Source organism: Poseidonocella pacifica, assembly GCF_900111875.1.
GTDB classification, from domain to species: Bacteria; Pseudomonadota; Alphaproteobacteria; order Rhodobacterales; family Rhodobacteraceae; genus Poseidonocella; species Poseidonocella pacifica.
The window spans coordinates 963,210-1,076,235 of sequence record NZ_FOJU01000001.1; the positions used below are offsets into that span (position 1 = coordinate 963,210).

General features: G+C 61.4%; 108 protein-coding genes, 2 tRNA genes and 1 riboswitch (2 of these 111 only partly in view). Of the genes, 51 read left to right on the forward strand and 59 right to left on the reverse strand.

The genetic code is table 11. The features are described 5' to 3' along the window. Both gyrA and BM234_RS04590 read left to right on the forward strand, forming a co-directional pair. Positions 1-2,422, forward strand: partial view of a DNA gyrase subunit A gene (gene gyrA / locus BM234_RS04585; RefSeq protein ID WP_092061021.1) — the 3' portion only. Its footprint begins 326 nt before the window's first position; the window shows 2,422 of its 2,748 coding nt (coding positions 327-2,748); its start codon lies off the left edge, out of view; it ends in the stop codon at positions 2,420-2,422. Positions 2,423-2,493: 71 nt separating this feature from the next. Next, positions 2,494-3,270 (forward strand): transglutaminase-like domain-containing protein, encoded by a 777-nt coding sequence (locus BM234_RS04590; RefSeq protein ID WP_092061023.1) that lies wholly within the window; start codon positions 2,494-2,496, stop codon positions 3,268-3,270. A gap of 24 nt (positions 3,271-3,294) precedes the next feature. On the opposite strand, the gene BM234_RS04595 is transcribed toward BM234_RS04590, so the two are convergent. The 3 genes from BM234_RS04595 to BM234_RS04605 are packed head-to-tail and all read right to left on the reverse strand — an operon-like array spanning position 3,295 to position 6,689. After that, positions 3,295-4,767, reverse strand: coding sequence for a carboxypeptidase M32 (locus tag BM234_RS04595; RefSeq protein ID WP_092061025.1), 1,473 nt, complete (start codon positions 4,765-4,767; stop codon positions 3,295-3,297). Between the two features lie 3 nt (positions 4,768-4,770). Beyond that, the gene (ctaA, locus tag BM234_RS04600) at positions 4,771-5,910 is read right to left on the reverse strand and encodes a heme A synthase (RefSeq protein WP_092061027.1); all 1,140 of its coding nucleotides are present in this window, start codon (positions 5,908-5,910) and stop codon (positions 4,771-4,773) included. Between the two features lie 32 nt (positions 5,911-5,942). Then, on the reverse strand, positions 5,943-6,689 hold the full coding sequence (locus tag BM234_RS04605) for an RNA methyltransferase (RefSeq protein WP_092061029.1): 747 nt from the start codon (positions 6,687-6,689) through the stop codon (positions 5,943-5,945). Positions 6,690-6,815: 126 nt separating this feature from the next. Here BM234_RS04605 and BM234_RS04610 point away from each other — a divergent pair, with 126 nt between their 5' ends. Further along, positions 6,816-7,745, forward strand: coding sequence for a lysophospholipid acyltransferase family protein (locus BM234_RS04610; protein ID WP_092061380.1), 930 nt, complete (start codon positions 6,816-6,818; stop codon positions 7,743-7,745). On the opposite strand, the gene BM234_RS04615 is transcribed toward BM234_RS04610, so the two are convergent. Continuing rightward, positions 7,742-8,449 carry a DUF1223 domain-containing protein gene (locus BM234_RS04615; RefSeq protein ID WP_092061031.1) on the reverse strand — a complete coding sequence of 236 codons (708 nt, stop codon included), beginning with the start codon at positions 8,447-8,449 and terminating at the stop codon, positions 7,742-7,744. The two genes, BM234_RS04610 and BM234_RS04615, sit on opposite strands and share 4 nt — an antisense overlap. Positions 8,450-8,761: 312 nt before the next feature. On the opposite strand from BM234_RS04615, the gene acnA reads away from it, so the two are divergent. The 3 genes from acnA to BM234_RS17430 all read left to right on the forward strand — a co-directional run bounded on the left by acnA (position 8,762) and on the right by BM234_RS17430 (position 12,757). Continuing rightward, positions 8,762-11,542: an aconitate hydratase AcnA gene (gene acnA / locus BM234_RS04620; protein ID WP_092061033.1), complete on the forward strand. Its 2,781-nt coding sequence runs from the start codon at positions 8,762-8,764 to the stop codon at positions 11,540-11,542. A gap of 261 nt (positions 11,543-11,803) precedes the next feature. Next, positions 11,804-12,475 (forward strand): hypothetical protein, encoded by a 672-nt coding sequence (locus tag BM234_RS04625; RefSeq protein ID WP_092061035.1) that lies wholly within the window; start codon positions 11,804-11,806, stop codon positions 12,473-12,475. A 111-nt stretch (positions 12,476-12,586) separates the two neighbouring features. After that, positions 12,587-12,757, forward strand: a complete 171-nt coding sequence (locus BM234_RS17430) for a hypothetical protein (protein ID WP_092061037.1) — start codon at positions 12,587-12,589, stop codon at positions 12,755-12,757. Between the two features lie 79 nt (positions 12,758-12,836). Here the strand turns inward: BM234_RS17430 and BM234_RS04635 are convergent, their stop codons facing one another. Next, entirely contained in the window at positions 12,837-13,637 is an 801-nt protein-coding gene (locus tag BM234_RS04635; RefSeq protein WP_092061039.1) for a glycosyl transferase, read from the reverse strand. A gap of 88 nt (positions 13,638-13,725) precedes the next feature. Here BM234_RS04635 and BM234_RS04640 point away from each other — a divergent pair, with 88 nt between their 5' ends. Beyond that, entirely contained in the window at positions 13,726-14,865 is a 1,140-nt protein-coding gene (locus tag BM234_RS04640; RefSeq protein ID WP_092061041.1) for a glycosyltransferase, read from the forward strand. Here BM234_RS04640 and BM234_RS04645 read toward each other — a convergent pair. Then, positions 14,862-16,034: a M20 aminoacylase family protein gene (locus BM234_RS04645; protein ID WP_092061043.1), complete on the reverse strand. Its 1,173-nt coding sequence runs from the start codon at positions 16,032-16,034 to the stop codon at positions 14,862-14,864. The genes BM234_RS04640 and BM234_RS04645 overlap by 4 nt on opposite strands. A gap of 12 nt (positions 16,035-16,046) precedes the next feature. Further along, complete coding sequence (locus BM234_RS04650; protein WP_092061045.1) at positions 16,047-17,867, reverse strand: ABC transporter ATP-binding protein; 1,821 nt, start codon at positions 17,865-17,867, stop codon at positions 16,047-16,049. A gap of 222 nt (positions 17,868-18,089) precedes the next feature. On the opposite strand from BM234_RS04650, the gene BM234_RS04655 reads away from it, so the two are divergent. The 4 genes from BM234_RS04655 (at position 18,090) to BM234_RS04670 (ending at position 23,035) form a co-directional block, all read left to right on the forward strand. Next, positions 18,090-19,796 (forward strand): peptide ABC transporter substrate-binding protein, encoded by a 1,707-nt coding sequence (locus tag BM234_RS04655; RefSeq protein WP_092061047.1) that lies wholly within the window; start codon positions 18,090-18,092, stop codon positions 19,794-19,796. Positions 19,797-19,868: 72 nt separating this feature from the next. After that, a complete protein-coding gene (locus BM234_RS04660; RefSeq protein WP_092061049.1) occupies positions 19,869-20,876 on the forward strand; it encodes an ABC transporter permease in 1,008 nt (335 codons plus the stop codon). After that, on the forward strand, positions 20,869-21,780 hold the full coding sequence (locus BM234_RS04665) for an ABC transporter permease (RefSeq protein ID WP_245752482.1): 912 nt from the start codon (positions 20,869-20,871) through the stop codon (positions 21,778-21,780). The genes BM234_RS04660 and BM234_RS04665 overlap by 8 nt, the downstream gene beginning before the upstream one ends. Before the next feature lie 205 nt (positions 21,781-21,985). Then, positions 21,986-23,035 carry a YeeE/YedE family protein gene (locus tag BM234_RS04670; protein WP_092061054.1) on the forward strand — a complete coding sequence of 350 codons (1,050 nt, stop codon included), beginning with the start codon at positions 21,986-21,988 and terminating at the stop codon, positions 23,033-23,035. Here BM234_RS04670 and BM234_RS04675 read toward each other — a convergent pair whose 3' ends face one another. Both BM234_RS04675 and BM234_RS04680 read right to left on the reverse strand, forming a co-directional pair. After that, on the reverse strand, positions 23,036-24,313 hold the full coding sequence (locus BM234_RS04675; protein ID WP_092061057.1) for a DUF3422 family protein: 1,278 nt from the start codon (positions 24,311-24,313) through the stop codon (positions 23,036-23,038). 108 nt (positions 24,314-24,421) lie between these two features. Further along, positions 24,422-24,841, reverse strand: coding sequence for a PaaI family thioesterase (locus BM234_RS04680; RefSeq protein ID WP_092061059.1), 420 nt, complete (start codon positions 24,839-24,841; stop codon positions 24,422-24,424). 93 nt (positions 24,842-24,934) lie between these two features. On the opposite strand from BM234_RS04680, the gene trmFO reads away from it, so the two are divergent. The 3 genes from trmFO to gluQRS are packed head-to-tail and all read left to right on the forward strand — an operon-like array spanning position 24,935 to position 27,780. Next, positions 24,935-26,293, forward strand: a complete 1,359-nt coding sequence (gene trmFO / locus BM234_RS04685) for a methylenetetrahydrofolate--tRNA-(uracil(54)-C(5))-methyltransferase (FADH(2)-oxidizing) TrmFO (RefSeq protein WP_092061061.1) — start codon at positions 24,935-24,937, stop codon at positions 26,291-26,293. Between the two features lie 18 nt (positions 26,294-26,311). Further along, positions 26,312-26,926: a class I SAM-dependent DNA methyltransferase gene (locus BM234_RS04690; protein WP_092061063.1), complete on the forward strand. Its 615-nt coding sequence runs from the start codon at positions 26,312-26,314 to the stop codon at positions 26,924-26,926. Further along, positions 26,923-27,780 carry a tRNA glutamyl-Q(34) synthetase GluQRS gene (gluQRS, locus tag BM234_RS04695; protein ID WP_092061065.1) on the forward strand — a complete coding sequence of 286 codons (858 nt, stop codon included), beginning with the start codon at positions 26,923-26,925 and terminating at the stop codon, positions 27,778-27,780. The genes BM234_RS04690 and gluQRS overlap by 4 nt, the downstream gene beginning before the upstream one ends. 19 nt (positions 27,781-27,799) lie before the next feature. Here the strand turns inward: gluQRS and hisI are convergent, their stop codons facing one another. Beyond that, entirely contained in the window at positions 27,800-28,159 is a 360-nt protein-coding gene (gene hisI, locus BM234_RS04700) for a phosphoribosyl-AMP cyclohydrolase (RefSeq protein ID WP_092061067.1), read from the reverse strand. Positions 28,160-28,224: 65 nt separating this feature from the next. Between hisI and BM234_RS04705 the strand changes: the two genes are divergently transcribed. The 6 genes from BM234_RS04705 (at position 28,225) to nrdF (ending at position 34,407) form a co-directional block, all read left to right on the forward strand. Then, positions 28,225-28,671 (forward strand): iron-sulfur cluster assembly scaffold protein, encoded by a 447-nt coding sequence (locus BM234_RS04705; RefSeq protein WP_092061069.1) that lies wholly within the window; start codon positions 28,225-28,227, stop codon positions 28,669-28,671. Positions 28,672-28,724: 53 nt separating this feature from the next. Continuing rightward, positions 28,725-30,131, forward strand: coding sequence for a methyl-accepting chemotaxis protein (locus BM234_RS04710; protein ID WP_092061071.1), 1,407 nt, complete (start codon positions 28,725-28,727; stop codon positions 30,129-30,131). Positions 30,132-30,375: 244 nt separating this feature from the next. Further along, positions 30,376-30,565: riboswitch (cobalamin riboswitch) on the forward strand. A gap of 113 nt (positions 30,566-30,678) precedes the next feature. After that, entirely contained in the window at positions 30,679-30,900 is a 222-nt protein-coding gene (nrdH, locus tag BM234_RS04715) for a glutaredoxin-like protein NrdH (RefSeq protein ID WP_092061073.1), read from the forward strand. A 7-nt stretch (positions 30,901-30,907) separates the two neighbouring features. Further along, complete coding sequence (nrdI, locus tag BM234_RS04720) at positions 30,908-31,306, forward strand: class Ib ribonucleoside-diphosphate reductase assembly flavoprotein NrdI (RefSeq protein WP_092061075.1); 399 nt, start codon at positions 30,908-30,910, stop codon at positions 31,304-31,306. Continuing rightward, positions 31,288-33,420, forward strand: coding sequence for a class 1b ribonucleoside-diphosphate reductase subunit alpha (gene nrdE / locus BM234_RS04725; RefSeq protein ID WP_092061076.1), 2,133 nt, complete (start codon positions 31,288-31,290; stop codon positions 33,418-33,420). The genes nrdI and nrdE overlap by 19 nt, the downstream gene beginning before the upstream one ends. Positions 33,421-33,429: 9 nt before the next feature. Next, positions 33,430-34,407: a class 1b ribonucleoside-diphosphate reductase subunit beta gene (nrdF, locus tag BM234_RS04730; protein WP_092061078.1), complete on the forward strand. Its 978-nt coding sequence runs from the start codon at positions 33,430-33,432 to the stop codon at positions 34,405-34,407. Positions 34,408-34,409: 2 nt separating this feature from the next. Here nrdF and BM234_RS04735 read toward each other — a convergent pair whose 3' ends face one another. From BM234_RS04735 to BM234_RS04745, 3 genes are read right to left on the reverse strand one after another with little or no spacing between them, the layout of a single operon-like run. Further along, positions 34,410-35,810: a TRAP transporter large permease gene (locus BM234_RS04735; RefSeq protein ID WP_092061080.1), complete on the reverse strand. Its 1,401-nt coding sequence runs from the start codon at positions 35,808-35,810 to the stop codon at positions 34,410-34,412. Beyond that, a complete protein-coding gene (locus BM234_RS04740) occupies positions 35,807-36,442 on the reverse strand; it encodes a TRAP transporter small permease subunit (protein ID WP_092061082.1) in 636 nt (211 codons plus the stop codon). Before BM234_RS04740 ends, BM234_RS04735 begins: the two co-directional genes overlap by 4 nt. A 53-nt stretch (positions 36,443-36,495) precedes the next feature. Continuing rightward, positions 36,496-37,509, reverse strand: a complete 1,014-nt coding sequence (locus BM234_RS04745) for a C4-dicarboxylate TRAP transporter substrate-binding protein (RefSeq protein ID WP_092061084.1) — start codon at positions 37,507-37,509, stop codon at positions 36,496-36,498. Between the two features lie 420 nt (positions 37,510-37,929). On the opposite strand from BM234_RS04745, the gene acs reads away from it, so the two are divergent. From acs to BM234_RS04790, 9 genes are all read left to right on the forward strand, one after another. Then, positions 37,930-39,891, forward strand: coding sequence for an acetate--CoA ligase (acs, locus tag BM234_RS04750; RefSeq protein WP_175501206.1), 1,962 nt, complete (start codon positions 37,930-37,932; stop codon positions 39,889-39,891). Between the two features lie 5 nt (positions 39,892-39,896). Beyond that, complete coding sequence (locus BM234_RS04755) at positions 39,897-40,580, forward strand: adenylate kinase (protein WP_092061382.1); 684 nt, start codon at positions 39,897-39,899, stop codon at positions 40,578-40,580. A gap of 86 nt (positions 40,581-40,666) precedes the next feature. Beyond that, positions 40,667-40,951, forward strand: coding sequence for a DUF4212 domain-containing protein (locus tag BM234_RS04760; RefSeq protein WP_092061086.1), 285 nt, complete (start codon positions 40,667-40,669; stop codon positions 40,949-40,951). A gap of 4 nt (positions 40,952-40,955) precedes the next feature. Further along, positions 40,956-42,740: a sodium:solute symporter family protein gene (locus tag BM234_RS04765; RefSeq protein ID WP_092061087.1), complete on the forward strand. Its 1,785-nt coding sequence runs from the start codon at positions 40,956-40,958 to the stop codon at positions 42,738-42,740. A gap of 86 nt (positions 42,741-42,826) precedes the next feature. Next, positions 42,827-44,650 (forward strand): DUF294 nucleotidyltransferase-like domain-containing protein, encoded by a 1,824-nt coding sequence (locus BM234_RS04770; RefSeq protein WP_092061089.1) that lies wholly within the window; start codon positions 42,827-42,829, stop codon positions 44,648-44,650. A 40-nt stretch (positions 44,651-44,690) separates the two neighbouring features. Then, on the forward strand, positions 44,691-45,215 hold the full coding sequence (locus BM234_RS04775; protein ID WP_092061091.1) for a hypothetical protein: 525 nt from the start codon (positions 44,691-44,693) through the stop codon (positions 45,213-45,215). Next, on the forward strand, positions 45,212-46,594 hold the full coding sequence (locus BM234_RS04780; RefSeq protein WP_092061093.1) for a 3'-5' exonuclease: 1,383 nt from the start codon (positions 45,212-45,214) through the stop codon (positions 46,592-46,594). The genes BM234_RS04775 and BM234_RS04780 overlap by 4 nt, the downstream gene beginning before the upstream one ends. A 98-nt stretch (positions 46,595-46,692) precedes the next feature. Further along, positions 46,693-47,187: a flavin reductase family protein gene (locus BM234_RS04785; RefSeq protein ID WP_217645943.1), complete on the forward strand. Its 495-nt coding sequence runs from the start codon at positions 46,693-46,695 to the stop codon at positions 47,185-47,187. A gap of 117 nt (positions 47,188-47,304) precedes the next feature. After that, the gene (locus BM234_RS04790; protein WP_092061097.1) at positions 47,305-47,724 is read left to right on the forward strand and encodes a BLUF domain-containing protein; all 420 of its coding nucleotides are present in this window, start codon (positions 47,305-47,307) and stop codon (positions 47,722-47,724) included. A 3-nt stretch (positions 47,725-47,727) separates the two neighbouring features. Here BM234_RS04790 and BM234_RS04795 read toward each other — a convergent pair whose 3' ends face one another. Beyond that, a complete protein-coding gene (locus tag BM234_RS04795; protein ID WP_092061099.1) occupies positions 47,728-48,042 on the reverse strand; it encodes an ArsC/Spx/MgsR family protein in 315 nt (104 codons plus the stop codon). A 211-nt stretch (positions 48,043-48,253) separates the two neighbouring features. On the opposite strand from BM234_RS04795, the gene BM234_RS04800 reads away from it, so the two are divergent. Continuing rightward, positions 48,254-48,460 carry a cold-shock protein gene (locus tag BM234_RS04800; RefSeq protein WP_092061101.1) on the forward strand — a complete coding sequence of 69 codons (207 nt, stop codon included), beginning with the start codon at positions 48,254-48,256 and terminating at the stop codon, positions 48,458-48,460. 42 nt (positions 48,461-48,502) lie between these two features. On the opposite strand, the gene BM234_RS04805 is transcribed toward BM234_RS04800, so the two are convergent. Genes BM234_RS04805 through BM234_RS04815 form a run of 3 tightly spaced genes read right to left on the reverse strand, consistent with a single transcriptional unit; the run spans position 48,503 to position 50,531 of the window. Continuing rightward, positions 48,503-48,925 (reverse strand): DUF1810 domain-containing protein, encoded by a 423-nt coding sequence (locus BM234_RS04805; RefSeq protein WP_092061103.1) that lies wholly within the window; start codon positions 48,923-48,925, stop codon positions 48,503-48,505. Then, on the reverse strand, positions 48,922-49,326 hold the full coding sequence (locus BM234_RS04810) for a hypothetical protein (protein WP_092061105.1): 405 nt from the start codon (positions 49,324-49,326) through the stop codon (positions 48,922-48,924). Before BM234_RS04810 ends, BM234_RS04805 begins: the two co-directional genes overlap by 4 nt. Further along, positions 49,323-50,531 carry a pyridoxal phosphate-dependent aminotransferase gene (locus BM234_RS04815; RefSeq protein ID WP_092061107.1) on the reverse strand — a complete coding sequence of 403 codons (1,209 nt, stop codon included), beginning with the start codon at positions 50,529-50,531 and terminating at the stop codon, positions 49,323-49,325. Before BM234_RS04815 ends, BM234_RS04810 begins: the two co-directional genes overlap by 4 nt. A 75-nt stretch (positions 50,532-50,606) precedes the next feature. Between BM234_RS04815 and BM234_RS04820 the strand changes: the two genes are divergently transcribed. From BM234_RS04820 to BM234_RS04830, 3 genes are all read left to right on the forward strand, one after another. Continuing rightward, positions 50,607-51,017: a helix-turn-helix domain-containing protein gene (locus BM234_RS04820; protein WP_245752484.1), complete on the forward strand. Its 411-nt coding sequence runs from the start codon at positions 50,607-50,609 to the stop codon at positions 51,015-51,017. After that, a complete protein-coding gene (locus BM234_RS04825; RefSeq protein ID WP_092061109.1) occupies positions 51,014-51,274 on the forward strand; it encodes a succinate dehydrogenase assembly factor 2 in 261 nt (86 codons plus the stop codon). The genes BM234_RS04820 and BM234_RS04825 overlap by 4 nt, the downstream gene beginning before the upstream one ends. A 117-nt stretch (positions 51,275-51,391) precedes the next feature. Then, the gene (locus BM234_RS04830; RefSeq protein ID WP_092061111.1) at positions 51,392-51,889 is read left to right on the forward strand and encodes a MarR family winged helix-turn-helix transcriptional regulator; all 498 of its coding nucleotides are present in this window, start codon (positions 51,392-51,394) and stop codon (positions 51,887-51,889) included. On the opposite strand, the gene BM234_RS04835 is transcribed toward BM234_RS04830, so the two are convergent. The 3 genes from BM234_RS04835 to BM234_RS04845 are packed head-to-tail and all read right to left on the reverse strand — an operon-like array spanning position 51,883 to position 53,692. Further along, on the reverse strand, positions 51,883-52,590 hold the full coding sequence (locus tag BM234_RS04835) for a DUF1194 domain-containing protein (protein ID WP_245752486.1): 708 nt from the start codon (positions 52,588-52,590) through the stop codon (positions 51,883-51,885). The two genes, BM234_RS04830 and BM234_RS04835, sit on opposite strands and share 7 nt — an antisense overlap. Further along, complete coding sequence (locus tag BM234_RS04840) at positions 52,578-53,264, reverse strand: DUF1194 domain-containing protein (RefSeq protein ID WP_245752488.1); 687 nt, start codon at positions 53,262-53,264, stop codon at positions 52,578-52,580. Before BM234_RS04840 ends, BM234_RS04835 begins: the two co-directional genes overlap by 13 nt. Continuing rightward, the gene (locus BM234_RS04845; RefSeq protein ID WP_092061115.1) at positions 53,258-53,692 is read right to left on the reverse strand and encodes a VOC family protein; all 435 of its coding nucleotides are present in this window, start codon (positions 53,690-53,692) and stop codon (positions 53,258-53,260) included. The genes BM234_RS04840 and BM234_RS04845 overlap by 7 nt, the downstream gene beginning before the upstream one ends. A 142-nt stretch (positions 53,693-53,834) precedes the next feature. Between BM234_RS04845 and thyX the strand changes: the two genes are divergently transcribed. Both thyX and BM234_RS17220 read left to right on the forward strand, forming a co-directional pair. Then, positions 53,835-54,740 (forward strand): FAD-dependent thymidylate synthase, encoded by a 906-nt coding sequence (thyX, locus tag BM234_RS04850; RefSeq protein WP_092061117.1) that lies wholly within the window; start codon positions 53,835-53,837, stop codon positions 54,738-54,740. Further along, positions 54,737-55,390, forward strand: coding sequence for a hypothetical protein (locus BM234_RS17220; protein ID WP_139226765.1), 654 nt, complete (start codon positions 54,737-54,739; stop codon positions 55,388-55,390). The genes thyX and BM234_RS17220 overlap by 4 nt, the downstream gene beginning before the upstream one ends. 25 nt (positions 55,391-55,415) lie before the next feature. Here the strand turns inward: BM234_RS17220 and BM234_RS04860 are convergent, their stop codons facing one another. Then, complete coding sequence (locus BM234_RS04860; protein WP_092061388.1) at positions 55,416-56,303, reverse strand: NAD-dependent epimerase/dehydratase family protein; 888 nt, start codon at positions 56,301-56,303, stop codon at positions 55,416-55,418. A 116-nt stretch (positions 56,304-56,419) separates the two neighbouring features. On the opposite strand from BM234_RS04860, the gene parE reads away from it, so the two are divergent. Next, a complete protein-coding gene (parE, locus tag BM234_RS04865) occupies positions 56,420-58,378 on the forward strand; it encodes a DNA topoisomerase IV subunit B (RefSeq protein WP_092061121.1) in 1,959 nt (652 codons plus the stop codon). A gap of 145 nt (positions 58,379-58,523) precedes the next feature. Here the strand turns inward: parE and BM234_RS04870 are convergent, their stop codons facing one another. After that, entirely contained in the window at positions 58,524-58,925 is a 402-nt protein-coding gene (locus tag BM234_RS04870) for a c-type cytochrome (protein ID WP_092061123.1), read from the reverse strand. Between the two features lie 202 nt (positions 58,926-59,127). Between BM234_RS04870 and BM234_RS04875 the strand changes: the two genes are divergently transcribed. Together BM234_RS04875 and recN are read left to right on the forward strand one after the other, a co-directional pair. After that, complete coding sequence (locus BM234_RS04875; protein WP_092061125.1) at positions 59,128-59,961, forward strand: outer membrane protein assembly factor BamD; 834 nt, start codon at positions 59,128-59,130, stop codon at positions 59,959-59,961. Between the two features lie 23 nt (positions 59,962-59,984). Then, entirely contained in the window at positions 59,985-61,634 is a 1,650-nt protein-coding gene (gene recN / locus BM234_RS04880; RefSeq protein WP_092061127.1) for a DNA repair protein RecN, read from the forward strand. A 28-nt stretch (positions 61,635-61,662) separates the two neighbouring features. Here recN and BM234_RS04885 read toward each other — a convergent pair whose 3' ends face one another. The 5 genes from BM234_RS04885 to cobS all read right to left on the reverse strand — a co-directional run bounded on the left by BM234_RS04885 (position 61,663) and on the right by cobS (position 68,570). Continuing rightward, complete coding sequence (locus BM234_RS04885; protein ID WP_092061129.1) at positions 61,663-63,351, reverse strand: chloride channel protein; 1,689 nt, start codon at positions 63,349-63,351, stop codon at positions 61,663-61,665. Between the two features lie 93 nt (positions 63,352-63,444). After that, positions 63,445-63,789, reverse strand: a complete 345-nt coding sequence (locus BM234_RS04890; protein ID WP_092061131.1) for a DUF427 domain-containing protein — start codon at positions 63,787-63,789, stop codon at positions 63,445-63,447. Between the two features lie 56 nt (positions 63,790-63,845). Further along, positions 63,846-65,630: an aminopeptidase P family protein gene (locus tag BM234_RS04895; RefSeq protein ID WP_092061133.1), complete on the reverse strand. Its 1,785-nt coding sequence runs from the start codon at positions 65,628-65,630 to the stop codon at positions 63,846-63,848. A gap of 12 nt (positions 65,631-65,642) precedes the next feature. After that, entirely contained in the window at positions 65,643-67,511 is a 1,869-nt protein-coding gene (cobT, locus tag BM234_RS04900) for a cobaltochelatase subunit CobT (protein ID WP_092061135.1), read from the reverse strand. A 72-nt stretch (positions 67,512-67,583) separates the two neighbouring features. Continuing rightward, a complete protein-coding gene (gene cobS, locus BM234_RS04905; protein WP_092061137.1) occupies positions 67,584-68,570 on the reverse strand; it encodes a cobaltochelatase subunit CobS in 987 nt (328 codons plus the stop codon). A 137-nt stretch (positions 68,571-68,707) separates the two neighbouring features. Between cobS and msrB the strand changes: the two genes are divergently transcribed. Continuing rightward, on the forward strand, positions 68,708-69,181 hold the full coding sequence (msrB, locus tag BM234_RS04910; protein WP_092061139.1) for a peptide-methionine (R)-S-oxide reductase MsrB: 474 nt from the start codon (positions 68,708-68,710) through the stop codon (positions 69,179-69,181). Here msrB and BM234_RS04915 read toward each other — a convergent pair whose 3' ends face one another. Both BM234_RS04915 and BM234_RS04920 read right to left on the reverse strand, forming a co-directional pair. After that, positions 69,182-69,592 (reverse strand): response regulator, encoded by a 411-nt coding sequence (locus BM234_RS04915; RefSeq protein WP_092061141.1) that lies wholly within the window; start codon positions 69,590-69,592, stop codon positions 69,182-69,184. Between the two features lie 105 nt (positions 69,593-69,697). Continuing rightward, positions 69,698-70,327, reverse strand: a complete 630-nt coding sequence (locus BM234_RS04920; RefSeq protein ID WP_092061143.1) for a J domain-containing protein — start codon at positions 70,325-70,327, stop codon at positions 69,698-69,700. A gap of 75 nt (positions 70,328-70,402) precedes the next feature. Between BM234_RS04920 and BM234_RS04925 the strand changes: the two genes are divergently transcribed. Next, positions 70,403-70,660 carry a BolA family protein gene (locus BM234_RS04925; protein WP_092061145.1) on the forward strand — a complete coding sequence of 86 codons (258 nt, stop codon included), beginning with the start codon at positions 70,403-70,405 and terminating at the stop codon, positions 70,658-70,660. Between the two features lie 3 nt (positions 70,661-70,663). Here BM234_RS04925 and BM234_RS04930 read toward each other — a convergent pair whose 3' ends face one another. Further along, complete coding sequence (locus BM234_RS04930; protein WP_092061147.1) at positions 70,664-71,029, reverse strand: hypothetical protein; 366 nt, start codon at positions 71,027-71,029, stop codon at positions 70,664-70,666. A gap of 225 nt (positions 71,030-71,254) precedes the next feature. Here BM234_RS04930 and BM234_RS04935 point away from each other — a divergent pair, with 225 nt between their 5' ends. Then, a complete protein-coding gene (locus BM234_RS04935; RefSeq protein ID WP_092061149.1) occupies positions 71,255-71,791 on the forward strand; it encodes a VPLPA-CTERM sorting domain-containing protein in 537 nt (178 codons plus the stop codon). Between the two features lie 41 nt (positions 71,792-71,832). Here the strand turns inward: BM234_RS04935 and gatB are convergent, their stop codons facing one another. The 19 genes from gatB to BM234_RS05030 all read right to left on the reverse strand — a co-directional run bounded on the left by gatB (position 71,833) and on the right by BM234_RS05030 (position 93,078). Further along, entirely contained in the window at positions 71,833-73,344 is a 1,512-nt protein-coding gene (gatB, locus tag BM234_RS04940; protein ID WP_092061151.1) for an Asp-tRNA(Asn)/Glu-tRNA(Gln) amidotransferase subunit GatB, read from the reverse strand. Between the two features lie 83 nt (positions 73,345-73,427). After that, positions 73,428-74,348 (reverse strand): UDP-3-O-acyl-N-acetylglucosamine deacetylase, encoded by a 921-nt coding sequence (gene lpxC / locus BM234_RS04945; protein WP_092061390.1) that lies wholly within the window; start codon positions 74,346-74,348, stop codon positions 73,428-73,430. A 193-nt stretch (positions 74,349-74,541) separates the two neighbouring features. Beyond that, positions 74,542-76,134, reverse strand: a complete 1,593-nt coding sequence (gene ftsZ, locus BM234_RS04950) for a cell division protein FtsZ (protein ID WP_092061153.1) — start codon at positions 76,132-76,134, stop codon at positions 74,542-74,544. A gap of 404 nt (positions 76,135-76,538) precedes the next feature. After that, positions 76,539-77,873, reverse strand: a complete 1,335-nt coding sequence (gene ftsA, locus BM234_RS04955) for a cell division protein FtsA (protein ID WP_092061155.1) — start codon at positions 77,871-77,873, stop codon at positions 76,539-76,541. Next, positions 77,870-78,757, reverse strand: a complete 888-nt coding sequence (locus BM234_RS04960; RefSeq protein WP_092061157.1) for a cell division protein FtsQ/DivIB — start codon at positions 78,755-78,757, stop codon at positions 77,870-77,872. The genes ftsA and BM234_RS04960 overlap by 4 nt, the downstream gene beginning before the upstream one ends. After that, positions 78,745-79,668, reverse strand: coding sequence for a D-alanine--D-alanine ligase (locus tag BM234_RS04965; RefSeq protein ID WP_175501207.1), 924 nt, complete (start codon positions 79,666-79,668; stop codon positions 78,745-78,747). The genes BM234_RS04960 and BM234_RS04965 overlap by 13 nt, the downstream gene beginning before the upstream one ends. Before the next feature lie 55 nt (positions 79,669-79,723). Beyond that, a complete protein-coding gene (gene murB / locus BM234_RS04970) occupies positions 79,724-80,668 on the reverse strand; it encodes a UDP-N-acetylmuramate dehydrogenase (protein ID WP_092061161.1) in 945 nt (314 codons plus the stop codon). Between the two features lie 39 nt (positions 80,669-80,707). Then, positions 80,708-81,289 carry a GNAT family N-acetyltransferase gene (locus tag BM234_RS04975; protein ID WP_092061163.1) on the reverse strand — a complete coding sequence of 194 codons (582 nt, stop codon included), beginning with the start codon at positions 81,287-81,289 and terminating at the stop codon, positions 80,708-80,710. Continuing rightward, positions 81,289-81,678 (reverse strand): ketosteroid isomerase-related protein, encoded by a 390-nt coding sequence (locus tag BM234_RS04980; RefSeq protein WP_092061165.1) that lies wholly within the window; start codon positions 81,676-81,678, stop codon positions 81,289-81,291. Before BM234_RS04980 ends, BM234_RS04975 begins: the two co-directional genes overlap by 1 nt. Positions 81,679-81,700: 22 nt before the next feature. Beyond that, positions 81,701-82,174, reverse strand: coding sequence for a UPF0262 family protein (locus BM234_RS04985; protein WP_092061167.1), 474 nt, complete (start codon positions 82,172-82,174; stop codon positions 81,701-81,703). Positions 82,175-82,230: 56 nt separating this feature from the next. Further along, on the reverse strand, positions 82,231-83,532 hold the full coding sequence (gene hisD, locus BM234_RS04990; protein ID WP_092061169.1) for a histidinol dehydrogenase: 1,302 nt from the start codon (positions 83,530-83,532) through the stop codon (positions 82,231-82,233). A gap of 75 nt (positions 83,533-83,607) precedes the next feature. Next, positions 83,608-84,414, reverse strand: a complete 807-nt coding sequence (iolB, locus tag BM234_RS04995) for a 5-deoxy-glucuronate isomerase (RefSeq protein ID WP_092061171.1) — start codon at positions 84,412-84,414, stop codon at positions 83,608-83,610. Continuing rightward, positions 84,411-85,337, reverse strand: a complete 927-nt coding sequence (gene iolE, locus BM234_RS05000) for a myo-inosose-2 dehydratase (protein WP_092061173.1) — start codon at positions 85,335-85,337, stop codon at positions 84,411-84,413. The genes iolB and iolE overlap by 4 nt, the downstream gene beginning before the upstream one ends. Before the next feature lie 56 nt (positions 85,338-85,393). Beyond that, positions 85,394-87,220, reverse strand: a complete 1,827-nt coding sequence (gene iolD / locus BM234_RS05005) for a 3D-(3,5/4)-trihydroxycyclohexane-1,2-dione acylhydrolase (decyclizing) (RefSeq protein WP_092061174.1) — start codon at positions 87,218-87,220, stop codon at positions 85,394-85,396. Then, positions 87,217-89,127, reverse strand: coding sequence for a bifunctional 5-dehydro-2-deoxygluconokinase/5-dehydro-2-deoxyphosphogluconate aldolase (locus BM234_RS05010; RefSeq protein WP_092061176.1), 1,911 nt, complete (start codon positions 89,125-89,127; stop codon positions 87,217-87,219). Before BM234_RS05010 ends, iolD begins: the two co-directional genes overlap by 4 nt. Position 89,128: 1 nt before the next feature. Continuing rightward, positions 89,129-89,950 (reverse strand): ATP-binding cassette domain-containing protein, encoded by an 822-nt coding sequence (locus tag BM234_RS05015; protein ID WP_092061178.1) that lies wholly within the window; start codon positions 89,948-89,950, stop codon positions 89,129-89,131. A gap of 2 nt (positions 89,951-89,952) precedes the next feature. Beyond that, the gene (locus tag BM234_RS05020) at positions 89,953-91,056 is read right to left on the reverse strand and encodes an ABC transporter permease (protein WP_092061180.1); all 1,104 of its coding nucleotides are present in this window, start codon (positions 91,054-91,056) and stop codon (positions 89,953-89,955) included. A 95-nt stretch (positions 91,057-91,151) separates the two neighbouring features. Beyond that, on the reverse strand, positions 91,152-92,078 hold the full coding sequence (locus tag BM234_RS05025; protein ID WP_092061181.1) for a sugar ABC transporter substrate-binding protein: 927 nt from the start codon (positions 92,076-92,078) through the stop codon (positions 91,152-91,154). Between the two features lie 145 nt (positions 92,079-92,223). Then, the gene (locus BM234_RS05030; RefSeq protein WP_092061183.1) at positions 92,224-93,078 is read right to left on the reverse strand and encodes a MurR/RpiR family transcriptional regulator; all 855 of its coding nucleotides are present in this window, start codon (positions 93,076-93,078) and stop codon (positions 92,224-92,226) included. A 79-nt stretch (positions 93,079-93,157) separates the two neighbouring features. On the opposite strand from BM234_RS05030, the gene BM234_RS05035 reads away from it, so the two are divergent. The 3 genes from BM234_RS05035 to BM234_RS05045 all read left to right on the forward strand — a co-directional run bounded on the left by BM234_RS05035 (position 93,158) and on the right by BM234_RS05045 (position 95,348). Beyond that, positions 93,158-93,460, forward strand: coding sequence for a Gfo/Idh/MocA family oxidoreductase (locus tag BM234_RS05035; protein ID WP_175501195.1), 303 nt, complete (start codon positions 93,158-93,160; stop codon positions 93,458-93,460). A 109-nt stretch (positions 93,461-93,569) separates the two neighbouring features. After that, the gene (iolG, locus tag BM234_RS05040) at positions 93,570-94,571 is read left to right on the forward strand and encodes an inositol 2-dehydrogenase (protein WP_092061186.1); all 1,002 of its coding nucleotides are present in this window, start codon (positions 93,570-93,572) and stop codon (positions 94,569-94,571) included. A 3-nt stretch (positions 94,572-94,574) separates the two neighbouring features. Further along, positions 94,575-95,348 (forward strand): TIM barrel protein, encoded by a 774-nt coding sequence (locus BM234_RS05045; RefSeq protein WP_092061188.1) that lies wholly within the window; start codon positions 94,575-94,577, stop codon positions 95,346-95,348. Positions 95,349-95,387: 39 nt separating this feature from the next. Here the strand turns inward: BM234_RS05045 and BM234_RS05050 are convergent. Further along, positions 95,388-95,463: transfer RNA gene (locus BM234_RS05050), tRNA-Thr, on the reverse strand. A 43-nt stretch (positions 95,464-95,506) separates the two neighbouring features. Continuing rightward, entirely contained in the window at positions 95,507-97,159 is a 1,653-nt protein-coding gene (locus BM234_RS05055; RefSeq protein WP_092061394.1) for an ABC transporter permease, read from the reverse strand. Positions 97,160-97,274: 115 nt separating this feature from the next. Here BM234_RS05055 and BM234_RS05060 point away from each other — a divergent pair, with 115 nt between their 5' ends. Next, the gene (locus BM234_RS05060) at positions 97,275-98,150 is read left to right on the forward strand and encodes a hypothetical protein (RefSeq protein WP_092061190.1); all 876 of its coding nucleotides are present in this window, start codon (positions 97,275-97,277) and stop codon (positions 98,148-98,150) included. Here the strand turns inward: BM234_RS05060 and BM234_RS05065 are convergent. Together BM234_RS05065 and BM234_RS05070 are read right to left on the reverse strand one after the other, a co-directional pair. After that, positions 98,147-98,887, reverse strand: coding sequence for an FG-GAP repeat domain-containing protein (locus BM234_RS05065; protein WP_092061192.1), 741 nt, complete (start codon positions 98,885-98,887; stop codon positions 98,147-98,149). The genes BM234_RS05060 and BM234_RS05065 overlap by 4 nt on opposite strands. Before the next feature lie 23 nt (positions 98,888-98,910). Next, positions 98,911-99,234, reverse strand: coding sequence for a 2Fe-2S iron-sulfur cluster-binding protein (locus BM234_RS05070; protein ID WP_092061194.1), 324 nt, complete (start codon positions 99,232-99,234; stop codon positions 98,911-98,913). A 140-nt stretch (positions 99,235-99,374) separates the two neighbouring features. Here BM234_RS05070 and BM234_RS05075 point away from each other — a divergent pair. After that, positions 99,375-99,451 (forward strand) — tRNA-Arg (locus BM234_RS05075). A gap of 168 nt (positions 99,452-99,619) precedes the next feature. Here the strand turns inward: BM234_RS05075 and BM234_RS05080 are convergent. The 3 genes from BM234_RS05080 to BM234_RS05090 form a co-directional block, all read right to left on the reverse strand. Continuing rightward, positions 99,620-100,717, reverse strand: a complete 1,098-nt coding sequence (locus BM234_RS05080) for an alpha-hydroxy acid oxidase (RefSeq protein WP_092061196.1) — start codon at positions 100,715-100,717, stop codon at positions 99,620-99,622. Then, positions 100,717-101,400, reverse strand: a complete 684-nt coding sequence (locus BM234_RS05085; RefSeq protein WP_092061198.1) for a Fe2+-dependent dioxygenase — start codon at positions 101,398-101,400, stop codon at positions 100,717-100,719. Before BM234_RS05085 ends, BM234_RS05080 begins: the two co-directional genes overlap by 1 nt. A gap of 64 nt (positions 101,401-101,464) precedes the next feature. Beyond that, entirely contained in the window at positions 101,465-103,675 is a 2,211-nt protein-coding gene (locus tag BM234_RS05090; protein WP_092061200.1) for a TonB-dependent receptor, read from the reverse strand. Positions 103,676-104,216: 541 nt separating this feature from the next. On the opposite strand from BM234_RS05090, the gene BM234_RS05095 reads away from it, so the two are divergent. From BM234_RS05095 to BM234_RS05115, 5 genes are all read left to right on the forward strand, one after another. After that, positions 104,217-105,254 (forward strand): TRAP transporter substrate-binding protein, encoded by a 1,038-nt coding sequence (locus BM234_RS05095; RefSeq protein WP_092061202.1) that lies wholly within the window; start codon positions 104,217-104,219, stop codon positions 105,252-105,254. A 1-nt stretch (position 105,255) separates the two neighbouring features. Next, positions 105,256-105,765: a TRAP transporter small permease gene (locus BM234_RS05100; protein WP_092061204.1), complete on the forward strand. Its 510-nt coding sequence runs from the start codon at positions 105,256-105,258 to the stop codon at positions 105,763-105,765. Continuing rightward, a complete protein-coding gene (locus tag BM234_RS05105) occupies positions 105,762-107,117 on the forward strand; it encodes a TRAP transporter large permease (protein ID WP_092061206.1) in 1,356 nt (451 codons plus the stop codon). Before BM234_RS05100 ends, BM234_RS05105 begins: the two co-directional genes overlap by 4 nt. Before the next feature lie 291 nt (positions 107,118-107,408). Next, the gene (locus BM234_RS05110; RefSeq protein WP_092061208.1) at positions 107,409-107,813 is read left to right on the forward strand and encodes a CopG family transcriptional regulator; all 405 of its coding nucleotides are present in this window, start codon (positions 107,409-107,411) and stop codon (positions 107,811-107,813) included. Between the two features lie 19 nt (positions 107,814-107,832). After that, a complete protein-coding gene (locus BM234_RS05115; protein ID WP_092061210.1) occupies positions 107,833-109,038 on the forward strand; it encodes a C45 family autoproteolytic acyltransferase/hydrolase in 1,206 nt (401 codons plus the stop codon). A gap of 91 nt (positions 109,039-109,129) precedes the next feature. Here the strand turns inward: BM234_RS05115 and BM234_RS05120 are convergent, their stop codons facing one another. From BM234_RS05120 to ggt, 3 genes are all read right to left on the reverse strand, one after another. After that, positions 109,130-110,614, reverse strand: coding sequence for an inorganic phosphate transporter (locus BM234_RS05120; protein ID WP_092061212.1), 1,485 nt, complete (start codon positions 110,612-110,614; stop codon positions 109,130-109,132). A gap of 371 nt (positions 110,615-110,985) precedes the next feature. After that, the gene (locus BM234_RS05125) at positions 110,986-112,161 is read right to left on the reverse strand and encodes a class I SAM-dependent methyltransferase (protein WP_245752491.1); all 1,176 of its coding nucleotides are present in this window, start codon (positions 112,159-112,161) and stop codon (positions 110,986-110,988) included. A gap of 443 nt (positions 112,162-112,604) precedes the next feature. Then, a protein-coding gene (gene ggt / locus BM234_RS05130; RefSeq protein WP_092061216.1) for a gamma-glutamyltransferase crosses the window boundary here: on the reverse strand, positions 112,605-113,026 show its 3' end. The gene runs 1,303 nt beyond the window's last position; the window shows 422 of its 1,725 coding nt (coding positions 1,304-1,725); its start codon lies off the right edge, out of view; its stop codon occupies positions 112,605-112,607.

Below are 113,026 nucleotides of genomic sequence, written 5' to 3' on the forward strand. Positions count from 1 at the left end.
GCAGGATTTTTCCATGTCGCTGCCCCTGCTGGATGGCCAGGGTAACTTCGGCTCCATGGATGGCGATAATGCCGCCGCCATGCGCTATACCGAAGTGCGGATGGACAAGCCCGCGGCCTTCTTGCTGGCCGATATCGACAAGGACACCGTCGACTTTCAGGACAACTACGATGGCAAGGACCGTGAGCCCACGGTTCTGCCCGCGCGGTTCCCCAACATGCTCGTCAACGGCGCGGGCGGTATCGCGGTCGGCATGGCCACCAATATTCCGCCCCACAATCTGGGCGAGGTGATCGACGCAACCCTTGCGCTGATCGAGGATCCGGACCTTTCGACCGAACAGTTGATCGACTATATCCCCGGCCCCGATTTCCCCACCGGCGGTATCATGCTGGGCCGGTCGGGCGCGCGCAAAGCCTATATAGAGGGGCGCGGCTCCGTCATCATCCGCGCCAAGACCCGGGTGGAGGAGATCCGCAAGGACCGCTACGCCATCGTGCTCGATGAGATCCCCTATCAGGTCAACAAGGCCTCGATGATCGAAAAGATCGCCGAGCAGGTGCGTGAGAAAAAGATCGAAGGCATCTCCCACGTTCAGGACGAATCCGACCGGCACGGCGTGCGGGTCGTTGTCGAACTCAAGCGCGACGCAACCGCCGAGGTCGTGCTCAACCAGCTTTGGCGCTTCACCCCGATGCAGACCTATTTTGGCTGCAACATGCTGGCGCTCAACGGCGGACGGCCAGAGCAACTCACCCTGCGCAGGTTCCTGACCTCCTTCATCGACTTCCGCGAAGACGTCGTGGCGCGCCGCACCGCCTATCTGCTCCGCAAGGCGCGCGAACGCAGCCACATCCTCTGCGGTCTGGCCGTCGCCGTCTCCAACGTGGATGAGGTCGTCGCCACGATCCGGGCATCCGCCGACGCCGCCGAGGCGCGCGAGAAGCTGATGACGCGCCGCTGGCCCGCGGGCGATATCGCGCCCTACATCCGCCTGATCGACGATCCCACCCACACAATGAACGATGACGGCACCTATAACCTCTCAGAGGTACAGGCCCGCGCGATCCTCGAATTGCGGCTGCAACGCCTGACCCAGATCGGGGTCAAGGAAGTCACGGACGAGCTGCAGGAGCTGGCTGGCAAGATCAAGGAATACCTAGAGATCCTCGCCTCACGCGAACGGATCATGGGCATCATCGCGGATGAGCTGCGCGAGGTCCGCGATCAATTCGCCGTGCCGCGCCGCACCCAGATCGTCGACTGGTCCGGCGACATGGAGGACGAAGACCTCATCGAGCGTGAGGAAATGGTCGTGACCGTTACGGCGGGCGGTTATATCAAGCGCAGCGCCCTGGCCGATTTCCGGTCGCAAAAGCGCGGCGGCAAGGGCGTCTCGGGGGGTGGCCTCAAGGAAGACGACGCCGTCACCACGCTCTTTGTCGCCAATACCCACACGCAACTGCTGTTCTTCACGACGGACGGCATGGTCTACAAGCTCAAGACATGGCGCCTGCCGCTTGGCTCCCGCACGTCCAAGGGCAAGGCGATCGTCAATATCCTGCCCATCCCCACGGGCGTGTCCATCGCGGCGATCATGCCGGTGGATCGCCCCGAGGCGGAATGGGATGATCTTCAGATCGTGTTCGCGACTGACAAGGGGACCGTGCGCCGTAACCGGCTGTCGGACTTCACCAATGTCATGCGCAACGGCAAGATCGCGATGAAGTTCGAGGATGAGAACGCCGGCATGTCGCTCATCAACGCGCGGATCTGTTCCGAGGATGACGATGTGATGCTGGTGACGGACTCGGGCCGTGCCATCCGCTTCCCGACCACCGATGTGCGCGTGTTCAACAGCCGCAATTCCGTCGGCGTACGCGGCATCCGTTTGAACAACGGCGACCGAGTCGTCTCCATGTCGATCATCCGCCACTTCGAGGCCGATCCAGCAGAGCGCGCGGCCTATCTCAAGATGCGCCGCGCCGTGGCGGGGCTGCCCGACGACGCCGAAACCGACGAGGATGGTGCAGAGCCCGGCCTGATCAGTCAGGAACGCTATGCTGCGATGTCGGCGGCGGAAAACCTGATCCTGACGATCACGGCCAATGGTTCCGGCAAGCTGTCCTCCAGCCACGATTACCCCGTGCGCGGGCGTGGCGGTCAAGGCGTCATGGCGATGGACAGGGCGATGCGGGGCGGCCCGCTCGTGGCGTCCTTCCCGGTCGATCTTGCCGACCAGATCATGCTCGCCACTTCGCGTGGGCAATCCATCCGGGTGCCGATCGAGGGGATTTCCTTCCGCTCGCGCAGCGCCGGCGGGGTCAAGGTGTTCAACACCGGCAAGGGTGAGACCGTGGTTTCGGTCGCCTGGATCGCCGAACAGGAAGAAGATGAAGAAGAAGGCACCGACGGGGCCTGATTTCCTCCACAAACAAACTAGATGGCAAACGGGCGGCGAGTGAGCCGCCCGTTTCCGTGAAAGGGACACAAATGAAAATCCAGATCGACGTGGCGATGGAGTATGACCTCTCGGGCGACATGCGCGCCTGTCTTGCCGTAGAAGCGGCAAAGACGCCCGTCCAGACCGTGCTTTCCGAAGAGTTGAGCCTGCCCGGCGCGACGTTGACCCGGACCGCGGGCGAGGCCGGTCTCGGTCAGCGGATCTGGGTCGCGATGAGCGCACCGCGCATGTCATTGCGCTATAGCGCGACTGCTGAGATCACCCGAGACAACTCCCCGCTCGAAAACTTTGCCCTGACCCCGCGGCACGAACTGCCCGGTGAGGTGATGACCTTTCTGCGGCCCTCGCGCTATTGCCAGTCCGATATGTTCCCGGCCTTCGTCGCCCGCCGTTTCGGCGAGATCGAGGGCGGTGCCAAGGTGGCCGCGATGCGCGACTGGGTGCGCGAAGAAATGACCTATGTGCCCGGCACCTCCAACGCGACCACGACCGTGATCGACACGTTCGCCGCCCGCGAAGGCGTATGCCGCGACTATGCCCATATGGTCTGTGCCCTCGCCCGCGCCGCGGACATTCCCGCGCGCTACTGCTCGGTCTATGGCATCGGCGTCGAGCCGCCCGATTTCCACGCTGTCGCGCAGGTCTATCTGGGCGGCGCATGGCACGTCGTCGATGCAACCGGCATGTGCGAGCCGGATCAGGTGGCGGTCATCTCTGTCGGGCGCGACGCCTGCGACGTGGCCTTCATGGAAACCTCCGACCCCGCCGGGCTGATCGAACAGAGCGTCAGCGTCCGGCCCGCCTGAGGCAACCCGGCGCGCCGCGCAGGCTCAGAGCCCGTAGAGCGCGCCGAACTTCTCTTCCAGATAGTCAAGCAGCGGCCCCTCGCTCGGCACCATCCCGCAGGCAAGCTCGATGGTTTCGCGCGGGGGGCGCAGCCCGCCATGGCGTTGCAGGTTCTCGCGCAGCCACCCCGTCGCCGCCGACAGATCGCCGCGCGCCAACCGGTCGTCCAGATCCGGCACCGCATCCCGAAGCCCGCCATAGAGGCACCCGGCATAGACATTGCCCAGCGTATAGGTCGGGAAGTACCCGAACAGGCCGACGGACCAGTGCACATCCTGCAGCACGCCATTTGCGGGCCGGTCCACGGCAAAACCGAAATCCTTCTCGAACCGCTCGTTCCACGCGGCCTCCAGATCGGCAACCTCCAGATCGCCGGAGATCAGCGCCCGTTCCAGATCAAAGCGCAGCAGGACATGCAGGTTGTACTGCACCTCGTCCGCCTCGGTCCGGATAAAGCCGTTTTGCACCCGGTTGACGGCGGCAAAGAACGCCTCCTCATCCGCCACCCCGAAATCGCCATAGGCATCGCGCATCTGGCCATAGAGCCAGCCGGTGAACGCCCGTGAGCGGCCAAGCTGGTTCTCATAGATCCGGCTCTGGCTTTCATGCACGCCCATCGACACGCCCTGCCCCAGCGGGGTCAGCGCATAGGCATCGTCGATCCCCTGCTCATAGGTGGCGTGGCCGACCTCGTGGATGGTGGAATAGAGACAGTTGAACGGATCGTCCGCCGCCGTCCGCGTCGTGATACGCACATCCGCGCCTGAGCCGGAGGAGAAGGGATGCACCGCCTTGTCGATACGGCCCCGCGTGAAGTCATAACCAAAGATCTCCGCCACCTTGGTCGACATGGCCAGTTGCGCGGTCTCATCGAAGGTGCCCGACACGCCGCCGGGATCGGGCCGGTCCAGAACCGCCTCGCGCAGAGCGACCAGCCGGGGCCGGAGCGCGCCGAACATCGCATCCAGCTCCGCCGCCGTCGTTCCCGGCTCATAATCCGCCAGCAGCGCATCATAGACATCGCCGCCCGCACTGAGTGCCGCGCCCTCTTCACGCTTGAGCCGCACGACCTCGGCCAGTGTCGGGGCAAAGGCCGCAAAATCTCCCGCCGCGCGGGCCTCGGCCCAGATCCCCTGCGCCCGGCTGGTCAACCGCGCCAGATCGGAGGCGAGCTTCGGCGGCAGTTTGCGGGTCCGGTCGAAATCGCGGCGCACGTGCCGCATGACCGCCTGCCCCATCGGATCAAGCGCCGCGTCGTCGATCTGCGCCAACCAGTCTTCGAGCCGCGCATCGGTGCGCCGTTGGTGCAGCACATGCGACAGGGCCGCGCTTTCCTCCGCGCGTTGATCGGCCGCGCCGCGCGGCATGACCGTTTCCTGATCCCAGCTCAACCGGCCCGCCACTTGCGACAAAGCCTCGGTTTCGCGCACAAAACCCAGCAGATCCTCATAGCTCATGGCTTATCCCCTGACCGATTGCGCCGGCGGATAGCCGGCCGTGAAACGCGCCCGCAGGATCAGCACCCATGTCGCGACCGCGCCAAGCTGATGAACGATGGCGATCTGCCACGGAGAGCCGTGCATGACCGTCACGATCCCGAGGACCATCTGGATAAGAAGCATCGCCAGCACCGCGTTGAAACCGAAACGCACCGCCTTGTTGCCCGACTTGCGCGAGACGATCCATGCGCCGATCCCGAACAGCATCAGCAGGTATCCGGTCATCCGATGGATGAACTGCACCAGCCCGTCGTTCTCAAAGAAATTGCGCCAGACCGGGTCCAACTCGAATGGGAAGGGCGGAAAAAATCCTCCCCCCATGAGCGGCCAGTCCACATAGTTGCGACCCGCGTCGATCCCCGCCACCAGCGCACCGATGAGGATTTGCAGGAAGGTGAAATGCAACAGACCCGTGCCCATCCCCCAAAGCTTACGCTCACGGCCCCGGCGGCGTTGCAGCACCTCCCGCTCCGGCAGACCGAGCTGAAAGACATACCACGCGATGAAACCGAGGATGACAAAGGCAAGGCCCAGATGCGTCGCCAACCGGTAGGAAGCAACGTCGAGCCGATCCCCTTCGAGCCCTGACGAGACCATCCACCAGCCGATCGCCCCCTGCGCGCCGCCAAGCGCGCCGATCCACAGCAACCGCCCCGTCCAGCCCGGCGGGATCTTTCGCGTCACGAGGAACCCGGCAAAGCCAAGCGCCCACACGAGGCCGACGACACGGCCAAGCTGCCGGTGGCCCCATTCCCACCAATAGATCGCCTTGAACTCGGCAAGGCTCATGCCCGCGTTCTGAAGCTGATACTCCGGGATGGCGCGGTATTTCTCGAACTCCGCCTCCCATGTGGCGGCATCCATCGGGGGCAGTGCCCCGGTCACAGGTTTCCATTCGGTGATCGACAACCCGCTGTCGGTCAGCCGGGTCAGCCCGCCCACCGCGATCATCGCCACCACCAGCGCGAACAGCACCAGAAGCCAGATGCGGATGCCCGTCCGCGCGCCGCGCCGTCCGGCATCGATCATCCCGCCCTGCGGTCCGGGGGCTGCGGTCTTTTGCGTGCCGACTTCCTCGAAAATGGAGCGTTTCTGAGCCATCGTGTCTCTCCGTCTGCCTGCGCCTGAAGTAATCAGTCGCCGCGTTCCTTCCATCGGACCATCTGCCGCATGACCCCGTGCAGCATCTGCACATCCGCCCGCGTGAGCGGCATCCGGCTCCAGAGGTTCCGCAGGTTGAGCTTCATCCCCTCGGCCTTGGTCTCGGGATAAAAGAACCCTGCCGTATCCAGCCGCTCTTCGTAATGGTCGCCCAGCTTTTCGATCTCGATCGCCTCGGCCCAGTCGGCCCCGGCCAGTTCCACCGCCTCGTGCCGCACCGCGCCCTGCGCCCGCCGCCATTCATAGGCCAGCAGCAACACGCATTGCGCAAGGTTGAGCGAGGCAAACTCCGGGTTCACAGGCACGTTGATGATGCCGTTGGCCCGCGCGATATCGTCATTCTCAAGTCCCGCCCGTTCCGGCCCGAACAGCACCGCGACCCGCTCGCCCGCCGCGATCCGTTCGGCGGCAAGCTGCATCGCACGTTCGGGGGAATAGACCGGCTTCGTCATGCCCCTCTGCCGAGCCGTCGTCGCCAGAACAAAGGCCGCATCGCCAATCGCATCGGCGGTCGTCTCGCTCAGCACCGCCTCGTCCAACAGCCGTCCGGCCCCGCTCGCCATGGCCACCGCCTTGGGGTTGGGCCAGCCGTCTCGGGGCGCCACGATCCGCATCCGGTCCAGCCCGAAGTTCCACATCGCCCGCGCGGAGGCGCCGATATTTTCCCCCATCTGGGGGCGGACAAGCACAAAGCTGGGCTGTGGAGTTTCGCTGGGCATCGGCATCCTCTGACAAGTCGCGTCGCCCCATTACGCTCCGCCGCCCGCGCGCGCAAGTCAGGCGGCGTTGCCCTTTCCGCTCCGGTCGGATTATGTCAGGGCACGACAACAGCGCGAGTGGCCAAGGTGACCGAACGCCAGAAGAAACCCAAACGAGAGCCCGGCGGAACCGCCGACTGGATCACCGACCGCCTGTTGCGCGGGCTGATCCGGTTGGCGCTGGTCCTGCCGTGGTCATGGCGCGTTCCGTTGATGGGGGTCCTGACGCGGCGGCTCATCGCGCCCCTCGCAGGGTACCGCCGGCGCGCCATGTCCAACCTCGCCTATATCTGGCCGGAGCTTGACGAGAGTGAGCGCCGCCGGATCGCCGACGCCGTGGCCGACAATGCCGGGCGCACGATGATCGAGAATTACGACACCGCCGGCCTGCTGGAGCGCACCAGGGACCAGCCCATCACCGGCCTCGGGCTGGCCGCGCTAGAGGACGCGCGCGCGGCGGGCCGTCCCGTCATGCTGGTCACCGGGCATTTCGCGAATTTCGAGATTCCGCGCGCCGCGCTGGTGCATCTGGGGTTTGAGATCGGCGGGCTCTATCGGCCCATGTCGAACCCGTTCTTCAACGAGCACTATAAGACCAACATGGAGCGGCTCTCCGGCCCGGTGTTTCCCCAAGGGCGGCGCGGCACGCTTGGCCTTGTGAAATACCTCAAGCAGGGCGGCATGGGGGTCTTGCTGTTCGACATCTACGACAGCGGCGGCGCGCCGATCGACTTCATGGGCCAGCCCGCCCCCACCCTGACCTCGGCGGCGGAGATCGCCCTGCGCACCGATGCGCTGCTGATCCCATTTTTCTCCCATCGCCGCGCGGACGGGCTCAACTTCGATGTGGAGATTGACGCCCCGATCCCCCACGGCGATCCGGTGGAGATGACCCGCGCCATGACTGCCGCATTGGAACAGCGCGTGCGGCAAACGCCAGAGCAATGGTTCTGGATTCATCGGCGGTGGAAGCCCCACCGCCAGAAACGCCGCGCGAAACGCGCCGGCCAGCCCTAGCGCAACTGCGCCGCCGTCAGCACCTCGCCAAAGCCCGCGCCCTGTACGATCACCACGGCGGGCAGATCCCCGGTCAGTGGCACGCGGGCGTGAAACTCACCCTCGCCGGACCACTCCCCGAGGCGGCGCATCTCGCGCACCACGTTCACATATTCCACGGTCTTGCCCGCGTTCTCGCCATTGCGGATCTCCACCGTTGCGCGCGGCAGATACCGCATGAGTTCCACCCGCACGGGCCGTTTGAGCGGCTGCACCGCGCGCAGCCAGACCTGAAGCGCGCCGTCCGATCGCTCCGCGCGCAGGCGGATGGGGGCCTCGTGCCGGTTGTGCCGGTCAATGGCATTGGCGATTTTCATGGGTTTGGTACCGACCACGTGTTCGGCCCCGGCAATGATCATCTGGGGGGTATAGACCATCCGCTCGCGCATGGCTTGGGCATAGCCCTTTTGCCGCGCGGTAAAGGCCGGATCGGCAAAGCTGTCCTTCCAGCCGAGATAGTCCCAGTAATCCACATGGAACGAGAGCGCGATCACGTCTTCGCGCTCTGCGAGTTCCTTCATCAACACGTCCGCCTGCGGACAGGACGAACAGCCCTGCGAGGTGAAAAGCTCCACCAGAACGGGTCGCTCATCGCCAAAGGCCACGGCGGGAAACAGTCCCACTACCAAGGCCAGCGCACGCGCGGCCATTGTCCACAAACCCATCCGTTGTCCTTTCGTATCCCCCGCCCTCTTTCCTACTGCAGGGATTCTGTAATGACCAATCAACGATTTGCGAGACGCGGCGGCACCCCGATCACGAGACGGTGCCCTGCTGTTGAACGTCGCCTGCCCTCGGGCCGCCACCAAACCGATCCGCCGAGCCGCCAAAACGTGCGCCATCACGCCCGGAAACGCGCAGAATCCACAAATTGTGTGCAATAGTATACCGAATTTGCCTCAACCCTCTTGAACCAAGCCCGAGCCTCGTGCAAATAGCCATCAAAGCCAGACGTCCCCACAGCCAAGGAGGCTCTCATGCCGATCACAGTCGGACAGGACACATCCCGTACGCGCAAGACGCTCGAAGCAGGCGGCAAGACCTACGCCTACTATTCGATCCCCGCCGCCCAGGAGGCCGGCCTTGGCGATTTCACCAAGCTGCCCGCCGCGCTCAAGGTGGTGCTGGAAAACATGCTGCGCTTCGAGGATGGCAAGACCGTCGCCACTGACGACATCAAGGCCTTCTCCGATTGGGCCGCGAATGGCGGCAAGGGCGACCGGGAGCTTGCCTATCGCCCCGCACGCGTTCTGATGCAGGATTTCACCGGCGTTCCGGCGGTGGTTGACCTCGCCGCGATGCGCGACGGGATCAAGAACCTCGGCGGTGATCCCGAAAAGATCAACCCGCTGAACCCGGTCGATCTGGTCATCGACCACTCGGTGATGATCGACGAATTCGGCAACCCGCGCGCTTTCCAGATGAACGTGGACCGCGAGTATGAGCGTAACATTGAGCGCTATACCTTCCTCAAGTGGGGACAGTCGGCCTTCAACAACTTCCGCGTCGTTCCCCCCGGCACCGGCATCTGTCACCAGGTGAACCTCGAATACCTCGCCCAGACCGTGTGGACCGACACCGATCAGGACGGCAACGAGGTCGCCTATCCCGATACGCTCGTGGGCACCGACAGCCACACCACCATGGTCAACGGCGCGGCCGTTCTGGGCTGGGGCGTGGGCGGCATCGAAGCCGAAGCTGCGATGCTCGGCCAGCCGATCTCCATGCTCATCCCCGAGGTCATCGGCTTCAAGCTGACCGGCCGCATGATGGAAGGCACCACCGGCACCGACCTCGTCCTGAAGGTCGTCGAGATGCTGCGCGCCAAGGGCGTCGTCGGCAAGTTCGTCGAATTCTACGGCGAAGGCCTCGACCACCTGCCGCTCGCGGACCGCGCGACCATCGCCAACATGGCCCCCGAATACGGCGCCACCTGCGGCTTCTTTCCGATCGATCAGGAAACCCTGCGCTATCTCGACATGACGGGCCGCGACAAGGACCGCATCGCGCTGGTCGAAGCCTATGCCAAGGCCAACGGCATGTGGCGCGACGCGTCCTACGATCCGGTCTATACCGACACGCTCGAGCTCAACATGGACACCATCGTGCCCGCGATCTCCGGCCCCAAGCGCCCGCAGGACTATATCGCCCTGGATCAGGCCGCCTCGGCCTTTGGCCAGTACATCAAGGGCCAGCGCGAAGGCAAAGACGCCACCCCCAAGGAAGAAGTCCGCTGGGAAGGTGAAGGCGGCGCGGCTGAGCCGACCGACATCCCCGGCGACGAGGGCCTGCACAAGCGGGGCTACGTCCAGACCGCGGATCATTCCTATCAGCTTCACGACGGGTCCATCGTGATCGCCTCGATCACCTCCTGCACCAACACGTCGAACCCTTACGTGATGATCGGCGCGGGCCTCGTGGCGCGCAAGGCCCGCGAAAAGGGCCTGACCCGCAAGCCTTGGGTCAAGACCTCGCTGGCCCCCGGCTCTCAGGTCGTCTCGGCCTATCTGGAGGCCGCCGAGCTTCAGGAAGACCTCGACGCCATCGGGTTCAACCTCGTCGGCTATGGCTGCACCACCTGTATCGGCAACTCCGGCCCGCTTGAGCCCGAGATTTCCAAGGCCGTGAACGACAACGACCTGATCGCCACCTCGATCCTGTCGGGCAACCGCAACTTCGAAGGCCGCATCTCCCCCGACGTGCGGGCGAACTACCTCGCCTCCCCGCCGCTGGTCGTGGCCTATTCGCTGGTCGGCGACATGAACGTGGACATCACCACCGCCTCCCTTGGCAAGGATCAGGACGGCAACGACGTCTACCTCAAGGACATCTGGCCGACCCAGAAGGAAATCGCCGATCTCGTCGAAAAGACCGTGACGCGGAAGGCCTTCCTGGAAAAGTACGCCGACGTCTTCAAGGGCGACGAAAAGTGGCAGAGCGTGGAAACCACCGACAGCCAGACCTACGACTGGCCCTCGACCTCCACCTACGTGCAGAACCCGCCCTATTTCCAGGGCATGAGCCGTGAGCCGGGCACGATCTCCAACATCGAAGGCGCGCGCGTCCTTGCGCTCCTCGGGGACATGATCACCACCGACCACATCTCCCCCGCGGGTTCCTTCAAGGAAACCACCCCCGCAGGGATCTATCTGCGCGAACGTCAGGTGCCGGTGCGGGAGTTCAACTCCTACGGCTCGCGCCGCGGCAACCACGAGGTCATGATGCGCGGCACCTTCGCCAACATCCGCATCAAGAACGAGATGCTGGACGGCGTCGAAGGCGGCTACACCAAGGACCCAAAGGGCGAGCAGGCCTCGATCTTCGACGCGGCCGTGGCCTATCAGGACGCCGGCACCCCGCTCGTCATCTTCGGTGGTGAGCAATACGGCGCAGGCTCCTCGCGCGACTGGGCGGCCAAGGGCACCGCGCTTCTGGGCGTCAAGGCGGTCATCGCCGAGAGCTTTGAGCGTATCCACCGCTCCAACCTCGTTGGCATGGGCGTCATCCCGTTCGAGTTCACGGGCGGCGACAGCCGCAAGTCGCTCGGCCTGACGGGGGATGAAACCGTCTCGATCCACGGCCTCGACACCGTGACCCCGGCGGCGATCGTGCCCTGCACCATCACCTATGCCGACGGCACCGAAAAGGTGATCGACCTCAAGTGCCGCATCGATACCGCGGTGGAAAAGGAATACGTCGAGCACGGCGGCGTCCTGCACTACGTGCTGCGCGATCTGGCCGGCCTCACCGCCGCCTGATCCGCGACCGACCCTGACCATTAGAAACGGCGCGTCCTCTTGGGGCGCGCCGTTTCTCTTTCGCGCCCCGGTGCTCTCCGCCCTGCACGGTTGAGCTCACCCGCCCACTGGCGGGTCGATGCAACCTTTGCGTCCCTCACGAAAACACGCTCGCGCGGCCCCGCCAAAATTCGCTAAAATTCTAAAAACGTTGATTTTTGACGATAATTCGCCGAAGATCAGAGGTGTTTTACAGAGTGATTTTTTTGAAGGATGAGTGAGATGCGTTTTTGGATTCCGCTGTTTACCAGCGCTATGGTTGCCGGGCCCGCGTTTGCCGTAACCTACACGTATGACTTCACCGCTGAGTATCTGGATTTCACCTCGGGTGGAACAACCGCTACAGGCACACCTACTGACGACACGGTCGATTCCATCGCCGATGCGGCCTTTGCCTTCAAGGATACAGGGATTTCGGGCACGCTTAAATTTTCGGATGTCGTTCTGTCCACCTCGGGCAACCAGACGTTCTATGAGCCGATTGAAATCATGCTCAATGAGTTTTCCGCCGCCACGGATATCCCTTTTGTGAGCCTGCGAATATTCAAAGATGGCGCCGTGGAATCTCTTGCGGCGATACGCAGTCCGACTTTTCCCGCGCTCAGCACGAACTTCAGCACGATCGGCATGATCTGGACAAATACGACCGGGACGGTGTTTGACGATCCGGACTTTTTGGCCTCGCTCGACATAGGCGACTTCGGATTGAAGCAACTTTTCTTCATGAACCAGCGTGACGACGGCCCGCCCCACGGGGGCTATGCATCCGAACGTGTAAACTTCGAAATCACCACCCTCCAGCTGCGACCGGTGCCGCTTCCGGCGGGCGGCGTTCTGTTGCCGCTTGGATTGCTCGGGCTTGCGATACTTCGGCGCCGGAAGGCTTCCGCCTGATCCGCGCAGGCATGCCGCCGGCAAACCTCCCTCCGGCGGGAACCTTTGCCCCCCTTCGCGCGTCCTGATTCCAGAGCGGCCCGTCGCCGCGTTGATGGAAAGGACATACAGATGCGTATCGTGAAACTGACCGCGGCCCTCGGCCTCATCGCGACCACCCTCGCCGCCTGTGGCGACACTGCGACCTCCCGCGCGGCAACCGGCGGCCTTGGCGGCGCGATGATCGCAGGACCAGCTGGCGCCGTTGTCGGCGGCACCGTGGGCGCGGCCTCTGCTGACTAAGCTCACCTGACTGTCAGACAAGTGTATGACGCGGAGTCATACGCTTGTCATACAAAAGTCATACCCACTTTTCAGGGGCTTAGGCCCATTCAGCCCCAAGATCGGCCCGTGCCCTGTCGACCCAATGGTCGCGCAGCCAACCGCAAGGTTTTGACCAGCGCAGCCAAGACCCCCGATAGCCCTCGACGGCCTCGGTCATCTTGGGCCGCCCGTGAAAACACACGACCTTCGCCGCCTCCGGCAGATGCGGCTCCCGCAGGTAATTCATGGGCGGAAGATCAAGGCAGTCGTGCTTGAACGACACCACCCAATCCTCTGGAATATATGAGAAATCCTCGTTATCCATCGCCTTGTGCGACGTATAGCGCTGCTCCGATCCGCGTGCCTTTTCGACCTCCGCATAGGGATTGGCGGCCAGATCCTCATAGAGGTATGGGTGCTTGTCGGGGTCGAATTTGAACACCGATCCATGCCCCGTCGGCCGCCCCTTGCGCTTTTCGATCCAGTCGTGCCGCATCGCCACCTTACCCGGCGCGAAGTCATACACTTTATCCAGCGATCCGGTGATCACCACATCAAGGTCAAAGCCCAGAAATCCGCCTTTGACATCGGGCACAAGTCCCTGACGGAAAAGGGAAACCTTGCGCATCGCGCCCTGCCTGTTCGCAACCTTGAGCGCCTCTCCCATCGGTTCGGCATAGGGCTCCACCGGCAGCGGCAGCACCTCGATTTCCGGGTGCAGCCCCTGCACCTCTTCGGTCATACAGAAGAACCGAACAGGCCGGGACAGGTTGCGCCGCACACCCGAATAGAGCCGGTTGACATATTCCGGCCCAAAGAGCGTGCCCCACTTGATACAGATGATGTTTGCATGCGTCATACCCTGCTTATGACCGCGCGATAAGGGTGTGACAACTGGCCTATGGGGGCGTTTTGTGCGATCTGGGGGAAAATCGTCCGGAGCCGCCATGACCCGCCTCTGTATCGTCACCAGCACCTATCACCGCCCTGGCGAAACCTTCGTCAATTACCATATCGAACACCTGTTTGGCGGGGCGTGTTGTGTGGTGGCCAATGATACCAATGGCGACGATCCCTATGATATACCGCACTTTTCCTTGTCCGGCGTGCCTCTGGGCAGCGCCGAACGGATGATGCTTCCGCTGACCCGTGCGATGGGCATCCTGCGGCACCGGTCCATCACTGTTCCAACCGGCTCCACGGCCCAAGCCTTACGCGACTTTCTGGGCCTGCATCGCCCCGACGTGATCTTGTGCGAATTTGGCAACCGCGCGATCCAGATAGCCCCGATTGCGGGCGAACTCGGGATTCCGATCTTCACCTATTTTCGTGGTTTCGACGGCTCCAAACTTCTGGAAAAGCCACTGTTTCCAGCGGCCTACGCCCGGACCTTCCCCAAGCTTGCCGGGGTTTTCGCCGTGTCGAGGTTCCTGCTCGACAACCTTGCGAACCACGGGCTCACGCATCCCAACGCCCACGTCATTCCCAGCGGCGCGGACACCGCCCGCTTTCGCCCCGCGCCCAAACTCGCGCAGAAGGTGGTTGCAGTCGGGCGCATGGTGGAAAAGAAAACGCCGCTCATCACCGTTCGCGCCTTCATCTCAGCGGCACAGCAGCATCCGGAGGCACGGTTTACCTTCGTCGGACACGGCAAACTGCTTGAGCCTGCCCGCGCACTTGTCGCGGACGCGGGTCTGACGGATCGCATTCATTTACCGGGTCGTCTTCCCCATGAAGAGGTGGCGGCACTGATGGCGGATGCCGCGATCTTTGCACAGCATTCAGTGACAGGAAAAGACGGCAACACCGAAGGGGTCCCAAGCTCGATTCAGGAAGCAATGGCAAGCGGTTGCGCGGTCGTCTCTACCCGGCACGCCGGCATTCCCGAAATCGTCGAGGAAGGAAATACCGGTTTGCTGTCGGATGAATATGACGAGGCGCATTACACCCAATCGCTCGTTTCACTGCTTGGCGATCCGGGCCAGACTGAGCGTTTTGGCCGCGCCGGACGGACCTTCGCAGAGGCGCATCTCGACAAGGTGGACCTCACCAAAAGGATTGAGACAGTACTGCAGGCCAGCCTCTAGACCACGTCCCGCACCGGCATCCGCTGTTCGACAATCTCGGCCCACCATGAGCAGCCAGCCGGAATAGCCTCATCGTCGAAGTTGTACTTCGGATGATGGACCGCCGCCGTGTCCCCATTGCCCATGAGAATGTAGGCTCCGGGGCGCTCCAGCAGCATATAGGCGAAATCCTCCCCCCCCATGACGAGGGGCGCCTCCGCACAATCACCAGACACCTTTCTGGCCACTCCGGCCGCGAATTCCGTCTGCGCCTCATGGTTGGCCATGACCGGATACCCCTTGAAGAAATCGAGCGTCACCGTGCCGCCGAACGCCGCGGCGATGCCGGTACAGATGGTATGGAAGCGCTCTTCGGCGAGGCTGCGCATTTCCGGGCTCATCGTGCGGATTGTCCCTTTGAGATGAACGCTTTCGGGGATCACGTTGAAAGCCTTGGATGAGGTTTCGAAGGACGTGACCGATACCACGCACTGGTCAACGGGATCGGCATTTCGGCTGGCGATGGTTTGCAGCGCGAGCACAGCTTGGGCGGCCATCACGGTCGGATCGATCCCCTCGTGGGGCTTTGCCGCATGGCCCCCGCGCCCGGTAAAGCGCGCCTGAAATTCGTCTGTTGCGGCAAAGAATGGGCCGGGCCGAATGGCGAACTGCCCCCGCGGGATGCCTGGCCAATTGTGCATCCCATAGACCTCCTGAATGCCGAAGCGCTCCATCATGCCATCTTCGCACATCTCACGCCCGCCGCCGCCGCCCTCTTCGGCAGGTTGGAAAATCACGGCCACGGTCCCATCGAAATTGCGCGTCTCCGCGAGGTACTTCGCAGCCCCCAACAGCATGGCCGTATGGCCGTCATGGCCGCAGGCATGCATCGCGCCCTCAACCTTGGAGGCATAGGCCAGCCCCGTCGCCTCGTGGATCGGCAGAGCATCCATGTCGGCACGAAGCCCGATGACCCTGCCACCCGTATCCGCCCGGCCCCGAATGATGCCTACCACGCCGGTCCGCCCGATCCCCGTGACCACCTCATCACACCCGAACGCCTCGAGCCGCTCCGCGACGAGCGCGCTGGTGCGGTGGGTTTCGAACAGGATTTCGGGGTTTTCATGCAGATCCCGGCGCCATGCGGTGATCTCATCGTGCAGTTCGGCAAAACGGTTTTTCACGGGCATAGGGTCTGATCCTTATGAAAGGGGAATATCGTGGTGTAGGACGAAATGGCCCGGCGCGACCTCGTCATAGCGCGACGGTTCGGGCCGGTATCCCACCGGATGGATGGGTGAGGGTATGGGAGCGAAGGTGGGGCTTCGCGTGGCCCGTTTGCGCGGGTCCGCGATAGGCACCGCGCTCAGCAGTGCTTTGGTATAGGGATGGGCAGGCGTCTCGAAAACCGCGTCGCGTGGGCCCAACTCAACGATGCGGCCAAGGTACATCACGCCGACGTCATGCGACATGCGCTCCACCACCGCCATGTCATGGCTGATGAAGAGGTACGAAAGGCCCAGGTCGGCCTGTAGCTCCAACATCAGGTTCAGCACTTGCGCCTGCACGGAGACATCAAGCGCGGAGACGGCCTCATCCGCGACGATAAGCTTGGGGTTGAGCGCGAGCGCACGGGCGATTGCGATACGCTGTCTCTGCCCACCGGACAACTCGTGGGGAAAGCGGGCCATGAAGCTGCGCGGAAGGTCCACCCGGTCAAACAGCGTCGCGACCCGATCCCAAAGCGCATCCCCGCGATGTGTGCAGAAGTTGCGCAAGGGTTCGGCGACCTGATCCTTCACCGGCATCTGCGGATCGAGGCTCGCAAAGGGGTCCTGAAACACCATCTGCATGTGGCGGCGCGCCTCTCGCAGGTTGTGGGCATCAAGGCCCATGACATCCGTTCCATCAAGATCAACGCTGCCGGAGAGTGGGTCCACCAAGCGCAGGATCGAGCGGCCCACGCTCGACTTGCCGCAGCCGGATTCACCCACAAGGCTCAGTGTCCTGCCCCTCATCAACGTAAAGGACACGTCCTCGACCGCATGCACATTGGAGACGATACGGCGCAAGAATCCGCCTCTGATCGGGAAGCGTGTTGTGAGGTTTTGCACTCGGAGCAAAGGGGCATCCGTGCCGCGTACGGGGACCGGAGGGTGCGATGACCTTTCGGCAACGTCGATGCGTTCCGGCAACGGCTTGCCGCGCATATCTCCCAGCCGTGGCACGGCGGCGAGCAGCGTCTTGGTATAGGGATGCTGCGGCGCTTCAAAGATCTCAGCGACCGTCCCCTCCTCGACCTTGCGCCCCTGCTCCATCACCACCACGCGGTCGGCAATCTGGGCCACCACGGCCATGTCATGGGTGATGAACATGACCGCCGTTCCGGATTCCCGCTTCAGTCGATCCATCAGGGCGAGGATCTCGGCTTGGGTTGTCACATCAAGCGCCGTGGTCGGCTCATCCGCGATCAGCAAGCGCGGCGCACAGGCAAGCGCCATGGCGATGACGACGCGTTGCCGCATTCCCCCCGACAGCTGGTGGGGAAACTGCACCATCCGCCGCTCCGGCTCTGGCAGTCGAACGTCGCGCAACGCCTCGATGGCCCGTGCCCACGCCTCTTTGCGTGACAGACCCATGTGGTGCCGCAAGCCTTCGGACAACTGGCGGCCTATGGTGAAAACGGGGTTGAGCGCTGTCATCGGCTCCTGAAAGATCATCCCGATCTCGTTGCCCCGGATCTGACGCATGAGGTCGCTGCCTGCGCGGGCAAGATCGACCTCCGCCCCGGACTTGCGATCAAAAAGGATCCTGCCGTCCGTGATCTCCGCCCCGCTGAATTCGATCAACCGCATGAGCGCGAGCGAGGTCACGGATTTGCCAGATCCGCTTTCCCCCACGATGCAGAGCGTCTCCCCGGCATGAAGATCGAACGACAGGTCCTCGACCGCGCCCGCAAGCCCCCCCGTGGTACAGAACTGCACGCGCAAATTGCGTATGCGGGCGATCGGCTGGTCGAGCATGGTTTGTCCGGGTCTGGGGGGATGCAGCGTTGCGCACGGTAGGGTCGAGGCGCAGGGAATGTCAAACCCGTGCCCGCTATCCGCACGCGAAGGCTTGCAATTCATCCGTTCTCTGTTTCGATGCGCCAAGGACCTACGCCCGGCAAGATTGCGCCGGGATCGGGCGCATTTGCGCCATACCAAGGCGGACGATCCGCAGAAAATCGGGGAGGCACTGATCCAATGATGCCCAGATCGACTCTATTCGCAGCAGCGGCCCTGTGGTCGCTCGCACCCGCAGTAATCGCCGAGCGTGGCAGCGACGGTCACGTCAATATCATCTACTGGCAGGCTCCCTCGATGATGAACCCTTATCTTTCAGGGGGGTCCAAGGAAAACGAGGCTGCATCTCTGGTCATCGAACCACTCGGCCGGTTCGATCAAGACGGCGCGCTGGTCCCGTTCCTAGCGGAGGAAATCCCCACCTTGGAAAATGGCGGCGTCGCGGAGGATCTGACCTCCATCACCTGGACGCTGAAACAGGGGCTTGTGTGGTCTGACGGCTCGCCGGTGACATCCCAAGACGTGAAATTCACCGCCGACTACTGCATGCATCCCGAAGGCGGCTGCGCGAAATTCGCCAAATTCGACGGGATCAGTTCGATCGACATCCTGGATGAGCGTTCGATCAAGATCACCTTCGAGCAACCTACCCCCTATCCCTATTCCGCCTTCATTGGCGCGCAGACGCCCATCATCCAGAAAGCGCAGTTCGAAAACTGTCTCGGGGAACGGGCGCCGGAATGCACCGAAGCCAACTTCAATCCGATCGGAACCGGTCCGTTCCGGGTTACCGATTTTCGCCCCAACGACGTGATCCTGATGGAAGCAAACCCGCAGTATCGCGACCCGGAAAAGCCGGCCTTTGCCACGCTGACACTTAAAGGAGGCGGTGACGCCACCGCGGCGGGACGCGCCGTGATGGAGACGGGCGAATTCGACTATGCATGGAACCTGTTGCTGGCCCCCGAAGTGCTTGGCCGGATGGCCGAAGGCGGCAAAGGGCAACCGGTGGCTGCGTTTGGCACGATGATCGAGCGCATCGAGTTAAACCTCACCAACCCTGACCCGTCACTCCCGCCGGAGACCCGCTCCACCCGCGCCGAGCCACATCCGTTCCTGAGCGACAAATCCGTTCGCCAAGCGCTCTCCATGGCGATTGACAGGGACCTTCTGGTGGAGATCGGGTTCGGACAGGCGGGCCGCCCCGCGTGCAATCTTGTCCCGGCCCCAGCGATATATGCCTCCGACAATACCGATTGCCTCGTGCAGGATATCGAAGCCGCGCGGGCCCTGCTCGAAGACGCAGGCTGGACCGATACGAACGGCAACGGCATCCGCGACAAGGATGGCGTGGAATTGGAGATCCTGTTCCAATCCTCCACCAACGCCGTGCGGCAGGACTTTCAGGCACTCATCAAGCAGTGGTGGAGCGAGATCGGCGTGGCGACCGAGCTTCGCAACATCGATGCCTCGGTCTTTTTCGGCGGTGATCCCAGTAGCCCCGACACGCTTCAGAAATTCTATGCCGATGTACAGATGTACGTGAACACTTTCGACGGGACCGACCCACAGGCCTATCTTGCCATGTATCGCTGCGGGAATGAGCCGCGTCCCGAGACACAGTGGCAAGGCGCGAACATCAACCGCTATTGCGACCCGCGCTATGATGAGTTGCTCTCAGAACTCGCGGCGGCGAGCGATCTGAAGGAACGCGGCAGCATCGCCAAAACGCTCAACGACATGTTGACAAAGGACAGCTACGTCGTCGTTCCCCTTGTCGACCGGGGCCGGGTTTCGGCACATTCCAACACGCTCGGCGGGGTCCTGCTCAATCCATGGGACAGCGAGCTTTGGAACGCGGCGGACTGGTATCGGATTGCGGACTGACATATTGCCACCCGCACGGGCGCCTTTCCCATCGGGCGGGCGCCCCCTTGCTCTCAGATTTCCGGCCCCCGCATGTTGACCTTCACGAGCAGACGCCTTGCTTTTGCGATCCCGACGCTGCTCTTCATCAGCTTTGTGATCTTCATGCTGCTCGAACTCGCCCCCGGCGATCCGATGTCGCAACTGCCCCTGACGGTACCGCCCGACGTCCGCGACCGGATGCGAGAGGCCCTCGGTCTTGGCGAGCCGACGCATATTCGGTTCGGCAAATGGCTGTGGCAGTTCTTTGTGGTCGAACCGCTGCATATGATCGACGCGGCCTTCGGCACCGGCTTCGCTGCGGAGCAACAGCGCGTCATCTCCTGGCAAACCCGCTCACCGGTCATGGATATCGTCCTGCAGCGCCTGCCCCAGACGCTCTGGGTGGTCGGGCTTTCCTATGTGGTCGGGGTGCTTATCGCGTTGCCCATCGGGATCTACTCGGCATACCGCCAATACTCCCTCTTCGATCAATTGGGCACGTTCATCTCCATGGTGGGGTTTTCGGTTCCCACCTTCTTCACGGGCATCCTGCTGATCGTGATCTTCTCGGTCAAACTCGGTTGGTTCCCCTCAATTTACGATACCACACTGGTCGTGAATTCATGGGACAGCTTCGTTCAGCAATTGCGGCAGATGGTCATGCCCGTCTCCGTGCTTGCGCTCTACAACGCCGCACAGATCAGCCGCTTCATGCGCGCCTCGATGCTCGACAACCTGCATCAGGATTACGTGCGCACCGCACGGGCAAAGGGCCTCACCGAGAGGACCGTCGTTCTGGTGCACGTCCTGCGCAACTCGATGATCCCGGTCGTCACGGTCATCGCCCTTGGCGTGCCGCAAGTGTTTGGCGGCGCGATCATCACCGAACAGGTTTTCAAGGTGAACGGCCTCGGGCAGTTGCTGATCACCTCCATACAGGCCAATGACCTGCCCATGGTACAGACGCTGACCTTCATCTTCGCGTTGCTGATCGTTGTCTTCAACGTGATCGCGGATGTGCTCTATGGCCTGCTTGATCCCCGCATCCGCTATGATTGACCGTTCTACCGATCCCGCGCCCATTCCCCCGTCGAGCCAGTGGGACGACCTATGGCATCAGTTCGCCGCGCATCGGGGCGCTCTTGTGGGGGCGATCCTGTTTGCCATCATCGTACTGACCGTTTTCATGGGGCCGTATTTCTGGACGCTCGATCCGAGCTATATCGATATCCGCGCTCGCAACGCGGGCCCCACATTCGCGCATCCCTTCGGCACGGACCAACTGGGCCGCGATACTTTCGCCCGAATGATGGCCGGAGGGCGCGTTTCCCTGTCCGTCGGGATTGCGGCCATGGTGCTGGGTTTGGTGATTGGTGCCGCGGTCGGTGTCACGGCGGGCTATTTCCGACGGCTCGACGGGATCCTGATGCGTCTTACGGACCTGTTCCTTGCCCTGCCCCTGCTGCCGCTACTGCTTGTCATGGTGATGCTTTTCCGGGAACCGCTCAGCGCGAATTTCGGACCCGAAGCCGGCATCTTCATCCTGATTGTCGCGGCCATCGGCCTGACCTCATGGATGCCGACCGCGCGGATTGTCCGGGGCGATGTGCTGGCCCTCAAGGAGCGGGAATTCATGCTGGCCGCGCGCTCCATCGGCACGTCGAACGTACAGATGATCTTGCGGCACATCCTGCCAAATGTCCTGTCCCCGATCATGGTATCGGCCACTCTGGGCATCGCAAACGCCATCATCACCGAAAGTGCGCTGTCCTTTCTCGGTCTTGGCTTTCCGCCGGATTTCCCAACCTGGGGCAGGCTGCTCTTTGATGCGACCGATTACATCCAGCAAAATCCCGAACGGGTGATCTGGCCCGGCGTCGCGATCTCGCTCACCGTTCTGTCGGTGAACTATCTCGGCGACGGCTTGCGCGATGCGCTCGATCCCCGCATTCGCGGTCGGTAGGGAAATAAGGAGCGCGTTCCACAGCGCCGCACACGTCTCTCGATGAACGTCCTATGCAGGGGGCGCTGCTCACCCGATTTTTGCGCCATGAACGCGGATGGGGAATAATATCCCACCCTGATGCCGCCTGAACGGCGTCTTTCTACTTGAGAAGCCCGTCCTGCTCGCGCATTTGGAAGAAAATCTCACCCCTCGGAGTGATGCGATGTTCGAAGACCTCGGTTTCGAGACCCTGACCGCCCCGCAAGCTGCCCTCTGGTTCGGCGGCGTGATCGGGCTTGCCTTTGGCCTGCTGGCCGAGCGGACGAAGTTCTGTTTCCGGCGTGGACTGGTCGGGGAAGACCGAAGACAAGCGCTTGGCCTCTGGCTTACCGCGCTTGCCGTCGCGGTCATCGGGACACAAGCCGGGGTGTTTGCCGGGCTGATTTCCTTTGACGACCATCGGTTCATGGTCAGCGATATGCCCGTTCTCGCCATCGCTCTTGGCGGGGTACTTTTCGGTGCTGGCATGATCCTGACACGCGGGTGCATTTCCCGCCTGACGGTCCTGACAGCATCGGGCAATCTGCGCGGTCTTACGGTATTGCTCGTCTTTGCGATCACCGCTCATGCGACACTGAAGGGCGTTCTCGCCCCGGCCCGGGTGGCCGCAGGCACGGTGACATTGCCGATGGGAGAGTCGATTTCCCTCGCCGCGCTCCCTGGCGGCCCGTTGCTCTGGACCGTTCTCATCGGCGGGGCGGCACTCTTTGCCGGGCTGCGGTCGGGCAACCGGAGCACGCACCTTTTGATGGCGGCACTGATCGGTCTGCTTGCGCCAGCGGCATGGATCGGCACGGGGTTCGTGCTTTATGACGATTTCGATCCCATCGCGATGGAGAGCCTGTCCTTCACATCACCAGCCGCCGAAACGCTCTTCTGGACGATCGCCAGCACGTCGATTTCCGCCGGCTTCGGCACAGGCCTCGTAGGCGGTACTTTTGTCGGAGCGCTTTTGGCATCCCTCGCGTTTCGCACCTTTCGCTGGCAGAGCTTTGAAAGCCCGCGCCAGACGAGACGGTATATCGCCGGCGGCGTGCTGATGGGCGTGGGCGGGGTTCTTGCCGGGGGCTGCACGCTTGGCGCCGGTCTGTCTGGGGTTCCGACACTCTCGGTCGCGGCGCTTCTGGGTATCATGAGCATCGCTTTGGGCGGCATCGTGACGGGTCGCCTTGTCGACGGGATCGCTCCGCGCCTTCGCCCCGTCTATAGCTGATCACTCCATCTTTTCGCGAATGCGGTGGATCATCCACCAGACCCCCAGAACAACGGGAATGGTCGCCAGCGCGGTCAGCATCCCCTTTGACATCCCCACAACTTCGGCCACCGGATAGAGCAGATATCCGGCGAGTGAGACGGCGTAATAACTGATCGCGACAACGGACAGCCCTTCCACGGTCTTTTGCAGCCGAAGTTGCAGATCGGCACGCCGGTCCATGCTCGCCAACAGATCCTGGTTCTGCGCAGAGCGCTCTACATCGACCCGCGTTCGCAACAACTCAGAGGCACGCATCGCCCGGTCCGCCATGGCCCCAAGCCGACGCTCCGCACTCTTGACGGTCCGCATCGCCGGGTCGAAACGGCGCATCATGAACTCTCCGAAAGTTTGACGCCCTTCGAAACGTGTCTCCCGAAGGACCTGCGTACGCTGTTGTACCAGCGCCTCATAAGCACCGGTCGCGCCGAAGCGGAACGATGCCTGGGCGCTCATGTTCTCCAGCTCCGAAGAGATCGCAAGAAGCTGCTCCAGTGTTTCGGCGGGTTGCGCAACCGCACCTGTCATCGACCCCATGAGATCCGTCAACCGACGGTCCAGCGCGCCCATCTGAGGCCCCATTTCCCGCACGCGCGAGAATCCCAGCATCGCGATGGTCTTGTAGGTCTCGATCTCACACAAGCGTTGGACAACGCGGCCAACGCGGCGCGGGCGAACGCCCGGCTCGGTGAAGATCGCAAAACGCAGATGCCCCGCCTCATCGATCCGAAAATCTCCGGCAATGATTGCCGTCTCATCCAACACGAAGGATGCCGCCACGCTTTCAGGCACGAACCACTCGTTCACCATGTCCTGAATGCGCGAGGTGTCATACCTTTCGCACACGCGGATCATGGCCGAGGTGACACGCACGCCGGGCGCGGCAGAAAGCCAGTCATCTGGGAACACCTCCCAATCGGCAGGATCGAAAGGCCGCTCCCCGCCCCCTTCGAGAAAGACGGTGTAGGTCACGAATTCGGTGTGCTGTTCCCATTTCAGCTCGTGCCGCCCGATGCGGCAAGAGTGGTGCGTGGCCCCCGGTTTGGGATGCGTCGCGCCGTAGCGATCAAGAAGCGTCAAAAGGTGCGCCAGATCCTCGCCGCGATCCCGTGCGGCGGCATCGGCGGTTTTCTTGACAGCTAGATAAACCGCTCGGCTTGGCGCGGTGAGCACAGGAAACGGGCGCGCGTGCAATTCGTTGGAGAGCGCGTAGCGCAGTTCGTGATCCTGGATCGGCATAGGCGCTCCTTCCCGCTGATGTTGCGGGGAACCATAGCGAAAGGCGGCGCTCTGTAAACGCTAAAAATCTTTGATTTACCGCAGCTTGGCGGTGCGCCACGGTATACGTCAAGCAGGTGGGATCGCGTAGGTCAGGGTGGCGCGGGCCACCGGCGCATCCCGCCCCACCGAGTGCAGAAGCACATCCCCCGTGGCAAGAAGCCGGCCCAGTTTCAGCAATCGCACCTCTGCTAAAAGATCCCGCTCCGCGGCCGGTTTGCGCAGAAAATCAATGGAGCAATTCGTGGTCACCGCCAGAGCGCGCGGCCCGATCATCGCGAGTATCGCCAGATAGACCCCCACATCGGCCAGACCGAACATGGCAGGGCCCGAAACCGTCCCGCCGGGCCGCAGGTGCCTTTCCGAGACGACCAGACGCAGTTTCAGGGCATTCTCCTCGACCGCGTCGATCACAAACTCCTCTGCGACTTGCGGAAACTGCTCCACCAGAAAAGCATCGAGCGCGGCTTTGTCCATCGTCAAAGGCATTGCAAACTCCTCCTGCGCCATGGATGGCCTGCGCGATCCCGAGGCGCAAGTCACCCCGTGACAGGGGCCAAGAAAACACCTACATCGCGCGACATGACACAAGAACTTCATATCATCGGCGGCGGCATGGCCGGATCCGAAGCGGCATGGCAGGCGGCAAATGCCGGCGTGCAGGTCGTCATTCACGAAATGCGGCCCGAGACCGGAACCTTCGCACACCAGACCGGCAATCTCGCGGAGATGGTCTGTTCCAATTCCTTTCGGTCGGATGACGATGAGCAGAACGCCGTCGGGTTGCTGCATTGGGAAATGCGGGCCGCGGGCGGGCTCATCATGTCGATGGCTGACCGGCACCGGCTTCCGGCGGGCGGCGCGCTGGCCGTGGATCGCGAACTCTTCTCCCAAGCCGTGACTGCCGCGTTGCAGGACCATCCCAATGTGCGTGTCGAGGCCGGAGAAATCTCTGCCCTCCCCGAGACGGGCACATGGATCATCGCGACCGGCCCGCTGACTTCGGAGGGGCTGGGCGCTGCGATCGCCGCGGAAACCGGGCAAGACCGGCTGGCCTTCTTCGACGCCATTGCGCCCATCGTCTATGCGGACACCATCGACATGTCGAAGGCGTGGATGCAATCGCGCTACGACAAGGGCGAGACGGAAGAAGAACGCACCGCCTATCTCAACTGCCCGATGGACCGTGATCAATACGAGGCCTTCATCGACGCGCTGCTGGCCGCCGACAAGACCGAGTTTCACGAAGGCGAGACAGCCGGTTATTTCGATGGTTGCCTGCCCATAGAGGTCATGGCCGAACGGGGCCGCGAAACACTGCGTCACGGACCGATGAAGCCCGTCGGCCTCACAAATCCGCATCAGCCGGAGGTAAAGGCCCACGCTGTCGTACAGCTCCGGCGCGACAACGCCCTCGGTACGCTTTACAACATCGTCGGCTTCCAGACCAAGATGAAGTACGGCGCACAGACCGAGGTCTTTCGCATGATACCGGGGTTGGAAAACGCCGGGTTCGCGCGGCTTGGCGGGATTCACCGCAACACCTTCCTCAACTCACCAACCCTGCTCGACAATCAGATGCGCCTGCGCTCGCGCCCGCATATCCGTTTTGCCGGCCAGATCACCGGTGTCGAAGGCTATGTCGAAAGTGCTGCGATGGGCTTGCTGGCCGGGCGGCTCGCTGCGGCGGATATTCAGGGGCGGACCCTTCCGGATTTGCCACAGGATACCGCCATGGGCGCGCTCGTGCATCACATCACAGGCGGTGCCGAAGCCAAGACCTTCCAGCCCATGAACGTCAACTTCGGTCTCTTCCGACCACTCGACGGGATTCGTGGCGGCCGGCGGGGTCGCAAGGATCGCTACAAGGCCTATACCGACCGCGCCAAAGAGGCTTGGTCCGAATGGCTGAACGCGCACCAACTGGACAGCGTTGACTGATCCCCTAGTATCATTCTCATGTCAGGGTCATTTCTCGACAAGATCTTCACGGCGCGCCGCGGGCGGGAAATGCGTGAACTTTATGACGCGTGGTCCCACAGCTATGACGAAGAAGTCGCAGGCGCCGGGTATGCCACCCCTGCCCGCTGCGCGGCTGCGCTCTCCCAGCACTTTGACCTGAGCTCCGGACCGATCCTCGACTATGGCTGTGGAACCGGTCTGTCGGGGCAAGCGCTTCACGATGCGGGCGCCACCGTGATCGACGGTGTGGATGTATCCGCAGACATGCTTGCCAAGGCCGACGCGAAGGGGGTGTATCGCAAGCTGATCCGCATACAGGCCAAGAACCCTCCGGATTTCGGCGTTGACTACTATCCAGCGATTACCGCCATCGGGTCTATTGGTAAGGGCGCGGCGCCGATATCGGTGTTCGATCGGATCATGGGATGGCTGCAACCCGGCGCGGTCTTCTGCTTTTCTTTCAACGATCTCGCCATCAAGGTTGGGCGATATGAATCCCGCCTGAACGAGCATCTCGATACCGGATCGGCGTCGCTGTTGTTCCGCGAACATGGGCCACACCTTCCCGCCAAAGAGCTTGGCGCGGTGGTTTACGTGATCCGCAAGTCGTGACGTTCGTCACACGGTTCGCACCCTCGCCGACTGGGCCATTGCATCTGGGACATGCCTATTCGGCGTTGATCGGTTTTCATATCGCCCAAGCGGCGGGCGGACAATTCCTGCTACGTATCGACGATCTGGATCAGACACGTGCGCGGCCCGAGTGGGAGGCACAGTTGCAGGATGATCTGCACTGGCTTGGCCTCGACTGGCCGTGCCCGCTTCGCCGTCAGTCACAGCATCTTGTGAATTATGGCGCGGCGCTTGACCGGTTGAGCGCCATGGACCTCACCTATCCTTGTTCCTGCACCCGGCGCGATATTGCCGCTGCCGCGTCAGCGCCGCAGGAAGGCGCGCCGCAGACAGGACCCGACGGGCTTATCTATCCCGGCACCTGCCGTGGCCGTGGAATGGCGGAGGCGGGACCGGACGACGCAATCCGGCTCAACATGGTCAAGGCCACGCGCGCTCTGCCAGAATTGACCTTTACCGAAACCGGCCCCAATCACAAAGGCGTGCACAAGCTCAGCCCGGAAACGCTCATCCACGAGGTTGGCGATGTCGTCCTCAGCCGCAGGCAGATGGGGGCGTCATATCACCTTGCAGTTGTCATCGACGACACGGCGCAGGAAATCACCCATGTCGTGCGCGGCGAAGACCTCTTTGAGGCAACCTCGCTCCACGTGCTGCTACAGCACCTGCTAGGTTTGCCGACACCGATCTATCATCACCATGAGTTGATCCGCGATGAGAGTGGCAGGAGACTTGCCAAGCGGGACGACGCGCGCGCCATAGCAACATATCGCGCCGACGGTATGAGCCCGGAGGATATTCGGTCGATACTGCCGCCACTTTCAGACATCTGAACTTCAACGGGAATTGAAGTCAGGACATCGGCTCCATCAACTCGACCTCTTCGCCCTCGCGTACCGCCGTATAGAAACAGCTTCGACGGTTTGTGTGACATGCAGGGCCCGTCTGGCGCACAGTGACAAGCAAGCAATCCCGGTCGCAATCCACCCGGAAATCAACAAGTTCCTGCACGTTACCGCTCGTCTCGCCCTTGATCCAGAAATCGGACCTCGAACGCGACCAATAGGTGACCCGGCCGCTCTCCAGCGTGCGACGGACAGCCTCTTCGGACATCCAAGCCATCATCAAGACCTCACCAGAGTCGGCATCCTGCGCGATGGCGGGGATAAGGCCTGCGGCATCATACTTTAGTCGGCTTGGATCGAAGGTCATGGCAAACCCCTTTGCAACATTGGCGTGCTGGCCTATCTAGGACAGGCAAGCGCTCAGGGGAACCCATGGCTGACAATGACCTGATAAAGCTCTATTCTTCGCGCATTCTCGCGCTGGCGGCCGATATTCCTCGGACCGAACGGCTTGAGGCGCCTACCGCGACGATCAAGAAACGCTCTCCGCTCTGCGGCTCGACCGTCACTGTTGACCTCTCGGTCGAGAATGGCACGGTGACCGACTATGGGCAGGATGTGAAGGCCTGCGCGCTTGGTCAGGCGGCGGCCTCCGTGGTTGGTGCGGCGATTGTCGGCACGACCGAAGATCAGGTGCGTCAGGCGCGCGACGAACTTTCCGCGATGCTCAAGAACGATGGTCCGGTCCCCTCCGCGCCGTTTGACGGGCTCGAAGTTTTGCTGCCCGCTAAGGAATACAAAAACCGGCATGCCTCGATCATGCTGGCGCTTGATGCGGCGTCCGAGGCGCTTGAGGTCGCCAAACGCAGCACCGCTTAACCAATTTTTCGCGCTTTCATGAACAGTTGGACCTCGCGAACGGAGGACCAACCATGACTGCCGCACCGATCCTTGCCGAAGAGTCACAGCCTGACGACAACCTCAGTGCCATCGTCCACGCCGGGGCCGAACTTGGCTACGACATAGTCGATCTCGCGGGGTTTCTGGATGAGATCGACGACTCCTCGCAAGAGCAAGACAGCGTCATCAACCACATCCATCAAACGGCAAGCCAATTGGCCGAGGGCAACCGTAGGGTGCGCGGGGCGATCGCCGGGGTGATCGAAACGGCCGAGGATATGACCAGCAAGGTAGAGTCCTCTCTCGAAAATCTCACATCGAACAGCGCCAGAGTTGAGGAAGTCGCCTCTTGGGTGCAATCGGTGGCCGGCCAGATGGAACAGGTCAGCGAAGCGCTCGGCAAGGTGCAGGCGCACACGGCGCAGATTTCCGATATCGCGACTCAGGTGAACATCCTCGCCATCAACGCCAAGATTGAAGCCGCACGCGCGGGAACGGCGGGCCGGGGCTTTGCGGTTGTGGCCGAAGAGGTCAACGAGCTTTCAAACCGCACCGCCACGGCGGCCGAACGGATCGGTGAGAGCATCGGCACGCTCGCAAGCTGGATCTCGGGAATGAAATTCGAAGCCGGTCGGATTGGAGACGACGCTGCGCAGGTGCAGGAGTCCTCCGGCGTGGTACAGAGCACCTTGATGGGGATGGATACCGCAGCGCGCGAGACGAAAGATCGGGCGCATGAGATCGGCGCGCAGGCATCGACCGTGCGCGACGCCATCGACGGTTTCATGCCCGCTTTCGAGCAAATGAAAGCATCCGCCACCGGCATGGCGGCTCAGATTACCTCCGCGCGGGATCGGACGCACAAGTTGATCGACAAGGGCGAACTTGTCCTGCAGCGCGGTGTGGCGGCAGGCGGCGGCAGCGCCGACGATATCTTCATCCGCACGGTACAGCATGACGCGGATCGGATCGCCGAGATTTTCGAGACCGCGCTGGCCCAAAATGAGATCGATATTCACGGGCTGTTTTCCACTGACTACCGCCCGATTCCCGGCACCAATCCGCAGCAGGTGATCACGCCGGTGACACGGATCACCGACAAATACCTGCCCCCGATCCTCGAGGCCGCGCTCGAAAACCCCAAGGTCGTCTTTTGCGCGGCTGTGGATCAAAACGGCTACTTGCCGACCCATAACCGCAAGTTTTCCCACCCGCAGGGCGACGATCCCGTCGTGAACGCAGGGCAAAGCCGCAATCGCCGGATCTTTGACGACCGGGTGGGCCTGAAGGCAGGCCGTTCGACCGCGCCCTTCTTGCTGCAGGTGTATCGCCGCGACATGGGGGGCGGCGTTTTCAAGATGATGAAGGATCTGTCTGCCCCGATCGTTGCGAACGGACGGCACTGGGGCGGATTGCGCCTCGCCTATACGTTCGACTGATTCCGTCGCCACACCTCACTTTCCCGTTTTGATTGGGCCAGATCCTCCGTAGGATCTGGCCCAATTGCTTTGGATGCACCGATTTTTGCGGTGCGATTGGCGTCGCATTGGCCCGCGCGCGCTCAGCTATCAGCGCTCCGATCCCCACATATCGCTGGCACAGCAAGATGCCGGAACATTGGTCAAGCCAATAATTTCCGGGATCGGCATACTCTATATATTGACACCCAGACACCAAACCACTCTATATGGGGTTGCTTTGGGTCCTGCGGCGCTTTCGCAGGCTAAGAGGGAAGCCGGTGTAAAGCCGGCGCTGCCCCCGCAACTGTAAGCGGCAAGCCCCGCTCCCCGCATCCACTGGCATCCGCCGGGAAGGAGGGGACGAAGGCGCACGAGCCGCGAGCCAGGAGACCTACCCCAAGCCATGAAACTGACCGGAGGCGGTGGGCCTTGCGGGTGCGACGATACCGGATGCGCGCGGCGTATTCGTACCGTGGCTCCGCCCCTGCCGGCTCCTTTGAGAAGACACCAACAAGGGGCCGAAGCCATGAGCATCACCGTCTATTCCAAACCCGCCTGTGTGCAATGCACCGCGACCACACGCGCACTTGATGCCAAAGGCGTGCCCTATGAGGTCATCGACCTGACCGAGGATGCCGAAGCGATGGCACGGGTGCAGGATCTTGGCTATCGGCAGGCGCCCGTTGTCGTCGCCGGAGAGATCCACTGGGCCGGGTTCCGTCCGGACATGATCGGCGCGTTGGCCTGAACCACGGATGCAGATCGTCTATTTCTCCTCTGCCTCGGGCAATACCCATCGCTTCGTCGAGCGTTTGGCCCTGCCCGCGGCTCGGCTTCCGAGAGGAGAAGCACCCGGCGTTCCGTTCGTCCTGATTTGCCCGACCTACTCCGACCACACCGGCGCGGGGGCTGTTCCCAAACCGGTCATTCACCTGCTCAATCGCCCCGAAAGCCGTGCGCTGCTGCGCGGTGTGATCGGGGCGGGCAACCGCAACTTCGGAGAGACTTTCGCGCTTGCCGCGCGGATCATCGCCCGGAAATGTAACGTCCCCCTGCTCTATCGTTTTGAGTTGGCGGGCACCGAGACCGACATTGCCCGCGTCCGCGCCGGGCTTCAACACCTCGAGGACATGCCATGCTCGATGCCAGCCTGACGGCCGAGACCGACTATCACGCGTTGAACGCGATGCTGAACCTCTTTGATACCGAAGGGAAAATTCAGTTCGACGCCGACCGCCGGGCGGCCCGCGCCTATTTCCTCAGCCACGTGAATCAGAACACGGTGTTCTTTCATTCGCTCGACGAGAAACTCGGCTATCTGGTCGATGAAGGCTACTATGAGGGTGCGGTGCTGACCCAGTATGACCGCGCCTTCATCCACCGGATCTGGGACGCGGCCTTTGCAAAGAAGTTCCGCTTTCCGACCTTCCTCGGGGCCTTCAAGTATTACACCTCCTACACGCTCAAGACGCGCGATGGCGGTCGCTATCTCGAACGCTACGAGGACCGGGTTGTCATGGTGGCGCTCACGCTGGCACGCGGCGACGAGGCACTTGCCATGCAGATCATGGAAGAGATCATCGCCGGCCGGTTCCAACCCGCGACGCCCACGTTCCTCAATGCGGGCAAGACGGCGCGCGGCGAATTCGTATCCTGCTTTCTGCTGCGCCTCGAAGACAACATGGAGAGCATTGGCCGGGGCATCAATTCAGCCCTGCAACTCTCCAAGCGGGGCGGCGGTGTGGCCCTCATGCTGACGAATATCCGGGAACACGGCGCCCCCATCAAGGGGATCGAGAACCAGTCCTCGGGGGTCATTCCCGTCATGAAGCTGCTCGAAGACAGCTTTTCCTACGCCAACCAGCTTGGCGCGCGCCAAGGGGCCGGCGCCGTCTATCTGCATGCCCATCACCCTGATATCCTGCGCTTTCTCGATACGAAACGAGAGAATGCCGACGAAAAGATCCGGATCAAGACCCTCTCTCTCGGCGTGGTGATCCCCGACATCACCTTTGAGCTCGCGAAGCGGAACGAGGATATGTACCTCTTCTCGCCACATGATGTGAAGCGGGTTTATGGCCGTCCGCTCTCAGAGATTTCGGTGAGCGAAACCTATCATGAGATGGTCGACAATCCGCGCATTCGCAAAAGCAAGATAAACGCCCGCGCCTTCTTTCAGACGATCGCGGAAATCCAGTTCGAAAGCGGCTATCCTTATATCCTCTTTGAGGACACCGCGAACCGTGCGAACCCGATTGCGGGACGCATCAGCATGTCCAACCTCTGTTCGGAAATCTTGCAGGTCAACGAAGCCTCCAAGCTCAACGACGATCTGAGCTATGCCGAGATCGGCGCCGACATTTCGTGCAACCTCGGTTCGCTCAACATCGCCAAGACGATGGACGGCCGGGCTTTGGGGGCCACCGTGGAAACCGCGATCCGCGCGCTCAACGCCGTTTCGGAAATGAGTTCAATCGACAGCGTACCCTCCATCCGGCGCGGCAACGAGGCAGGTCATGCGATCGGTCTGGGCCAGATGAACCTGCATGGGTATCTCGCCCGCGAGCGTATCCAGTACGGGAGCGCCGAGGGGATCGACTTCACGAATATCTACTTTTGCACCGTGCTCTATCACTGCCTGCGTGCCTCCAACGCACTCGCGCAGGAGAAAGGCGCTCGCTTCGAGGGGTTCGAGAAGTCGACATATGCCGACGGGTCGTTCTTCGATGACTATGTGAGCCGGGATTGGCAGCCCGAAACCGAACGCGTGGGTGCACTATTTGAAGCGGCGGGGATCGAAATCCCGACCCGCGAGGACTGGCAGGCGCTCTGCCGTGCGGTGATGGAGCATGGCCTTTATAACCGCAACCTTCAGGCCGTCCCGCCAACCGGATCGATCAGCTATATCAACAACGCGACCGCCTCGATCCACCCGATCACGTCCAAGATCGAAATCCGCAAGGAGGGCAAGATCGGCCGCGTCTATTATCCCGCGCCCTACATGACCAACGAGAACCTCGAGTTCTATCGTGACGCGTATGAGATTGGCCCCGAGGCCATCATCGACACCTATGCCGCCGCCACACGGCACGTTGATCAGGGTCTTTCGTTGACGCTCTTCTTTCCAGCCGAAGCCACCACGCGCGACATCAACCGCGCCCAGATCTATGCTTGGAAGAAGGGCATCAAGACGATCTATTACATCCGCCTGCGCCAGATGGCCCTTGAAGGGACCGAGGTGCAGGGCTGCGTTTCCTGCTCGCTCTGAGGACATACGATGAAAGACATGGCCCCTACCCGCCCCGTACCCCGCGCGATCAACTGGAACCGCGTGGAGGATGAGAAGGATCTTGAGATCTGGAACCGGCTCACGGTCAACTTCTGGCTGCCCGAGAAGATGCCGCTCTCGAACGATATCCAGAGTTGGTCCCAACTGACCGAAGAAGAACAGACCCTTACGATCCGCGTCTTCACTGGGCTGACCCTGCTCGACACGATCCAGAATACGGTCGGCGCGCCGGTTCTGATGGCCGATGCGATCACCCCGCACGAAGAGGCCGTACTGTCGAATATCGCCTTCATGGAAGCGGTTCACGCACGGTCCTATTCGTCAGTCTTCTCGACGCTCTGCCGCACCGACGAAGTGGACGAGGCATTTCGCTGGTCCTCCGAGAACCCACACCTTCAAGCCAAATCCCAGCTTATCCTGGGCGAATACGACGCCACCGCGACGCCGCTGAAGAAGAAGGTCGCGAGCGTGTTTCTGGAATCCTTCCTCTTCTATTCGGGCTTCTACCTTCCGATGCATTGGTCGAGCCGCGCACGGCTTACCAACACTGCCGACCTCATCCGGCTCATCATTCGCGACGAGGCGGTGCACGGGTACTATATCGGCTACAAGTTTCAGCGGGGAATGGCGCGGCTTTCAGAGGGTGAACGCCAAGAAATCAAGGACTTCGCGTTTTCTCTTCTGTTCGACCTCTATGAGATCGAGAGCCGATATACCCAAGAGCTTTATGACCCGCTCGGGCTAACCGAAGATGTGAAGCAGTTCCTGCACTACAATGCGAACAAGGCGCTTCAGAACCTCGGGTTCGAAGCGCTCTTTCCCGACGATGTCTGCCGCGTGAATCCGGCGATCCTCGCGGCCCTGTCCCCGAACTCCGACGAGAACCACGACTTCTTCTCCGGCAGCGGATCATCCTACGTCATCGGCAAGGCCGTCGCGACCGAAGACGAAGACTGGAACTTTTAAGGTCAGGCCAGTGACGGCAGCCAAAGGACGATCGACGGGAAAGTGACAAGCAAGGCGATGGTGATGGCGTCCGCGATAAAGAAGGGCGTCACACCGCGAAACACATCCTGCACTGTCAGATCGTCCCGCACCCCGGCGACCACGAAGCAATTAAGCCCAATGGGCGGAGTGATGAGACAGAACTCCGCCATTTTCACCACCAAGATCCCGAACCAAATCGCGCACATCGGCCCCGACATGCCAAAAGCGCTGTCTTCGGCACTGACAAATTCACCACCGTTAAGCGCCATGACCGCCGGATACACCACCGGCAGCGTCAGCAAGAGCATCCCGATGGCATCCATGAACATGCCCAGCACCGCATAGGCCAGAAGGATCAACACCAGCGTCAGCAATGGCGATTGTTCCAGAGAGGTGATCCAGTCGGAAAACGCCCCGGGCAGGTCGGCAAAGCCGAGGAACCGCACATAGATGAGCACGCCCCAGATGATGGTAAAGATCATCACGGCAAGCTTTGCTGTCTCCAGCAGCGCTGATTTCAACTCTTTCCAGCGCATCCCGCGGAACAGAGCCATGAGGAACACGATAAACGCGCCGAGCGCGCCGCCTTCGGTCGGGGTGCCCCATGCATCGCCGCCAAACGGATTGTAGACGAAGAACACGATGATCACGACGACCGCGAGAATGGGCAAGGCCGGCGGCAATGCGGCGAACCTCTGCCCCCATGTAAAGCCGCGGACCGGGGGACCAATCGTCTTGAGCACAACCGCCAGCCCGACAATCAACCCGCCATAGACAAGCGCGGAAAAGAGCCCCGGCACGAACCCCGCAAGCAAGAGTTTCCCCACATCCTGCTCGACGATGATCGCATATATCACGAGGATCGCGGAGGGCGGGATCAGCGAGGCAAGGGTGCCGCCCGCCGCAACCACCCCGGCTGCGAACCGCTTGTCATAGCCAGAGCGAAGCATTTCGGGGATCGCGATCCGCGCGAAAACCGCGGCCGTGGCGACCGACGCGCCCGAAACAGCGGCAAAGCCCGCGGTGGCAAACACGGTGGATACCGCCAGCCCGCCGGGAAGCCACCCGAACCAGCGTTTCGCCGCCTCGAACAACGCCTGCGTCAGCCCGGCATAATAGGCCAGATAACCGATGAGGATAAACGTCGGTATGAGTGAGAGAGCTTGGGACGCGACCTTGCCATGAGGCACCTGTCCCGCTGTCTTGACCGCAACGCCGAGCGCCCAGCCGAACATCGCCGGATCATACCCGCGCTTGGACCAGAAGATCCACACAAGGCCGACGAGCCCCGCAAACGCCGCGGCAAAGCCCACGCGCATCCCCAGAAACACCAGCGCCACGAGCAGGCCGGAAACCCACAGGCCAATCTCTATGCTTGTCATCGACTGCGCTCCTGCCCGATGGCATTGGCCTCTTCCGCGGCAATCTGCGCGGTCGAGCGGATGAGGGGAACCGCGGCGGGATGGTACAGCCCAAGCCAACAGGCACGGCTATAGCCCCAAAGCTGAATCAGAAGACGCAGCGCCAGTACAGAGAACGCAAGCGGCACCGCCAATTTTGCCGGCCAGAGAGGCAACGCGATGTCGATGGAGCTGTCCCTGCTCCACAGCGGTGCGGCGAAATCGAAGCTGCGCTGAAAATGCGCCCAAGTGCCCCAGATCAGCAGGACCATGAGAACCAGCATGACAAAGACCGTGATCGCTTCGGCCGCCCAGAGCGCCCGGCCACGCAACGCGCCCACGATCATGTCCATGCGGATGTGGGTGCCATCCCGTTGCGTATAGGAAATACCCAAGATCGCGATGAAGGGCATCAACTGTTCGATCCAATCGACATAGCCGGGCACGGGGGCGTTGAAAAAGTTGCGCCCCGAAACGGACACAACCGCAAAGACCATGATCATGAACACCGCGAGCCCCGAGACGAGCGCGAGCGCCCTCTCCACCCGCAACAACATCTGGTCGAGCCGACTGAGGCGAGAGCCGTCTTCGATCACCGAGGCGGAACCTGCCATGGCCTATCTCCCGGAACTGTGGACCGCCCGGGTCACGGGCGGCCCGGGGCGGATCACTTGGCGCGTGTCTCTTCAAGGGTCTGCTGGACGAGTTCATAGAGTTCACGCGCGGGAAGCCCGACGGCGCTCATATCCTCGATCCAGCTGAGTTGAATGGGCTCACCCCCGATGCGGCGGAATTCGGCGAGTTCCTCGTCAGAGATCGTGACTTTCTGAACCTCTTTTTCCGCTAGCACCTCTTCCCAACGATCAAGCAGCTTGCCGTAGTTCTCCAGGTAGAAATCGATGGCTTCGGACACGCTGTCGTCGAGGATCTGGCGATGCTCATCGGAAAGCGTGGCATAGGCATCGGTGTTGACCACCACGGGGCAGTTCAGCGTGCCTGGGTTGAGGTTTTCCGTCCACCAATCCGCCTCATCGATGGTGCGGAAGCTCAAATGCGCGTGCTGCGCAAAGGAAACCGTATCGACGACGCCGGATTCCATGGCCTGATAGGCTTCTGTCGCGGTGACGGAGGTCGGGACCGCGCCCACAGTGCGGAACGCCTCACCGATGCCGCCAGTGGCGCGCACCCGCATCCCCTTGAATTGCTCCAGCTTGTCTAGCGGTTCGCCAGTGCCGACGATGTTGTACTGCGGCATCGGCGTCGGCATGAGCAGCTTGGCGTTCCAGCGCGCCAGATCGTCGACCACGGCGGGATGCGAATAGACCGCGTTTGAAACCGCGACTTCCTCTTCGAGCGTTTTCACGCCGAGGAACGGCAATTCCAGCACGGTAATGGTGGGGTTCTTGTCGCGGTGATACCCGGCGCAGAACTGCGCCATCTCGAACGCGCCGATGGAAATCCCGTCGAGGTTTTCGGTGTTCTTCGAAAGACCGCCATAGCTGATGTTGATGGTGAAATCGCCCCCGGACTTTTCATTTACAATCTCGGCGAGCTTTTCGACGTGCTCGGTAAAGGCGCGGCGCGATCCCCAAAGCGATGCGTTCCATTCCACCGCTGCTGCCTGTGAGGCGATCCCCGCCACGACAACTGCGACGGCTGTCCCGGTCAGCCAATCTTTCATTTCGTCTTCTCCCTGCTGTTGGCGCCGCTCTCCCGGCACCTTATCGCGGCAGGCTAGCCGAGCAGGCGCGCCCTGCCAAGCGGCCCATTCGGAACAGGACGCGGCGAATCTCTCCGCCCCGAAAGCCCGCACTGCTGCCGTAGGAGGGGTGCGACCCAAGCGCACATGCATGACGTTACGTCACTGCAAGAGGGAACTTTCAAATGCTTAATTTACAGATGAGTGATTGGAAAATGCTTAATATTCGCTCAACGTATGAGGGAAATTTACAAAATATAGGGGACCCGGAAAATTTATTTACACGAAAATCCTTTGTTTAAAGATACTTATATATTTTTTTTCACATCTCCGTTATAACGAGTGACAGGCCAACCTCTGGAGGGAGGATGGCTTCGGAGTTGAGGGAGAACAGCTATGACGATGGATACCATCGACCGCGCAGACGCATCTGCCATTGCCGGTCATTCGGCCCGTACACCACATGTCACCGCCGAGAGCTATCGCGAACTATACGCCGCATCAGTCGCCGATCCGGAAGCATTTTGGGCCGAACAAGCGCAGCGGCTGGAGTGGAGCACGCCCTTCACCAAGGTGAAGAATACCGATTTCACCTTGGGCCAGGTTTCGATCAAGTGGTTCGAGGACGGCCAACTTAACGTCGCGGCCAATTGCATCGACCGGCATCTGGAGACGCGCGCGGATCAGACCGCCATCATCTTTGAGCCCGATGATCCCGCGACCGAAGCCCAACACATCACCTACCGCGAATTGCACCGCAGTGTTTGCCGGATGGCCAACATCATGGAGGACCTCGGCGTTCGCAAGGGGGACCGGGTGGTGATCTATCTGCCGATGATCCCCGAGGCTGCCTATGCCATGCTGGCCTGTGCGCGGATCGGCGCGATCCATTCCATCGTCTTTGCGGGCTTCTCACCCGATGCGCTGGCCTCCCGGATCAACGGATGCGATGCCAAGCTTGTCATTACCGCCGACCACGCCCCCCGCGGGGGGCGCAAGACGCCACTGAAGGCGAATACCGACGCGGCGCTGTTGCACTGCAAGGACAGCGTCAAGCTTCTGATGGTCCGCCGCACGGGCGAGCAGACAAGCTGGATCGACGGGCGCGACTTTGATTACAACGAATTGGCGCTTGAGGCCGATGATCACAGCGAGCCTGTGCCCGTCGATGCCGAGCACCCGCTCTTCGTCCTCTATACCTCCGGCTCCACCGGACAGCCGAAGGGCGTCGTGCACTCGACCGGCGGCTATCTTCTCTTTGCGGCGATGACGCATGAGATGGTGTTCGATTATCACGAAGGCGACGTCTACTGGTGTACGGCCGACGTAGGCTGGGTCACCGGGCACAGCTATATCGTCTATGGGCCTCTCGCCAATGGCGCGACCACCTTGATGTTCGAAGGCGTGCCGACATGGCCTGATGCCGGGCGCTTCTGGCAGGTCTGCGAGAAGCACAAGGTAAACCAGTTCTATACCGCGCCCACCGCCATTCGCGCGTTGATGGGACAGGGCAAGGAATGGGTCGAGAAGTACGATCTGTCCTCCCTGCGCATCCTTGGAACGGTTGGCGAGCCGATCAACCCCGAAGCGTGGAATTGGTACAACGAGGTCGTCGGCGGAAGCCGCTGCCCCATCGTCGATACCTGGTGGCAGACGGAAACGGGCGGACACCTTCTGACCCCGCTGCCCGGCGCCATCGACACCAAACCCGGCTCGGCCACCCTGCCCTTCTTTGGCGTGCAGCCCGTGGTTCTCGATCCGCATACCGGCGAAGAGATCCATGAAACAGAGTGCGAGGGCGTGCTTTGCATCAAGGATAGCTGGCCTGCGCAGATGCGCACCGTCTGGGGCGATCACGACCGGTTCGAAAAGACGTATTTCTCCGACTACAAGGGATACTACTTCTCCGGCGATGGCTGCCGCCGCGATGCGGATGGCTATTACTGGATCACGGGGCGCGTCGATGACGTCATCAACGTGTCGGGTCACCGGATGGGCACGGCGGAGGTCGAATCCGCTCTCGTCGCCCATGCCAAGGTCGCGGAAGCAGCCGTGGTCGGGTACCCCCATCCGATCAAGGGCCAGGGCATCTATTGCTATGTCACGCTCATGAACGGGGTCGAGCCCTCCGACGAGCTTTGCAAGGAGCTGGAGAAATGGGTACGGACCGAGATTGGCCCCATCGCCAAACCCGACCTTATCCAGTGGGCGCCCGGCCTGCCCAAGACCCGCTCGGGCAAGATCATGCGCCGCATCCTGCGCAAGATCGCTGAAGACGACTTCGGCGCGCTCGGCGATACCAGCACGCTGGCCGAACCGGCGGTGGTCGACGATCTCATCGACAATCGCATGAACCGGGCGTGATCGTGATGGATGGACAAACACACCTCGCCGCAGCCGTATTGATCCTGCTCGGGCCTCCGGGCGCGGGCAAGGGAACCCAGGCGCGGCGCCTCGCGGAAAACTTCGGCTTCGTCCAGCTTTCGACCGGAGACCTTTTGCGCGCAGCGGTTGCCGCGGGCACCGAAGCGGGTCTGCGGGCCAAGGCGGTCATGGAGGCGGGGCAACTCGTCTCCGACGATATCGTCATCGCGATCCTCAACGATCGCCTGTCGGAACCTGACTGCGCGCGCGGGGTCATCCTCGACGGCTTTCCCCGCACCACCGTGCAGGCAGACGCGCTCGAGGCGCTTCTGGCGGAGCGCGGTCAAAGGATCACCACCGCGATCAGCCTAGATGTCGAGGACGAAGCGATGGTGACGCGCATCTCGGGGCGCTACACCTGCGCGGGCTGCGGAGAAGGCTATCACGACAGCTTCAAGAAGACCGCCACACCGGGCACCTGCGACCATTGCGGCGGAACCGAAATGGTCCGCCGAGCCGATGACACGCCGGACACCGTGAGCCAGCGACTGGCGGCCTATCACGCCCAGACCGCGCCGCTCATCGCCTATTATCGACAACGCGGTGCGCTCAACCGGATCGATGCCATGGGCTCGATCGACGACATCGCGACCGAGCTCGACCGGGTGGTCCGAACGGCCATCTGCTGAACACCCGCCCGGGCCCGCAAGGCCCCGGCGACAGGAGGATCACGGGCGCGAGCCGCGTCCGGGAGGGAAAAGAGGAGGACCGCACAATGGCGGAACAATCGTCACATTCGGCGCAAGTCAGAGAGGCAGACCGTAGCTACTGGTCAGCCAACCTGCGCCTTATCATCATCAGCCTCATCATCTGGGCTGTGGTATCTTTCGGCTTTGGCATCCTGCTGCGCCCCATGCTTTCGGGCATCGCGGTCGGCGGCAGCGACCTTGGCTTCTGGTTCGCCCAACAGGGCAGCATTCTTGTGTTTCTCGCACTGATCTTCTTCTACGCATGGCGCATGAACAAGCTCGATCGCGAACACGGCGTGGACGAGGAATAAGGCAATGGATCAGTTTACCCTCAACCTCATCTTCGTCGGTGCGAGCTTCGCGCTCTATATCGGCATCGCGATCTGGGCCCGTGCCGGATCGACGGCGGAATTCTATGCCGCTGGCCGGGGCATCCACCCCGTCACCAACGGCATGGCCACGGCGGCGGACTGGATGTCGGCAGCCTCCTTCATCTCGATGGCAGGTCTCATCGCCTTCGTGGGCTATGACAACTCCACCTACCTGATGGGATGGACCGGCGGCTATGTCCTTCTGGCCCTTCTCCTGGCTCCCTACCTGCGCAAGTTCGGCAAGTTCACCGTCTCCGAATTCATCGGCGATCGGTTCTATAGCCCGACCGCGCGCATGGTTGCCGTGATCTGTCTGATCGTGGCCTCCACCACCTATGTGATCGGTCAGATGACCGGCGTGGGCGTGGCCTTTGGCCGCTTCCTTGAGGTGTCCAACACGACCGGCCTGCTGATCGGCGCCTGCGTTGTCTTTGCTTACGCAGTGTTTGGCGGCATGAAGGGCGTGACCTATACGCAGGTTGCGCAATACTGCGTGCTGATCATGGCCTACACGATCCCGGCGATCTTCATCTCGCTGCAACTGACCGGCAATCCGATCCCGGCGCTTGGCCTCTTCGGCGAGCATCAGGCCAGCGGCGAGCCACTTCTGGCGCGTCTTGACCAGATTGTCACTGACCTGGGCTTCAACGAATACACCGCCCATAACGGCGACACCGTCAACATGGTGCTCTTCACCCTGTCGCTGATGATCGGCACCGCGGGCTTGCCCCACGTCATCATGCGCTTCTTCACGGTTCCCCGCGTTGCCGATGCTCGCTGGTCCGCCGGTTGGGCGCTCGTCTTCATCGCCCTGCTCTACCTGACGGCCCCGGCCGTGGGCGCAATGGCGCGGCTCAACATCACCGATCTGATGTGGCCCGAAGGCACCTCTGGTGAGGCCGTGGCGATCGAACAGATCGAAAGCGATCCGGCCTATGACTGGATGGCGACATGGCAGACAACCGGCCTTCTCGGCTGGGAAGACAAGAACGGTGACGGGCGTATCCAATACTATAACGACGCCAGCCCCGAACTTCAGGCACGTGCCGCGGAAAATGGCTGGGAGGGGAACGAGCTTACCAACTTCAACCGCGACATCCTCGTCCTTGCCAACCCCGAGATTGCCAACCTTCCCGGTTGGGTGATCGGCCTTGTGGCGGCTGGCGGCCTTGCTGCGGCGCTCTCCACGGCGGCGGGTCTGTTGCTGGCGATTTCCTCAGCGGTCTCTCATGACCTGATCAAGGGCGCGATCAACCCCGGCATCTCAGAGAAGGGTGAACTGCTCTCCGCTCGGATCGCCATGGGCGTCGCTATCGCGGTGGCAACCTATCTGGGGATGAACCCTCCGGGCTTCGCCGCCCAAACGGTGGCACTCGCCTTTGGACTGGCTGCGGCCTCGATCTTCCCGGCGCTGATGATGGGGATCTTCTCGACCCGTATCAACAACGTCGGTGCGGTCTCCGGGATGCTCGCAGGTCTGCTTGTGACCCTGCTCTATATCTTCCTGCACAAGGGCTGGTTCTTCATCCCTGACACCAACAGCTTCACCGACGCCGATCCGTTGCTTGGCACTGTCCAGTCAACGTCCTTCGGTGCGGTGGGCGCGGCGATCAACTTCGCGGTGGCCTATGCGGTCTCCCTCGCGACGAAGGACACGCCGCAGCACATCAAGGACCTCGTCGAAAGCGTTCGGATCCCCCGCGGGGCCGGCACGGCGCAGGATCACTGATCCCCCCGGCGCGGGCCAACTGCATGGCCCGCTCCTCCTCTCCCGCCCGGGCGTTCCCGGGCGGGACTTTTTGACGGACCAATCCCATGACCGAGATTGCCGATACCGCCGAATTTCTTGCATCGGTTCATCCCTACGACAGCTTCAATGCGCAGGAACGTCAGGCGCTCGCCGCCCGTATCACGCGCACCCGCATCCCCGCCGGATCCGATATCTATGCCTACGGCGCGCCGCTTGAGGGGCTGTACCTCGTACGCGAGGGGTTGGTGGAGATACTCGGAGAGACGGGCGAAGTCATTTCCCATCTTGGTCCCCGCAATTCCTTTGGCGAGCGCGGCCTTATGCGCAACGGTCTGGCCGCAAGTTCCGCACGCGCGGAAACACCCGTCGAAGTCCTGATCATTCCGGTAAAAGAGTTCACACGCCTGCGCCAAAGTGCGCCAGCCTTCCAGCGGTTCTTCGAACGCGGCCGGCCCACGCGCGGCCCCCGTGCAGATCTGTCGACGTCGCGCGTCGACGCCCTCATGGCCCGAACGCCGATCTCCTGCCCACCCGAAACCACCGTCCAGCAGGCCGCGCGCCTGATGCGGGATCATCATGTGTCCTGCCTGTGCGTGACCGTGGGCGATGACCTCGCCGGGATCGTGACCTTGCGCGATCTGTCCGGCCGCGTCGTGGCCGATGCGCGCCCGCCCGAGACGCCGGTTTCCGAGGTGATGAGCACCGATATCGTCACGCTCTCCCCCGATGCGATCGGCTCCGATGTACTGCACCTGATGATGGAACGGCGGGTTGGCCACGTGCCGATCTGCGAAGCCGGGCGCCTGACCGGAATTGTCACGCAGACGGATCTCACGCGGTATCAGGCGCTCAATTCTGCGGAACTCGTGCGCGGGATTGCCAGCGCGCCGGACGCCACCGTCATGGCGCGCAGCACAGCGCAGATCCCTTCCCTGCTCGCGCAGCTCTTTGCCACGGGTCTTCGTCACGATGTCATCACGCGGCTGATCACAGATGTGGCCGATACCGCGACGCGAAAACTCCTCGCTTTGGCTGAGGCCCGGCTTGGCCCGCCGCCCCTGCCCTATCTCTGGCTGGCCTGCGGATCGCAAGGCCGGCAGGAACAGACCGGTGTCAGCGATCAGGACAATTGCCTCTTCCTCGCTGACGGGGTCAGCGATGCCGACCGGGATGGCTATTTCGCTGAATTGGCCCAATTCGTCTGTGACGGGCTCGATACCTGCGGCTATGTCTATTGTCCCGGTGACATGATGGCGACCAACCCACGCTGGCGACAGCCTGTGTCCGTCTGGCGCGACTATTTCGACGGGTGGATCACGCGCCCGGACCCCGAGGCCCAGATGCTTGCCTCCGTCATGTTCGACCTGCGCCCCATCGGGGGGGCCACGGCGCTCTTTGGCGATCTGCAGGACGAAACGCTCCGCAAGGCCGCGCGAAACTCCATCTTTGTCGCCCATATGGTGGCCAACTCGCTCAAGCACACGCCGCCGCTCAGCCTTTTTCGCGGCTTTGCCACGATCCGATCGGGCGTACACCGCAACCATATCGACATGAAGCATAGCGGCGTCGTGCCGGTCACCGATCTGGCCCGCGTCTATGCGCTGCAGGGTCAGCTGAAACCTGCCAACACCCGCGCGCGCATCGAGGCGGGGATCGCAGCGGGGGTCGTCTCGGCCAGTGGCGGACAGAGCTTGCTGGACGCCTATGACCTGATCGCCGAAAGCCGGCTTGCCCATCAGGCCCGGCGCGTGGCCGCCTCGCAAGCTCCCGACAACTACCTGTCACCGGCCGAATTGTCGGATTTTGACCGAAGTCATTTGCGTGACGCGTTTGTTGTGGTCAAATCCATGCAGAGCGCCATCGGGCACGGGCGCGGCGCCTTGAGCTGAATCGGCCCGCAAAAGGGGCAAAGACCCCGGGAGGAAAGAGATGTTTCTGGAACTCGTTGCGGTGATTGCCGCCGGGATCGGGGGGGCGGGTATCGCGCTTCTGCTCGGGCGGCTCTTGGGCGGGCGTCTGCCCCGCTGGACGGCACCGGTCTTTGCCGGGGCGGCGATGCTGGGCACCACGATCGCCTCCGAATACGGCTGGTACGGGCGCACGGCGGATGCCTTGCCTGCGGACATGATCGTTGCCGAAACAGTGGAATCCCGCGCGGCCTATCGACCATGGACCTATCTCGTGCCCTATGTTGATCGCTTCGTGGCCGTGGATATGGCTACCCTGCGCCGCCACGACGATGCCCCGACAACCCAGATTTCCGACCTCTATTTCTTCGGCCGCTGGCAGGCCACCCGCAGCGCGACCATCGTAGCGGATTGCGCAGCAGATCGGCGCGCCATCCTGAGCGACGGCGCCGCCTTTGCCCCCGACGGACAGATCGAGGGGCTTTTGTGGGTCGCCCCCGGCGATGATGACTCGATCCTGCGCACGATCTGCGGGGGGGCGGGATGAGCCTGCGCGCACGCATCTGGAAGGGCGTCGCGCTCTGCGCCGGAGTTGCTGTTGTGGCGCTCTGGGCGGGGCTGATCCTCGCGGGGCGCAGCGACGACCCGCTTCTGTTCGCCGGGCTATTCGGCAGCTTCGCCCTCATCTTTGTCGCGGCGGGCTTCGGGTATCTCTTGGATGACCGGTTGGCCCGGCCGTTGGAGCGGGTTGCCGCGTGGTTGCGCGCCTGTTCCCATGCCGAACACCTGCCCACAGCCCCGAATGCGCAAGACCTCGGGGATTTGCTTCCCGCGGCCAAGGCGCTGGCGGAGGAAACGCATCTGGCCCACCGGGCCGCGGATCGCCTTACACAGGAACGCACCGCGCTGCTCGAGGCCGAACGCACCCGCCTTGCCCAGATCCTCACGGAAATCCCCATCGCCACGATCCTGCTCTCGCCGGAGGGGCGCATAACGCTGTATGACGGACAAGCCGCCGAGGTTCTGGCCTCCATCGCGCCGCCACGCCTTCATGCCCGGATCACAAGCTATCTTGACCCCGCGGCGGTGGAACAGGCCCAACGTCAGGTTGCCAAGACGGGGCGGCCCGTCTCCTTTACCGCCCGCGCCGGTGATCAGGCGCTTGACTGCGCACTCAAACCGCTCGGGACGGACGGCAATTCGGTGCTGTTGATCGAACATGCCGAAGCGAAACTCGCGCCCGAGGCGTCCCGCCCCCTTGCCTATGATTTCGGCATGGTGGCCAAACCGCCCGAAACGCTGGCTCAATGCCCGCTTGACCGGCTGACCTGCGTGGTGTTTGACCTCGAAACCACGGGCCTTCTGCCGCATAAGGACGACGTGGTACAGATCGGCGCCCTGCGGGTGATGAACGGGCGGATCCTGGCCGGAGAAGAGGTCGACGAGTTGGTCAACCCGGGCCGTCCGATTCCGCCCGCATCGACCCGCGTGCACGGTATCAACGATGCCATGGTGGCCGGAGCCGCCGACTTCGCCACAACCTCGCGCAGGTTCCACCACTTCTGCGAAGATGCTGTCATCGTGGCGCATAACGCGCCGTTCGATATGGCGTTTCTGCACAAGTCGGGAAAGGCCACCGGCTGTACCTGGGACCACCCCATTCTCGATACGGTCCTGTTGTCGGCGGTGCTCTATGGCACGTCGGAGCCCCATGCGCTCGACGCGCTGTGCGATCGACTTGGGGTAACGATCCCCGCCCACCTTCGCCACACGGCACTGGGCGATGCCCGCGCCACTGCCGAAGCGTTGGTGCGGATGATCCCGATGCTCATGAGCCGGGGCATCAGGACACTGGGGCAAACCATCGAGGCGACCTCGCAACACGGGCGCTTGATACAGGATCTCAACACCCCTGCCGATGCCTGAACCGGCCGCCTGCTCGCCTTGACCCTGCGCACGCCATTTGACATCTTCGCAGGCGCATTAGGTCACGACGTGCTGTGACAGACTTGGGAGTACACCGCGTGGCCGAAACCTTTGTTCCCGGCGCCGAAACGGCGCAGGACTATCGCCGCGCCCTTGGGTGTTTTTCCACCGGGGTAACGGTTGTGTCCTGCGAAACGGAACAGGGGCCGATCGGCATCACGGCCAACTCCTTTTCCTCCGTTTCCTTGGATCCGCCGCTGGTCCTTTGGTCCGTGGCCTGCGCCTCGGCGCGCCACTCTGCTTTTGTCGGTGCGCGGCATTTCACCATCCACGTCATGGGCTCTGATCAAGAGGACATCGCAACCGGCTTCGCCCGCGAGGGCGATGTCTATGCCGACCTTGATTGGCATCGAAGCGCGGAGGGCGCGCCGGTGATCGCCGGATGCCTTGCGCACTTCGAATGCGAACGTGAGGCGCTCCATGACGCCGGCGATCATACAATCGTCGTTGGCCGAGTCCTGCGCGCCGCGCACCGGACGGGAGAGCCGCTCCTTTTCGCCTTGGGCAAGTTTGGCCGTTTCATGGGCGTCTGAAGCGGCGGTGCGGCGCTCAATGCTGCGCACGCTCAACCAGAAGTTGCAGGATGTGAAACAAGACTTTAGTCTTAGTTCCAGGTTGAGGGAGTGCGGATTTCGGGGAGGTCATTCGCCATGTTTTATTTTTCCTATCACTCTCGGCCATGCCTGAGACCCGGCTCCTTGGAGGAGCAAGATCTCATCGCCCAGGCCCGCATTGCCAACGGTGTTTGCGATATCACCGGGTTCCTGTACCGGGAGGGCGACCTACTGCTCCAATACCTCGAAGGGCCCAGAGCGGAGCTTATCGAACTGCGCAACAGGATCTCTGTTGATTCGCGTCACAACGCGGTGGTGATACTGGGCCAAGGGCTGACCTCCCGCCGGTTCTTCACCGGCTGGCCGCTCGGCTTCTGCACTGCAGCGGTAGGGACGTTCGGACGTTTTCTGGGCGATGCGTGGGGCAAGACATCGCTGACAGAAGCCACGGCGCAGGATGCGCGGCTCTTCCTCGACGGCATGTGCCAGCGCTTTGATCTTGGGTTGGCGAGCTAGGCGTCAGACACCCAACGCCGCTTTGGTCTGTGGATCCCAACCAAGATGAAGCCCCTCGCCATCGTCGATAAGAGGGCGTTTCATTACAGTGGGATGGGCGGAAATCAGCGCCTCGACGGGTAGAGCGCGCTCAGCCTCCGACAGCTCGCGCCACGTCGTTGAGCGGCGGTTGATCAATGCGTCGCCAAACCGCGCAATCGCGCGCTGCAAAACCGCCGAGGGAACCCCATCATCGCGCACATCGGCGAACGCCGCCGACGGAAGCGCGCGGCGGGCCTTCCGGCAGGTATCGCAGGTTTTCAGCCCATAGATGATCATTTCGCCTCCATCAAAACTTGAGCATATCCATTCTAGAACCGCCCAAAAGCACCCGTTTGGCTTGATTTTTCGCCGAGTCGTGCAATCCTTCGGGACGTGACATCTTATATCCGCCATCCGGCGTCTACCCCGACAAAGGGCGGCGGAGCCATGTCACAGCACTGGCCGGGCCATCGGTTTTCCCGGTAAGACGCGCGACAAGGAGGGAAGGATGCCTAGCGGCACCGTAAAGTGGTTCAATACGACCAAGGGCTACGGTTTCATCGAGCCTGAACAAGGCGGTAGTGACGTCTTTGTACATATTTCGGCGGTCGAGCGATCAGGTTTGACGGGACTGGCCGAGAACCAGCAAGTCGAATTCGAGTTTATCGAAGGACGAGACGGGCGCAAAATGGCGGGGGACATCAAGGCGAAGTAATTCAGATGCAAGCGCTCGGATCAGCATCCGCTGCCGCCGGGTTCACCCCCCACCATGCAGACGCGCAAGGGTGACCGGGCAAGGGTCACCCTCATAGAAGGTGCCAAGCACCTGCTCGAATACCGCGTCACCGCCAGCCTCGCGAAAGAGTGTGGCCGATGAGCGAAGCTTTTGCGCGTCGATTGCCCCCAATATCTCCTGCGCCGAGCGGCCCGAATGGGTCAATATCGCGCCTGCGCAGGCAACCAAACGCGGGCCCAGAACCGGATGCTCAAGATAGGCGCGCGCCTCATCAAGATCTGCAATCGCGAAATAGACGGCATTAGCCGAACGCCCAAGCCCCGCAATCTGGGGAAAGATGAACCACATCCAGTGGCCCTGCTTGCGCCCTGCGCGCAACTCGTCCAGCGCGTGCGGATAGACGCCCTCTTGGGCGGCGACGAAACGTTGCAGATCGCCGTTCATTTCTCCTCACGAAGCTTGTCGGCCAATTTGCGCACGATAACAGCGCGCAGATCGTGCAGCGCGAGGAGCAACCGGTCGCTGGTCTCTTCGATCACCTCCGGCTCGGCCCGACTCTGGACCCAGTGCGCGAAAAGGTTCACCTCCTCAATGATGCGCTCGGGATACTCCGCATCGCGCCGCGATAAACTCGCCAGCCGTGCATCGCGCCAAGCCTCGATCTCGGTGTGCTCCCCGGGTGTCAGCTCTCGCCCACCCTGCCCCCGGATCTCGCCGTTGCGCAGGTTCACGCTGGCAATCTGTACGAGGTCGAGCCGGCCCTGCCGATTTTCGGTATCGACACGAAAGACAGCAGCCCCATTTTCGCGCAGACGAAAGTAAAGCTCTGGCAGATCTTCGTTCATGCGGGCGCCAGAGACCCGGCGAAGGCCGCTATGCGTCTGCATGCCTCCGCGAGCACATCGTCCGCCGCCGCATAACTAACCCGGAAGTGCGGGCTAAGCCCGAAGGCCGCGCCAAAGACGACCGCAACGCCGGAGGTTTCCAGCAGTTTGGTGCAGAAGGTCTCATCACTGTCGATCACCGTTCCATCCGGCATCTTCCTGCCGATCAGACCCGCGATGGACGGATAGACATAGAATGCCCCCTCGGGCACCGGACAGGTGATCCCATCAACGGCATTGAGCGCCGCAACCACCAGATCACGACGGCGGCGAAAGAGAGCCGCGTTTTCGGCCAAGCAATCCTGCGGCCCGTTGAGCGCTTCGACCGCAGCCCATTGGCTGATCGAACAGGGATTGGTGGTGGATTGGCTCTGGATCTTGCGCATCGCACCGATCAGGTCTTCCGGCCCACCCGCGTATCCGATGCGCCACCCGGTCATCGCATAGGCCTTGGACACGCCGTTGACCGTCAGGGTTCTGGGCAGCAGCTTTGGTTCGACCTGCGCCGGGCTCCAGAATTCGAAACCGTCATAGGCAATGTGCTCATACATGTCGTCCGACAGGATCCACACATGCGGGTGCCGCAACAGAACATCGGTCAGCGCCTGCAACTCATCGCGCGTATATCCCGCGCCCGAGGGGTTCGACGGCGAATTGAAGATGAACCACTTGGTCTTTTCCGTAATCGCGGCGTCCAATGCCTCCGGCGTCAGCTTGAAACGTGTCTCCAGCGAGGTTTCCGCAATCACAGGGGTTCCGCCGCCGAGCCGGACCATGTCGGGATAGCTGACCCAATAGGGCGCCGGGATCACCACCTCGTCGCCGGGATTCAGCGTCGCCATGAGCGCATTGTAAAGCACCTGCTTGCCCCCCGTCGCGACGGAGATCTGCGACGGGCTGTAGCTGAGGTCGTTATCCCGCGCGAACTTGGCGCAGATGGCGGATTTAAGCTCGGCAATGCCGTCCACGGCGGTGTATCTGGTCCGCCCCTCACCGATCACACGCACGGCGGCGGCCTTGATGTGATCGGGCGTGTCGAAATCCGGCTCCCCGGCCGAAAGCGCGATGACATCCGCGCCCGCCGCCTTCATCTCCTGCGCGAGGTTGGTGATCGCGACCGTCGGTGACGGTTTGACTCGCGCAAGCGTCGCAGAAAGGAAGGACATGGCCCGGCCCCCGTTTGTAACTGGTGTCGTCATGTCTTAGGCTTGGGCCAAACCGCATTCAAGCGGGAAGGGTTGATGGAGGACGGAGCGAAGATGCAGGATCAGGATGACTGGTATGGCCCCGACGCGGCCACGTTCGGTGATCGGCTGACCGCCGCGCGTGAAAAGGCCGGGCTTACTCAAAAGGATCTTTCGAGGCGGCTTGGCGTCAAGCTCAAGACCCTCACCGATTGGGAAAGTGATCTGTCCGAGCCACGCGCCAACAAGCTGTCGATGATTGCCGGGTTGCTCAATGTCTCCATCGTGTGGTTGCTCACCGGCGAGGGCGAAGGGGTTTCCGGCCCGCCCGAAGAGGAACTGCCAGCGGATCTCACCGCCGTCTTTACGGAAATCCGCGATCTCAAGACTCAGATGACCAAATCCGCCGAACGGCTGGGCATTCTTGAAAAGCGTCTTCGTCAACGTCTCAAGGAAGAACTCGCATGACCACCGAATCCCGCGAGATCCGGCTGAAACGTCTGCGCATGCGATCCATGCGGCGCGGAATCAAGGAGATGGATATCATCCTCTCCACATGGGCGACCGCCCGGCTGGCTGAGTTGGACGACCCCTCGCTCGACCTCTATGAGGCGCTGCTGACGGAGAATGATCACGATCTCTATCGCTGGGTTGCGGGTCAGGATACCGCGCCGAAACGCTATACCGCCCTCATCGACGATATCGCCGCATCCACCCCCGCCTGAGCACGCGTTACGGTTAACGCGGATTAACTCGTGCGTACGCACAACCCATTACATTTTAACCGAATATTGGAGAAATTGCCCCAAGACTCTGTTCAAGGCATTCGAACGGAGTCACAAATGAGCGCTCATGGTCAATTCAACCCGAAAACAGAGTCGGGCCTCGGCAACAGCTACCTCGACGCGCTTGCGTTGGTCGAGCGGCTCCACCGTCTTCTTCTTGATGTGATCAAGGACGAATTCGAACGGGTCGGCGTCCTGGAGATCAACGCGGTTCAGGGTCTTTTGCTGTTCAACATCGGTGACAATGAAGTCACGGCAGGCGAACTCAAGACGCGCGGCTATTATCAGGGCAGCAACGTCAGCTATAACCTCAAGAAGCTGGTCGATCTCGATTTCATGCATCATCAGCGCTGCGACATTGACCGCCGCTCTGTCCGGGTGCGCCTGACGGAAAAGGGCCGCCATATCCGCGACGTGGTCAGCGGGCTCTTTGATCGTCACGCCACCGGGATGGACGAAAAGAACGTATTGAACGAAGTGTCGCTGGACGAGATCACCATGACACTCAAGCGCCTGGAGCGCTATTGGAGCGATCAGATCCGCTATATCTACTGATCGCCCTGCGATCGTGATGGCGTATCTTCGGTTGTGGCCACGGCGGCCACGGCCAGCCCGCCGATCTCGCGTAGCAGCTTGAATCGCATGGCCGCTTCGTAATCGGCAAAGTTCTCGGCGATTTCGACGAAGCTGTTTGGCCCTTGGGTAACATAGGCGCGGTAGTACCCCGCCAGATCGCCCGCGCCGCCACCGATCACCAGACCATTGACCGTCACTCCCCGCAGGGTGACCGACCGCGGATGTGGCCCCGCATTTGATGGACCGTCCCCCGAAATATCAAGCGTTCGGCGATCACAGGGTTGCTCCGCCAGAAACCCGCCTCCGATTTCAAGCGCGCGGCCAAGCGCTGTTTCCGGGGGGAACTCCCGACGTTCGATCTGCCTTATCTGCCCCGCGGCCTGCGCGAGCGTTACCGCGCCGTCGATTTCCGTCCACGGCAGCAAGATCCGCATCGCTCCGGGGCCGCTCCATTCATACGCCGTGATCCGAACCGGCCGCCCCGGGATCGCCAGAAGCGCGCCGCGTACCGCATCGGACATGAGCGCATTCGCGAGCCCGTCAAGCTGCTGGCGATACTCCACGTCATCGACCGATCCCGATACATCCATCCCGAGGGCCAGCGCCAACCTGCACTCTGCGGCCGCCTGTCCGCAAAACGGTATCAGCGCCGCGAGAAGAATCGCCCTCACCCCGGCCACGTGCTCTCCAACGAGGTCAGACGAGCGCCCCGGATCTCTCGAAAGAGCTTGCGTGTCATGGCCCGCTCATAATCCTCGAACCCATCAGCGGTTTCCACAAAGGCCCCCGGCCCTCGTGCGACCTCGCGCCAATAATACCCCGTAACGTCCTGTTCTCCGGTCACAATTGCCAAACCGTTCACCGTCACCCCGTCGAAGGGAAAATGCCGGTAGGCCAGCGATGGACGGAATCCTGAATTGTTCTCTCCATCACCCGAGACATCCAGAACCCGGCGCGCGCAATCAGGTCCACGCAGCAATTGAGTGGCCCCAAAACCCAAGGCATGACCAAGCGCCGTCGGCAGATCCGCCCGGCTTCGCGTTGCTCCGCCAAGCACCGCGACCACCCGATCAATCTCCGCCCCCGAGGTCAGCGCTGTCCAATCCAGAACGAGATGCTGGCGCAGCGGGCCGGACCACTCATACACAAGGAGCCAGACCGCCTCCCCCTCGCTCAGGATCGCCCCGCGCACTGATCCGGCGTTCAACGCTGCGGCCAAGCCGCGCGATTGCAGGGCATACTCCTCAGCGTCGACCGAAGACGACACATCCAGCGCCAGCGCCAGAGCGAGCCGGCAGGGGGCGGCCTCTCCCGCCCCTGCCAGACACACCAACGCTGCCGCCAGTCTTACCAATGCCCGGTGTTCTCCATGCTGGCCCAAGGCTCCTGCTCGGGCAGGGAATCGCCTTTCTGAAGCAACTCGACAGAGATGTTGTCAGGGCTGCGGACAAAGGCCATGTGCCCATCGCGCGGCGGCCGGTTGATCACCACGCCCGCATCCATAAGCTTTTGACACATCGCATAAATATCATCCACGCGGTACGCCAGATGGCCAAAGTGCCGGCTGTCCGAAGGAAGCCCGTCGTCGCCGTCCCAGTTGTAGGTCAATTCCACATCCGCGCGGCCATCGTCCTGACCCGGCGGGCAGAGATAGACCAACGTGAAGCGCCCCTTCTCGCTCTCGATCCGGCGGCGTTCCTGCAAGCCCAGAAGCTCATAGAACGCTTTGCTTTTTTCCAAATCCTTCACACGCACCATCGTGTGCAGATACTCGATGCCCATGGGCGACCCCCTCTTCGTTCAGTGAATATGGGCCCAACCTAAACTCATTTGTGGCCCCGTCCAGACCCACCCCATATCGCGGTTCCGCAGCCACACAACTCAAGATATAGTGAACCCCGACTCAAACATGACGGAGCTTTCCATGCCCCTTTCCCCCGAGCAGCAGGCCGAAATCGACGCGCAGCGCGCTCAATCGCATCAGACCCTTCGCGCCACCGCGCCGGGGATGGAACAGCACCTCTACACCGCGCACCCCGTGTTGGATCACGGGTTCATCCGGGTGATCGACTACATGGGCGATGATGAGGCGATCTGTCAGGCGGCCCGCGTCTCCTATGGTCGTGGCACCAAATCCGTGTCGAACGACGAAGGCTTGATCCGCTATCTCATGCGGCATTGGCACTCGACCCCGTTCGAGATGTGCGAAATCAAGCTGCACGTCAAATTGCCGGTCTTTGTCGCGCGCCAGTGGATTCGTCACCGCACCGCGAACGTCAACGAATACTCCGCCCGCTATTCGATCCTCGACCGCGAATTCTATATCCCCTCGCCCGACCATCTGAATGCGCAATCCGTCGTCAACAACCAAGGCCGCGGCGAAGCCCTTTCGGGAGAAGAGGCCGACCGCGTCCTGCGCTATCTCCGTGACGATGCGATGCGCGCTTATGACCATTACGAGGAAATGATTTCCGACGACGGCCAACAGGGCCTCGCCCGCGAATTGGCCCGCATGAATCTGCCCGCCAATATCTATACTCAGTGGTATTGGAAAGTGGATCTGCACAACCTGCTGCATTTCCTGCGCCTGCGCGCCGATGCCCATGCCCAATACGAAATCCGCGTCTATGCCGACGCGCTCTGCAAGATCACCGCCGACTGGGTCCCCTTTGCCTATCGGGCCTTCGAAGACTACCGCCTCGGCGGCGCGACGCTCTCCGGCAAAGCCCTTGATTGCCTGCGCCGGATGCTGAAGGGTGAGGAGGTCACACAGGAAACCTCCGGAATGTCCAAGGGCGAATGGCGGGAGTTTGAGGGGGTGATTGGTTGAAACTGAACTCGAAGGAAATCTTATCCAGAGAAACAGTGGCTTCAGCGCGCACTCTATCTATTGCTTCGGGATCCGTGATTTTAGTGGAGCAGTATAACCTGAAACCGCTAAACTGGCCCATATTCCAAGAAGCTTTACCAGTTGAAGCATACGTTCTTACGGCAGGCACCATAATAGCTTTCTCGACGTCCGCGCTAGTAATTCATTGGTATTCCGACTACCTTTCTTATGCCAAATGGTTCAAATCAAACTCTTTACCAAAGGCAAAATTCGATTCACAGGGAAGTGTGAACGCAACGGAACCTGTTTTGGACAATCTCCGCGATAGGATCGACTTACTTGGTGACTGTATCAGTCGCATTAGCTCGGTGAATGAACAACTGCGCAAAATTGACGAAGTTCAGGTTCGGAGACGGGATGCCGATATCAGAAACGACGAAATATATCAGGAGATGAGCAAGGACATCTTATCCGCTACTCAGGCAGTAGAACGCACCAACTCGCAGTTGGAGGAGATCCAAACCATATTGGATGAAATTCCTGGTAATTTCACGAAGTTGGATCTTTTTGCCAAACTGACCTTATATGGTTGGTACCTTGCAGCGCCCATTTTTGCCGCACTGTGTGCGTTTCTGATGCTCGCAGCTTAGTGTATCTTTCCCACCACCGCCTCCCTCAGACCGTCGGATCAAGAACATCACGCCAGCTGTGTTTCGGGCTGAAGCCGAGCAGGCGTTGCGCCTTGGAGATATCGTAAAACGTCTCCCGCTCCCCCATGTCCCGCCGTACCGGCACCCCGTCATAGAACCGTGCGCGCACCTCGGCATTGCTGATCCCCACCGAAAGATCGGGGTTCGCGACGTTGAACACCTCATACCCAAGCCCGTCCGTCTTGAGGCAGCAATCGACCATATGCCCAAGGTCCCGCGCGTCGATATAAGCAAAAATGTTGCGCCGACGGAGCGAGGGATCCTCCATAAAGGCGGGGAACATTGCTTTGTATTCATGCGGTTCGATGACGTTGTTGATGCGAAGGCCATAGATATCGATGCCGGATCGCGCCTGAAAACTGCGCCCGCACACCTCGCCCGCGACCTTTGACATCGCATAGCTGTCGTGCGGTACGGTGGGATGCTCCTCATCCACCGGGAGATAGTCAGGCTTGAGATCCCCTTGCGCGAAACACACCCCGTAAGTCGTTTCGCTGGAGGCAAAAATCACCTTCGGAATGCCGAGCTTCACCGCCGCTTCCATCACGTTGTAGGTGCTCAGCATATTGGTCGCGAACGTCTCATTGTCCGGCTTGATCAGGATGCGCGGGATCGCCGCGAAGTGGACCACGGCATCGAAACGTTGCACGCCCTCCCCATCAAGTTGGTTCAGATTTGTCAGCGACGTCAGTGCGTTGAACACTGATCCCGAATCCGTCAGATCAACCTGCAGGGTCTCGCATCCCTCCAACGGCACCAGATCGAGGTTGAACACCTCATGCCCCTGCGCCTGTAGATAGGGCACCGCATGCCGCCCCGCTTTGCCCGATCCGCCTGTGAATGCAACCCGCATGATATCCTCCGTTTTGGCCCAAGATGGCGAAACGGCGCGCCCCGTCAATCCGCTTTTCCCTCCCGCCCCCCTCTGCCATACTGCCCGCTCAACGATACCAAGAAAGAGAGCAGCCGATGGCCGACGATCTCCTCTCCGCCACCGATCACGGCGACTATAACGCCTCCCAGATCGAAGTGCTCGAAGGGCTCGAACCGGTGCGCAAACGCCCCGGCATGTATATCGGCGGCACCGACGAACGGGCGCTGCACCACCTTGTCGCAGAAGTGCTCGACAACTCGATGGACGAGGCCGTCGCGGGCCATGCGAACCGGATCGAAATCACGCTGAATGCCGATTATTCGGTTGTCGTACAGGACAACGGGCGCGGCATCCCGATCGACCCGCACCCCAAGTTCCCCGGCAAATCCGCGCTGGAGGTCATCCTGTGCACGCTCCATGCGGGCGGGAAATTTTCCGGCGATGCATACGAGACTTCGGGCGGCCTGCACGGTGTTGGTGCCTCGGTCGTCAATGCCCTGTCGGATTCGATGGTGGTGCAGGTCGCGCGAAACCGGGAATTGCATGAGCAGAAATTCTCCCGCGGTATTCCGCTCGGCCCGGTGGAAAAGGTCGGTCAGGCCCCCAACCGCCGCGGGACCACCGTGACCTTCCACGCCGACGAGCAGATTTTTGGCCACCACCGGTTCAAGCCCGCGCGGCTGTTCAAGATGGTGCGCTCCAAGGCCTATCTCTTTTCCGGGGTCGAAATCCGCTGGAAGACCTTCGTTGATGATGGCGAAACCCCGACGGAGGCGAGCTTTCATTTTCCGGGCGGTCTCTCGGACTATCTGACCGAAACGCTAGGCTCGGCCAGCACCTATGCCGACCGCCCTTTTGGTGGCACGGTCGATTTCAAGGAGAAATTCTCCACTCCCGGCAAGGTCGAATGGGCGATCAACTGGACCCCCTCCCGCGACGGGTTCATCCAGTCATACTGTAACACCGTCCCAACCCCCGAGGGTGGCACCCACGAGGCGGGCTTCTGGGCCGCGATCCTCAAGGGCATCCGCGCCTATGGCGAACTGGTGAACAACAAGAAGGCCGCGCAAATCACCCGCGAAGATCTCATTACCGGGGGCTGCGCGCTCGTGTCCTGTTTCATCCGGGAGCCGGAATTCGTGGGCCAGACCAAGGATCGTCTGGCCACCACAGAGGCGCAGAAACTCGTTGAGCAATCCGTGCGGGATCACTTCGACAACTGGCTGGCCGCGGATACCAAATCGGCGGGGTCGATCCTCGACTTCCTCATCCTGCGGTCCGAAGAACGGCTGCGCCGCCGGCAGGAGAAGGAAACCGCGCGCAAGACGGCAACCAAGAAACTTCGCCTGCCCGGCAAGCTGGTGGATTGCAGCGCGACAAGCCGCGAGGGCACGGAGCTTTTCATCGTCGAGGGCGACTCGGCGGGCGGTTCGGCCAAGATGGCGCGCAACCGCAAGACCCAGGCCCTGCTCCCCCTGCGCGGCAAGATCCTGAACGTGCTTGGCGCGGCCTCCTCCAAGCTCGGCTCCAACCAAGAGATCAGCGATCTCAGTCAGGCGCTCGGCGTTGGCCTTGGCACGCGGTTCAACATCGACGACCTGCGGTATGACAAGATCATCATCATGACTGACGCCGACGTTGACGGCGCGCATATCGCCTCGCTGCTCATGACGTTCTTCTTTACCCAGATGCGCCCCATGATCGACGCGGGCCACCTCTACCTCGCCTGCCCCCCGCTCTATCGCCTGACCCAAGGAGCGCGGCGGGTCTATTGCCTCGACGAGGAAGAGCGTGACGCATGGTTCGAGAAGGGCCTCGGCGGCAAGGGCAAGATTGATGTTTCCCGCTTCAAGGGCCTTGGCGAAATGGATGCCAAGGATCTCAAGGAAACGACGATGGATCCCAGCAGCCGCAAGTTGATCCGTGTGACAATCGACGAAGACGAGCCCGGCGAAACCGGCGATCTGGTCGAGCGGCTGATGGGGAAAAAGCCAGAACTGCGGTTTCAGTACATTCAGGAAAACGCGCGCTTCGTAGAAGAGTTGGACGTCTAGCCAACCGCGCCCGAAAAAGCCTGTGCACAAGAGTGTATGCCGCCGTGTCATACGAAAGTCATACACATGTCATACGCGCCAAAACCACAGATCGGGCGCGGCCCGCAGTCCACGGTCAGCGCCCGATCTCTGACAGGTTTTCGGCCTATTGAACCTGAATCGCCTGTAGGTATTCCGCGATGGCCACGAGCCGTTCCGGGGTCGGCGTCACGATACCCTCGCCCGTCTCGATCATCACCGGATCGCCGCCAAGCGCCGCGCCGAATTCGGGCATCTCGCGGCTGAAATGATCCCCGCGCGTATAGCCGTCGATCGTGCTCAGAACATGGGTTTCGGGAAAGACCCCGCCGTTTCGCGCAGTCAGCCGTGTCAGATCGGGCGGGGCCACATCGAGGTGACCCGCCAGCGCCCCCTCCCCGTTCGCGGCCGCGCCATGGCACCCCGAGCAGTTTTCCAGAAAGAGAGTTTTTCCACTGATAACAGGGGGTTGAACACACGCAGCCAACGTGGACGCGGCGCCGATCAGGGCCAGTAACGTTCGGGTCATCCTCGGAATTCTCCTGCCAACAGCCCGGTTCATCCGGTGCCTTATGTCTAGTGTCGCAGCCACTATGACGCCGGGCATTGACCTCGATCAAGCGTGAAATTCGCCGTGCCGATAAGGCGTTTTGCACCGGAATTTTCTGTGCTAGACCCTTGCCGAACAGGTGGGCGGGGCAAGCCGCTCGCGATGCAAGACAGGTGGGCGAATGGCAGGCAGCGCAGGGGTTAGGGCAGGCTTGGCAGCATTGGTACTGGCGGGACTGACCGCATGTGGAACCACGACGCCAACGGTGCCGCTGGAAAATTACACGGCCAGAGAAATCTTCCAACGCGGCGAATTCGAGAATGCACGCGGCAAAGCGGATCAGGCCGCCTACTACTTCGGTGAAGTGGAACGGCTCTATCCCTATTCGGATCTGGCCAAGCGCGCCTTGATCATGCAGGCCTTCTCCTATCATCGCGATACGGATTACGATAACAGCCGCGCCGCCGCTCAGCGCTATATCGACTTTTATCCCGCCGATGAGGATGCCGCCTATGCGCAGTATCTTCTGGCGCTCAGCTATTACGATCAGATCGACGAAATTGGCCGTGATCAAGGGCTTACGTTCCAGGCGCTACAAGCGCTCAGGACGGTCATCGAAGAATATCCAGACAGCGAATATGCCCAGTCCGCTATTCTCAAGTTCGACCTCGCCTTCGATCATCTCGCCGGCAAGGAAATGGAGGTAGGCCGCTATTACCTCCGTCACAAGCACTATGCCGCCGCCGTCAAACGGTTCCGCGTGGTCGTCGAGGATTTCCAGACGACAACCCACACGCCCGAGGCCCTGCACCGTCTGGTCGAGGCATATCTCTCGCTCGGTCTGACGGATGAGGCACAGTCCGCCGGCGCAATTCTGGGGCACAACTATCAGGCCACCGAGTGGTACAAGGACAGCTATGCCCTTCTGACCGGACAGGGCCTTGAAACACGCGCATCGGGCGACAATTGGCTATCGAAGATCTACCGTCAGGTCGTGCGCGGGGAATGGCTCTGACGCAGCGAGTTCGAGGTCACTGAATGCTGCGAACGCTAGAGATCCGGGACATGCTGATCATCGACCGTCTGGATCTTGCATTCCGGCCGGGCCTCAACGTCTTGACCGGCGAGACGGGCGCGGGAAAGTCCATATTGCTTGAGGCTCTGGGCTTTGTGCTCGGCTGGCGCGGGCGTGCCGAGCTGGTTCGCACGGGCGCAGAGCAAGGCGAGGTTCTGGCCGAATTCGACCTGTCGCCGGGGCATCCGGCGCGTCATGTTCTTGCCGAAGCCGGTCTGCCCGTTGAGGATACGCTGATCCTGCGCCGCACCAACGGCGTGGATGGCCGCAAGACCGCTTTCGTCAATGATCGGCGGGCTTCCGGTGCCGTGCTGCGTCAACTTTCCGCGACATTGGTAGAGCTTCACGGCCAGCAAGACGATCGCGGCTTGCTTGATCCCAGAGAGCACCGGCGGTTTCTCGACACCTTCGGTCGGCTTGGCCCGCAGATCGAGGCGCTTCGCGACGACTGGACCGCGCTGTCACGGCTTCGGCGCACGGTTGCCGACGCCGAAGCCGCGCGCGAGGAACGCGAAACCGAAGAAGCCTACCTGCGCCACGCGATCGACGAGATTACCGCGCTCGATCCCCGTGAAGGCGAAGAGGACGAACTGGACGCCAAGCGCCGCCTGATGCAGCGCGCCGAAAAGATCGGAGAGGATATCTCCCGCGCTGCCGACGTGCTCGGCAGCGGTGGCGCCGAAGGGTCATTGGCCACGGCGATGCGCTGGCTTGAAGGGGTCTCCGAGGCGGCTGACGGGCGGCTGGATGGCGCGTTGGATGCCCTATCGAGAACGATGATCGAGCTTGATGACGCCACCGCATGTATCCGCGACTGCTTGGAAGCGCTTCAATTTGAACCGGCGGCTCTGGAACAGGCGGAAGAGCGGCTATTTGCACTGCGCGCCCTCGCGCGCAAGCATCAGGTTCAGGCCGATGCCTTGGCGGAGCACGGGACCACCCTGTCTGAGCGCCTCGCCACTCTCGAAGGAACCGAGGCGGATCTTGCGAGGGACCAAAAGGCCTTGAAGGTCGCAGAGGCGCGCTATGCCGAGAAGGCGGCGGCGCTGAGCGCTGCGCGAGCCGAGGCAGCACGATCCCTCGACGCGGCGGTCCGTGGTGAGCTTGCTCCGCTGAAGATGGATCGCGCGCACTTCGAAACTACAATCACACCGGCGGACCCGGGGCCGGAGGGTGTCGACGCCGTGGCGTTCACCGTCGCCACAAACCCCGGCGCGCCGGCGGGCCCACTCGCCCGCATTGCATCCGGCGGGGAACTCAGCCGTTTCCTGTTGGCCCTCAAAGTCTGCCTTACCCGGGATTCAGACGGGCTGACCCTCATTTTTGACGAGATCGACCGGGGCGTTGGCGGAGCGACTGCGGATGCCGTCGGTCGGCGCCTCGCCGCCCTTGCCGATCCGGGCCAAGTGCTCGTCGTGACACACTCACCGCAGGTCGCCGCGCTTGGGGCGCATCACTGGCGGGTCGAAAAACAAGTCACCGACGGGCAAACCCGCACCAGCGTTATTCCTCTGTCGCTCGATGAGCGCACAGATGAAATCGCCCGTATGCTCGCAGGCGATGTGATCACTGCCGAAGCGCGCGCTGCCGCCCGCTCTTTGCTCAATGGCTAAGCTGCGCCCACGGCGCTGCGAATGACGCTCAGGAGTGTTCTTCGGCTGCCGCAGCTGCGAGCGCGCGATTATAGACCTTGAGCGAATCCACATGGAACAGCGCCCCAAGCAATTCAGGCGGCGCATCGTCTCCATCGGTCAGGGGAACGACCGGCAGGACCGAGACGCCGGCTTCCTCAAACTGTTTCAGCGCGGTGTCCAGTGTCGCATTCCCGTCGATGTAGACTCCCTTGCGAACAAGCTCCCAGCAGCGCTCTTCCTCTGCTGATCCGGCCTCCAGCTTGCGCATTACGGCCGCGACCCGGAACATGCCCAGCAAATAGGCCTGCGGCCCCGCCGCCAGATGCACCCTCTTGCGCGCGAGTTGCGTCAGGAAGAAGGAGCGCGTCACAAGCTGCGCGGACACGGATGTAGAGATGGACACCGAGAGCATGACCGCGAGCCCCGTCTGCCAGTCCCCCGTCAGTTCGAACACGATGAGCGTGGTGGAAATTGGCGCGCCAAGGACCGCAGCAGCCACCGCCCCCATTCCGGCAAGCGCATAGAGCGTGTGACCGCCCGAGACATCAGGAAACAGCCCCGTCGCGATCAACCCGAAGGTCAGTCCGGTCAGCGCGCCAACCATCAGCGAAGGGGAAAACACCCCGCCCCCCATACGCCCCCCGATGGTAATCGCCACGGCGACGACCTTCACGATCGCAAAGATCAGCGCCTCCCGCAGGGGCAGTTGACCGGTCAGGGCCGAACTGGTCGTCTCATACCCCACCCCGATAATATGGGGGAAAAAGATCGCAATCGCCCCAAGTAACGCCCCAGCCAGCGCGGGACGCACCCAATCGGGTAATCCAAGGCGCTTTTGCAACTGACTCTCAACATCGTCCGCCCAAAAGATCGAGCGCATCATCACGGCGGCCACGACGCCGCAGACCAGCCCAAGGATCAGGAACGCCGGCAACTCGACATAGAATTCCAAAGCAGTGGTGCCCGGAAGGACGAATTCCGTCACATCCCCGAATGCGAGGCGGTTGATCACCGTCCCCGCCGCGCTCGCCACGACGATGGGCGCGAGTGCGTGCAACGCAAAGTGCCGCAACACCACTTCGAGCGCGAAGAGTGCTCCGGCGATGGGGGCATTGAAGCTGGCGGAAACGGCGGCGGCAACAGCACACCCCAAAAGATCGCGCCCCCGGATGGCGTCCGCCTTGAAGAGGTCAGCGATCCAGCTTGAAATCATCGCAGCGAGGTGCACAACTGGCCCCTCGCGCCCCGAACTGCCCCCTGTGGAAAGGGTAATCCACGATGCGACGGCAGAGGCCACACCGGCCTTGCGCTCCACCCGGCCCTCGCGCAGCGCAGCGCCCTCGATCACATCGGCCACAGAGCGTACCCGGCCATCAGGGGTCCAGAGATAAAGAACGATGCCCACAGCGGTACCGCCGAGCATCGGGATCACGAGAATCCAATACCATTCGAGCGTCGCCGCAAAGGAGTGAAGCTGCAGGACATCCTCGGTGCCGTAAACCGTGGTCTGTAACCAGTCGATCCCGCGCCGAAAGATGAGCGCGGCAAACCCCGCCGCCGTTCCGATGATCAGAGCGAGAATCCAGACCCCGACCTGCTCCGGCCCCGAACGCCAAAGCGCACGCGCACCCCGAGAACAGGCCTGCCTGAAGGTTGCATCGACGAGACGAAAAGGCGCTTCACGCGGGTCTTGCATGACAGGTCCTTGACCAAGACCCAGTTCATCCGGGCCCGTTTCTCCCGTCTAATCCATGACTTGCGAGAGGTGAAGCATCCCGCGCATCAAAGCTCAGAGCTGTTCGACGGCAATCTCGTCACGCGGATAAAAGGCGACGTGGCCCGCAATCCGTGAAACTTCGTCCTTGGGCGATTCATAGCTCCAGGCAGCATTCTCCAAGGTGAAGCTCTTGAGTTCAATGGAGAAATAGCTGGCATCGCCCTTGTGGGGGCATGTCGTACGATGATCAGTCGGCTCCAGAAAAGCCATCGCCAGATCACTGCGGGGGAAATAGATGACAGGGGGCAGATCACCCTCGGACAACTCCAGCGCGGATGAGCTTTCACCCAACACGGCACCGCCTGCCCGCACGACCCAAGTGCCTTGCAACTCGCGGATCCGGATCTCGACTGTCATGAATGCACCCCCGTTTGTTTTCCTCGTTCCTGCCCGTTCTATATGACGTGGTCATGTCACAGCGGGGCGGAAGCTTCGTTTAACCACAGTTGCGCACGCTTGCCCAGACTTGGCCCGATTTTCCCGCGCACCTGCTCATGATAGCTGTCAATCCATGCAATTTCAGCACGGCTCAGAAGATCGCTCAGGATCAAACGTCGATCAAGAGGCGCCCAAGTCAGAGTCTCAAAGGAGAGCATGCGGCGCTTTGAATCGGCACCGTCTATCACCGGCGCAGGTTCCACCACGACGAGGTTCTCGATGCGTATCCCAAAGGCGCCTTCGCGGTAATAGCCGGGCTCGTTAGAGACGATCATGCCGGGGCGCAGCGGAACTTCGGACGCGCGGGAAATCCGCTGAGGCCCCTCGTGAACAGAAAGATAAGCGCCGACCCCGTGGCCGGTGCCATGATCGTAATCCTGCCCCGCCATCCACAGGTGAATCCGCGCGAGGGGATCGAGATCCCGCCCGCTGAGGCCCTCGGGCCAACGCGCGCGGCTGATCGCGATCATACCCTGTAGCACACGCGTATAGGCGACCTGCATCTCGTGGGTCGGCCGGCCGATGGCTATGGTCCGGGTGATATCGGTGGTCCCGTCGAGATACTGCCCGCCGCTATCGACAAGGAGCAGTTCACCGGCGTTCACCGCGCGATCCGTTTCCTCCGTGACGCGATAGTGCACGATGGCGCCATGTGGGCCCGCACCGGCGATCGTCTCAAAGGAGATGTCGCGCAAGGCCCCCGTTTCACGGCGAAACCCTTCCAGCGCGCGCACCACATCGATTTCGGTGAAGGCACCGGGCGTTTGCTCATCAACCCAAGCGAGGAATTCGCACACCGCCGCACCATCGCGCAGATGCGCCGCCCGTGCCCCTTCGATCTCGGAATGCGTCTTGCAGGCCCGCGGCAAGGCGCAAGGATCGGGGCCATGGATCGGTTTTGCCAGCGCGTCGGACACAGCTTGCGGCGCGGTCTTCGGATCGATCCGAACGCCCCCATCGAGCGCGTTCAGCGCGGGAATGAAGGCATGAGGCGGGTACAACTGTACGCCCGGCCCCAGATTGACCTCTTCGAACTTGTTCGGGTCCGCGAACAGGTCGAGCTGCCCGCTGCCATGCAAAACCGCCATTGCCTGCACCACCGGAATCCGGGGCAGATCCGCGCCGCGGATATTGAGCAGCCAGCAAATCGCATCGGGTTGTGTCAGGATAACCGCCGTTTCGCCCGTCTGCGTCAACGAGGCCGCGCAGGATTCGCGTTTCTCAGAGGCGCTCCTTCCCGCCAACTCTTCGGGATAGGCAAAGGCCGCGCTTTGGGGCGGCGCAGGCCGGTCATCCCAAATTTCGTCGATGGGGTTTTCCGTGAGCGGCACCAGATCGGCATGACCTGCAAGTGCTTTGCGAAGCTGTGCAATCTCCTCAACCGTGTGAAGCCATGGGTCAAATCCGATACGGGCCCCGTCGCGCGCATGATCCCGCAGCCAGTCGCCTAGTCGAACCTCCGGCCAGTCAACCTGCGCAAAGGCGTCCGTGTCCACCTGAGCACGGGCCTGAAGCCGATAGCGTCCATCGACGAAAACACCCGCGATCTTGGGGAGAACGGCGGCAAAACCCGCAGATCCCGTGAACCCGGTCAGCCACTCGAGCCGGGAATCGCAGGGGGCGACGTATTCCCCTTGATAGGCATCGGCTCGCGGAACGAGAAAGCCGCCCACCCCAGCAGCCTTGAGCGCCGTCCTCAGCGCTGCGAGCCGTGGCGGCCCCTGTTCGGGACGGGCTTTGACTTCAAAGTTCTGGAACATGTCTTACCCCGTTCAACTTACCTTGCGCATACCAAAGATCTTGGCCCGTGCCCGCGGATCACTTTCGAACAGGGCCGCAAGCTGCTCCGTGATCGCGCCGGCGAGTTGGTCCACGTCGGTGATCGTCACCGCGCGATTGTAATACCGGGTCACGTCATGCCCGATGCCGATTGCCGCGAGTTCGACCATTCGTTTGCGCTCCACCATTGCGATGACGTCGCGCAGGTGTTTCTCCAGATAGCTGGCCGGGTTCACTGACAGGGTGGAGTCGTCAACCGGTGCGCCGTCGGAGATCACCATCAGGATCTTGCGCGCCTCGGGGCGATGCTGCATGCGCCTGTGCGCCCATTCGAGCGCCTCCCCGTCGATGTTCTCCTTCAGCAGCCCTTCCTTCATCATCAGGCCGAGATTGTCGCGTGTCCGGCGCCACGGCGCGTCGGCGGACTTGTAGATGATATGGCGCAGATCGTTGAGGCGCCCAGGTTGCTGGGGCCGGCCTTCGGCGAGCCATTTCTCCCGTGCTTGCCCCCCCTTCCACGCGCGGGTCGTGAAGCCAAGGATTTCCACCTTGACCGAACACCGCTCCAGCGTGCGGGCCAGGACATCGGCGCAAATCGCCGCAATCGAAATCGGACGGCCCCGCATGGAGCCGGAGTTGTCGAGCAAAAGGGTCACCACCGTATCGCGGAATTCGGTGTCCTTCTCGATCTTGAAGGAAAGCGGAGTCGTCGGGTTCGCGATAACGCGTGCCAAACGGCCAGCATCAAGCGTCCCTTCTTCCAGATCAAATTCCCACGCCCGGTTCTGTTGTGCCTGCAACCTGCGTTGTAGCTTGTTCGCAAGGCGCGACACGGCCCCTTTCAGCGGTTCAAGTTGTTGATCAAGATACGCCCGCAGACGCTCCAACTCGACGGGCTCGGCTAGCTCTTCTGCGGCGATTTCCTCATCATATGTCGTATCATAGACCGTATAGAGCGGGTCCGCCTCGGATATGGACGGCGGGGGCGGAGGCTCCATCGGGGCCTCTCCCTCGGGCATCTCGTTTTCATCACCCATCTCGGAATCGGCCATGTCATCGGCACTGACTTGCGCCTCCGAGGCATCCTGCTGCTGGTCCTGACTTTGGTCGGGCGCAGCTTCGGTTTCGTCCTCATCGCTCTCGCCGGTGCTGTCGGGCGTGTCGTCCTCGTTCTCGTCCTGCTCGGCGCTTTCGTCCTGATCCTCATCGGGGGCATCGGGATCGTCACCAAGCTGATCACCATAGCCCAGATCCTGGATGATACGCCGCGCGAACCGCGCAAAGTCGGCCTGATCGGCAAGGCGCTCCTTCACGTCTTCCAAGGTGTCTCCGGCCTGTTCCTCAATGAAACCACGCCAAAGCTGCATCACATTGTCCGCCCCCGGGGGCAGATCGCGGCCGGTCGCCAGATGACGGACGAGATATCCCGCCGCCGCGGCGAGCGGCGCTTCAGGCGCGGTCTTGATCTGATCATAACCGCGGCGCAGCGCCTCGTGCCCGAGCTTCACATCGATATTGCTGAGCGTTCCGGGCATGTCCCGCGCCCCAAGAGCCTCGCACCGGGCCGTTTCCATCGCATCATAGAGATCGCGGGCCATCTGCCCCTGCGGGAGATAGCGGCTCGATACCGCGGGATCGTGATACCGGTGCCGGATCGCCAGGGAATCCGCCGTGCCGCGGGCCAAAAGCACCTCTTCGCGCGTAAGCCGCCGGCTCACTTGCGGCAGGCGCATCTGATCCCCCGACAATCCGGATGGATCGACCGAATAACTCACGTTCAGATCGGAATCGTCGGCGAGAACCTTCGTAGCGTCGGCGAGCGCCTTCTTGAACGGATCGGCGGGATTGTCAGGCTTTTGCATCGGACGCCCCTTTTGTGCGCGGACCCCCGCAGTCTAGGAAATCCGCAGGGACTTGACCAAATGTATTTAGGCTTAGCCGACCAGCAGGTTGGCTGCGCTCTCGGGCAGTTCTTCGTCAAAACAGCGCTGGTAGAATTCGGCCACTGTCTGACGCTCCAACTCATCGCATTTGTTGAGGAAGGAGACCCGGAAGGCATAGCCGACATTGCGGAAAATCTCCGCATTCTGAGCCCATGCAATGACCGTCCGGGGCGACATGACCGTCGACAACTCTCCATTCATGAAGGCGGTGCGGGTATAGTCCGCAACCGTCACCATCTGGCGGATAGTTCGGCGGCCCTTCTCATTGTTGTAGTGCGGGCATTTGGCGAGAACGATCGCCGTTTCCGCGTCGATCGACAGATAGTTGAGCGTTGCGACCAAGCTCCACCGGTCCATCTGACCTTGGTTGATCTGCTGCGTGCCGTGATAGAGACCTGTGGTATCGCCAAGACCGACCGTGTTCGCGGTCGCGAAAATGCGAAAATACTTGTGAGGTGTAAGCACTTCGTTCTGGTCCAGAAGCGTCAGTTTGCCGTCAGTCTCCAGCACCCGTTGGATCACGAACATCACGTCCGCGCGGCCCGCGTCGTATTCATCGAACACGATGGCACAAGGATTGCGCAGCGCCCAAGGAAGGATGCCCTCCTGAAACTGTGTGACCTGCTTACCATCGACCAGCTTGATCGCATCCTTGCCGATCAAGTCGATCCGGCTGATGTGGCTGTCGAGGTTGACCCGAACAGCAGGCCAGTTGAGTCGGGCCGCGACCTGTTCGATATGTGTGGACTTACCGGTACCGTGATACCCTTGGATCATGACGCGGCGGTTGTTCCGGAAACCGGCGAGGATCGCAAGCGTGGTGTCGGGATCGAATTTATAAGTAGAATCGAAGTCCGGGACACGATCCGTACGTTCGGGGAACCCATGCACGATCATGTCGCTGTCGATCCCGAAAACTTCCCGAACGGAAATCTCCTCGGTGGGTTTCGCGTTCACGTCGATCACAGTTTCGGCCATAAGACCCGCTCCTTCTCAGCCCACCTTCAACAGCGTCCGTCGTGCCCGATATCGATTGGAAGGGCAAGAGGGGGCCTCACGCAAGCGTGCTATGCCGTCATTTGCGGCAAAGCGTGGCGCGCCCTACCCTCCGGGGCATGATCAAAGCACAGATATCTCGCCGAACCGCCCTTCTCTCCGGGCTTGCCGCATTGGCAACAGCTCGCCCTGCCCATGCTGAGACCTTTGAGGTGACACGTTCGGAGGCCGAATGGCGCGCCCTTTTGACGCCCCTCCAGTACAGCGTGATGAGAGAGGAAGGGACCGAGCCTGCGGGTTCTTCGCCGCTGGACAAGCTTTATGACGCAGGAACCTACCAATGCAGGGGATGCGATCTCGCACTCTATGCCTCGCAGGACAAATACGACAGTGGCACAGGCTGGCCGAGTTTCAGTCAGTCATTGCCGAATGCGATCGAAACCAAGCGCGACTGGAAACTCGTCATCCCGAGGACGGAATGCCACTGCCGCCGATGCGGAAGCCATCTTGGTCATATATTCGGGGACGGTCCCGCGCCAACGGGCAAGAGGCATTGCCTCAACGGAGTAAGCCTCGTTTTCAAACCCGCGTGATCACGCGGGCGTTCGCTGTCGCTGCGGCTCCCGATACGCAGCGTCCCGACGCATGTCGCGTACAGCATACTCCACAAGCGCCCGCAGGTCATTGAGCACGACAGGTTGGCGCAGCACCCAATCCACACCGGGCATATAGCGTCGCGCCTCCCCTCGTGGAAAGGCGCCGGTTCCCGTGATGAGGATCAACCGCGCGTTTGGGGCGTAATGCTGGATGTAGAGAGCAACAGGCTCAGTCGTCTCTGCGCCAAGCGTATGATTGAGAAGAACGAGGTCTACTTGCCGCTGTCGCAGGACCCGCAATGCCTCTGTTACAGAGACTGCGATGGCCACCTCTAACCCCATGTCAAAGAGGCATGCCTCCCACGCCATGGATATTGCCGGATCGCTTTCGACTATGAGACAGAACATGGCACCGCCTGACAAACTAACCTAGGGGCAATCATTGGGCAGCGGGTCTTAACGAAAGGTTAATCGCTCGCGCGCTGCCACAACTTGGCGGTAACGGTCCGGCCCTCAGTCGCGGAAGTTCCGGCTTTCCTTGATCTGATCCCACGCCCAGACAACTTCCTGAAGCTGTTCTTCCTGGCTGCGGTCCCCGCCGTTCATGTCAGGGTGCAGAACCTTGATCAGCTTCTTGTAGGCCTTGCGCACCTCGGTCTTGGTCCAACCGTCGCGCGCCTCGAGGATCTCGATCGCACGGCGTTCGGTCGGGGGAAGTCGCCGCCCCTGCGAGGCCGCCGTTCGGCCGGGATTGCGCGTGCCGTTCTGTCCAAGAACCTGATGCGGGTCCTCGATCCCCAGCCTTGCCCATGCCCGAGTTTCCGGGTCGCGGAAGTCTTTTGTCTCCCGCTCCCACACCCGGTCCTTCGAAGCCTGAGCATTCAACTCCGCCTCGGTGGTTCCGTCAAAGAAGTTCCACTTCTGATTGTACTCGCGCACATGCTCCTGGCAGAACCAGAAGAAATCGTCGAGAACATCGGGCGCTTTGGGCGCACGGTATTTACCGGCTTCTTCGCAGCCGTCTTTCTCGCAAACGCGCACCGACGTTTCCTGGGCGCCAGATTGGCTCCGCCGTCCGCGTGGGTTCTTTTTCTTCGACGACTTTACGGACATGTCGAATCCGAAGGGATCACTCTTGCTCATGGGCCTCACCTTTTCGACTCAGGCGCCATACCTTAGAGGATAGGGAAAGAGTTTGAAGAGGGAAGATCGCGAAAAATGTCATTGACAGATGAAATCCGCCTGCGGTTGGAGAAAACATTCCACCCTGCAACCCTTGAGGTCGTGGACGATAGCGAAAGCCACCGCGGCCACGCAGGTTTTCGCGAGGGAGGCGAGAGCCACTTCAACGTAAAAATCCGTGCTGCGGAATTTGCCGACATGTCACGCATCGCGCGGCACAGAGCAGTGCACGCAGCGCTCGGAAAGGATGTGATGACCCGCATCCACGCGCTGGCCCTCGACATCGGCACCTAAGATCTATTCGGCGGCCAGACCGTTCTTGTCGTCGTCTTCTTCGCCGCGCGTAAAGAGCTTTCGCACGCGCTCCGCAGTCTCGTCTTCCGGGCTGCGGGTCGCGACCAGTCCGGCCCGCCCGTCAGAGGACGCGGCGCTACGCTCCCGACGAAAGACCAGCACATCCTGAAACACGGTCTCTCGCCGCAACCACCCTTTGCGGATATCGGCAGGTAGGCGTTCCGCGCGATGAAATTCCCATCCGCTCTTGGCAAGATCGTTCATCGTATCTTCGAGAACCCGGGCGAACCGCTCTTCCTCTGACTTGACACCGCGAACGGGAACGGCCCGCTTTGGTGCCGGAACGACCTTATACTGAAAACCCGACATATCTTCTTTCCTTGCTCACGGCGCGCGTCTGTCTAGCAGAAACCCGCCGACTGTGTCCAACGAAGAAACAAAACGCATCTTCAAACATTAATAGTGCAAAAACTTCAATATTCTCGGCCCTTGCACGATACTCTGAAATTTTTTTTCAAGTATTAGGGAACCCATCGGGCGTTCAAGAGATGTGACAGTGCACATTGTGCGACAGGTAAGACAAGGAAGATCTCTATGAAATTTAGTACCATTTTCGCTGTAGCCGGGTTCGCGGCTCTTCCCCTCGGCGCTTCTGCGGCCACCCTCTCGGGAACCGCTGCACCCGGGGGCACCTATGATATCTCCGCCGCCGCCTATGATTTCCAAGCTGGCTTCGACAATGGCGATACCGCAGGAAGCTATGAATTCACTTTCGAGAATGGCTCTTCGAGCATTTTGCATCTCGTTTTGGGCTCCGTGACCGTCAACCAACTTCGCACCGTAGCAGGTTTCACCGGCGGTGTAGGGGTCAGCTTCGGCAGCACTACAGAGACCGTTGAGCAAGGCCAAAGCGCGTCGTTTTCCTTTTCCGAAATGCTGAACCCGGGTGAGACGACTTCGCTCGTCTTCAATTTCGGTGATGCATACGGTTCCAGCGGTGTCGGCCCGGACCTCGATTTCATCGTTGAAGGTCAGCCCGCACCGGTGCCACTTCCCGCAGCACTGCCTTTGATGGGCGTGGCACTTGGCGGACTTGGGCTCATGGCCCGCCGCAAGAAGGCGAATGCCTGATCGATCCGGTCCCCCGCCCCGCGGGGGACCACCACGATTTCCTAAAGACCGAGCTTTGCCGCGACGATTTCATTCACCGCCTTGGGATTAGCCTTGCCACCTGTCGCTTTCATCACCTGCCCCACAAACCAGCCTGCAAGTTTGGGATTGGCGCGGGCCTTTTCCACCTGCGCGGGGTTCGCCGCGATCACCTCGTCCACTGCCGTTTCGATTGCGCCAGTGTCGGTCACCTGCTTCATCCCGCGCGTCTCCACGATCTCTTCGGGGTTGCCGCCCTCCGAATAGACGATCTCGAACAGGTCCTTTGCGATCTTGCCGCTGATATCACCTTTTTGGATCAGGCCGATGATGGCGCTGAGTTGTTCCGGCGAAACCGGGCTGGAGGTGATGTCATGACCCTCTTTCTTGAGCCGGCCGAACAGCTCGTTGATGACCCAATTCGCGGCCATCTTCCCATCGCGTCCCTCAGCCACCTTCTCGAAATAGTCCGCTGAATCGACATCCGCCGTCAGGACGGAGGCGTCGTATTCGCTCAGTCCAAAATCCTTGACGAAGCGGGCCTTCTTGGCATCAGGAAGCTCAGGCAAGGTTGCGGCTATATTGTCGACCCACGATTGCTCCAACTCCAATGGGAGAAGGTCGGGATCGGGGAAGTAGCGGTAATCATGCGCCTCTTCCTTTGAGCGCATTGACCGTGTCTCGCCCTTGTCCGGATCATAGAGACGCGTTTCCTGATCCACCTTGCCACCGGCTTCCAGAATGGCGATCTGGCGGCGCGCTTCATAGTCAATCGCCGCTTGGATGAAACGCATGGAGTTCATGTTCTTGATCTCGCAACGCGTGCCAAGATGAGAGAAATCCTGCGTTTCCTGATACTTCTCATAGGCCCCGGGACGGCAGATCGATACGTTCACGTCGGCGCGAAGGTTCCCGTTCTGCATGTTGCCATCGCAGGTCCCGAGATAGCGAAGGATCTGGCGCAATTTGGTGACATAGGCCGCCGCCTCCTCCGGCCCCCGAATGTCGGGACGGGAGACGATTTCCATAAGGGCGACCCCAGTCCGGTTGAGATCGACGAAAGACATGGCGGGATCCATGTCATGAATGGATTTGCCCGCGTCCTGTTCGACGTGGATGCGCTCGATCCGCACGAGGCGTGCAATACCCGGCTGCATATCCACAAGGATCTCTCCCTCACCGACTAGGGGGTGATAGAGTTGGGAAATCTGGTAGCCTTGCGGCAGATCCGGGTAGAAATAGTTCTTGCGGTCGAAGGCAGAAGTCAGGTTGATCTGCGCCTTGAGGCCCAGCCCAGTGCGCACCGCTTGTTCCACGCAGAATTCATTGACGACTGGCAACATGCCCGGCATTGCCGCATCCACGAAGGAAACGTTGGAATTTGGCTCCGCTCCGAACTCTGTTGATGCGCCGGAGAAGAGCTTGGCCTTCGTGGCAATCTGGGCATGGACCTCCATGCCGATTACAAGTTCCCAGTCGTGTTTCGCCCCAGCAATCACTTTGGGCTTGGGGGTCTCATAAGTCAGATCCAGCATGGCCACTCCTCGCATCCGAACTGTCCCGCGTCATAGGACAGCAGAAGAAGCGGGACAAGAGGCGGGCGGGTATTCGCGTAGGATCAGGCGACGGCAGGGATGTCTTCTGCGTGAAGCGCGGTGCCCGGCAATTGGGCAAGCGTCCGCGTATCGCAGCTGTGCAATTCCCAAGCCGTAGGATCGGCAAAGAGCGCCCGAAGAAGATCGTTGGTCAGCGCATGGCCCGCGCGGACGCCCGTATACCGTCCAAGGATCGGCAGCCCAGCGAGATACAAATCGCCAAGCGCATCGAGCATCTTGTGCCGAACCGCCTCGTCGCGGTGACGCAGACCGCCGGGGCTGAGAACCTGCTCACCATCGACTACGACCGCATTCTCATAGGTTCCACCAAGCGCCAGACCTTGGGCACGCATCGCATCCACATCGGCCTGTCGACAGAACGTGCGGCTATCCGCCAGCATCCGTGCAAACGCGCCGTTGGCGAGCGACATGCTGCGGCTCTGATGTCCGATCACCGCATCTGCGAAATCAATTTCGAAATCGATATGAAGCGCTTCGGCCGGGGTCAATCGAGCGGAGGCATCACCGCGGCGAACCTCTACAGGCTTCAGAACACGGATCGCACGCAACTCTCTTCCCAAACCAACGACACCCGCGCCAAAGATCCCCCGCACGAACGGAGCGGCGCTGCCATCGAGGATCGGAACTTCCGGCCCATCGAGTTCGGCCAGAACGTTGTGCACACCGCATCCCGCCAGTGCGGCCATGAGATGCTCAATTGTCGAGACGCTCGCCCCGTGCTGGTTCTGTATCCGGGTGCAGAGTGGTGATTGGTTGACGCGATCAAACAACGCTCGGACGATGCCCTCCCCGCGCGCGAAGTCGCGACGGAGGAACTGGATACCGTGGTCCGCAGGCGCAGGATGCAGGATGAGCGTAACAGGGCGCCCGGAGTGCAGGCCCTGGCCGCGAAAAATAACCTGCGATTTGAGCGTCGTTTGCACCTTGGCCTCGATCCATTTGCTTCGAGACATTGAGATAAGTGGGACTGCGAGAAGCCTCAACTCAATCTTTGCTACGAATTGCAACATAGGGTCTCAGCAGGGGCGAATGCCCGCCTAGGAGGCACAATGTTCTGATTTTAATGAAAAAAGCCGCCCCTAAGGGCGGCCCTATCTGCAAGAACGTGATGTTGGATCAGTTTGCCTGACGGCGCAGGAAGGCCGGAATCTCGATCTTGTCCTGTTCGGCGTCGAGCGTCTGCTCATCCTCATAGGCCTGTACCGGCGGCTGGCGACGTACTGCCGCGGCGGCGCGCTGGCCCTGAACTTCGGCTCCGGGCTGACCCGTCATGCGATTGATCAGGGAGTTGATCCCGAACCGAGCGCGTTCGTGCTGTTCTTCGGCCGACGGAGCGGCGCGCTGCTCAGCGGCTGCTGGCTTGTGCTGCTCGTGCTTTGGAACGTTCTGCACGGCGGTACGAAGGCGCTGCAGCGTGGCATCGGAGGGCGAACCAGCTGCGCGATGTTCCGCACGCGGCGCAGGCGCATCGGCCTCGCGACGGGCAAATTCCGAAACCTGAGGGCGATATGCGGGCGGTGGCAAATCCCCTCCGGCATCCTCGGCGGCAAACACTTCGTCCTGCGGTGCCTCTTCGAACTCGCGGAAGAGCGAAGGCTCCTCTTCTGCTTCGGCAACGAGGGGCTGCACGTCGGCCTGCATTGGTTCGGCTGCCGCTTCTTCGCGCTCGTCTTCGACGGAAACGCTCTGCTTGAGCGGCTCACGCAGGCTGCGGCGGGGAACCGGTGTCTCTCCGGCATCTTCACTGGCATCGATCCCGGTCGCCACGACGGAGACGCGCATCATGCCATCCATGTCGGTGTCGAGGGTGGAGCCGACGATAATGTTTGCATCCGGATCAACCTCTTCGCGAATGCGGTTTGCCGCTTCGTCGAGTTCAAAGAGGGTAAGGTCGTGGCTGCCCGTGATGTTGATGAGCACGCCGCGCGCGCCGCGCAGGCTGATCTCGTCGAGCAGCGGGTTGGCGATGGCCTTCTCGGCAGCTTGGATCGCACGATCCTCGCCGGAGGCCTCGCCCGTGCCCATCATCGCCTTGCCCATTTCGTCCATGACGGCACGAACGTCTGCAAAGTCGAGGTTGATGAGACCCGGACGAACCATCAAATCCGTCACGCCCTTGACGCCCTGGTACAGCACGTCATCGGCCATGGAGAAGGCCTCGGTGAAGGTCGTCTTTTCGTTGGCGAGCCGGAAAAGGTTCTGGTTGGGGATGATGATCAGCGTATCGACCACGCGCTGCAGTTGCTCGACGCCCTGCTCCGCCTGACGCATCCGCTTGATGCCCTCAAACTGGAAAGGCTTGGTCACAACGCCGACGGTCAACACACCAAGCTCGCGTGCGGCCTGAGCGATGATCGGGGCTGCACCCGTGCCCGTGCCGCCGCCCATGCCCGCGGTGATGAAGCACATATGCGCCCCCGCGAGGTGATCGACGATTTGCTCGATGCTTTCTTCCGCCGCTGCGGCACCAACCGATGGGCGCGCGCCCGCACCCAAACCTTCTGTCACTTTCACGCCAAGTTGCACCTTGGCCGGTGACATCGATTGTTGCAGCGCCTGGGCGTCGGTGTTTGCCGTCACGAAGTCGACACCACCGAGCTCTTTCTCGATCATGTTATTGACCGCGTTGCCGCCTGCACCACCGACCCCGAAAACGGTGATGCGGGGCTTGAGATCGTCCTGCCCGGGCATGGAAAGATTCAAGGTCATTTGCTGTCCGCCTGCTGTTTATGAGCCGCTGCCACGGCCTTCGACACTCTCTTATAAGGCGATTATTGCGCATTCAGGGTCTGGCGTCACGTCAAAAACATGAGAAAACCACAAAATGCGGCCCCAATGGCCACTTTCTCCGCGAGATTTTGCCGAAACCACCAGATTTGGCAGACTACGCTAAAGTCATGGCTATAGGTGGCCTTGATGCACGCCATCAAAAGCCGAATCCGCGCAACCGCGCCAATCGTTCAAAATGTCAGGACACCTGCTCGTGCCACCTGCAGTGCGTTGAGTCGCACCGTCGAATTCATGATTACCAAGTCCCTAAACTCTGGTCACGCGGAAATTGACACATGGGCAAATCCCTGCCGCCGCGACCTTTTCTTGTCAGGGCACCAATACTACCAGTTCTCCTTGAACCACTTCACCGCGCGCTTGAGGCTGCGGGCTGGATACCGTTCGACGGGGATTTCAAAATCCCACCATTCGTCCTGCGGATTTGCAGCAAAGAGACAAAGACCGACCGCCGAGGCGAAGCCCGGCCCCGTTGCGGCCTGCGGCAAACCGTGGACCCGGAGAGGACGGCCAAGGCGAACCTGATGGCCCAGAATACGTGAGGCAAGCCCATCCAGACCGGGAAGTTGACTACCCCCGCCGGTCAACACGATCTGCTGACTAGGCAAATGGTCGAACCCGGCCGCATCCAGCCGAACACGTACCTCCTCCAGAATTTCCTCCACGCGCGGGCGGATAATGCCGATCAACTCGGCACGAGAAACAGAGCGGCGATCGCGTTCCCAATCACCCGTCTCGCCGCCAATTTCGATCATCTCCCGGTCATCCATGCCAGTGGCAACGACGCCGCCGTAGAACGTCTTGATCCGTTCCGCAGTGGCGTTGGGCACCGACAACCCCATGGAAATATCGGAGGTCACGTGGTCGCCGCCCATTCGAACCGTATCGGCAAAAATCATGTGTTTCTTGATGAAAATCGAAACACCTGTCGTCCCGCCCCCAAGGTCGATACATGCCGCGCCAAGCTCTTGCTCATCCTCCACAAGGGCGGAGGTGCCGGAGACATAGGCCGCCGATGCAATCCCGGCGAGTTCAAGGTCACAGCGCTTGATGCAATAGGCGAGGTTCTGCACCGCTGCGCCATCGACCGTCAGCATATGCATATCCGTCGCCAAGGTCTGGCCGATCTGACCACGGGGATCGGAAAGGCCGGAGCGATGATCGAGGGCAAAGTTGATGGGCTGCGCATGCAACACTTCACGGCCCGGCCCGATGTCGGGCAAATCGCAGGCCGCCAGAACGCGGGCGACATCCTGTTCAGAGACCTGTGCGCCATCCACATCGACCCGGCCTTCGAGCCCATAGCTGCGCGGCTCCGCGCCGGAAAGACAGGCGATGACGTGGTCAACCCGCAGGCCGGCCATCTTCTGCGCTGCCTGCACCGCGGTGCGGATTGCGCGTTCCGTCTCCTGCATCGCGTCGATCTCACCGAAACGGACACCGCGCGATTTTGTCGTCGCCGCTCCGATGACCCTGAACCCCGCCTGCCCCGCGAGCGAGCCGATGCCATCGGCCTCGGGGATTTCAGGTACTCCATCGAAGCGAAGCACGAGGCAGCCGATCTTGGATGTGCCGATATCGAGGATGGCGATGACGCCCCGTTGCATCGCGGCTTGGCGCATTGCCCGCATGGCACGTTGTGTCTCGTAGAGCTCGATCATTCGGTCGGCACCCCTGTCAGTCGGATTTCGTGATAGGCCGCCAAAGCGGCATGGCTCAGGCGGAGGGTTGGTCGTTTGGGATTGCGCAGGTCCAGCCCGGCAATGTCCCGCGACAGCATGTCCTGCGCTTCGCTGAGCGCGATGGCCCGCTCAAGCGCGCGCACCGGGGACGTGGCTGGAAGCAGGATGCGTTGATCCCGGTCGAGAATGACGTCCCAGCGGCGCTCTCCCATCCGAACAAGACCGAGAAAGCGTGCGCCAAGCGGCTCTGCCGCCTCGACCAGATCAAGTGCTTCGGGGGTCACATCTTGCGCACCCTTGCCCGCGATAAGCGGAAGCGCAGCAGCGCCGCCGCGCGCTTCGAGGGTCGCGACGAATGCGCCGCTCTCATCAAGCAGATCGTACCGCCCGTCGTGCTTCCATACGACCGCAGGTATCCGTTCGCGAATATCGAGCGCGAGCACCCCGCCCGGACGAATGCGAAGCGCCGCTTCGGCAACGGCATCGAGTTCAAGCACCGTCTTGCGCATCTCTTCGAGATCAAGATCGAAGGACGACACCGGAAAACGCAGTGGCAGCACATCGCGGATTTCGCCAGCCAGTTCGGGCGCCGCTCCGTCGATTGCCATCAGGTTCACGGCAAATTCCGGGCGCGCTTCGATCGATGCGCGCAGATCCGAAAGAGCGAGGGATACATCTTCGCGCCGCTCTGCATTGGCAAAATACCCGCCGACCGTGCCCGCCACGATCACGATGGGCACTCCAAACTTGACCAGCTTGCGGAACCGGGGGCGAAGCCAGAGCCGCTCCACCCGATAGGCCCAACGCGATGGCGCCGGATCGGCGCGGCCTTCGGAACGGCGCAGGAACTTCAGCGGTCGCATGATGCATCCTCCACGATCCAGCGGCAAAGCTCGGCAAAGGAAATGCCCGCATGAATCGCCTGCTCAGGGGCCAGCGAAGTGGGCGTCATGCCCGGCTGTGTATTGGTTTCCAGCAGGATCAATCCCGCCGCGCCTTTCGCTTCGTCCCAGCGAAAGTCCGTCCGCGAAATGCCGCGACAGCCCAACGCCTGATGCGCGCGAACGGCATAGTCGAAACACAGCGCGCGTATTTCGTCCGGAATCTCGGCCGGAATGACATGGCGAGACCCGCCGGGCCGGTACTTGGCATCATAGTCGTACCACCCGTCCGTCAGGATATCGGTGACGGCAAGCGGGCGATCCCCCATCACGGTCGTCGTCAACTCGCGGCCCGGTGCAAAGGCTTCAACCATTACGGTCTGGGGCATATCCTCTGAAAGCTGGGGCGGGCCGTTCGCGTCATCATGCACCAGATACACCCCGACGCTGGACCCTTCGTTGTTGGGCTTGACGACGTATGGAGGGCGAAGGACATGCGCGGAGGCGACCTCTTCCCGCAACGCCAGAACACTTTCCACAACGGGCAGGCCGCTCGTGCGAAAGACGTCCTTGCTGCGCGCCTTGTCCATGGCGAGAGCGGAGGCGAGAATACCGGAATGGGTGTAGGGGATGCGCAGCCACTCCAGAATCCCCTGAACGCACCCGTCTTCCCCCCAACGCCCATGAAGCGCGTTGAAAACCAGATCTGGCTTGATGTCGGAAAGGCGCGCAGAAAGATCGGGGCCGGCATCTAGCTCGACCACCCGGAATCCATTCTCCCGCAGCGCAGCAGCGCATTCGCGCCCGGACGACAAAGAGACTTCCCGCTCTGCGGAAAGGCCGCCCATAAGTACCGCAACTATCGGGGCTGTCCTGCTCGACGTGCCCAAAATGTGCCTCGGACCGGGGCTTTGCCCCGTTTGCTTTTCAGGGCCTGAACCCTGCTTGTTATTCGTTGGTGTCAGGGGCCTGTTCACCGACCCTCATGATTTCCCACTCTAGCTGTATGCCGCTTCGTTCGTAAACCGTTTTTCGTACCAACTCGCCCAGATTTTCCAGATCCGCTGCTGACGCGTCACCTGAATTGGTGAGGAAATTCGGATGCTTGGGATTCATGATCGCGCCGCCAAGGGTTTTGCCGCGCATTCCAGCCTCGTCTATAACCTTCCAGGCTTTCAACTCATGCGTGTCGTCCGCCGCACCGGTGGAGGAATACCCCGCGGGATTGCGGAAGGTCGATCCGGCTGTGCGATCCTTGACCGGCTGGCTTTCATTGCGACGTGAAAGTTGCTCCTCCATCTTCGCCGACAGCGCCTCCGGATCGCCTTGGGGGGCATGGAATTTAGCGTCGATGAGCACGCATCCTTCGGCAAGCGCGCTCTGCCGATACCCAAAGCGGAGGTCTTCCGGACCGAGGGTGACAATCTCCCCTTCTCGCGTGATGGCGCGCGCGGAAACGAAATGGTCGGCGACATAGGTGCCATAGCACCCTGCGTTCATCCGGACCGCCCCGCCAATGCTTCCCGGGATCGTCCGCAGGAACGCCAGGTCAAGACCGGCGGCTGCCGCGCGCTTTGCAACCTGCGCATCAAGCGCCGCCGCCCCCGCTGTAACCTCCTGCCCCTCTATTTCGACGCCGTTGAACCCCCGCCCCAGCCGGATGACGATTGCACGAATGCCGCCGTCACGGACAATCAGGTTGGACCCCACACCCATGGGAAAGACCGGAATCGAAGCCGGCAGTTCTCGCAAGAACTCCGCGAGGTCGTCCTCGTCGGCTGGTTGGAAAAAGTACATCGCCGGCCCGCCGACGCGCAGCCAGGTCAGATCGGCGAGAGGCCGTTCGGCGGCAAGGCGTCCGCGCGGGGTCGGCATAAGAGGCAAATTTGTCATGCGTGGCTCATGCCGGGCAGAGCCGATCAGGTCAACTGTTCAGAGCTGCCGGAGCCAGAATTGCAGCGTATGATCAGTCTCGGCGGGCTGATCCACATCCCTCCACCGGAAACGCGCCATAGCGCCCTCCAATCGCTCATACCCCCGCTTGCGCCAGAACTCATCCAGCGGCCGATACCCCGAGGGGCGCAAGGGATGGTCAACGGGGCGCTGCACCGCGCAAAACGCCGAACAGGTTCGCCCCAGCCTGCGCGCATGGGCTTCGCGGTGGTCGAAAAAGGCATGTCCAAGGCCCCGGCCACGATACTCGGGCAGCAACACGCTTTCTGCGCAATAGAACACTTCCCCCAAGGTCACATCGCGATCCGCAAAGGCCGCCGCAAAATCCTCCGCATGGTCTTCCATCGGGGTGCCGGTCGCTGCCCCGACAAGTCGCGTCTTGTCAAAAGCCCCGACCAGAACGGCCCCCGCGCTCTCGCGGTAGGTATCCAGATATCGGCGCTCATAGTCGAGGTCCCCATCGTAGAGATAGGGCCAATCGCGAAATACCGCGATGCGGAGCCGTGCCACATCATCAAGTGCGGCATCGAGCGCCACCCCGGTCAACGGGCGCACCTCCATCAGGAGACCTGCGCGACCCAGTCGGCGAGGTTGTAGTAGGTCACCACACGGGTGATTTTTCCATCCTCAAGCGAAAAGAACGACCCGGCGGGCAAGCGATATGTCTGGCCCTTCGCTTCGGGCAGGCCTTCGTCGGTCTCCAGATAGGTGCCGTTCACGATGTACTCGGCGGCCGCGCGCGTGCCGCCCTCCGCGTCGAAAATCACGATATCCGTCAACTCTTCGCGGTAGCACCGGCTCATATGCGCGGAAAACGCGCGAAAGGCCTCTGTCCCTTCGCGGATCTTCCCTTCGTTCACATGGTGCGCGACATTAGGTGCAAGACAAGCGATCATGGCCTCTGTGTCGTTGCGGTTGAACGCGTCGAAATAGGTCGCGATGGTATTCATGCATGATGTTCCTTGTATGATCTCAACCGCCGAAGTGCAGAACGCAGACCAGCGTAAAGAGGCGGCGGGCGGTCGGCAGGTCAATGCTGGCTTTTCCGTCCAGTCGATCCAGCAAGATCCGCGCGCCTTCGTCGTGTATGCCGCGCCGCGCGCCGTCTATCGCTTCGATCTGGCTCGGGGGAAGGCGCCGGACGGCATCAAAATAGCTCTCGCAGATCTGGAAATAATCCTTCACCACCTGACGGAACGGAGAAAGCGATAGGTGAAACTCGCTCGCTGGTGCGTCTGCTTCGGTGCGGAGATCGAAGACAAGACGCTGCTCTCGGATGCACAGGGTCAGCCGATATGGACCCTCGGGCGTGTCATCCTTTTCCGGCAAGGCAAACTTGTTGTCCTCAAGCAGATCAAAGATCGCCACGCGCCGTTCCTGCTCGATCTCAGGGGTCGGCGGCGGAAGGGCGCTGTCATCCAGCTCGATATGGGCAAGACGGGTCATGGGCGGGCTCGCAGGCAATCTTTGGCCTGCTTAGACGATGGCGCGCTCCCCGGCAATCAGCCGTTCGTCTTACGCAGTCGCGCCGTCACCGAAAGCCCATGCGCCTCAAGGCTTTCGGCCCGCGCGAGCGTTTCTGCGGCGGGCCCGATAGCCCGCAAGGCCTCAGGCGTCATCCGTGCCAAGGTCGTGCGCTTGAGGAAGTCCAGCACGGAGAGGCCGGAGGAAAATCGTGCCGAACGCGCCGTGGGCAGCACGTGGTTCGGCCCGCCGACGTAGTCTCCGATGGCTTCCGGCGTCCATTGACCGAGGAAAATTGCCCCTGCATGGGTGATCTTGGCGCTGAGCGCATCAGGGTCCGCCACGCAAAGCTCAAGGTGCTCCGGCGCGACCCGGTCGGACAGAGCCGCCGCCACATCAAGATCCGGCACGGTGATCACGGCGCCGAAATCACGCCAACTTGCCCCCGCAATGGCCCGCCGCTCCAGCACCTTCAGGTGACCATCTACCGCCTTGGCCACGGCCTGTCCAAAGGCGCGGTCGGTGGTGATCAGGATGGATTGCGCGCTCTCGTCATGCTCGGCCTGACTGAGCAGGTCGAGGGCGATGAAGTCAGGATCATTGTCGGCATCAGCAATCACCAGGATCTCTGACGGGCCAGCGATCATGTCGATGCCGACCCGGCCAAAGACACGTCGCTTGGCGGCGGCGACAAAGGCATTACCCGGACCGGTGATCTTGTCCACCGGCCGAATGGTTTGGGTACCATAGGCGAGCGCCGCAATCGCTTGTGCACCGCCGACACGATAGATCTCATCCACCCCAGATATCCGGGCGGCCAGCAGGACCAGCGGATTGGCGATACCATCCGGGGTCGGCACGGTGATCGCAAGACGCGGCACGCCCGCAACCTTTGCCGGGATCGCATTCATCAGCACGGACGAGGGATACGAAGCCAGTCCGCCCGGCACATAGAGGCCCGCCGCAGCAACAGGACCCCAGCGCCAGCCGAGCATTGCGCCCGCGGCATCTGTCCACTGGGCATCTTCGGGCATCTGGCGTTCGTGATAGGCGCGAATGCGCTCCGCCGCGTGTTCCAGTGCGGCACGGTCTTCATCTGAGACACGGGCGCAAAGTTCGTCGACCTCTTGCGCAGAGAAGGCAAGCCCCCCCGCTTCCAGTTCGAGCCTGTCGAACTTCGCCGTGTACTCGAGCAGAGCCGCATCGCCCCGAGCGCGCACATCCGCGATGATATCCGCAACCGTGGCGTCGACGTCCGGGCTGTCTTCCCGCTTGGCGCTCAGAAGCGCGGCAAAAGCGGTTTCGAAATCCGGGTCCTGGGAATCAAGAAAAACGGGCATGGTCTCTCCGGGAACTGCTGGCCCCGGTGCATAGCCGCCCCGCGCGCAGGTCTCAAGGCGGCAGGGTGACGCCGTTTACGCATCGCGATCCATGATCCACTTCACCGCCGGATCGGGAACAAAGCGCCAATTGCGGCGCGGTCCTGCCATGACGTTGAGATAATACATCTCAAATCCGTAAGGCGCGCCACAGGGATGATGCCCGCGCGGCACAAGAACGACATCCCCGTTTGCCACGGCCATCGTCTCATCAAGTGAGCCGTCATCGGTATAGACCCGCTGAACCCCGAAACCCGTCGCCGGATTGAGACGGTGATAATAAGTTTCCTCGAGATACGTGATCCGGGGAAAATCGTCTTCGTCATGGCGGTGGCTGGGATACGAAGACCAGTGACCGGCGGGGGTAAATACCTCCGTGACCAGCAAAGAGTCGCAGTAGTCCTCATTCTCCATGGCGATGTTGTTGATAAAGCGCGTGTTGGTACCCTTGCCGCGTTCGGTCAGGGAAATGCCTTCTGGCCCGATACGCCGCGCCGGATGCCCTCCCCGCCCCGGAGCCGAGCAAACGGCAATGGTGCAATCGGTCGTCGCCACGGCGCGCCAATCGCTCCCGTCCGGCAGGTACAGGCAGTGGGGTGGGCTCTTCTCGAACACATTCATTCGATCCCCCAATTCCCCCCAATCCCGGCTTGCCCCGGTGATCTTGGCTTTCCCCTCCACCATCACGAGGATCACTTCCCGGCTTTCCGTCACGCCGCTGGCGCTTTCCCCAGCCCGCAGCCGGTAGAGGGAAAACCCAACATAGCGCCAACCGGCGGTTTCGGGCGTGATCCTGTGGACCTCACCATGAGTGCCGAATGGCTTCTGCAACAGGTGGCTCATGCGCATTCCTCCGCTGGGGATGTATCGACCTCAAGCCCATAGCGGGCGCAGAGGTCTCGAATCGTATCATAGCCCAGCTTGGACGCTTCATAGGGAGAGACCTTGGCCGGGTCCTGCTCCGCTTCGACGACAATCCACCCTTCGTACCCCATCGAGGCCAACTGCTTCGTTACCGCTGCAAAATCGATGGAGCCTTCTGGATCGCCCGGAACAGTAAAGGCGCCGGCAATCACCGCGTCGAGGAAGGACCAGTCCTTTGCCCGGGCTTCGGCGGCCACATCCTTGCGGAGGTCCTTGTAGTGGACATGAAGAATGCGATCCCCCCACTTGTCGAGCGTACCGAGCAGATCCCCACCCCCGAACACCAGATGCCCGGTGTCATAGAGCAAGGTTACCTCAGGCGAGCTGCCCCCCATCAGGCGGTCGATATCCTCCTGATCCTCGATAAAGGCCCCCATATGATGGTGATACGCAAGCGGCAGACCCTTGTCCGTCATCCATTTGGCAAGTTCAGAGAGCTTGCCCGCATAGGTCCGCACCTCATCCGCCGAAAGCTTGGGGCGATTGTTGACCGGGATCGTCCTGTCACCCTGCACGGTGTTGGAGCACTCGGCATAGACGAGACAGGGCGCGCCAAGCGCGGCGAATTGTTCGACCTGCTCTGCGATTGCGGCCTTTTCCGTCTCGACGTCATTGATCAGCAGATTGCCCGAACACCACCCCCCACAAAGCGCGGTGTCGTATTCCGCCAGATAGCGCCGAAGGCCTTTGGTGTCCTGCGGCATCCTGCGCCCGCGTTCGACCCCAGTATAGCCGATCTCGCGCGCTTCGCGCAGCGCCTGTTCCATGGTGTAGGCCGCGGTAAGGTCCGGCAGGTCATCATTCTGCCACGCTATGGGGGAGATACCGATCTTGACGGTCATGGTCTCTGGGTCTTTCCAAATAGGCTGACAAGGTTTGTAGCGGATATGGGCGCTCGCTAGTTGAGCGCACGCTCCTTCAGGCGGTCTTCGTAGGCGGCGCGCTTCTCGCGTACCTCTTCGCGCTCCGAAACTTCCGGCACGGCAACATCCCACCAGTGACCTCCGTGAGGTGTGCTCGGATAGGGATCCGTATCGATCACGATGACGAAAGGGCCTGCTGCGCATTTCGCGCGGGTGAGCGCGTCTTCCAACTCATCAATGCTATCGACGTGAAGGGCCGCAGCCCCCATGGAAGCGGCATGTGCCGCAAAGTCGATATTGGCGGGATTGACGTGGTGGGAATGGGCAAGGAGGTTGTTGAACTCAGCGCCACCGGTGCCCATTTGCAGCCGGTTGATGCAGCCATATCCCCGGTTGTCCGTAATCACGACGGTCATGTCGAGGCCAAGCATCACGGCGGTGGCCAGTTCGGAATTGGCCATCATGTAAGACCCATCCCCTACCATGCAAACCACATCCCGGTCAGGTTCAGCCATCTTGATGCCCATGGCACCTGCAACCTCATAGCCCATGCAGGAATATCCGTATTCCATGTGGTATCCACCCGGACGCGGCGCTTTCCAAAGCTTGTGCAATTCGCCCGGCATTGTGCCCGCTGCGGACATGACGACCGTATCGACGCCGCTGCTCCGCTGCACCGCGCCGATGACCTGCTGATCGGTGGGCAGCGCATTCGGCACCGGCTTGGATCGCGCGGTCAGAGGGTCGACGGACGCAAACCATTCATCCTTCAACTCAGCCCGAGGCGCTTCGAAACGCCGCCCGCCCAGAGCGAGGCTGAGCGCCTCCAGACCCGCCAATGCATCACAACAAAGCGGCTCTGCTCCGTGCTTCATCGCGTCGTAGGCCGCCACGTTCAGTGATACGAGTCGAGGGTTGCGGAAAAGATTCCAAGACCCTGTGGTGAAATCCTGAAACCGCGTTCCCACACCAAGTAAAAGATCCGCCTCGGCACAGATGATGTTGGCGGAGGACGATCCGGTCACCCCGACTGGTCCGAAGTTCAGCGGATGATCCCACGCAACTGCTGACTTGCCGGCCTGAGTCTCGACGACGGGGATCCGGTGCGTCTCACAGAAGATCCGCAGGGCCTCGGTCGCGCCGGAGAAATGAACACCCCCGCCCGCCACGACGACGGGCTTCTTGGCCGAAAGCAGCATTCCCGCCACCCGGTCAACCTCCTGCGGATCGGCTGCCGGCCTGCGTACGCGCCATACCCGCGCCTCAAAGAAACTTTCCGGCCAGTCATAGGCCTCTGCCTGCACATCCTGACAAAACGACAGGCACACCGGCCCGCATTCCGCAGGGTCCGTCATCACTCGAAAAGCGCGGGGCAAGGCCGTCAGAAGGATCTCGGGCCGGGTGATCCGGTCGAAGTAACGCGTGACCGGACGAAAGCAGTCATTCGCGGAGATTGTGCCGTCTTCGAAATCCTCGATCTGTTGCAGAACGGGATCGGGCCCGCGTCCCGCAAAGACGTCCCCCGGAATAAGCAGCAACGGCAGCCGGTTCACATGGGCCAAGGCGGCCGCCGTCACCATGTTTGTCGCGCCGGGCCCGATCGAGGACGTGACCGCCATCGCCCTTCTGCGCCCGAGCTGTTTGGCATAGGCGATTGCGGCATGTGCCATCGTCTGTTCGTTCTGTCCCCGGTAGGTCTGAATGGCATCGCGTTCGGCATGGAGCGCCTCACCGATCCCCGCCACGTTCCCGTGGCCAAAGATCGCCCAGATCCCGGCGAGAAACGGCTCGCCCTCTTCGTTGAGTTGCGCCGCGAGGTATCTCACCATGGCCTGAGCGGCCGTCAGTCTGATCGTTGTCATGCTGCGTCCTCCTGCCGGTTTGCGCGGGCGTTGTCCCAGATTTCGCAAAGCCGGGTATAGTTGTCTTTCATGGTGATGACGGCCAACTCATCGCTGATGGTCCCCGCCATCCACGCCTTTGCCGCGGCGCCAAAGATCGTACGCCCGACGGCGAAACCCTTGACCAGCTCGAACTTCGCAGCCACCTCGAAACTCTGTGCAAGCGCCGCTTCGTCCGCAGCAAGCCCCAGAACGACGATGCCCCGGGTATGCCGGTCATGCGCTTCGATCGCGGCGCACGCGGCGCCCCATCCGGCCTCGGTTCGCATCGGCTCCAGCTTCCACCAATCGGGATAGACACCAAGTTCGTAAAACCGGTGGATGATCTGGGCCGTGGTGCCATCGTCCACCGGTGCGACCTTGGACGGGATGACCTCAAGCAGGAATTCAAGCCGATTGCGACGTGCGGCTTGAAAAAGCCGCGAGACGGTTGCTTCCTGAGCGGCCCGCGTTTCCGCGTCATCATCCGGATGATAGAAGCACAGGCACTTGACCACATGCTCCGACGGCCATTCCGCCAAACCGCCATAATCCGGGCCGATCTCCGGCTCCAGTGTCAGCGGTCTGGAACCCGGCCATTCAACGGGGCGGCCAATCCACAGCCCCTGTCCCGCCGCGCGGTGCAAGGCGCGGCGACCAAGCCGGTGGTCGCAAAGCAAGCCATATCCTTGGCGCCCTGCCGCAACCCCTGCGCAAGCATCAAGGCATAGCTCCTTGAAACGTCCGATTTTTTCAGGATTCGCGCCCTCAATCTCTTCCATCTGGATGCGGTGATCAAAGGCGAAGACGCGCATGCTCGACCAATCCCCCTTGCGGTTCGTAGACCAGTGAATCTGTTCCAACTCCGGATCATGGCGCAGGGCCGGCGTCTTTACCCCCCGCGACAAGAAGAACTGAAGCTCTTCCCACGAAGGATAAGCCGGTGTGCACCCGTGACGGCTGACGGCAAAGGCACCGCAGGCATTCGCGTATTTGAGGGCCGTCGGCCAATCTTCCCCGTCGAGCCAGCCCTTCAGCAAGCCCGACATGAACCCGTCTCCCGCACCCAGCACGTTGAAGACTTCGATGGGGAAACCGGGGCCTGTCTGACCATCGTCGAGGCTTTCAGGGATCGGGCCCTCGAACGCCGCCGCCCCCGCCGCGCCGCGTTTGCACACAAGAACCGCGTCACTCACCGCCCGAACCGCGCGGAGTGCCGCAACCGTATCGGTGGTACCGCCCGCAATGTGGAATTCCTCTTCAGTGCCCACGATCAGATCAAAGAGGTGCAAAGTCGATTGCAGCTTGGCCGTGACTTCCGGGGAGGCGATGAAGCGGTTCTCCCCGTCGCCGTGCCCTGACAAGCCCCAGAGATTGGGGCGATAGTCGATATCCAGCGCGGTGCGTGCGCCGTTCTTGCGTGCCAGGTGAAGCGCGCGTAGCACGGCGTTTTCGGTTCGCGCATTGCTCAGGTGCGTGCCCGTCGCGACAACGGAGCGGGCGCGGGCGATAAATGCCTCGTCCACATCCGCTTCGCAAAGGGCCATGTCCGCGCAATTCTCCCGGTAGAAGATCAGCGGAAACTGATCCTCGTCTCGGATCCCCAAGAGGACAAGCGCAGTCAGGCGTTCGGGGTCGGTGACAACACCGGTCGTATCGACCCCTTCCCGCGCGAGTTCCTCGCGCAGGAAGCGGCCCATATGCTCATCCCCGACGCGGGTGAGTAGCGCAGAGCGAAGCCCGAGCCGCGCCGTACCCGTCGCCATGTTGGTGGGCGATCCGCCCACGTATTTCTCAAAGGACCGCATGTCCTCCAGACGTCCACCCACCTGCGCACCATAAAGGTCAACCGAAGAGCGTCCGATGGTGATCAGATCGAGATCGGTCATATCACACCGTCCCCCCAAGTGAGCCCTCGAGTTGCGCAATCTCCTGACCGCCGGCCATGAGATCCTGCAACGCTTCGGGCGTGATTTCCCCACGGGTCGCGGTTCCGAGGGTCTTGCCACGGTTAAGTACCGTAAAACGGTCACCAACTGCCAGCGCATGCCGGACGTTGTGCGAGATAAACACGACGCCCACACCCTGTTTGCGCACCCGGTCGATTGTGGCCAGAACGTTGGATGTCTGGCGCACCCCGAGCGCGGATGTCGGCTCATCGAGGATCAGCACACGCGCGCCGAAAAAAACCGCGCGGGCGATCGCTACTGTCTGACGCTCCCCCCCCGAGAGGGTGCCCACGGCCTGATCGGGACCGCGAAGATTGATCCCCATCTTGCGCATTTCCTCGACCGCCGCCTCATTCATCGCGGCGGTATCCATGCGCTTCAAGGGGCCCTTCCCGATGGTGGGTTCGCGCCCCATGAAGAAATTGCGCGCAACGCTCATGAGCGGGATCATGGCAAGGTCCTGAAACACAGTGGCAATACCGGCTTCCATTGCGTCGCGCGGGCTGGAGAAATCCATCGGCTTGCCGTCGATCGTGATGGTGCCGTGAGTTGGTTTGTGGACCCCTGACATCGTCTTGATGAAGGTCGATTTCCCCGCGCCGTTGTCGCCCAGAAGGCAGTGGCACTCCCCGGGGCGGACGTCAAAGCTTACGCCCGCCAGTGCGATGATGTTGCCGAAGTGCTTTTCTATATCGCGCATCTCGACGATAGGCTGAGTTTGCGCAACCGGATCGCCGTGGTGAAATGTGGTGTCATGAGTCATCTTCAGCGCTCCCCGGTGACTTGCTTGCGGATGTAGTTGTTGAACAGCACCGCGATCAGAAGCATCCCGCCCAGGAAGATCTGAAACCAGTCCTGATCGAAATTGGTGTATGTCAGACCTATGGTGACCATGCCAAAGATGATCGCCCCGAAGAAGGCCCCGATTGCCGACCCATAGCCACCCGTCAGCAGGCACCCGCCAATAACCGCCGCGATGATCGCTTCGAACTCTTTCATGAAGCCACGCCGCGCGTCGGTTGAGCCGGAGTCCATGACCGTGATGATGGCGACAAGCGCGCCGCACATCGCAGCAAACATGAACAGGGAAATCTTCACCTTGCGCACCGGCACACCGGAGTTGGAGGCCGCCGTCCGGTCCCCGCCGCTGGCAAAGACCCAGTTGCCCTGCGGCGTACGAAGCAGAACGTATGTCGCCACGAGAGCAAGACCGATGAACCACAGGATTTCCACTGGAATACCGGGTATCTTGGGACGTCCGTTCTTGAAGGTTTCCACAAGCCCCGCTTCGGCGAGCCAGAGGAACAGCGGGCCGAACGCATCGCCCGAAAAGAACGGCGCAAGCCAGTCCCCTTCGACCGCGTCGCGAACGCCCCGAAGCTGTGTCGAGCCGCCCGAGGCAAGCTTCAGCCCTACAAGCGACGCACCACGCAGGACGAAGAGAAAGGCCAACGTGACGATGAATGACGGAAGGCCAGTCTTGAGAACAATGGTCCCGTTGACCGCGCCGATCCCCGCGGCAACCGCCAGCGTCAGGGGAATTGCGAGAATGAGAGGCAGGCCGAAGGTTACGGTGCAGGCCCCGAAAATCAGCCCCGCGAACGCCACCATAGACCCGATGGAGAGGTCAAATTCCCCGCCGATCATGAGCATGGCCGCGCCGATCGCAAGAATGCCCAGTTGGGCCGCGGGCGTCATGAAGTTCATGATGCCCGACAGTGTGAACATTGAACTGTCGGCCGTGATCGCGAAGAAAACCGTGACGAGTATGACGCCGGCAATCGCGCCCAGCTCCGGCCGCTTGATGAGGCGCGCGCCAATTCCCTCGCGCTTCAGCCGTTCATCCGGAATAATCCCAGTGGTATCCATGTTAATCCCCTCCCCCTATCTTCAGACAAACGGGGGCCGTGGCGCGGCGTTTGCGCCACGGCCCCCGAACTCTCACAACGTCATTTCTCAGATGGTTAGCGGATGCCTTGAGCCGAAAGCTCGACCACCTGCGCCGCTTTGTCGGTGGTGATCAGGTTCGGGCCAGAAGGCACGTTGCCGCCGGGCACCAGCCCGTAGCTTGCGTTCATCGCAAGGAACACAACCGGCAAATACCCTTGCAGGAATTGCTGTTGGTCGATGGCGAAAGCCGCGTTGCCCGCGGCGACATCCTCGAGGAAGCCCGCAGAGAGATCGAAACTCGCGACATTGACTTCACCGGTGCGGCCCACGGCTTCGACGGCCGCGACGGCAGGTTCGCCCACGAGCGATGCGCCAAGCCCCATGACCGTGTCGATATCGGGGTTGGAATCGAGCGCGGCCTGAACCTTCGCCTGGACTTCTGCGGGATCGTTCTGGGTCGGGATGACTTCAACCGAACCGCCAAAGCCTTCGGCAAACCCTTCGCAGCGCAGATCGAGAGAGACGTTTCCGACCTCCTGGTTCACGCAGATGCCGGTCGTACCGCCCATCTCTGCCAGCTTTTCGCCAGCGACCTTACCGGCAGTGAACTCATCCTGACCGACGTGCAGCAGCGCGCCCAGTTCCTTGGAGATGTCGGAGCCCGAGTTCATCGAGATGACCGGAATACCTGCCTCAACCGCGCGGCGGATTGACGGGCCAAGCGCATCGGCATCGGGTATGGAGACGACAAGCCCGTCCGGTTCCTGATTGACGGCGGCATCAATGAGCTGGCTCATCTGCACCATGTCAAAAGTTTCGGGGGAGCGGAATTCCACGTTCGCACCAGTGTGCTTGGCGGCCATATCCACGCCATTCTTTACCACCGACCAGAACGGATCGTTCGCCTGACCATGTGCCACGACGAGAATATCCTGCGCAATCGCGGGCCCACCTACGGCGATGCCTGCCACCAGCGCGGCGGTTTTCATAAGTCTATCCATGTTTCCTCCCTAGGAACGTAAGCCGGATCGCCGCCAGAGGCGGCGGCCCTCCCCGGCCGAATTCAGGGTTTCCCCCAGTGATGCCGCAAAGCGACCTTCGTAAACGCTCCGACATCTTTGCATCATTATGGAACGTTTATTCCATTTATTGGTGAGTCGGCATTTCTGTCAACCTTTTCTCTCGCCGCGCACCGACGAGCACGGCGAGGGTGGTGGTCAAGGTGATTGACGCCGTGAGAGAGCGGAAGCCCGCCACTTCGTCCTCGCGGGCAAAGAGCAGGTCAGCGGCGAATACACTCAAGGGGCAGTCTTCGGAATCAGTCAGGCCAAAGACGGTTGCGCCCCGCTCCGATGCATCCCGCGCCAATTGCACCGTCTGGGCGGAAAAGGGTGCAAAGGTCACCGCAAAAACCACATCCTCTGGGCCGACCAAATGGCGCATGTCGAGCGAACCGACGTCCGAATGAAGCATGGCGGGCACCTCCATCTTGCCCAACAAATAGGACAGATTGCTGACCACCGAGAAGGCACGCTTCACCCCTATCAGGTGGACAATCCGCGCTTCCGCCATACGGATCGCAACTTCGTTCAGCGTGTCACTGGTAACCGTATTAGCTAGCGTTATGAGGGATTTGTGACCAGCCTCTGAGAAATCGGATAAAAGTTGCACGTCGTCCCGCGCTGCCTCGGGGCGCAACTGCGCCAGGCGCTGCCCATAGTCGGGCCGAAAGGAAGTGTACTGCTCGCGAAACAGCGCCTGCATTTCAGAATAGCCAGAAAACCCGAGAGATTGGGCAAAGCGCAGATAGACTGACGGTGCCACCCCCGATGCCGTCGCCATTTCTGACACGGTAGAGACCGCGATGAGATGCATATTCCGGCGCGTGAACGACGCGCATTGCCGAAGCCGTTTTGGCAGGCTGTCGGCAAGACTATCGAGACGCTCGAACATCTCTATGATGCTCGACGGCGGGCTAGAAGGAGGTTCGTTTCTGGGCATGGTGATCCCCTCTCTTGACAGTACCACTATAAGGCCCCATCACGGTATTTGGAATGAAAATTCCATATGGGAGGGAGCAATGGATATTGGACTCGGCCTGATTGGCACGGGCTTCATGGGCAAGGCGCATGGGCTGGCATATCACGCCGCCGGACCCGTTTTCGGAGACTTATCGAAAGTCGGACTCGCCTGTCTATGCGACACCCCGCCCGATATGGCGCTGGCAATGGACGAACAGTTCGGTTTTGCGGGCCCGACGGATGATTGGCGGGCGCTGAACGATCGGCTGGATATCGACATCGCGGTAATTGCCTCGTCAAATGCGCCTCACCACCCGATTGCGCTTGCCTCCATCGTCGCGGGCAAGCACGTCCACTCTTGAAACTCCTCGCGCTCACCCACGACGACGCGCTTTGAATTGAAGCCGTGATCCATGCCACTGATGTCTCAGCCCGTGAAGGCCGTCGCATCCCTCTCTGAAAGGAAATCAAATGAAAGTCGCACTTTTCGGCGCAGGCCGCATCGGCAAGGTTCATGCCGCATCAATCAAGATGGATCCACGCTCCGAGCTTGTGGCCGTCACTGACGTTATGACGGAGGCCGCAGAGGCCCTCGCCAAGGAGCATGGGATTGCTGTGCGCTCGCCGCAGGAGATTCTAGACGATCCGTCCATCGATGCGATCCTGATTGCCTCCTCCACCAATACGCATGCCGATCTGGTCGAGGCTGGTGTAAAGGCGGGCAAGGCTATCTTCTGTGAGAAACCCATCGACCTCTCGCTTGAGCGCGCCCTACAGGTCCGCGCCATTGCGGCGAGCCACGATCGCCCGATGATGATGGGCTTCAACCGCCGCTTCGATCCCAACTTTGCCGCTGTCAAAGCCGCGCTGGATGCGGGCGACGTTGGCAAGGGGGAGCTTTTGTCCGTCACTTCCTATGACCCCGCCCCGCCGCCGGTCAGCTATATCAAAGTTTCTGGCGGCCTCTATCGGGACATGATGATTCATGATTTCGATATGTGCGCCTTCCTCTTCGGGATGCCCGTGTCGGTCATGGCGCATGGCTCTTGCCTCGTTGATCCCGAGATTGGCGCTGCGGGGGATGTCGACACCGCTGTTGTCGTACTCACCTATGCCGATGGGCGCCTCGCCACCATCCGCAACTCCCGGCGCGCCCTTTATGGCTATGACCAGCGGGTCGAAGTGCTTGGCTCCAAAGGAACTTTGGCTGCGGAAAACGTGGTTGAGAACACCGTGGTCACAACGACCGAAGCCGGCGTCGTCTCCGCAAAACCGGTTTACTTCTTTTTGGAGCGGTACATGCGGGCCTATGAGATCGAATGGCGCGCCTTCGTGGATGCCTTCGTCGGCGTGTCCCCAGTTCCGGCCTCGATACAGGATGGGGTGAATGCCCTCGCCCTCGCCGAAGCCGCGCACCGTTCCTTCCTCGAAGGTCGCCCGATCGAAATCACTTCCGCCCTGACGGGAGCGTAGCGCATGGCCTTCGCGCTCGCGGCTTGTGCCGAAATGCTCTGGCAGGATCGACCTATCGAATGGCGATGCTCACAACTGGCGGACATGGGGTTTCAGGTCGGACTGTGGAACTGGTGTGACCACGACCTGAACAAGCTTGAGCGGTCGGGCGCGACCTTTTCCATAATGAACGGCTATCTCGAAGGACGACTGGGCGACGATGAGGGCGCAGACATACTGCTGGCCTCCGCGCGAGAGACGGCGGAGGTTGGAAAGCGACTGGGTGTGGCACGGTTGAACCTGCACGGAACCGGCCTCGGCGATGGCGGACGCCCCAAGTTGGCTGAGGTCGCCACGCCGCAAAAATGGCTCAAGGCGCGAGATACCTTGCATCGCATTTGCAATCTGGCCGAAGAGTTGGGGGTGACCTTTGCGCTGGAGAACCTGAACCAGTCAGTCGATCATGCGGGCGTCCCCTTCGCGCGGGCAGAAGAGACGCTTGCACTTGTCTCTGCGGTCAACCGACCCGAACTGCGCCTGAACCTCGATCTGTACCATGCCCAGATCGGCGAAGGAAATCTGATCGAGCTTTGCAAGGCCTGCCTGCCTTGGATCGGAGAAATACAGGTCGCCGATGTTCCCGGACGCTGCGAACCCGGAACGGGAGAGATCAATTACCCCGGCATCTCTCGCGCGCTTTCCGTCATGGGGTACGACGGCACCATAACCTTGGAGGCATATGCGTCCGAAAGCGAGGATGCCGCGCTGGAGGCATTCCGAACGGCTTTCGCGGGCTAAGGCGATCGGGGAAGCCCCGCAATCAATGTTTGGAAAAGATGGTGCCCCCACACGGACTCGAACCGCGGACCTACTGATTACAAATCAGTTGCTCTACCAGCTGAGCTATAGGGGCACTGGCGGCCCATTTAGCGAACTGTCGCGGACAGTGCAATCCATCAACGACTGGATCGGGCCAAAAATCCTACTGCGGTGAGACCAACCAGAATAACCAGCACCGCGGCAGGCGCGGCATCGCCCAGATTTTCAAGGCTGGCCTGCTCATAAACACGGGTGGCGAGCGTGTCGTAATTGAAGGGACGCAGCAGGAGTGTCGCGGGCAACTCCTTCACACAGTCAACAAATACGAGCAGCAGCGCGGAGAGGGTCGAGCCTCGGATCAGCGGCATGTAGACGGCCGTGAGTGTTCCGCCGAGTGAGCGACCGAGTGAGCGTGCAGCCATCGGAAGGCTGCCCGGGATTTGCCCCATCGCCGCATCTGCTGCACCTTGGGCGATGGCAAAGAATCGAACCGTGTAAGCCAGAACCAACGCCGCAGCGGACCCAGTCAGCAACAGCCCCGGATCCCACCCTGTGGTCGCTTCCAAAACATCCGCCACACGTTGATCGAGCGCCGCCAGCGGCAACAGAATCCCGACGCCAAGCACCGCCCCCGGCGCGGCATAGCCGATCGTGGTCACGGGGAGCAGCAACTGCGGCAACTTCCGCCCGGAAAGGCGTACACCGTAGACCATGAAGAGCGCCGCACCAATCGTCACACATGACGCGATGCCCCCCACGGTGATCGTGTTCCAAAGCGCGGCGATGAGCCCGGCATCCTGCCACTGCTCCGCATTGACGAGCGCGTGGCTCAGAATGACGGCGAAGGGCAACACAAAGCCAGTGAGGAACGGCACGAGGCAAACAAATGTCGCGCCCCAGGCTACAGCCCCCTTGAGAGTTGCGCGCGCGACAGGGGCATGGCGCCCGGGCATTGCATAGCTGCGGATGCGCCGCCTGCTGCCCTTTTCCAAGGTCACGAGCACGACCACCAGAAGCAGGACCACGGAGGCGATCTGGGCCGCGCCGCCCGCGTTCCCCGCCTCCAGCCAGACCGAGAAAATCCCAGTAGTGAGAGTTTGGACCGCGAAGTAATCGACGGTGCCGAAATCGTTCACCGTCTCCATCATGACGATGGCCGTACCTGCCGCGATAGCTGGTCGCGCCAGGGGAAGTCCGACGCGCCAGAACCGCCCCCAAGGGCCCGCGCCCAACGACCGGGCAACTTCATCCGCGCGGCCCGACTGTTCGCGGAATGCCGCGCGGGCCAACAGATAGACATAAGGAAAGAGCGCCGATGCCAATACGATGATGGCGAATCCCATGCTGCGAACCTGCGGAAACCAGTAATCGCGCGCAGACGACCATCCGAAGAACTCACGAAGCGCCGTCTGCACCGGCCCCGCATATTCGAGGAAATCGACCAGAGCATAGGCACCCACATAGGCCGGGATCGCAAGGGGCAGAAGCAAGAGCCATTCGAGCCAGCGCGCGCCGGGAAACCGATACCGCGCCAGCAACCATGCCGCGCCCGTACCGACCAATGCAGCAAGCGCCCCGACCCCCCCCATCATCAGAAGAGAATTGCGCATATAGCGCGGGAGCGTCGTTGAAATCAGGTGGCCCCAGATATTCTCGGTCGGGTGCAGCGCGATCCACAACACGGCGACGATCGGCATCAGAACGATGGCCGCGATGATCCCTGCCCCGATCGAGAACGGGTTGAGCGCGGTGCGGCGCGCCGGGATACGCTGATCCTTGTCGAAACTCATTTCCGTCATGGGAATTTCCTGACCGAAACGCTTGCCGCTGTCCAGAGCGGGCGCGGCATTGCCAAGCCAATGGCGATCCGCTACGCCGAGCAAAACGAGGCAGAAGGCCCTTTTGATGAAGATCGCCCTGCATATTGGCGCCCATTCGACCGATGAGGACCGCTTGCTCAAGGGGTTGCTGCGCAATGCCGATCTCCTGCGCGAGCACGGAACCCACGTTCCCGGCCCGTCACGATATCGTCAGCTGCTGCGAGAGACGATGCTGGCCCTGATCGGCTCCGACCCGGCGCCCGATACGCGGGAAATCCTGCTCGATGCCATTCTCGAAGGCGACGGCTGTGAGCGTTTGGTGCTCTCGCATGAGAGTTTCGCCTGTTTGCCGCACCGGATCTTTGATGAAGGACAGTTCTATCGGCTGATGGGCAAGCGCCTCGCCAGCTTCGCCGAGCTTTTCCGCGCGGACGAGTTGGAGATATTTCTCGCCATCCGCGATCCGGCTAGCTTCCTGCCTGCGGCTTTCGCACAGGTGCGCAACCGCAGTTTTGAGGATTTTCTGGGAAGCGCCGATCCTGAGCGCATCAGTTGGCTGGAGCTGCTCAACCGGCTGAAGGCCTCGGTTCCGGGGATTCCGCTTACCGTGTGGTGCAATGAGGATACCCCCCTTCTCTGGGGGCAGATCCTGCACGAACTTGCGGGAATTCCAGCGGATATTCCGATGGAAGGCGAACTTTCCCTAGTGAGTGAGATCACCGACCCGACGATCTTCGCGCGGCTCAGCGAACACCTTGAGGAACGCCCGCCTGCGACGGCGGAGGGGCGGATGCGCGTCATCACGGCCTATCTGCGAGAGGGGGCCATTGCAGAGAAAATGGTACAAGACGCGGACTTGCCCGGCTGGACAGATGATACGGTACAGCGCCTCGGGGCGCTCTACGACGCCGAGTTACCGTCGATCCGTGCCTTGCCCGGCGTCAGGTTTCTGGAGCCCTAGCGCCCGCACGTTTCCGCGGCGCGGGTCAGCGAGCTTGGCCTAGTATACGCGCCGATATCCCGAGGCACGAGCACCCCGCGCTCGAGGCGCGTCGCCATGATCCGCGTCCAGTTCGCATTGGCGGTAATGATCTCTGGGGGTCCGTCACAGTCACGTATGCCGCCGGGGATCTCGGCCCAGCCGATCCGATGGTTGGTCAACCCGTCGATTGCGGCAATTTCCGACAGTTCCCCGCCCGCAAAGCGCCATACCCTCAACGTCTTTGCCAGATGGGGGCGGTCCACATAGGCGATCTCCATCTGTCCGTCCCCGTCGAAATCCGCCGCTCCGACCGGGGCAAGCCAGCGGTGCGTGTGACCGATATAGGGGGTGGCGGCACGCAACCCATCGGCACCATAAACAGACAGGCGCGCGCCGCGCGTCATATCGGTTTCCACCACGATCACCTCGGCCATGCCGTCGGCATCCAGATCGACAAGGCGCGGCGTCAAATCCTCGAACACCCGCGTTTGCGGCAGGCGAAGTATCCGCGTCGCACCGCCCTCAACCGTCAACCGAAGTGCGCCCCACTCCATGGCATCGCCGAGGATTGCATGGTCATAGCGATCGGTAGGTTCAGCGAACTCGGCCTGAACAATCGACTGGGGTTCCTGTGCCAGGCTCACCCCGCCGAGCAGGGCAAGACAGAGGCTGAACCAAAGGCATGCGGAATGGGCGGGGGAACACGAAGGCCGCATCAACCTCGGTCGCCCCCGGCGCATCAGATCTGTTTTTCGGGCATCTGCACGATAAGCCCATCGAGCGCATCCGTCACCTTGAGCTGGCACGTCAAACGCGACCGCGCTGGATCCGGCTCATAGGCGAAATCGAGCATGTCTTCTTCCATGTCATCCCGGGGCGGAAGCTTTTCCACCCACGTGGGATCAACATAGACATGGCAAGTCGAACAGGCACACGCCCCACCGCAATCGGCCTCGATCCCCGGAATCGCATTGTCCCGCGCGCCCTCCATGACGGTCAGCCCGTTGGCGACCTCCACCTCGTGGCGCGTTCCGTTGAATTCGATATAGGTAATCTTTGCCATCGCGTGTCCAACCTCGTCTCTTGCGCGCCCGGTGATAGACCGCACGGGCCCTGTATGAAAGCCCAATTCCACGCGAGGCCGCCGCGCAGGCCAAAAACCACTTTGCCCCGCTCCCTGAGGCGCGCTAAGAGGGGCCCGCCGGCCCCGTAGCTCAACTGGATAGAGCAAGGACCTTCTAAGTCCGAGGTTGTGGGTTCAAGTCCTACCGGGGTCGCCATCCATCCGTCGTTGCCATCCTTCGCAGCTCAGCGCGATGACGCCGTTTCCGCACACCACATTCTCCCGGACGTGACCCGCAAGACGTGAAAGCCGAAAGGGGCCCGCTTACGACGGCACTTTCAGTTCACATCGTAACCATCTGTACTCAATTATAAAACTAAATTCCTTACGCACCTCTGGCCCTGTTCAGAGCAGCCGGTGTGATACCTTGCAAAGAGGCGCACCCCGTGAGGGCCATGGCCACCTCAAGCTCAGCCCGCAGGATCATGAGCGCATGCGCGACCCCGGCCGCTCCTCCGACGGCGAGCGCCGCCATGAGCGGCAGACCGACCAGAACAGCCTCCGCCCCAAGCGCACGGGCCATGAGAACATCGGTGCCGCGCCGGATCCCTCCGTCAAGCAGGACGGGAATCTTGCCGTTGAGCGCGTCGACCACACCGGGCAGCACATCGAGCGTCGCCGGAAGCATGTCGAGCGCGCGCCCACCATGGTTGGATACGATGATCCCGTCCGCACCATGTTCCAGTGCCTGTATCGCGTCGCGCGGCGAGAGGATTCCCTTGAGGAGCAGCGGCAGGTCGGTCTGCGCGCGGAGCCACGCAATATCGGGCCAAAGCGGTGCGACACGCATAAACCCGTCAAAGACTTGGCTGCCGCCTTGGGGCACGGACATGGCGGCCGGTTTGCATCCATCGAGATTGACGGCGCGAACGTCGGGCGGCAGGGAAAACCCCGCTCGCGCCTCCATGTTGCGCATCCCGTTCACCGGTGCGTCGACGGTCACGACCAGCGCACGATATCCCGCCGCTTCGGCGCGTCGCACGAGGCGCAAGCTGTCTTCGCGGTCGGGTTGGAGATAAAGCTGGAACCACAGGGGGCCCTGCGCACCTTTGGCAAGCTCATCCATGTGCGTTGACGCCTGACACGAAATCACGGAGAGCCCCCCCGCCGCCGCGACGCCAAGCGCCATGCCCTGCTCTCCCGTAGGATGTGCAAGCCGTTGGAACGCCATGGGTGCGGCGAGGATCGGATGCTGGAGATCAGCCCCAAAGAGATGCAACCGGGTATGCCCGCCCCTGAGGTCGGCCAATACCCGACTTTCGAGCCGGTATTGCCGAAACGCAGCCCGGTTATCCGCTTGCGTGACGCCATCCGCTCCAGCGCCGCTCAGATAGGCCCAATGACCTGCGGGCACCTGCTCGGCCGCAGTCTCGATGTAGTCCTGAAGGCTGACGATCTGGGGCGGAATCTGAGGTTTCGTCATCAGACTTCTGACCACTGGCGGATGAGATTGTGGTAGTGCGCGGTGATCCCCGTAACTCCGGGGTCATCGTCCGGCAACTGCGCCCGAATGCGCATGATCGACTGATCCAGATCGTAGAGCATATTACGCCGCCAAGAATCCCGGACCATCGACTGCGCCCAGAAGAAGGAGGCCCAGCGCGACCCCCGCGTGACCGGAGTCACCGAATGCAGAGAGGTGGCGGGATAGATCACAGCATGGCCTGCGGGCAACTTCACGCTGTGCTGACCGTAGGTATCATGGACGATAAGCTCACCCCCGTCATAGTCTTCCGGCGGGGTGATGAAGACGGTGGTGGAAACATCGGTCCGAATACGTTGTGCCGTTTGCGGGATTACCCGGATTGACCCGTCGACATGGGCGCCAAAGGTCATCCCTTCGTCATACCGGTTGAACATCGGCGGCAACACGTTGAGCGGCAACGCCGCCGAAGAATAGGTTGGGCTGCGGGACAGCGCCTGAAGCACGATATTTCCCAGATCGCGGGCCTCGGGGCTATCTGCCGGCACCTGAAGGTTGCGCTTGACGAGGGCCGCCTGATCCCCCGCCGTGTTGCGGCCATCGATCCAATCGGTGCCCTCCAGGACACTGCGGATATGAGCGAGTTCATCGGCGCTCAACAGATCGGGAATGGTTACGAGCATGGTGTCTCCCTTCTGATGGCCCCAGGGCGGTGATACCGCCCCGGGGGAATTTTGCCTGAGCGCTTCAGAACCGCTTGTTCAGCGTCAGAGAAACGGTCCGAGGTGAGCCGACATTGACGAAATCATTCGTCCGGCCAGACTGATAGATCGTCTCGTCGAACAGGTTGGTCACGTTCATCTGCACTTCGAGATCGTTTTCAAAGGCATAGCGCGCCATCGCGTCCACCTGCCAGTGCGCGGGCAGGACTGTCGTTCCTTCGCGGTTCACGTTCCGCTCGGACGTGTAGGTTGCCCCACCACCGACGGTCAGCGCCTCGGTCACATCATAGCTCGTCCAGATCGAAAGGCTGTGCGGCGCAACGTTGGTGACTTCGGTATCGTCGTCATACTCCGTCGTTCCGTTGCCATTGAACCCGGCTTCCTCAATCTTCGCGTCGGTATAGGTGTAGCCGCCCGACACAGACCAGCGATCATTGATCTGGCCCGCGATGCCCAGTTCGATACCCTTGCTGACGGTACGACCGGCAAGTTCAGTTTCCCCCAGCGCGTTGTTGATCCGCGCATTGTCCTTTTCGGTGCGGAAGATCGCGGCGCTGACAAGAAGGCTGTCGTTCACGAGCATCTTGCCTCCCAACTCATAGCTGTAGGACCGTTCGGGATCGAGCGCGGCACTCTCTTCGTCTAGGCCGCCTTGGATCGCCGCACCCTCAGCCGATGGATTGGTCGAGGTAGAGACCGCAGCATAGATCGAGCTGTTCGCCGTTGGGTGATATACCAAACCGATATTGCCGTTCAGGAACTGATCCTCCAGCGTGCCGGAGGAAGCGCCTCCCCGTCCGACAGTATCGGATTTCACCCTGTAGTCATCCCAGCGCAGACCGAGGCTCAGCTCCCATTCGGGAGAGAAGGTGATCGTATCCACGGCATAGAGGGCCCGCGTGATGGTGGTGGCCTTGCCGTTGAAGTCCTCAACGGTGCTGGTGCCGTCCCAATCCGCGCTATAGTTGGGATTGCTGTAGGACGTCGTGGGATCGGTCCCGTTCTCGGAAACACTCCCTGTGCGGGTGATCTCGCGGGAGATGTCGACACCGAAGGCGAATTGGTGCTCCACGCCAAAAGCGGTCCCGCTGCCAGTGATCTGGGAATTGATCGCTTGGGTCTTGGTCAGCTTATTGCCGTTGCGGGCATCCTGCAGCACTCCATCGGGCTTGCCGTCGAGTTTGGTGGCGAGATAGACATTCTCATCCTCCGTAACGCGAACCGTCGTTGACCAATTCAATCCGTTGCCAAGCTGATGGTCCAGCGCGACGAAGGCTGACTTGGAGGTCAGATCCCGGAAATCCCGATCCTGCAGGCCGTACCAGTTTTCATTGGAGACATCCGCAGGCTCGTAGGGGTCCCACGTGGTGCCCGAGCCCACGGTATAGTCCGGATCACTCTCGCTCGTGGACATCGGGATGCCATAGTCAGGCAGGTCGTGGGATTCATAGTAGTAGAGGCCAGCCGTCAAAGACGTCGTGCCGTTCAACTGATACCGAAGGCTTGGGGCAACACCATAGCGCTCCGATGTCACGCCCTCGCGGCCGTTCAGGTCATCGGCGGACTGCGCCATGAGGTTGAGACGCGTGGAGAAGGCTCCGAAATCGCGATTGGTGTCGAGTGTCCCGCGGAGGAATTTTCCGGTCCCATAGGTGAGGGATGTATCGGTGAAGTTGTCCTCTACCGGCTTCTTGGTCTCAAGATTGACAGAACCGCCCGTGGTGCCGCGTCCGCCGGTGGTGCCAGACGGCCCTTTGGCGATCTCAACCGACTCGAGGTTGAAGGCTTCATAGGTGGTGCGGGAGGCGTTGCGAATACCATCGACGCTGACGTCAAATGCGGCTGAGAAGCCGCGGATCACGGGCTGCGTGCCCAGCGGAATGCCGCCTTCGGCCGCGCCCAGTGTCACGCCGGGTGTGGTGCGCAGAACCTCTTCGAGCGAGGTCTGCCCCCGATCGCGGATTTCGGCGGCGGTAATAACGGTAACGCTTTTGGGCGTATCGACGAGCGGGGCGGTGGATTTTGCACTGCTGCTCTCGGTGGCCAGATAGCCTTGCGTTTCCTGCTCCGGCGCTTTGACGACGATCTCGCCGAGATCATAGGCCGATTGCTGTTGCTGCGCGGCGGCAGGTACGGCCATGGCAGAGATTGCAAGCGTGGGCAAAAGCCCGAGCGTGGTTGCAACGGAAGATGCCGGGAACGCGTTTGCGCGCCCCCCTTTTGCGGATTGGGTCATTGGTCCCTCGGTGTGTCAATGAGCACCGACCTGTCTTGCGTAGGCTGGAGGGGAGAGTACTCGGAGTTATGATTGGGGTCCGGCGGTGCGGAGCCTTGCCCAGTCGGGCCGGCGCGACAATACCGCGAGGCTACGCGGGCGAAAGAGGACACCGTCGCCAATTCCGACTAAATTGATCGACTAATGCATTTTGGTCACACTTCCCGCCCATCCGAGCCGGGCAAGGACCAGTGACGGAAAATGTTCCCGTCAAATTTGCAATAAGCCACCTCAAAAGTACATTTCATGCGGAGATTTCTCACCTATTCTATCCCTCCATCGCGACTCTGCTCTGCGTAGCAGCGGTCGCGATATGCACGGGGAGGCGCGAGGACGGGGATCTGTAATATTCTGATCAGCGAGTTCGGCGCCATCGAGCGGGCCAAAACCCTGCGCCCGGGCCGCGATGAGGGACACCAAAGCTGACCCCACTTGCGCCCAAGCGCGACAGAAACGAGGACCACACCGCCAAAATACGGGTGGTTCGTATTGGGAGGACACTATGATCAAGGGTAAAAAGATTCTGGCGCTTGCCGCCGGGCTGAGCTTTGCCGCCAGCGGGGCATGGGCGCAGGAGCATGTTTTCAAGCTGCACCATTTCCTCGGCGCCAAAGCTCCGGCACAGACCGACATGCTTGAGCCGTGGGCCCGGCAGGTCGAAGAGAATTCCGGCGGTAAGGTCAAGATCGAGATCTTTCCCTCCATGACGCTGGGGGGCCGCCCGCCAGAGCTCATCAATCAGGTGCGCGACGGTGTCGTCGATCTGATCTGGACGGTGAATGGCTACACCCCCGGCCTTTTCCCGCGCACCGAAGTGGTCGAACTGCCATTCGTCTATCTCAACGATCCCCGCGCGGCGAACCTGGCTCTGTTCGACATGTACGAGGAGCATCTGGCGGATGACTACAAGGGTGTGGAGCCGATGTTCCTTCACGTCCACGCAGGTCAGGCCATTCAGACCGTCGACAAGGAAGTGCGCAGCCCCGCCGATATGGACGGCCTGAAACTGCGGATTCCGACACGGACCGGCGCTTGGGTGATCGAAGCGCTTGGCGCCTCACCGATCTCCATGCCCGTGCCCGACCTTCCGCAGGCGCTTTCCAAAAAGGTCGTGGATGGGGCATTCATTCCGTGGGAAATCATCCCCGCCCTGAAGATTCAGGACCAGACGGACTATCAGATCGAAGGGGTCAACAAGACCCGCTTCGGCACCACCACCTTTCAGGTTTCCATGAACAAGGCACGCTGGGACAGTTTGCCCGAAGACATTCAAGCAGCCTTCCGCGATGCCTCCGGGCGTGACTGGGTGGCCGAGGTCGGACAGATCTGGCGCGACATCGACGAGCGCGGGATCAAGGTGGCCACCGATGCCGGCAACAACCACGTAACGCTCACCGAAGAGGAAACCGACGCATTCCGCCAAGCGCTTGAGCCCGTTATCGAAAGATGGATCGACGACGTCTCCGCCAAGGGGATCGACGGTGCCGCAATGGTCGAGACTGCGCGTGAACTGATCAAGTCGAATTCGGAAGGCATGTGATTTGACCTCAACGACTGAAACGTCGGGCCGCAGCGGACTTTCCGCTGCGGTCGCTTTAGCTACCACGGCATGGGCATTGCTCGGTGGCGTGCTCTTGCTGGTGGTTGTCGGCATCAACGTGCTGTCGGTTGTGGGCGCGGTGTTCGGCGCCCCCTTCCCCGGGGATTTCGAACTGACGGAGATCGGGATCGCTGTCGCCGTCTTTGCCTTCCTGCCCTACTGCCAGATCACGGACGCCAATGTGACTGCGGACATCTTCACCTCGCGGGCCCCTGCCCCCGTTCTGGCTGCCCTGCGCGCTCTGGCATCGCTGGTGGCCTTCGGCTTTGCCTGCATTCTGGTCTGGCGGATGTATCTCGGGATGGTCGATCAGAAGACCTATGATTACACCACCGCGATCCTGCAGGTTCCGATCTGGTGGGGGTTTGTTCCAATCCTGATCTCCCTTGCCCTGCTGGTCGTCGCATCGGCCGTGACATTCATTGAATCCCTCAGCGAGGTCCGCGCATGAGCGATCCCATCACTCTGGGTATCATCGCGCTGGTGGTGCTGGTCGTTCTCATCGCGATCCGGTTGCCGATTGCCTATGCCATGATCCTCGTGGGCGGCACGGGCATTGCGCTGCTCAACGGGCCGCAGCTTTTGCTGAGCCAACTCAAGACCCTCGCATATGGGCAATTCTCGATCTACGATCTGTCGGTCGTGCCCATGTTCGTCCTGATGGGGGAACTGGCGACCTTTGCCGGTCTGTCCCATGCATTGTTCCGTGGCGCGAACGCGTGGCTGGGATGGATGCGCGGTGGAACGGCAATGGCGGCGATCGCTGGTTGCGCGGGCTTCGGCGCGGTGTGCGGCTCATCGCTCGCGACGGCATCAACCATGGGCAAGGTCGCCCTGCCCGAGTTGCGCCGCTATAACTACTCCGGCGCGCTCGCGACCGGATCGCTTGCCGCAGGCGGTGTGCTTGGCATCCTGATCCCGCCCTCTGTTGTGCTCATCGTCTATGCTGTCATCGTCGAAGCCAACATTGTGACGATGTTCGCCGCGGCGTTCCTCCCCGGCATCCTCGCCGTGTTCCTCTTCATGCTGACCATCGCGATCTATGTGATGATCTGGCCAGAATCTGGCCCGCCTGGCGGCGCGGCATCCCGGCGCGACTTTCTGAGCGCGACCTTTGGCTTGTTGCCCGTCCTCATCATTTTCGGCCTCGTGCTTGGTGGGATCTATGCGGGTTTCTTCAATCCCACCCCAGCCGCGGCAATCGGTGTCTTTCTCGTTTGGCTATACGGCCTGCTGCGCGGAAAACTCGGCCTGTCGGCCATGTCATCAGCGCTCATGAACACTGCGAAAACCAGCGGTATGATCTACCTCATTCTGCTGGGTGCCGAACTCATGAAGATCTTCATGTCGCGGATCGGGTTGCCGCAACAGGCCGCAGCATGGATCGCGGATTCTGGCCTTGCCCCGATGGCGATCATGGTGATGTTGCTCGTCGCACTGATCCTGCTGGGATGTCTGATGGACAGTCTCTCGATGATCCTGCTGGTGATCCCGTTTTTCTGGCCCATGCTGCTGGAGATAAACGGCGGCATCTATCAAGGCGCCGAGGGGTCGGGCTTCGGGATGAGCACCGAAGACCTCAAGATCTGGTTCGGGATACTCGCCTTGGTGGTGGTGGAGTTGGGCCTCATTACCCCCCCCGTGGGGATGAATGTCTTTATCATCTCCGCCCTCGCCAAGGACACGCCGATGATAGAAACGTTCAAAGGCGTCGTTCCGTTCTTTCTCGCGGAACTCGTTCGTGTGTCCCTGCTCCTCCTCTTCCCGGCGCTGACACTCTGGCTTCCTCAACTTCTGAGGTGAAGACCTGACCTTGAGGCTGGCGCACGGCCGCCAGCCTCCATTCCCACGCCAAACGGCCAAAACCGGTCAGAAGGTGCCGCGCATCTGGGCAGTTGACCCGTGAACGCCGCCCAGTGTCGGCATATTTCACTTAACTCCCCACCGAAACTATTGCTGTGGCGCGGCGTTTTCCGTTCACTCGGGACTTCCTCGCGCCAATAGAGACAAACGGGGTTCTACGGATCGTCCCCTTGCCTTTATGGGTGGACCATCCTAATTACATCCACATGGATGGTATAGGGAGTATTTATCATGGCGCCGCGTGACAAACCGCCTGAGAGTGAGAAGATCACACTCAACCTTGGCTACGTGGACCTGGGTCGCATCGACCTGTTGGTGCAGGAAGGCTTCTACTCCAACCGGAGCGATTTCATTCGCACCGCGATCCGCAATCAGCTCGACACCCATGGAGAGACCGTGCGTGCCTCGCTGGCCCGGCAAACGCTTGAACTTGGATTGCGCGACTATACCCGCGAAGAGCTTCAGCGGTGCCAAGCCGCCGGCGAGATCCTTCATATCAAGGTCGTTGGCCTTGCTCGTATCGCGCCGGATGTTTCCGCCGATCTTGCACGGGCGACCATCGGCTCCCTGACCGTCCTTGGCTCGCTTCAAGCGAGCCCCGAAGTCCGCAAGGCGCTCGCTGACCGCCTCCACTAGTTCCCCCGAAAGGTTATCCATGTCCACGTTTTCCCTAGAGTTCGATGCGATCGCCGAAGCCCGTCCCGGCCCCAAGTGGGCGGCGCGCTGGCAGAGATCCTGGCCCGCCTACGAAGCTTGGTTCGTCGCCCGCGGCGGCGATGCCGGCCCCGATGCCGCGACATGCCGCGCGGCGCTCCATCGCTATATGCCCGAGCTTCTGCCCGTCTATGACGCCTTGGTTGATCTTGCCGGGGGCTCCGACCGTGCGCGCCGGTTCCTGTCTACGTGGTGCCCGCCCACTTATCTTGGGGGATGTTCGCTCGCCGCAAAGTCAAAAGACGGCGAAGTTCGTCTTGTTCGCAACTATGACCTTTCGCCTGATCTCAACGAAGGTTTGCTGCTCCGCACAGAGTGGACGGGGCGGCCTGTCATGGGAATGGTGGAGTTTCTCTGGGGTCTCTCGGACGGGGTGAACGAGGCGGGCCTCGCCATCGCTCTGGCCTATGGCGGGCGAACGGAGACTGGGCCCGGCTTCGGCATCGCGACGATCCTGCGCTATGTGCTGGAGACCTGCGATACCGTGCCCCAAGCGCTCGAAGCATTGTCCCGCGTGCCGTCGCACATGGCCTATAATCTGGTTGTCGCAGACCGCGCGGGCCGCACCGCCAGCGTGGAGATGACACCCGGCGGCGGCATGCGCCAACGCAAACGCGCAATTGCGACCAACCACCAATCCGGCAAATCAAAGGCGGATCGTCCCGCCTTTACCCGCAGCCATGAGCGCCGCGATCACCTCAAAGCGCTGGACGTGTTCCCAAGCGATCTATCGGAGGCCTTCCTCAAGGCGCCTTTGATCCAAGACCGCTATGGCGAGGGGTTCGGCACGCTATTTACCGCCGAATACGATCCGGTACGCGGGGCAATGTCTTTGATCTGGCGCGACGGTCGGTGGGATCAGACGTTCGAAAACTTCAAGGAACAGTCGAAATTGGTGTCCTACGGCAATACCCCGGGCCAAACTGTGGGCGCCGCACAGGTCGATTGGGATTGGACTCAGGCGGCCTCCATCGACTGGGTGGCCATCGGGATGGACTTTGCCGCTGGCAAGGGCCGCCCATTTTCGGAGTACTTCAGCGCCGGGGATGCGGCGCCGCGCTCGGCGAATGACCATTCGGACAATGACGACGCTTGCCACCATGCGGTGAAGACGCCGGATTGTACGAGGGCCAAGCGCGCCGCCTGATGCGCTCAGCGCGGGAGTGATAAAATCGGCGGGTGCCAGTTCGCGAAACGGAACTGGCACCCGCAATCCGCTCAATCCTACGCGGCGAGGTTCAGTTGATCGCGGCGTTGATCAGGAAAAAGATCACCGCTGACAAGATCGCTGCTGCCGGAACGGTGATGAGCCACGCGGCGATGATCGTCAGGAAGTGAGAGCGACGGACCAGCTTTCGTCTCAGGCGTTCCTCCGGCGCATAGGTCGGGCGGTTCGGCATTTGCAATCGCGCCTTGCGGATACGGCGCTCCGCATCCCATTCCCGGAAAAACCCCACGCCGAAAACACCGCCGACCGCGATATGGGTCGAACTGACCGGCAGACCAAGCCAACTGGCCACAATCACGGTGATCGCTGCGGAAAGCGCGACGCAATAGGCCCGCATTGGGTTGAGCTTGGTGATTTGCCCGCCGACCATCCGGATCAGCTTGGGGCCGAACAGGAACAACCCGAAGGAAATACCAAACGCGCCGATCACCATGACCCAGAAGGGGATCGCAACGGAATGTGTGAAATCACCTGACTGCGATGCCTGTACAATCGCGGCAAGCGGCCCGACTGCGTTCGCCACATCATTCGCACCGTGGGCAAAGCTGAGCAGCGCAGCGGAGACGACCAGAGGGACGCCGAACAATATCTTGAGAGACTTGTTGCGGTTCTCCAAGCCCTCGGACTGCTTTCGGATCATCGGGATCATGACCACCCAGACGAGCAGGCCGACCGCGACCCCGATCATGAGCGCAGACGAAAGATCGATCTTGATGATCTTCTTCAGCCCCTTGAGCGCGAGGTAGGTCGAAAATGTCCCTGCCATGATACCAACGAGGACGGGCACCCATCTGCGTGCTGCGGCGATCTTGTTTTCACGATAGATGATCCGCGATTTGATCAACCAGAGGAACAGGGCGGCGACAACGCCCCCGAGCAGCGGCGAGATGACCCAACTTGCGGCGATGGCCCCCATGGTGGCCCAACTGACCGCGCCAAATCCTGCCGCCGCGATCCCCGCGCCCATGACGCCGCCAACGACCGAATGGGTGGTAGAGACTGGTGCCCCGATCCAAGTCGCGAGATTGACCCAGAGCGCTGCGGACAACAGCGCCGACATCATGGCCCATATAAAGACGGTGGCGGTGCCCATGCTTTCCGGCGCGATGATGCCCTTGGCAATGGTGGAGACGACATCCCCGCCCGCGATCAAGGCCCCTGCACTCTCGAACACCACGGCGATTGCTATCGCCCCGCCCATCGACAGCGCATTCGCGCCCACCGCAGGGCCCATGTTGTTGGCCACATCATTGGCGCCGATATTCAGCGCCATGTAGGCCCCGAGACACGCAGCAACCACGACAATCGCCGGATTGGTCTCCTGTCCGAAGAACAACATTGCCGCGATGCCGGCCAAGAGGACAAAGACAAAGGAAATGCCCAACCCGACCATCGGCCGCGACACATAGCTCGTCGCCATCTCGAGGTTGGAAAAGCGCGCCAAATCCCGGTCGAGCGTCTCGAGGTGGCGCGGATCACCTTGTTCTTCAGTCACTGGCAAAGTCCCCCATTTGGAAGGGATCACTAGCGCTGTCTGGGCATACAGATCAACCGTTCAATGTCGTGGCCTATACGATGGAGATATCGCGGCGCGTGGCGTGCCCCGGCCGGAGGTACGATACTATCTCCTCCGGGGGATTCACCGCGATGTTTACCCGTGCCCCGCCCGATGACTCCTACCTAGGTGGAAATTGCCCCTCCGAAAGTATCTTCGCGGGCTACGTCACCCCCGCGCGAAGGTTTCGACAGGCTACCGCCGTGTCGGCCTTGCAAGAACCGAACAGCCTCCACCAACAGATGGCCGGGCCTATGGACTTGTTGAGCAACGCCCCTGCAAGACCTTTCGGGACAAGGGGTTGCGCCCCCCTACGATGTCGCCAGTTTCAGGACTCTCGCAGGTGACGCAGCCATCTCATGCTTACCGGTCGCGGTCGTCGATGCCCCGTCCGATTGCGATGTGGCCTCCGGCGCGACAATGCCATCGACGGTCAGGCTCAGCGCTGCGGTGTCATGCTGCGCCGTGATCGAAATCATATCTCTGGCGGCCACAGCTTCAGGGTGCTTGAGCAGGAATGCGGTTCGACCCCAGTGGCCTTTCGCGGTGATGCCATTACCAACGGTGATCCTTGCAGTGAGACGCATCTCGAACGTTACCAAAACAGCGTGAACCATCCCGGCTTCGGAGCAGACGAGGTTCCCGGAGATACTGGCATCCTTCATGCTTGGATTGGTGAAATCGAAATCGAACAGTTTCGCACGAATTCCGAGGGGGCGCGGATTGCAAACGTCGAATTCACCGGGCGTCATCTGCGCAACAGTCGCGAAATGATGAAACCCCGACAGATCGAAGCCTTCGGCAGCCTGTGGGCGCCAAACTTCGTAGAGTGAATCGCTCTCGATTGGCTGTGCGAAAAGCATTCCACTCTCGGGAATACAACGGGCGCCCGGTTTCGCGAGGCTCTTCATCGCCAGCGTGAGCGTGGCAAGCGCGCCTTCGCCGAGAAGCACGGTATCCACAATCTCCGATAGAACAACATCTGCCTGCTCCGGCATATCAACGCCGATCTTGATATCGTGCGACCATTTGGGGATCACGGTGATCCTGTCGCTCAGGCCATTTCTTGCGATGACCTCTTTCGCTGCGGCGGCGATCAGGGGCTGTTGCTCGCAGGTATAGACATGCTTGGCGCCGGCGCGCGCGGCCAGCATCGCCGTCAAGCCAGCGCCGCAGCCGATATCGAGCACCACGTCACCGGGCTTCACCTTTTCCGCGATGGCCTTTGCATAGGCTTGGTTACGGCCTGTGTCCGCGAGCATTGGAAAGTGCCACCGCGGCACGGTCATCTGGTGGAGGCGCTCAAGCAATATTTGCGCGTCGTGATTGGATGGGTCTAACCGGAGAGCTTCCGAGAGCAGTCGCGATGTCTCAACGCCGCCATCCGCGAGGGGTTGGAGCTGGGCTTCGAGGACAAGCTCGTCCGCCTGCTGCTTTGTCGTTTCACCGGCCGCGTCGGCCGAAGCTGCATGGAGTGGATGTGTCAAAACGCCATATCTTCCTTCTGAAGACCTTGTTGGAGAGGTGAACCATGCACCGGTCATGGATAACGCTTCGTGAACATGCTTTTGGAGAAAGGGTGGGAACAACGTGTTCTGGTCAAACTGCAGATCAGGCCGCTGAACAGTGCTACTGCTCAAGTTTCATGGAGCAGCTCGCGTGCAGAGGTCTTTGGTCTCGCTATAAAGCGCGCGGCGACCCATGCGTTCTGGCTGTGAAGCAGCAGAGAGGCCCGTCACGTGTTTCTGTCTGGAAGCTGGATCGCCATTCCCCAAACCTGCTTCGGTTTGTGCATACTTGCGCGTCCTTCAAGCAGAGCTTCCCACCTATGGCGCAGGCAAAACTCGAGCATGTGGCAGGTTGGTCGCCCACATCTGGGGAGAGGCAAGATTGCCCCGGCGACGTCGCCGGGGCTGCTTTTCATCTAAGATCAGTGCCCAAGCGTCGCCGCGTCTACACGGCGCGGATCCGAGGCGCCAAAGATGTAGCCGCTTTCCTTGTCCACCAGAATTGACTGGGTTGAACCCATCACGGATTGCTCGCTGACGTTGTGACCCCGCTGTTCTAGCAATCCGATCGTATCGGGGCTGATGCCATCCTCGATCCGGATTTCGTCCGGCAACCACTGGTGGTGGATACGCGGCGCGAATGAAGCTTCGGCAACGTTCATCCCGTGGTCGATGACGTTCATGATGACCTGCAAAGTGGTGGTGATAATGCGCGACCCTCCGGGCGATCCGGTGACCAGAAACACCTCCCCGTCCTTCATCACGATCGTCGGCGACATCGACGAAAGAGGCCGTTTGCCGCCCTCGACAGCGTTGGCATCCCCCCCGATAAGGCCATAGGCAT

What these genes read in the sequence shown, in the direction of transcription:
- BM234_RS04590 (WP_092061023.1), top strand. Translation starts at nt 2,494, where the DNA reads ATGAAAATCCAGATCGACGTGGCGATGGAGTATGACCTCTCGGGCGAC.
- BM234_RS04595 (WP_092061025.1), bottom strand. Translation starts at nt 4,767, where the DNA reads ATGAGCTATGAGGATCTGCTGGGTTTTGTGCGCGAAACCGAGGCTTTG.
- ctaA (WP_092061027.1), bottom strand. Translation starts at nt 5,910, where the DNA reads ATGGCTCAGAAACGCTCCATTTTCGAGGAAGTCGGCACGCAAAAGACC.
- BM234_RS04605 (WP_092061029.1), bottom strand. Translation starts at nt 6,689, where the DNA reads ATGCCCAGCGAAACTCCACAGCCCAGCTTTGTGCTTGTCCGCCCCCAG.
- BM234_RS04615 (WP_092061031.1), bottom strand. Translation starts at nt 8,449, where the DNA reads ATGGGTTTGTGGACAATGGCCGCGCGTGCGCTGGCCTTGGTAGTGGGA.
- acnA (WP_092061033.1), top strand. Translation starts at nt 8,762, where the DNA reads ATGCCGATCACAGTCGGACAGGACACATCCCGTACGCGCAAGACGCTC.
- BM234_RS04625 (WP_092061035.1), top strand. Translation starts at nt 11,804, where the DNA reads ATGCGTTTTTGGATTCCGCTGTTTACCAGCGCTATGGTTGCCGGGCCC.
- BM234_RS17430 (WP_092061037.1), top strand. Translation starts at nt 12,587, where the DNA reads ATGCGTATCGTGAAACTGACCGCGGCCCTCGGCCTCATCGCGACCACC.
- BM234_RS04635 (WP_092061039.1), bottom strand. Translation starts at nt 13,637, where the DNA reads ATGACGCATGCAAACATCATCTGTATCAAGTGGGGCACGCTCTTTGGG.
- BM234_RS04640 (WP_092061041.1), top strand. Translation starts at nt 13,726, where the DNA reads ATGACCCGCCTCTGTATCGTCACCAGCACCTATCACCGCCCTGGCGAA.
- BM234_RS04645 (WP_092061043.1), bottom strand. Translation starts at nt 16,034, where the DNA reads ATGCCCGTGAAAAACCGTTTTGCCGAACTGCACGATGAGATCACCGCA.
- BM234_RS04650 (WP_092061045.1), bottom strand. Translation starts at nt 17,867, where the DNA reads ATGCTCGACCAGCCGATCGCCCGCATACGCAATTTGCGCGTGCAGTTC.
- BM234_RS04655 (WP_092061047.1), top strand. Translation starts at nt 18,090, where the DNA reads ATGATGCCCAGATCGACTCTATTCGCAGCAGCGGCCCTGTGGTCGCTC.
- BM234_RS04660 (WP_092061049.1), top strand. Translation starts at nt 19,869, where the DNA reads ATGTTGACCTTCACGAGCAGACGCCTTGCTTTTGCGATCCCGACGCTG.
- BM234_RS04665 (WP_245752482.1), top strand. Translation starts at nt 20,869, where the DNA reads ATGATTGACCGTTCTACCGATCCCGCGCCCATTCCCCCGTCGAGCCAG.
- BM234_RS04670 (WP_092061054.1), top strand. Translation starts at nt 21,986, where the DNA reads ATGTTCGAAGACCTCGGTTTCGAGACCCTGACCGCCCCGCAAGCTGCC.
- BM234_RS04675 (WP_092061057.1), bottom strand. Translation starts at nt 24,313, where the DNA reads ATGCCGATCCAGGATCACGAACTGCGCTACGCGCTCTCCAACGAATTG.
- BM234_RS04680 (WP_092061059.1), bottom strand. Translation starts at nt 24,841, where the DNA reads ATGCCTTTGACGATGGACAAAGCCGCGCTCGATGCTTTTCTGGTGGAG.
- trmFO (WP_092061061.1), top strand. Translation starts at nt 24,935, where the DNA reads ATGACACAAGAACTTCATATCATCGGCGGCGGCATGGCCGGATCCGAA.
- BM234_RS04690 (WP_092061063.1), top strand. Translation starts at nt 26,312, where the DNA reads ATGTCAGGGTCATTTCTCGACAAGATCTTCACGGCGCGCCGCGGGCGG.
- hisI (WP_092061067.1), bottom strand. Translation starts at nt 28,159, where the DNA reads ATGACCTTCGATCCAAGCCGACTAAAGTATGATGCCGCAGGCCTTATC.
- BM234_RS04705 (WP_092061069.1), top strand. Translation starts at nt 28,225, where the DNA reads ATGGCTGACAATGACCTGATAAAGCTCTATTCTTCGCGCATTCTCGCG.
- BM234_RS04710 (WP_092061071.1), top strand. Translation starts at nt 28,725, where the DNA reads ATGACTGCCGCACCGATCCTTGCCGAAGAGTCACAGCCTGACGACAAC.
- nrdH (WP_092061073.1), top strand. Translation starts at nt 30,679, where the DNA reads ATGAGCATCACCGTCTATTCCAAACCCGCCTGTGTGCAATGCACCGCG.
- nrdI (WP_092061075.1), top strand. Translation starts at nt 30,908, where the DNA reads ATGCAGATCGTCTATTTCTCCTCTGCCTCGGGCAATACCCATCGCTTC.
- nrdE (WP_092061076.1), top strand. Translation starts at nt 31,288, where the DNA reads ATGCTCGATGCCAGCCTGACGGCCGAGACCGACTATCACGCGTTGAAC.
- nrdF (WP_092061078.1), top strand. Translation starts at nt 33,430, where the DNA reads ATGAAAGACATGGCCCCTACCCGCCCCGTACCCCGCGCGATCAACTGG.
- BM234_RS04735 (WP_092061080.1), bottom strand. Translation starts at nt 35,810, where the DNA reads ATGACAAGCATAGAGATTGGCCTGTGGGTTTCCGGCCTGCTCGTGGCG.
- BM234_RS04740 (WP_092061082.1), bottom strand. Translation starts at nt 36,442, where the DNA reads ATGGCAGGTTCCGCCTCGGTGATCGAAGACGGCTCTCGCCTCAGTCGG.
- BM234_RS04745 (WP_092061084.1), bottom strand. Translation starts at nt 37,509, where the DNA reads ATGAAAGATTGGCTGACCGGGACAGCCGTCGCAGTTGTCGTGGCGGGG.
- acs (WP_175501206.1), top strand. Translation starts at nt 37,930, where the DNA reads ATGGATACCATCGACCGCGCAGACGCATCTGCCATTGCCGGTCATTCG.
- BM234_RS04755 (WP_092061382.1), top strand. Translation starts at nt 39,897, where the DNA reads ATGGATGGACAAACACACCTCGCCGCAGCCGTATTGATCCTGCTCGGG.
- BM234_RS04760 (WP_092061086.1), top strand. Translation starts at nt 40,667, where the DNA reads ATGGCGGAACAATCGTCACATTCGGCGCAAGTCAGAGAGGCAGACCGT.
- BM234_RS04765 (WP_092061087.1), top strand. Translation starts at nt 40,956, where the DNA reads ATGGATCAGTTTACCCTCAACCTCATCTTCGTCGGTGCGAGCTTCGCG.
- BM234_RS04770 (WP_092061089.1), top strand. Translation starts at nt 42,827, where the DNA reads ATGACCGAGATTGCCGATACCGCCGAATTTCTTGCATCGGTTCATCCC.
- BM234_RS04775 (WP_092061091.1), top strand. Translation starts at nt 44,691, where the DNA reads ATGTTTCTGGAACTCGTTGCGGTGATTGCCGCCGGGATCGGGGGGGCG.
- BM234_RS04780 (WP_092061093.1), top strand. Translation starts at nt 45,212, where the DNA reads ATGAGCCTGCGCGCACGCATCTGGAAGGGCGTCGCGCTCTGCGCCGGA.
- BM234_RS04790 (WP_092061097.1), top strand. Translation starts at nt 47,305, where the DNA reads ATGTTTTATTTTTCCTATCACTCTCGGCCATGCCTGAGACCCGGCTCC.
- BM234_RS04795 (WP_092061099.1), bottom strand. Translation starts at nt 48,042, where the DNA reads ATGATCATCTATGGGCTGAAAACCTGCGATACCTGCCGGAAGGCCCGC.
- BM234_RS04800 (WP_092061101.1), top strand. Translation starts at nt 48,254, where the DNA reads ATGCCTAGCGGCACCGTAAAGTGGTTCAATACGACCAAGGGCTACGGT.
- BM234_RS04805 (WP_092061103.1), bottom strand. Translation starts at nt 48,925, where the DNA reads ATGAACGGCGATCTGCAACGTTTCGTCGCCGCCCAAGAGGGCGTCTAT.
- BM234_RS04810 (WP_092061105.1), bottom strand. Translation starts at nt 49,326, where the DNA reads ATGAACGAAGATCTGCCAGAGCTTTACTTTCGTCTGCGCGAAAATGGG.
- BM234_RS04815 (WP_092061107.1), bottom strand. Translation starts at nt 50,531, where the DNA reads ATGTCCTTCCTTTCTGCGACGCTTGCGCGAGTCAAACCGTCACCGACG.
- BM234_RS04820 (WP_245752484.1), top strand. Translation starts at nt 50,607, where the DNA reads ATGGAGGACGGAGCGAAGATGCAGGATCAGGATGACTGGTATGGCCCC.
- BM234_RS04825 (WP_092061109.1), top strand. Translation starts at nt 51,014, where the DNA reads ATGACCACCGAATCCCGCGAGATCCGGCTGAAACGTCTGCGCATGCGA.
- BM234_RS04830 (WP_092061111.1), top strand. Translation starts at nt 51,392, where the DNA reads ATGAGCGCTCATGGTCAATTCAACCCGAAAACAGAGTCGGGCCTCGGC.
- BM234_RS04845 (WP_092061115.1), bottom strand. Translation starts at nt 53,692, where the DNA reads ATGGGCATCGAGTATCTGCACACGATGGTGCGTGTGAAGGATTTGGAA.
- thyX (WP_092061117.1), top strand. Translation starts at nt 53,835, where the DNA reads ATGCCCCTTTCCCCCGAGCAGCAGGCCGAAATCGACGCGCAGCGCGCT.
- BM234_RS04860 (WP_092061388.1), bottom strand. Translation starts at nt 56,303, where the DNA reads ATGCGGGTTGCATTCACAGGCGGATCGGGCAAAGCGGGGCGGCATGCG.
- parE (WP_092061121.1), top strand. Translation starts at nt 56,420, where the DNA reads ATGGCCGACGATCTCCTCTCCGCCACCGATCACGGCGACTATAACGCC.
- BM234_RS04870 (WP_092061123.1), bottom strand. Translation starts at nt 58,925, where the DNA reads ATGACCCGAACGTTACTGGCCCTGATCGGCGCCGCGTCCACGTTGGCT.
- BM234_RS04875 (WP_092061125.1), top strand. Translation starts at nt 59,128, where the DNA reads ATGGCAGGCAGCGCAGGGGTTAGGGCAGGCTTGGCAGCATTGGTACTG.
- recN (WP_092061127.1), top strand. Translation starts at nt 59,985, where the DNA reads ATGCTGCGAACGCTAGAGATCCGGGACATGCTGATCATCGACCGTCTG.
- BM234_RS04885 (WP_092061129.1), bottom strand. Translation starts at nt 63,351, where the DNA reads ATGCAAGACCCGCGTGAAGCGCCTTTTCGTCTCGTCGATGCAACCTTC.
- BM234_RS04890 (WP_092061131.1), bottom strand. Translation starts at nt 63,789, where the DNA reads ATGACAGTCGAGATCCGGATCCGCGAGTTGCAAGGCACTTGGGTCGTG.
- BM234_RS04895 (WP_092061133.1), bottom strand. Translation starts at nt 65,630, where the DNA reads ATGTTCCAGAACTTTGAAGTCAAAGCCCGTCCCGAACAGGGGCCGCCA.
- cobT (WP_092061135.1), bottom strand. Translation starts at nt 67,511, where the DNA reads ATGCAAAAGCCTGACAATCCCGCCGATCCGTTCAAGAAGGCGCTCGCC.
- cobS (WP_092061137.1), bottom strand. Translation starts at nt 68,570, where the DNA reads ATGGCCGAAACTGTGATCGACGTGAACGCGAAACCCACCGAGGAGATT.
- msrB (WP_092061139.1), top strand. Translation starts at nt 68,708, where the DNA reads ATGATCAAAGCACAGATATCTCGCCGAACCGCCCTTCTCTCCGGGCTT.
- BM234_RS04915 (WP_092061141.1), bottom strand. Translation starts at nt 69,592, where the DNA reads ATGTTCTGTCTCATAGTCGAAAGCGATCCGGCAATATCCATGGCGTGG.
- BM234_RS04920 (WP_092061143.1), bottom strand. Translation starts at nt 70,327, where the DNA reads ATGAGCAAGAGTGATCCCTTCGGATTCGACATGTCCGTAAAGTCGTCG.
- BM234_RS04925 (WP_092061145.1), top strand. Translation starts at nt 70,403, where the DNA reads ATGTCATTGACAGATGAAATCCGCCTGCGGTTGGAGAAAACATTCCAC.
- BM234_RS04930 (WP_092061147.1), bottom strand. Translation starts at nt 71,029, where the DNA reads ATGTCGGGTTTTCAGTATAAGGTCGTTCCGGCACCAAAGCGGGCCGTT.
- BM234_RS04935 (WP_092061149.1), top strand. Translation starts at nt 71,255, where the DNA reads ATGAAATTTAGTACCATTTTCGCTGTAGCCGGGTTCGCGGCTCTTCCC.
- gatB (WP_092061151.1), bottom strand. Translation starts at nt 73,344, where the DNA reads ATGCTGGATCTGACTTATGAGACCCCCAAGCCCAAAGTGATTGCTGGG.
- ftsZ (WP_092061153.1), bottom strand. Translation starts at nt 76,134, where the DNA reads ATGACCTTGAATCTTTCCATGCCCGGGCAGGACGATCTCAAGCCCCGC.
- ftsA (WP_092061155.1), bottom strand. Translation starts at nt 77,873, where the DNA reads ATGATCGAGCTCTACGAGACACAACGTGCCATGCGGGCAATGCGCCAA.
- BM234_RS04960 (WP_092061157.1), bottom strand. Translation starts at nt 78,757, where the DNA reads ATGCGACCGCTGAAGTTCCTGCGCCGTTCCGAAGGCCGCGCCGATCCG.
- murB (WP_092061161.1), bottom strand. Translation starts at nt 80,668, where the DNA reads ATGACAAATTTGCCTCTTATGCCGACCCCGCGCGGACGCCTTGCCGCC.
- BM234_RS04975 (WP_092061163.1), bottom strand. Translation starts at nt 81,289, where the DNA reads ATGGAGGTGCGCCCGTTGACCGGGGTGGCGCTCGATGCCGCACTTGAT.
- BM234_RS04980 (WP_092061165.1), bottom strand. Translation starts at nt 81,678, where the DNA reads ATGAATACCATCGCGACCTATTTCGACGCGTTCAACCGCAACGACACA.
- BM234_RS04985 (WP_092061167.1), bottom strand. Translation starts at nt 82,174, where the DNA reads ATGACCCGTCTTGCCCATATCGAGCTGGATGACAGCGCCCTTCCGCCG.
- hisD (WP_092061169.1), bottom strand. Translation starts at nt 83,532, where the DNA reads ATGCCCGTTTTTCTTGATTCCCAGGACCCGGATTTCGAAACCGCTTTT.
- iolB (WP_092061171.1), bottom strand. Translation starts at nt 84,414, where the DNA reads ATGAGCCACCTGTTGCAGAAGCCATTCGGCACTCATGGTGAGGTCCAC.
- iolE (WP_092061173.1), bottom strand. Translation starts at nt 85,337, where the DNA reads ATGACCGTCAAGATCGGTATCTCCCCCATAGCGTGGCAGAATGATGAC.
- iolD (WP_092061174.1), bottom strand. Translation starts at nt 87,220, where the DNA reads ATGACAACGATCAGACTGACGGCCGCTCAGGCCATGGTGAGATACCTC.
- BM234_RS05010 (WP_092061176.1), bottom strand. Translation starts at nt 89,127, where the DNA reads ATGACCGATCTCGATCTGATCACCATCGGACGCTCTTCGGTTGACCTT.
- BM234_RS05015 (WP_092061178.1), bottom strand. Translation starts at nt 89,950, where the DNA reads ATGACTCATGACACCACATTTCACCACGGCGATCCGGTTGCGCAAACT.
- BM234_RS05020 (WP_092061180.1), bottom strand. Translation starts at nt 91,056, where the DNA reads ATGGATACCACTGGGATTATTCCGGATGAACGGCTGAAGCGCGAGGGA.
- BM234_RS05025 (WP_092061181.1), bottom strand. Translation starts at nt 92,078, where the DNA reads ATGGATAGACTTATGAAAACCGCCGCGCTGGTGGCAGGCATCGCCGTA.
- BM234_RS05030 (WP_092061183.1), bottom strand. Translation starts at nt 93,078, where the DNA reads ATGCCCAGAAACGAACCTCCTTCTAGCCCGCCGTCGAGCATCATAGAG.
- BM234_RS05035 (WP_175501195.1), top strand. Translation starts at nt 93,158, where the DNA reads ATGGATATTGGACTCGGCCTGATTGGCACGGGCTTCATGGGCAAGGCG.
- iolG (WP_092061186.1), top strand. Translation starts at nt 93,570, where the DNA reads ATGAAAGTCGCACTTTTCGGCGCAGGCCGCATCGGCAAGGTTCATGCC.
- BM234_RS05045 (WP_092061188.1), top strand. Translation starts at nt 94,575, where the DNA reads ATGGCCTTCGCGCTCGCGGCTTGTGCCGAAATGCTCTGGCAGGATCGA.
- BM234_RS05055 (WP_092061394.1), bottom strand. Translation starts at nt 97,159, where the DNA reads ATGAGTTTCGACAAGGATCAGCGTATCCCGGCGCGCCGCACCGCGCTC.
- BM234_RS05060 (WP_092061190.1), top strand. Translation starts at nt 97,275, where the DNA reads ATGAAGATCGCCCTGCATATTGGCGCCCATTCGACCGATGAGGACCGC.
- BM234_RS05065 (WP_092061192.1), bottom strand. Translation starts at nt 98,887, where the DNA reads ATGCGGCCTTCGTGTTCCCCCGCCCATTCCGCATGCCTTTGGTTCAGC.
- BM234_RS05070 (WP_092061194.1), bottom strand. Translation starts at nt 99,234, where the DNA reads ATGGCAAAGATTACCTATATCGAATTCAACGGAACGCGCCACGAGGTG.
- BM234_RS05080 (WP_092061196.1), bottom strand. Translation starts at nt 100,717, where the DNA reads ATGACGAAACCTCAGATTCCGCCCCAGATCGTCAGCCTTCAGGACTAC.
- BM234_RS05085 (WP_092061198.1), bottom strand. Translation starts at nt 101,400, where the DNA reads ATGCTCGTAACCATTCCCGATCTGTTGAGCGCCGATGAACTCGCTCAT.
- BM234_RS05090 (WP_092061200.1), bottom strand. Translation starts at nt 103,675, where the DNA reads ATGACCCAATCCGCAAAAGGGGGGCGCGCAAACGCGTTCCCGGCATCT.
- BM234_RS05095 (WP_092061202.1), top strand. Translation starts at nt 104,217, where the DNA reads ATGATCAAGGGTAAAAAGATTCTGGCGCTTGCCGCCGGGCTGAGCTTT.
- BM234_RS05105 (WP_092061206.1), top strand. Translation starts at nt 105,762, where the DNA reads ATGAGCGATCCCATCACTCTGGGTATCATCGCGCTGGTGGTGCTGGTC.
- BM234_RS05110 (WP_092061208.1), top strand. Translation starts at nt 107,409, where the DNA reads ATGGCGCCGCGTGACAAACCGCCTGAGAGTGAGAAGATCACACTCAAC.
- BM234_RS05115 (WP_092061210.1), top strand. Translation starts at nt 107,833, where the DNA reads ATGTCCACGTTTTCCCTAGAGTTCGATGCGATCGCCGAAGCCCGTCCC.